Origin of the sequence: Azovibrio restrictus DSM 23866 (assembly GCF_000429665.1) — a bacterium.
Classification (GTDB): domain Bacteria; phylum Pseudomonadota; class Gammaproteobacteria; order Burkholderiales; family Rhodocyclaceae; genus Azovibrio; species Azovibrio restrictus.
In genome coordinates this window covers 55,365-164,835 of record NZ_AUCH01000008.1, presented here as the reverse complement: position 1 = coordinate 164,835, position 109,471 = coordinate 55,365, and the positions used below count along the sequence as shown (strand labels likewise).

The window sequence follows — 109,471 nt, the reverse complement described above, 5'->3', positions numbered from 1 at the left end:
GGAATCGGCCCCCAGGCGGAAATCACCGCCTTCAACCGCTGGGCCCTGGCCGCCGTGATCTCCGCCGAGTACCTGGGGGTCGGGCTGGGCACCGCCGCCTTCACCGCCTTCATTGCCCGATCCACCCACCCCGCCTACACGGCCACCCAGTTCGCCCTGTTCACCAGCCTGACTGCCGTACCCCGCACCGTCGTCAATGCCTCCGCCGGGGTACTGGTGGAATCCCTGGGCTGGTTTGACTTCTTCCTGTTCTGTACCCTGCTGGCGGTGCCAGGCATGCTGCTGCTGCCCAAGGTAGCCCCCTGGAACGAGCCCCTCAGGAAAGAAGGCTGAGCCCGGGTTTCAGCGCTTCAGGCGGCGCCGGTCCAGCCACCAGGCGTAGAGCGGCAGCAGCAGGGCCGATCCCGGCAGCAGCAACAGCATGAAATAGGGAGAAAGACGGGAAAGCCGGCGCAGGTGCGCCAAGAGGATTTCCTTTTCCTCTGGCGTCCAGTGGCCCCCGTTGCGCACCTTCATGAGCAGGGGCATGAAACCCCGCAAGGCGGCCAGCTCCGCCAGGGTGTGCCCCAGTTCCCGGCGCTGGATGAGCAGCAGCTGCCGCCACCAGGAGGGCAGACGCGAGGTCACGGCAGTGGCCGGATCTGCGGGAGGCTGCACGGGAATCAGAGGGAATGGATGCGTTGCCGCAGGGCGCGCCAGCCTTGCCAGGCCCACAGGGCGCGCCGCCCCCAGCGCCAGGCACGGGAAGGCTTCATCAACACGAGAGCCGTGGCGGCCACGCCCACCACGGCAGGATTCTGCCGCACCCAGTGCAGCCCGGCCCGCAGCCGGTCAGCCACCGAGCACACCCGCTCCAGGGCCTCTCCATGCACAGCCAGGGCATGCCGCTGGGCAGCACAGCGGGCCCGCAGGGCACCGCGCTGCTCCCGCAGCTCAAGCAGACGGGGATTCATCCCGGGCTCCGGCACGCAGGCTGACAGCATCCGCCTGCAACTCGGCCAGACTGGCCTTGAACAGGCCTGACCCCCGGGCCAGCCCCATCTGGCTGCGCCGGGCAAAGCCCAGGGCGGCGGCCAGGAACAGGAAACAGGAAACGCCCATCACCAGCAGGCGTTGTTCCCAGAACAGCAGCACCAGAAAAGCCACCAGCAGGACCGCCCCGATGATCAGGCAGGCCAGGGCCAGGATGCTGTGCACCAGCACCCCCACGAGGCGGATCTTCTCTTCTTCCACCTCGTTGGCGAGCAGGGCCAGACGGGTCCGGCCCACATCCACCAGATCCCCGAGCAGATTCCTCAGGGACCGGAACAATCCGGGAGCTGCCTTATCCGACATCGATCAGCGACGGCCGATCAGCACACCCAGGGCCAGGCCGACAACGGCGGCCACGCCCACAGCCTTCCAGGGCTGGTCATGGACGAAATCATCAGTGGCGCGGGCGCAGGCCTTGGTCTTGTCCACCAGGGCGGCTTCAGCGTCTTCCAGGCGCACTTTGGCGTCCTTGAGGCGGGCTTCGATCTTGCCGCGGATGCTGGCCATCTTCTCGCCGGCCACGTCGGCGGTGCTCTTCAGGATTTCTTCGGCATCGGCGATCACGACTTTCATGTCGGCAACGAGCTTTTCCTTGGATGCGGTGGAAGCGGTATTGATTTGGGACATGGAGAACCTCTTCTATTGAATGATGTGGGGAAACGGCTACAGGTTAGCTTTTTAGGCCCGCCAACGCAATTGCAGGCCCATGACAGGATAATTCAGCTGTAATCAATGATCAGGGGCGCGTGGTCGGAAAAGCGGCTGTCCTTGTAAACCTGGCCGGCCCGGGCCCGGACCGCCATGTCCGGGGTGGCAATCTGGTAGTCGATACGCCAGCCCACATTCTTGGCCCAGGCCTGTCCCCGGTTGGACCACCAAGTGTAGGCGCTCTCCCCCGCCTCAGGGTAAAGCCGGCGATACACATCGGCCCACCCCTGGACGTCGAGCATGTGGGAAAACCAGGCCCGCTCCTCGGGCAGGAAGCCGGAATTCTTCTGGTTGCCCTTCCAGTTCTTCAGGTCGATCTCCTGGTGGGCAATGTTCCAGTCGCCGCAGATCACCATGGGCCGCCCTTCATCACTCAGGGCCTGCAACTGCCGGCGAAACACCTCCAGGAAGCGGAACTTGGCCTCCTGGCGCTCGGGGGACGAGGAACCCGAGGGGACATACAGGGAAATCACCGAATAGTCGGCAAAATCAGCCCGCAGGTAACGGCCCTCCGCATCGAACTCGGGCACGGCTATCCCTTCCTGCACATTCAGGGGCTTTTCCCGGCACCACAGGCCCACGCCGCTATAACCCTTCTTTTCGGCGTAATGGTAATAAGCATGGTAGCCCTCAGGCCGGAGCATGGCTTCGGACAGGTCCCCGGCCTGGGCCTTCAGTTCCTGGAACGCGATGACGTCCGGAGCAACGCTGCGGATCCAGGATTCGGCCCCCTTGTTCCATGCAGAACGAATGCCGTTGAGATTCAGGGAGATGATGCGTAACATGTGGGCCTACTAGAAAAAAACGTGAAAGTTATCGGAGGACCATGGATTTTCGTCAGGAATTCATCGAATTCGCCGTCGCGCGCCAGGTTTTGCGTTTCGGGGAGTTCAAGACCAAGGCTGGACGCCTGTCCCCTTATTTCTTCAACGCCGGGCTGTTCAACGACGGCGCGTCCATGGTCAGGCTGAGCCAATTCTACGCGAAAGCCATTCAGGCCAGCGGGCTCGGCTTCGACATGCTGTTCGGCCCCGCCTACAAGGGCATTCCCCTGGTGACCGGCATTGCCATGGCCCTGGCTGCCGATGGCCGCAACCTTCCCTATGCCTACAACCGCAAGGAAGCCAAGGATCACGGCGAAGGGGGCACCCTGGTGGGCGCCCCCCTGAACGGCCGGGTCCTGATCGTCGATGACGTCATCTCCGCCGGCACTTCGGTACGCGAATCTGTACACATGATCCGTGCCGCCGGGGCCGAACCAGCCGGCGTCGCCATTGCCCTGGACCGCATGGAACGCGGCCAGGGCGACCTCTCTGCAGTCCAGGAGGTGGAACGGGATTACGGCCTGCCCGTCATCGCCGTGGCCAACCTGGAACATCTGATGGGCTTTCTCCAGGGGCATCCGGAACTCGCCGCCCACCGGGAGGCCGTCGCCGCCTACCGGAGTCAATATGGTGTCGCGCTCGCCTAAATCCCTGCCCGCCCTGCTGCTCCTGCTGCTGGCCGGCAGCGGCGCCCTGGCCCAGACGCCTGCCGTGCGGCCTGGGGGGGAGTTCATCTGCTGCACCGACAGCGCAGGCCGCCGGGCCTGCGGCGACGTGATCCCGCCCCAGTGCATCGGCCGCGCCCACAAGATATACAACCAGCAGGGCATCCTGGTCCGGGAGGTGGGCCCACCGCCCACTGCCGAGGAAAAGGCCCTGGCTGCGGAACAGGCCCGCCAGGAAAAACTGGCCGAAGCCGCCGCCCGGGAACAGCGGCGCAAGGACCAGGCCCTGCTGGAAACCTATTCCAGCCTGGAAGATATCGACCGCATGCAGGCCCGGGTCGAGGCCGATGTGAAGAACGCCATCGCCAACGCGGAAGCCAAGGTCGCCGAGTCAAAGAAACGGCGCCTCAAGTTCGAGCAGGAAGCGGAGTTCTATCCCAACCGCAGCCTGCCCATAGAGGTTTCCAAGGGCCTGCGGGACGAAGACACGGAAATCAGGACCCAGACCGAGCTGATCGAGGCCAAACAGAAGGAACTGGCCCAGATCCGGGTGAAATACGCCGAAGACCGGCGCCGCTACATCCAGCTGTCCCGCCGCCCCAGACACTGAAGCCAGGCGCCCCGGGAACCCGGGGCCCCTGGGCCCACCCCAAGACTCAACCCGCCAGTTTGGCGCGCAGCAGGTCGTTTACCTGCTGCGGGTTGGCCTTGCCCTTGGCAGCCTTCATCACCTGCCCCACCAGGGCGTTGAAAGCCTTTTCCTTGCCCGCCTTGAACTCGGCCACATTGGCGGCATTGGCGGCCAGCACCTCGTCCACCAGCTTCTCGATGGCCCCAGAGTCGGTGATCTGCTTCAGCCCCTGCTTCTCGATGATCTCGTCAGCAGTGCTTCCTTCTCCGGCCCACAGGGCCTCGAACACCTTCTTGGCGATGGCATTGGAGATGGTGTTGTCGGCGATCCGGGCCACCAGACCGCCCAGTTGGACGGCGCTGACCGGGGACTGCCCCAGTTCCAGCCCTTCCTTGTTGAGACGGGCGGCCAGATCCACCATCACCCAGTTGGCACAGGGCTTGGCGCTGGCCTGGCCGGCTGCCGCCACACAGGCCTCGTAATAGTCCGCCGTCTCCAGGGAGGCGGTGAGACCCGTGGCATCGTAAGCCGACAGGCCGTAGTCGGCCATGAAGCGCTGCTTCTTGGCTTCGGGCAACTCCGGCAAGGCAGCCCGGGTGCGCTCGACCCAGTCCTCCCCGATCACCAGGGGCAGCAGGTCGGGATCGGGGAAATAGCGGTAGTCGTGGGCGTCTTCCTTGCTGCGCATGGCCCGGGTTTCCCCGGTGGCCGGGTCGAACAGCACCGTGGCCTGCTGGATGCTGCCGCCGTCTTCGAGGGTCTCGATCTGCCAGCGAACCTCGTACTCGATGGCTTCCTTGAGGAAACGGAAGGAGTTCAGGTTCTTGATTTCCCGACGGGTGCCGAAGGGGGTGCCCGGCTTGTGCACGGACACATTGGCGTCGCAGCGGAAGGAGCCTTCCTGCATGTTGCCGTCGCAGATGCCGATCCAGCGCACCAGGGCGTGCAGGGCTTTGGCGTAGGCCACGGCTTCATCGGCCGAGCGCATGTCGGGCTCGGTGACAATCTCCAGGAGCGGCGTGCCAGCCCGGTTCAGGTCGATGCCGGTCTTGCCGTGGAAATCCTCGTGCAGGGACTTGCCCGCATCCTCTTCCAGGTGAGCCCGGGTCAGGTTGACCCGCTTCTCGTAGGACTTTTCACCCTGGCCCACGACGATGGTCACATGGCCGCCCTGGACTACCGGCAGCTCGAACTGGCTGATCTGGTAACCCTTGGGCAGGTCCGGATAGAAGTAATTCTTGCGGGCAAACACCGACTTCCGGGCCACCTGGGCATCCACGGCCAGGCCGAACCGGATCGCACATTCCACCGCACCTTTGTTCAGCACCGGCAGCACGCCGGGCAGGGCCAGATCCACCGGCGCCGCCTGGGTGTTGGGGGCCGCCCCGAAGGCCGTGGAAGCGCCCGAAAAAATCTTGGAGACCGTAGCCAACTGCGCGTGGGTCTCGATACCGATGACAACTTCCCACTGACTCATGTTCATTCCCGTCAGAAACAACGGCCGGTCTTGGCTTCCACCATGATCGGCCAGAGATAATCAAAGGCCTGCCCTTCGCAGGAGGCCGGACATTTGTTGAAGGCGATGGTGACCCGGGGGCCCTGTTCCCACATGCGCACGGTACAGCCGGAACCATCGGCCGCCTCAAGGAGCACGTTGGGCAGCTTCGCCACCTGCCTGAACTGCTTCAGGTTGAAGCGGCAGGCACCCCGCTTGGGGATATCCACCCGGGCGTCGAAGGTCTTCACGTCGGCCTCCTTGACCTGCAGGTTCAGGCTGGTGCGCGTGCCCACGGCGTCCCTGTGGGTGCACCTGGACTTCACGTTCAAGGGCCGGGTCGGCTGGGGCTTGATGTTGCGCCCCTTCAAATGTTTGAGGGGCTGGGATTCCATCCGCTCCTCCCTGGGAGCTGGCTGCTCCGGCGCCGCTTCCGAGCTGGCCGGCTCCGGCGGCACCTGGGCGCAAGCGCCCAGAAGCAGGAGCAGGACCACCGCCAATGGCTTGCGCATCGGGATTACTCCAGGCCTGCCGGGGTACGCCGGTGCCAGTCCGTGGCCTGCTGATAGCCGTGGGCCACATTGAGGAGCCGGGCTTCATCGAAATAGTTGCCGATCAGCTGCATGCCGATGGGCAGCCCCTGGCCGTCAAAGCCGCAGGGCAGGGACATGCCGGGCAGGCCGGCCAGATTCACGGCAATGGTGTAGATGTCGGAGAGGTACATCTGCACCGGATCCGCCGCCTTTTCCCCCCGCTTGAAGGCGGTGGAAGGACTGGTGGGCCCGAGGATCACGTCACACTCTTTGAAGGCCTCGACAAAATCGTTGGCGATCAGGCGGCGGATGCGCTGGGCCTGCAGGTAGTAGGCGTCGTAATAACCGTGGGAGAGCACGTAGGTGCCGATCAGGATGCGCCGCTTCACCTCGGCGCCGAAACCCTGAGCCCGGGTCTTGCTGTACATGTCGTTCAGGTCGCTGTACTCGGGGGCACGGTAGCCATAGCGCACCCCGTCGAAGCGGGACAGGTTGGAGCTGGCCTCGGCCGGGGCGATCACGTAGTAGGCGGGCACGGAGAGATGCGAATTGGGCAGGCTCACTTCCACCACCTCGGCCCCCAGGCGCTGGTATTCGCCGATGGCGGCCTGGACAGCGGCCATCACCTCGGCGCCGCAGCCCTCGCCAAAGAACTCCTTGGGCAGGCCGATCTTCAAACCCTTCAGAGGCTGGCCCAGGCAGCGGCTGTAATCCTCGGCGGGGCGCTCCAGGCTGGTGGAGTCCTTCTCGTCGAAGCCAGCCATGGCGCTCAGCATCAGGGCGCAATCCTCGGCAGAACGGGCCATGGGGCCCGCCTGGTCCAGGGAGGAGGCAAAGGCGATCATGCCGTAGCGGGACACCACCCCATAGGTCGGCTTGAGACCGGTGAGGTTGCACAGGGCGGCCGGCTGGCGGATGGAGCCGCCCGTATCGGTACCCGTGGCCACCGGCGCCAGGGCCGCTGCCACGGCAGCAGCAGAGCCGCCGGAGGAGCCGCCAGGAACCCGGGTCTGGTCCCAGGGGTTCCGCACCGGGCCAAACCAGGAGGTCTCGTTGGAGGAACCCATGGCGAATTCATCCATGTTCACCTTGCCCAGGGAGACCATGCCGGCTTCCTGCTCCAGCTTGACGATCACCGTGGCGTCGTAGGGGGAGATGAAGTTCTCCAGCATCTTCGAGCCGCAGGTGGTGCGCCAGCCCTGGGCACAGAAGATGTCCTTCTGGGCAATGGGAATACCGGTGAGGGGCCCGGCCTGGCCGGCGGCGATGCGTGCATCGGCGGCCCGGGCAGCCGCGAGGCTACGATCCTCGTCCAGGGTGACGAAGGCATTGAGGGAGGGATTGAGGCGGGCGATGCGGTCCAGGTAGAGCCGGGTCAGCTCGACGCTGGAAATGGACTTGGCGGCCAGGGCCGCAGCGAGTTCTTTGAGACTGGCGTGAATCATGGTCCTGGGGCAGCCCGGAGGCTGCCGCTCCTCTTCATTCAGTGATTATTCGATGACCTTGGGCACCAGATAGAGCCCGGCTTCGGTCTCGGGTGCCACGGCCTGGAATGCGGCCCGGCGGCTGCCATCCTCATCCAGGTGGGTGACCCGGTCCTCGCGCAGACGCTGGGACAGGTCCTGGGCATGGGCCATGGGCTCCACGCCCGAGGTGTCCACGGCCTGCATGGCTTCAATCAGGGAAAAAATCCCGTTCAGGTGGTTGCGGGAGGTCTCCGCCTCGGCCTCGCTGACCTCGATACGGGCCAGATGGGCGATGCGTTGCACCTCGGAAAGACTCAGCGACATGGCGCGCTCCCGGAATGGACTAGCTGGGTGAAAACAGGGCTGGCACAGGGACCTTCCACACCGCTGCTGCAATGCAAAAAGTGTTATGCGCTAAAACGTTATAAGGTATCATAAAAGCTTTATTTGCCGCATCCCCAGCAGGATTTACACAGAATGTTCGGCCTACTCCGCAGCTACTTTTCCAACGATCTCGCCATCGACTTGGGCACCGCCAATACCCTGATCTACGCCCGTGCCCGCGGCATCGTCCTGGACGAACCCTCCGTCGTCGCCATCCGGCTCGAAGGCGGCCCCAACGCCAAGAAAACCATCCAGGCCGTCGGCCGCGAAGCCAAGGAGATGCTGGGCAAGGCGCCCGGCTCCATCACGGTGATCCGGCCCATGAAGGATGGCGTGATCGCCGACTTCACGGTCACCGAACAGATGTTGAAGCAGTTCATCAAGAAGGCCCACGAGTCCAAGCTGTTTTCCCCCAGCCCCCGCATCATCATCTGCGTGCCCTCCGGCTCCACCCAGGTGGAACGCCGCGCCATCCGCGAATCCGCCATCGGCGCCGGGGCCAGCCAGGTGTATCTGATCGAGGAACCCATGGCGGCCGCCATCGGCGCCGGCCTGCCCGTGGCCGATGCCACCGGCTCCATGGTGGTGGACATCGGCGGCGGCACCACCGAGGTGGGCGTGATCTCCCTGGGCGGCATGGTCTATTCCGGTTCCGTGCGGGTCGGCGGCGACAAGCTGGACGAGGCCATCATCAACTACATCAGCCGCAACTACGGCATGCTGATCGGCGAGAACACCGCCGAGAACATCAAGAAGACCATCGGCTCCGCCTTCCCGGGCGCCGAGGTGAAGGAAATGGAAGTCTCCGGCATCAACAAGGCCGAGGGCATCCCGCGCAAGTTCACCATTTCCTCCAATGAAATCCTGGAAGCCCTGACCGACCCCCTGAATCAGGTGGTGTCCGCGGTCAAATCCGCCCTGGAAAAGACCCCGCCGGAACTGGGGGCCGACATCGCCGAGAAGGGCATGGTCCTGACCGGCGGCGGCGCCCTGCTGCGCGACCTGGACCGTCTGCTGATGGAAGAAACCGGCCTGCCGGTGATCGTGGCCGAGGATCCGCTTACCTGCGTGGCCCGGGGTTGCGGCCTGGCCCTGGAAAAGATGGACAAGATCGACTCCATCTTTGCCTCCGAGTAAGTTCATGAAGCGGCACCGGGCGACGGCAGCACTGTCCGCCCGGCAGCTTTCCGTTTACAGCCGACCGGATTGAGACATCGTGGCCGTCCTCGACCACGCTCCCCCCCCGTTTTTCAAGCGCGGACCAGCCCCCCTGGCGCTGCTGAGCTTCTACGTCGCCTTTTCCATCGCCCTGTTCGTCCTGGACCTGCGCTTCCACGCCCTGGATATCGTGCGCCAGGCCATTTCCCTGAGCACCGACCCCCTGCAGCGCCTGGCCCAGGCGCCGGTACGGATGCTCACCGAAGGGTCCGACTACTTCCTCACCCTGGAAAGCGTGCAGGAGGAGAACCGTTCCCTGCAGGCAGCCCAGCTGGCCGCCGCCCCAACCCTGCTGCGCCTGGAACAGCTGGAGGCCGAGAACGAGCGCCTGCGCCAGCTGCTGGCCCTGCAGAGCCGGGAAAAGGCCGCCGGCCAGGCCGCCCGTATCCTCTACACCGCCCGGGACCCCTTTGCCCGCCGGGTATATCTGGACAAGGGCCAGCAGCAAGGCCTGATCCCCGGACAGCCAGTCATCGACGAGGGCGGCATCATCGGCCAGATCACCCGGGTGTTCCCCTTCAGCGCCGAGGTCACCCTGGTAACCGACAAGAACCAGGCCGTACCCGTGCAGGTGCAGCGCACGGGACAACGCTCGGTGACCTTCGGCCTGGGCAATGGCCAGGTGGAACTCAAGTACATTCCCGCCAATGCGGACGTGCAGGTGGGCGACATGCTGGTGACCTCCGGCCTGGACGGGGTTTACCTGCCCGGCTTCCCCGTGGCCAAGGTGATCCACGTGGAGCGTGACAGCGCCTATGCCTTTGCGCGCATCATCGCTGCCCCCCTCGCCGCCGTGGAAAGTCATACCGTGGTGATGGTCCTGCACCCCCGTGAGCCCCTGCCCCCCCGGCCCCCGGCACCGGAAGCCGAAAGCGGCAAACCTGCCGCCAAACCCGCCCGCGCCGGAAACTGAGCATGCAAGCCAGCCACAAATCCTCCCGCATCCTGCAGCCAGTCCGCCCCTGGTTCATCGTCCTGAGCCTGTTCCTGGCCCTGCTCCTGAACATGCTGCCCACGCGCCAGTGGCCCGCCATGCCCGACTGGGTGATGCTGGTCCTCTGCTTCTGGAGCGTGCGGGAATGGCGCAAGGTCAGCATGGGCTGGGCCTTCGTCCTGGGGCTGGCCATGGACGTGGCCGACGGGGCCGCCCTGGGACAGCATGCCCTGGCCTACGTGCTGCTCAGCTATGGCGCCACCAGCCTCTCCCGGCGCATGCTCTGGTTCCCCCTCAGCCTCCAGGCCCTGCACGTGCTGCCCCTGTTCGTCCTGGCCCAGGGCATCCAGCTTCTGATCCGCATGATGGCGGGCGGCGATTTCCCGGGCTGGGAATTCCTGCTCTCCCCCCTGGTGACCACCCTGCTCTGGGCCCCCATCACCCTGTTGCTGCTGGCGCCCCAGTACCGGCCCGTGGAGCGGGACGAGAACCGCCCCATCTGAGCGGCTGACTGGCCATGGGCGACTTCCACCACAACGAACAGGATCTGGAGCGCTTTCGCAGCCGCGTCCTGATTGCCGGGGCCGGGGTGCTGCTACTGTTCGCCCTGCTGTTCGCCCGCTTCTTCTACCTGCAGGTGCTGCAGCACGAGTATTACACCACCCGCGCCGAGAGCAACCGCATCTCCCTGGTGCCCATCGTGCCCAACCGGGGCAATATCGTGGACCGCAACGGGGTGATCCTGGCGCGCAACTATTCCGCCTTCACCCTGGAAATCACCCCGGCCAAGACGCTGGGGCTGGAGGAAACCATAGACGGCCTGGCGGAAATCGTGGAAATCCAGGTCAAGGACCGGCGCCGCTTCAAGCGGCTTCTGGAAGAGTCGAAGAATTTCGAGTCCATTCCCATCCGGACCCGCCTCACGGACGAGGAGGTCGCCCGCTTTGCCGCCAACCGCTACCGCTTCCCCGGGGTCGAGGTGAAGGCCCGGCTGTTCCGCCAGTATCCGGAAGGCACCCTGGCGGCCCACGCCATCGGCTACATCAGCCGCATCAATGCCAAGGACGTGGAGTGGATCGAGGAAAACGGCCACACCGCCAATTACAAGGGTTCCGAGCATATCGGCAAGGTCGGGCTGGAGCAGCATTACGAGTTCGAACTGCACGGCACCACCGGCTACGAGCAGGTGGAAGTGGATGCCGGCGGCCGCGCCGTGCGGGTCCTGTCCCACACCCCTCCCATTCCCGGCAACAACCTGACCCTGACCCTGGATACCAAGCTGCAGCAGGTGGCCGAAGCGGCCTTCGGCACCCGCCGGGGCTCCCTGGTGGCCCTGGACCCCAGTAACGGCGCGGTGCTGGCCCTGGTTTCCGCCCCCGCCTTCGACCCCAACCTGTTCGTGGACGGGATCCGTTTCGATGACTGGGACGAGCTCAACAACAACCCCGACAAGCCCATGCTCAACCGGGCCATCTACAGCGCCCACCCCCCGGGTTCCACCTTCAAGCCCCTGATGGCCCTGGCTGCCCTGACCCAGGGCAAGCGCACCACCACCCAGGCCATTGCCGACCCGGGCTATTTCAACTTCGGCAATCACCGTTTCATGGATGACAAGGTGGGCGGCCACGGCATGGTGGACATGTGGAAATCCATCGTCGTCTCCTGCAACACCTACTACTACCAGCTGGCCAACGACATGGGCATCGACAACATCGCCCGCTTCATGGGCAGCCTGGGGCTGGGCAGCCGCACCGAGATCGACATCCCCGGAGAAGCCACCGGCGTGCTGCCCTCGCCGGAGTGGAAGCAGCGCCGCTTCAAGAAGCGGGAGCACCAGAAATGGTATGCCGGGGAAACCATCTCCGTGGGCATCGGCCAGGGCTACAACGCCTACACCACCCTGCAGATGGCCCACGCCCTGGCCAATGTGCTCAACTATGGCCGGGTGTTCCGCCCCCACATCGTGAACACCATCCAGGACCCTTCCAGCGGCGAGGAACGCAAGGTGGAGCCCCAGCCGGTGCGGCAGGTTGCCCTCAAGCCCGAACACGTGGATTTCATCAAGCGGGCCATGGCCGGGGTGAACAAGGAAGGTACCGGCGCCCGGGCCTTTGCCGGTGCCCCCTACGAGTCGGGCGGCAAGACCGGTACCGCCCAGGTCTTCAGCCTCAAGGGCCAGAAATACGTGGCCGGCCAGGTGAAGGAGCGCCTGCGCGATCACTCCTGGTTCGTGGCCTTCGCCCCGGTGGAACAGCCCAGGATCGTGGTGGCGGTGATGGTGGAAAACGGCGGCTTCGGCGCCGCCTCCGCCGCCCCCATCGCCCGCCAGGTGTTCGACTACTACTTGCTCGGCAAACTCCCCGGCGGCCCCGCCCCGGAGGTGGAGGCCCCCGAGGACGGCCCGCAACAAGCCCTGGAGAATGGCCATGGACAGGATTAAACGCTGGGCCCGGCAGATCCTTGCCCATCTGGACATTCCCCTGCTGCTGGTGATCCTGGTACTGATGGTGTTCGGCCTGCTCACCATCTACTCGGCCACGGCCTCCGGAGGCTTCGCCAAGCTGGACAACCAGCTGGTGAACATGGCCGTGGCCCTGGGCATCATGGTGGCCGTTTCCCAGACCCCGCCCCAGAAACTGATGCGCTTTGCCGTGCCCCTCTACCTGACCGGGCTGGTGCTGCTGGTGGGGGTGGCCCTGTTCGGCATCGTGGTCAATGGTTCCCGGCGCTGGCTGTCCCTGGGCTTCGTCCGCATCCAGCCCTCGGAGATCATGAAGATCGCCATGCCCCTGATGCTGGCCTGGTACTTCCACAAGTACGAGTCGGTCTTGAAGCTCAAGCACTTTGCCATCGCCACCGGCATCCTGCTCCTGCCCATCGTCTTCATCCTCAAGCAGCCGGACCTGGGCACCTCGCTCCTGGTGGGAGCGGCCGGCTTCTTCGTGATCTTCCTGGCCGGCCTGCCCTGGAAGATCATGTTCGGCCTGGGCGCCGCTGCTGGCGCCGCCCTGCCCTTTGCCTGGAACATGCTGCACGACTACCAGCGGCGCCGGGTCCTGACCCTGCTGGACCCCAGCTCAGACCCCCTGGGCGCCGGCTACCACATCATCCAGTCCACCATCGCCATCGGCTCCGGCGGCCCCTTCGGCAAGGGCTGGCTGGAAGGCACCCAGACCCACCTGGAATTCATTCCGGAAAAGCATACGGACTTCATCTTCGCCGTCTTTTCCGAGGAGTGGGGACTGCTGGGCAACGGCATCCTGCTGCTCCTGTTCATCCTCCTGATCGGCCGTGGCCTGATGATCGCGGCCGCCGCGCCCACCCTGTTCTCCCGGTTGCTGGCCGGCTCCATCACCCTGGTGCTGTTCATCTACGCCTTCGTGAACATGGGCATGGTTTCCGGTATCCTGCCGGTGGTGGGCGTGCCCCTGCCCTTCATCAGCTACGGCGGCACCGCCCTGGTCACCCTGATGCTGGGGGTGGGCATGCTGATGAGCATCCACACCCACCGGATGCTGGTAAAGAAATGAGCGCTTTCCCCTACCGTCTGGGGGTTCTCCCCCTCCTGCTCCTGCTGGCTGCCTGCGGCAGCACCCCCGAACAGCCCAGCTCGGGCAGCCGTTCCGAGGCCAAGGCCGGCGGCAGCGTCCGGATGGTGCCCGGCAAGCGGGGCGGCGGCTATTACAAGGATGACGGCCCCGCCGACTGGGTGCCCGAGAACCTGGATCAGATTCCCGACGCAGAGCCCCGCTGGGAACCCCTGCACAAGTGGGCCAACCGCCCCTACGTGGTGCTGGGCAAGGAATACGTGCCCCAGACCCAGGTCCGCCCCTTCCGCCAGGAAGGTATCGCCAGCTGGTATGGCAAGAAATTCCATGGGCAGAAGACGTCCACCGGCGAGTCCTACGACATGTTCGCCATGAGCGCCGCCCACCCCACCCTGCCCCTGCCATCCTACGTGCGGGTCACCAACCCCGCCAACGGCAAGGCGGTGGTGCTGCGGGTCAATGACCGGGGCCCCTTCCACGCCGAGCGCATCATCGACCTGTCCTACACCGCGGCCCACAAGCTGGGCTATATCGGCCAGGGCAGCAGCCGGGTGATCGTCGAGAGCATCGTCCCCGGGGAGATGGGTAACACCACCTACGCCGCCGTGACCCCGCCGCCCCGCAGCGCTGAAGCCCCGCGCAACAGCGAAGACATGGACACCATGTTCCGCCGCCTGCTGGAGGAGGAGCGGGAGAGCCCCCCCGCCGCACTGCCGGCCCGGGGCATCTTCCTGCAGCTGGGCGCCTTCGCCAGCGCCGAAAATGCCGAAAATCTCAAGAACCACCTGACCCGGGACCTGGACTGGCTCAGCGATCCCATCCAGATCCACCGGGCCGGCAACATCCACCGCCTGCACCTGGGCCCTTACCCCAGCCGGGCCGAGGCCGAACGCATGGCCCAGCGCATCCGCGTCGCCCTGGGGTACGCCCCCACCATCGTCACCCGCTGACCCCGTCCCGGGCCTTTGACCAAGGTCAAGGCATGGGCGGGGCGCCTGGCTATACTCGCCGCTTCCTCGCGAAGGCACAGCCATGACCCCGGACCTGATCTGTCCCGCCGGCAGCCTGCCGGCCCTGAAGACCGCCATCGACCACGGCGCCGACGCCGTCTACGCCGGCTTCAAGAACGCCACCAATGCCCGCAACTTCGCCGGCCTCAACTTCGACGACAAGGCCCTGGGCAGCGGCATCGAGTACGCCCACCAGCGCGGCCGCCAGGTGCTGATCGCCATCAACACCTTTCCCCAACCCGGACGCATCGCCGAGTGGCACCGGGCCGTGGACGCAGCGGCGGAAATGGGCGTGGACGCGGTGATCCTGGCCGACGTGGGCTTGCTCGCCTACGCCCGGCAGCGGCATCCGGAACTGCGCCTGCATCTCTCGGTGCAGGGCTCCGCCACCAACTACGAAGCCGTGAATTTCTGCCGTCGGGAGTTCGGCATCCGCCGGGTGGTGCTGCCCCGGGTGCTGACCCTGGCCCAGGTGGAGCACGTTATCAACAACACCGAGGTGGAAGTGGAGGTATTCGGTTTCGGCAGCCTCTGCGTCATGAACGAGGGGCGCTGCTGGCTTTCCTCCTACGCCACCGGCGAATCGCCCAACACCGTCGGCGCCTGCTCCCCGGCCAAATATGTGCGCTGGGAAAAGCGTGGCGCCCAGGCCGGTGAAATCGCCGGCGAGCACATGGACGCCCGCCTGAACGGCATCCTCATCGACACTTTCGCGCCCAAGGAATCCGCTGGCTACCCGACCCTGTGCAAGGGCCGCTTCGACGTGCGCGGCGACACCTATTACGCCCTGGAAGAACCCACCAGCCTCAACGTGCTCGAGGTGCTGCCTCAGATCCTCAAGATCGGCGTCGCCGCCATCAAGGTGGAAGGCCGCCAGCGCAGCCCCACCTATGTGGCCCAGGTGACCCGGGCCCTGCGCGCTGCCCTGGACCAGGCCGGCAGCAGCAGCTACCGGGTGAATCCTGCCTGGCAAGCCGATCTGGCCAAGGTTTCGGAAGGCCAGCAGGCCACCCTGGGCGCCTACAACCGACCCTGGCGCTAGAAGCTGCCGCACCATGCTCCCGGCCCCGTTCCGCCCCCGCCGCCCTCTCCGTGTCTGCAGCCACGGCCTGGGCCGCTACCCTGCATTTTTCCGCAAGCGCCTGATATGACCCCCAAACTTTCCCTCGGACCCCTGCTCTGGTTCTGGCCCAAGGCCGAAGTGCTGGAGTTCTACGCCGTCATGGCCGACACCCCGGCCCTGGAGCGGATTTACCTGGGAGAAGTGGTCTGCTCCCGCCGCCAGCAGCTGCGTACCGCCGACTGGCTGGGCCTGGCCAGGGACCTGAGCACTGCCGGCAAGGAAGTGGTGCTGGCCGCCCAGGCCCTGCTGGAATCGGAATCGGACCTGAAAGCCCTGCGCCGCCTGCTGGACGAGGGCCGCCTCACGGTGGAAGCCAACGACCTGGGGGCCGTCAGCCTGGCCCGGGAACGGCAGCTACCCTTCATCTGCGGCCCGCACCTGAACATCTACAACGAAGCCACCCTGGCCTGGTTCGCCAGCCAGGGTGCCGTGGGCTGGGTGCCGCCCCTGGAGGCTTCCCGGGAGATGATCGCCAGCCTGCACCAGAGCCGGCCCGCCGGCCTCGCCACCGAGGTGTTCGCCTTCGGCAAGCTGCCGCTGGCCTTCTCGGCCCGCTGCTTCACTGCCCGCCACTACGACCTGAACAAGGACGACTGCCAGTTCCGCTGCCTGGAACACCCGGAAGGCCTGCTGATGAAGACCCGGGAGGGCCAGCCCTTCCTCACCATCAACGGCATCCAGACCATGTCGGCCCAGACCTACAACCTGCTCGCCCAGGTGCCCGAGTTCGTGGAGCTGGGCATCGAGGCCATCCGCCTCTCGCCCCAGCCAGGGGACATGGGCGCCATCATCGCCGCCTTCGACGCCGCCCGCCGGGGCCAGCCGCCGGCCAGCCAGCCCGACTGGAACAGCCTCGCCGGTGCGGCCGGCTACTGCGACGGCTACTGGCACGGCAAGCCCGGCATCCAGCTTGAAAACCAAGGAATCCAGCCATGACCTTCACCCTGCCGGCCCGGCTTCCGGGCCTGAGACTGCCCGCCGTACCCGAGTTTCACCTGCCCGGCCTGCTCAAGGCCATGAACCAGCGCCTACCCCAATGGCCCCACGCAGTGTCCCTCTGCCTGGCCCTGAACACGGCGGCCAGGCTCGGCGTGCTGCCGGAGGAGGCCCGCAGCCTGTGCGAAGGCCGGACCCTGCTGGTGGCCGTGGAAGATGGCGGCACCGAGGCCCTGTTCACCTGCCGGAACGGCCTGTTCCAGCCCCTCTGGCAGAAGGTCCCGGCGGACGTCTGCTTCCGGGGCGAACTGCACGCCTACCTGAAGCTGCTCACCCGCCAGGAGGACCCGGACACCCTGTTCTTCAACCGCCAGCTCTCCATCGAGGGCGACACGGAACTGGGCCTGGCTATCAAGAACCTCCTGGATGCCATCGACTGGCCGCCCCCGGCCCTGGCCGGGTTCATCGAACGCCTGCGGGGCTTGCGCCCCTGAGGCCAGCCGGCGGCTTCAGGCCGCCGGAGTTTCCCCTTCCACCGGAAGCTCGTCTTCGGGTTCAGGCAGGCGGGCCGCCAGCACCTTATCGATGCGCTTGCCGTCCATGTCCACGATTTCCAGGGACCAGCCGGCCCATTCCACCTTGTCCGCCGTCTGGGGCACCTTGCCCAGGAGCAGCATCAGCATGCCGCTCAGGGTGTGGTAGCGCTGCTTTTCCTCTTCCGGCACATGTTTCAGATCGAGCCGGTCCTTCAGCTCCGGCACCGGGATCAGGCCATCCAGCAGCCAGGAGCCATCCTCCCGCTGCACCGCCCAGGCATCCTCGGCCCGGTTGGGCTTGAATTCGCCGGTGATGGCTTCCATCACGTCCTGCAGGGTGACGATGCCCTGGACCTCGCCGTACTCATCGATGATGAAGGTGAGCTGCACCCCGGAGGCGCGGATGTTCTCCAGCAGCTCCATGCCGGTCAGGCTCTCGGGCAGATAGACCGGGGACTGCAGGCCCTGGGTGAGATCCGGCACCTGACCCCGGAGACTGGCGGTGAGCAGCTGCCGGGCGTTGATCACCCCGAGAATGTTGTCCAGCCCGCCCCGCACCACGGGAAAGCGGGAGCGCTCGGAGGTTTCGATGATGCGCAGGTTCTCATCCCAGGGGGCGTTCACGTCCAGGTACACCAGCTCGCTGCGGGGCACCATCAGGGAGGTGATCTGCCGGTCGTCCAGGCGGAACACGTTGCGCACCATCTGGTGCTCCTGGCGTTCGATGACCCCTGCGTCGGACCCCTCGGCCAGCATGGCGTGGATTTCCTCCTCCGTGACCTTGGGCGCGCCGTTGTCACGCACCCCCATCAGCCGCAGCACCAGGTGGGTGGAACCGGAGAGCAGGCGCACGAAGGGCCGGGAGATGCTGGCCAGCCAAGTCATGGGCCGGGCCACCAGACGGGCAATGCCTTCCGGGCTCAACTGGCCCAGGCGCTTGGGCACCAGCTCCCCGAGCACGATGGAAAAATAGGTGATGGTCAGCACCACCAGGCCGGTGGCCAGGTAGCCGGAGGCATCGCTGTCTACGCCCAGGCCCTGTAGCCAGAGGGCAAAGGGCTGGGCCAGGGCGGCCTCACCGACGATACCGTTGAGGATGCCGATGGAGGTGATGCCGATCTGGATGGTGGAGAGGAAGGCGGTGGGGTCTTCCCCCAGCTTGACGGCAGCCTTGGCCGCCGTGTCGCCCTCATCGATGTATTTCTGCAACCTGGCCTTGCGGGCCGTGACCAGGGCGATTTCGGACATGGCAAACAGGCCATTGAGGATGACCAGGACCAGCAGTAGGGCAACTTCCATTTTTCTGCACGCCCTTGCGCGTGCGGGTGTGAATCAGCGCGTCATTATGGCCGCTGACCTCGCCCCGGGGCCAGATTATTGCTGACAAAAGCTAAATTTTTACCGGCCCCGCCCACAGATGAGGCCGATTAAACTCCGGCCCACTCAGGGGATTCCCTTTTTGCCGCCGCATCGTCAGCCCGGGTACCGCCCGGTCGCGCCGGGCAACTTCGGTTGCCGCTGCAAGGCAGGGCGCCCCGCCAAGAAAACGGCCTGGGCCTTCCGGCGCAGACCGTTTTTTCCTTTTCTGGAGTACTCATGGAATCCGTAGGAACCTGGTGGATGTGGGGGGTATTCGCCCTCATTGTCGTGGTCATGCTGGCCGCGGATCTGTTTCTCTTCAATGGCGGCAAGCAGCACAAGGTATCCCTCAAGGAGGCCGCCGGCTGGTCCGTGGCCTGGGTCAGCGCCGCCCTGCTCTTCAACGCCGGACTGTGGTGGTATCTCAAGGACACGGCCGGCATTGCCATCGCCAACGAAAAGGCCACCCAGTTCCTCACCGGCTACCTGGTGGAGAAATCCCTGGCGGTGGACAACGTCTTCGTCTGGATGATGGTGTTCTCCTTCTTCGCCGTGCCCCTGGAACTGCAGCGCCGGGTGCTGCTGTACGGCATCGTCGGGGCCATCGTCATGCGTACGGTGATGATCTTCACGGGCAGCTGGCTGATCCAGGAATTCCACTGGATCCTCTACCTGTTCGGCGCCTTCCTGATCGTCACCGGCATCAAGATGCTGTGGTTTGCCGAGCATGACCCGGACCTGGGCAAGAACCCCGTGATCCGCTGGGTGCGCAACCACTACCCGATCACGGAAAAGCTCGAAGGGGAGCGCTTCTTCGTGACGCGCGACGGTGTGCGCCATGCCACGCCCTTGCTGCTCGCCCTGGTGCTGGTGGAAATCTCCGACGTGATCTTCGCGGTGGACAGCATTCCCGCCATCTTCGCCATCACCACCGACCCCTTCATCGTGCTCACCTCCAACCTGTTCGCCATCCTCGGCCTGCGCGCCATGTACTTCCTGCTGGCCGACCTGGGCGACCGTTTCGCCCTGCTGAAATACGGCCTGGCCGCGATCCTGCTGTTCATCGGCACCAAGATGCTGATCGTGGAATGGATCAAGATTCCCATCGGCATCTCCCTGGGGGTGATCGCCGCCATCCTCACCCTGTCCGTAGCCCTCAGCCTGCGCCACACGGCGAAGCAGGAGTGAAAAAAAGGGGCGCCACGGCGCCCCTTCCTGATGACACGGATCCGTTACAGGATCAGTCGGCCTTCTTCATGGTATCCAGGCGCAGCTTCACGTAGGCCCCAGGCGCATCATCCAGGGGCTGCAGGGCGCGGGTGCCCGGCTGGCGGGCCGGAACCTGTTCGGCACCACCGGGCAGGGCCGTAACCCACTCATGCCAGTTGGTCCACCAGGAACCGCCATACTGGGTGGCGCCGGCCAGATAGTCTTCCGGACTTTCGGGCAGGGTCTTGGTGTCATTGATCCAGTAGCCATACTTGTTGGCGGCCGGGGGATTGACGATGCCGGCGATGTGGCCGGAGCCGCCCACCACGAAGCGCACCGGACCGGCGGGCAGACGGGCACCCATGTAGGTGCTCTTCCAGGGAGCGATGTGGTCTTCGATGGTGGAGATGAAGTAGCAGGGGGTCTTCACCTTGCGGATGTCGATGGGCACCCCGTCCAGGGTGATGCCGCCCGGCTCCTTCAGCTTGTTGTCCAGATACATGTTGCGCAGGTAGAAGCTGTGCATGGCCGCCGGCATGCGGGTGGAATCACTGTTCCAGTACAGCAGGTCGAAGGGGAAGGGCTGCTTGCCCATCAGGTAGTTGTTCACCACGAAGGACCAGATCAGGTCGTTGGCGCGCAGCAGGTTGAAGGTGGTGGCCATCTCGGAACCTTCCAGATAGCCCCGCTCGTTCATGCGCTCCTCCAGGCCGGCCACGGCACCGCGGTCCAGGAAAATGCCCAGCTCGCCGGGCTCGGAGAAGTCCAGCATGGTGGTGAAGAAGGTGGCGGAAGCAACCCGGTTGTCCTTCTTGGCGGCCATGTAGGCCAGGGTGCTCATGAGCAGGGTGCCGCCCAGGCAGTAGCCGGCCATGTTCAGCTGCTTCTCGCCCGTGTCTTCCAACACCTTGTCGATGGCGGTCAGGGAGCCTTCCAGCAGATAGTCCTCGAAGCTCTTGTGGGCCAGCTTCTCGTCCGGGTTCACCCAGGACATGATGTAGGTGGTGTGGCCCTGGTCGGTGGCCCACTTGACCATGGAGTTCTTCTCGCGCAGGTCCAGGATGTAGTACTTGTTGATCCAGGGCGGCACGATCAGGAAGGGTTTCTTGTACTGCTTTTCCGTGGTGGGGCTGTACTGGATCAGCTGGAACAGGTCATTCTGGAACACCACCTTGCCGGGCGTGGTAGCCACATTCTTGCCCAGTTCGAAGGCATTGGTGTCGGTCATGCGGATGCGCAGCTGACCTTCGCCGGCTTCCATGTCCTGGAGCAGGTTGTCCAGGCCCTTGATCAGGTTCTGGCCGTGGGACTTCACGGTTTCCCGGAACACTTCGGGATTGGTAAGGGCAAAGTTGGAGGGGGACAGGGCATCGATGTACTGGCGGGTGAAGAAATTCACCTTCTGCTGGGTGGCTTCATCCAGGCCATCCACACAGCAGACCGTGTCATGCAGGTGCCGGGCGGTGATCAGGTAGGACTGCTTCATGAAGTCGAACAGGAAGTGCTGTTCCCATTCCTCGTCCTTGAAGCGCTTGTCATCCTTACGGGGCGCCGCCACCGGCTGGATGGGCATGCCCAGCATCTTCAGCGTGGTGTGCTGCCACAGGGAGAAGTAGTCCCACATCATGTTCATCTGGGTCTGGGCCAGCTTGTAGGGGTTGGCCAGCAGGCGCGACGACATGTCCATGAAAGCCCGGGCCACGCCCAGCTCGTCGTTGGGAGCGGCAATGCCGTCCTTGGCCTTCTTCTCCATGAAATGGGTGAGGATGCGCGAAGCCCGCTGGGCCACTTCGGCGTAGGTCTTGGCCATTTCTGCGGGATTGGGCAGGGTTTGATCCTGTTCTGCGTTCTGTTGGGACATGGGTTGGAGCTCCTGGTTGGCGGGTCAGACCCGCAGGTAAAGGATTTTGCCGTCGGCACCGGTACTGCGCTGCAGCCGGCCGGCCTTTTCCAGATGATTGAGATGGGCGATGGCCTCGCCCATGGCAAACATGGTTTGATGGGTATCCAGGGGGCGGGGAAACAGGGTGCTCAGCAGATCCCCGGCGCTCCTGGGAACAGCGCAGTTCTCTTCCAGCAGACACAGCCGCGTCTCATGATGTTCCAGCAGCTCCGCCACCCGCTGCCCCAGGCCCCGGAAGGGCAGGCCATGGGAGGGCAGGATCAGCGCCGGCTCCGGCACCTGGGCCTGCAGGCGCTGCAGGGAAGCCAGATACAGCCCCAGCACATCGGCCGTCGGATTCACGGCAAAGACGCTGACATTGGTGCTTATCTTGGGCAGCAGCATGTCGCCGGAAATTAACACGCCCTGTTCCGCACAGTAAAGGGAAGCATGTTCGGGGGAATGGCCCTGGCCGCAGATGATGCGCCAGGAGCGTCCGCCCAGGGACAGGAGCTCCCCTTCCAGCAGCCGTTCATAGGTGACGGGCAGCCCCTCCACGCCCTTGCGGTAAGCATTGCCCCGTTCCGCCAGGGCCGCCAGCCCCGCCGCCCCCAGCCCGTGGCTGCGGAACTGTTCCAGCATGGGTTGCGGGCCGTGGCCCCCGACTTCATGCCACATGGCATGGGCCGTCAGGTATTCCCCGGCGGTCATGTAGAGCGGCACCCCGGTCCGCTCCTGCAGCCAGCGGGCCAGGCCCAGATGGTCGGGATGAAAATGGGTGGCGATGATGCGGGTCAGGGGTGCGTCCAGCGTCGCCAGTATCCCTTCCCAGGTCTGCTTCACCTCGGGCAGGGCATAGCCGGTATCCACCAGGGCCCAGCCGGGACCGTCCCGCAGCAGCCAGAGATTGATGTGATCCAGGGCAAAGGGCAGCGGCATGCGCAGCCAGCGGATATCCTCATCCAGCTCCAGCCAGGTGGCGGGCGGAGGTGGCGCGGCAAAAGGAAAGACCAGGGGCAAAGAAGGGTTCATGCAGCACAGTACGCGTAAAATCCCGGTCAACTTACCACAGGCCCGGGAAGGAATAATGACACCACCCTTACAAGCCCGTTTCCCGCATCTGCCCGCCCGGGTACAACTGGTGGAGGTTTCGCCCCGGGATGGCCTGCAGAACATCGCCCAGGCCATTCCCACCAGCACCAAGGTGGAACTCATAGAACGGCTGGCGGACGCGGGGCTCACCCGCATCGAGGCCGCCGCCTTCGTTTCTCCCCGCTGGGTGCCGCAGATGGCCGACGGAGCCGCCGTGCTGCAGGGTCTGCGGCCCCGGCCCGGGGTGCGTTACCCGGTGCTGGTCCCCAACCTGAAGGGCTTCGACACGGCCCTGGAAGCCGGCGCCACGGAGGTGGCCATCTTTACCGCAGCTTCGGAGGAATTCAGCCGCAGGAATACCAACGCCTCCATCCGCGAAAGCCTGAAACGCCTGGCGCCGGTGGCTGCGGCCGCCCAGGCCCTGGAAATTCCGGTACGGGGTTACGTCTCCTGCGTGGCCGGCTGCCCCTATCAGGGGGAAGTGACGCCCGAGACCGTGGCGGCGGTGGCGGGCGAGCTGCTGGAATTGGGCTGCTACGAGATATCCCTGGGCGACACCATAGGGGTGGGCACCCCGGGCAGCATCCTGCCCATGCTGGAAGCCTGCGCCCGGCGGGTGCCGCTCAGCCGCCTGGCCGGCCACTACCACGACACCCGGGGCATGGCCGTCACCAACATCTACGCTTCCCTGGAGTTCGGACTCAGCACCTTCGACACCGCCGTGGCCGGCCTGGGCGGCTGTCCCTACGCCCCCGGCGCGGCGGGCAACGTGGCCACCGAGGACGTGCTCTACCTGCTCCAGGGTCTGGGTGTGGACACCGGGGTGGATATGGCAAAACTGCTGGCCGCCGGCCAGTTCATCACGGCCCAGCTGGGCCGGGAAAGCGCTTCCCGGGTGGCGCGCAGCCAGGCATCAGGGGTGCCGGCATGCCAGTAGCCTCCCCCTGCACCGGCCTGTGCCGCCTGAACCCCGACAACGGCTACTGCCTGGGCTGCTGGCGCAGTCTTGAGGAAATCGCCGCCTGGTCACAAATGGACGACGGCCAGCGCCTTGCGGTGCTGGCCGTCGTGGCCCGGAGACGCGAGGAAGGGGATCCCCGGACCGGCGAGCCCGGCAGCGCTTAGGCCGCCGGACTCCTGGCGCCTATCCCCAAGGGAATCAGCGCTTGCCCTGCCCACCCCGGCGGGAGCCGGCGTGGTGCTCATCGAAAACCTTCTTCTGTTCCGGGGTCAGCACCGCGTAGAAGGTCTTCATGGCTTCCAGGCGCTCGGTCATCAGGGTTTGATGCTGCTTGGACATCTCCAGCATCTTTTCCATGCGCTCGGGAGCGGTGAGCTTGGCCATGGCCTCGGGGTCCGGACGCTTCCAGTCGGCCTTGGGGCCGGCCTTGTCGGTAAAGGCCTTCCAGGCAGGTTCCTGGGCCTCCGTCAGCTTCAGACTCTTGTGCAGCGCATCCTGGCGGGCCTGCATGCGTTCCTTCATGCGCTCGGCCTTGGGGCCGTCATCCCAGCCGTGACCCATGGGACCGCAGTCGCCCTTGTAGGCCAGGGCGGGACCGGCAGCCCCCAGGGTGATAGCGGCTGCGGCGAGGGTCGTTACAATGATCTTGCGGGTGGTGTTCATGGTTTTCTCCTGTTGAACTTTGGTCTTGTGACGGACTCCATTTAAGACGCCAGTTGTAAGGCACTTATTTCCACCACTCCACCCTTTGTTTCCGTTTGTAAGGAGGCCCCATGGACAGCGAAGAACTCTACCCCTGCGTCGGCATCTGCACGCCGGACCCGGATTCCGGCTATTGCCTGGGCTGCGGCCGCCCCCCGCTGGAGAGCCCGGGCATCGTCCATGAACCCGCCGGCATCCACGGGGGTGCGGAAAATGAAGAGGCCAGCCTCCGGGCGCCGGCCTCCTGATGCCCCAACAGGCCAATCACTGCTCGAAGAAGAACTGCTCCGCCCCGAAGGCCGGGCGTAGCTGGTCAAACCAGGTGGCCTCTGGATCGAAACGGGCAAAGAAGGGTTGCTGCACCCACTCGGGATTGCGGGCCTGGATGAAGCGCAGCACGAATACCTTTTCCCCAGCCACCTCGGTCACCCCCTGGATTTCCACCTTGCCGGGGCTGGCGCTCATGCTCGGTCCCCGGGCCGTGCGCCCCAGGCCGGAAACCCCCTGCACCGCCTGGCGATAGATTTCCCAGGCCCGCACCAGGGGCACCTCGAAGTAGTTCCTGGCCCCGGTATCCCGCTCCACGAACAGGTAGTAGGGCATCAGCCCCAGGCTGACCTGGGTATTCCACAGGCGGCGCCAGACCTGGGGATCGTCGTTGATGTGCGCCACCAGGGGACCCTGGCAACGGATCTGCACCCCCGTATCGCGCAGGCGGCGGATGGCTTCCCGCACGGCCGGGGTTTCCAGCTCCCGCCAGTGATTGAAGTGGGCCATCAAGGCCACGTGCTTGCCCCCTTGCTGCAGCCGCTCCAGAAGCCGGAGCAGATCATCGGCGTCTTCGGCCCCGAGGAAGCGGTGCGGCCAGAAGGACAGGGCCTTGGTGCCGATGCGCACGGTCTGGAGGTGGTCGAACTCCGGCGCCAGCAGGGGCTCCAGGTAGGTGGCCAGATGCTTGGTCTTCATCACCATGGGATCGCCGCCGGTGACGAGCAGGTCGGTGACTTCCGGATGGCTGCGCAGGTAACGCAGCAGGGCGGCGGACTCGCTGCTGGCAATACGCAGGGTCTTGTCCCCCACGAACTGGGCCCAGCGGAAGCAGAAGGTGCAGTAGGCATGACAGGTCTGCCCCTGGCAGGGGAAGAACAGCACGGTTTCCCGGTATTTGTGCTGGATGCCCTCCAGGCGGTTGCCCGCTTCGTCCGTAGGCATATTGAGCTCCATCTGCCCGGCCGGGTGGGGATTCAGCTCGGCCCGCACCTGGGCCACGGCCTCCTGCATCAGGGCCGGCTCGGCCCCGCCCCGGAGCAGATCGGCGATCAGGTCGAAATGGTGGGGTTCGAGCATGCCCCGCTGGGGAAAGGTGAGCTGGAAGATGGGATCGTCGGGCACCCGCTCCCAGTCGATCAATTCGTCGATCACGTACTGGTTCACCCGGAAAGGCAAGACGGTGGACACCACCTGCATGTCGAAGCGGAAGGCTGCGGGCAGCTGGCTCAGGGGAGCGATCCGCTCCAGATCCCGCTGGGTGTAGACCTGGAAAGGCTGGTGGGAAAACTGCCCGGCTGCGGGAGCCTGCAGGAGCCGGGGACGCACATGGGCATTCATGGCTTTCTCCTTCTCTTGGGGTCCGGCGGCGTGCAACTGGGGCGCCAATGGGCTGGCGCTGCCGGACACGGGTTCAATGGCTCCGAATTATAGTTACGACAATCTTTTTTATACAAATATATTTATGTAACAGTGATGAAACGTCGCCATGAACCGCGGAGGATCAGCGCCCCAGGAGCTGCTCTACCAGCCGCACCCAGTAGGTGATGCCCACCGGCAGAGCGTCGTCGTTGAAGTCGTAATGAGGATTGTGCAGGGTGCAGCCGCCGGTTCCCGGACCATTGCCCAGCCAGACATAGCAGCCCGGTTTTTCCCGCAGCATGTAGGCGAAGTCCTCGGCCCCCATGGAAGGCAGGGCATCGATCTGGACCTTGTCCTCGCCCAGGAAGCCGCGTGCCGCCCGGCGGCAGGCTTCGGTTTCGGGGGCCGTATTCACCGTGGGCGGGTAGCGGTGCTCGAAGCTCACCCCGATCTGGGCCCCGTAGGCGGAGGCCACGCCGCTGCAGAGGCGCTCGATAGAGCGCTCCACCAGCTCCTGGACCTCCGGCTTGAAGCTGCGGATGGTGCCACGCAGCACCGCCTCTTCGGGAATGATGTTCCAGGCGGAACCGGAGTGGAACTGGGTGACGCTGACCACTGCCGACTCGCAGGGATGCAGGTTGCGGGCCGTCACCGTCTGCAGGGCCTGGACCAGATGGCTGGCGGCGACGATGGTATCCACCCCCTGGTGCGGCATGGCCGCATGGCAGCCGTGGCCGCGCACCGTGACCTCGAAGCCGCAGGTGCCGGCCATCACCGGCCCTGGCATGATGGCCATCTCGCCCACGGGAATCCCGGGCCAGTTGTGCAGGCCATAGACGGATTCCACCGGGAATTTCTCGAACAGGCCGTCCTCGATCATCACCGCCGCGCCCCCCTCGGCTTCCTCGGCGGGCTGGAAGATGAAGGCCACCGTACCGTCGAAATCCGGGTGCTCGGCCAGATAGCGGGCCGCCCCCAGGAGCAGGGCGGTATGGCCGTCGTGGCCGCAGGCATGCATGCGGCCCGGGTGCTTGGAGTGATGGGGAAATTCGTTCAGTTCGTTGAGCGGCAGGGCGTCCATGTCGGCCCGCAGACCGATCATGCGCCGGCCGGAGCCGGCCCTGAGCAGGCCCACCACCCCGGTCCGGGCCAGGCCCCGATGCACTTCCAGGCCATAGCGCTCCAGTTCCCGGGCCACGATGTCGGCGGTCCGCTGCTCATGGAAAGCCAGTTCCGGATGGGCGTGGATGTCCCGACGCAGGGCGGCCAGTTCAGCGAGGAAGGGAATGTCGAGCAGTTTCATGGGTATCCGGCAGCAGCAAAACAGGCCCTTCATTATGCCTCGCCTTGCCCGGGAAGCGGTGCTTCGCTATGGTGCACCTTCCCGACTACGGCATTCACTCCCCATGGAACTCGTCCTCATCAGCGGCCTCTCCGGCTCCGGCAAATCCGTGGCCCTGCGCGTGCTGGAAGACCGGGGCTATTACTGCGTGGACAACATGCCGGTGGTGATGCTGGGGGTGCTGGTGAACCTGCTCGACGACGAAGGCGTCGCCCGGGCGGCCATCGCCATCGACGCCCGCTCCGGGGGCGGCATGGACAAACTGCCGGAACGGATCCAGCGGCTCCAGGAGCGGGAGCACAAGCTCACCTTCCTGTTCCTGGACGCCCAGGACGAGGTGTTGATCAAGCGTTTCTCCGAAACCCGCCGACGCCACCCCCTGGGCTCCGAGACCCGCACCCTGATGGAGGCCATAGGTGAGGAGCGGCGCCTGCTGCAGCCCATCACCGATCTGGGCCACCGCCTCGACACCTCCTACCTGAAACCCGCCGCCCTGCGGGAATGGGTGCTCCAGGCCACCGAGGCCCCCATCAACGAGGGACTCACCCTGCTGTTCCAGTCCTTCGGCTTCAAGCACGGTCTGCCCCAGGACGGGGACCTAGTGTTCGACGTGCGCTGTCTGCCCAACCCCTACTACGACCCGGAACTGCGCCCCCTGACCGGCAAGGACGAGCCGGTGGTGCAGTTCCTCGAAGCCGAGCCCCAGGTGCTGCAGATGCGCGAGGACATCCGCCGCTTCGTGGCCACCTGGCTGCCCGCCTACCAGAAGGACAACCGGGCCTACCTGACCGTGGCCATCGGCTGTACCGGCGGCCAGCACCGCTCGGTGTATCTGGCCGAATGGCTGGGCCGCCAGTTCAACGGCCAGGCCCCCCGGGTCCTGGTCCGGCACCGGACCCTGGCCGGCCAGGGTGGCTGAGCCCCGGCCCATGACCTGGCTGCGCCTGCTGCGCCCGGGGGACTGGCTGCTGGCCCTGGGCGCTGCCCTGGGAGTAGCCGCCAGCTTTCCCCTGCTCTGGCAGGGCGGCCAGGGGGACAAGGCGGTGGTGCGCCTGGAAGGCCAGGTCTTCATGGAAGTGGCCCTGGACAAACCCCGGGAGATCGTCGTCCCGGGCCCCCTGGGCCCGACCCGCATCCAGGTGGAAAAAGGGCGCGCCCGGGTGGCCGCCGACCCGGGCCTGCGTCAGTACTGCGTCCGCCAGGGCTGGCTCTCCCAGGCCGGGGAAATCGCCATCTGCGCCCCCAACCGGGTCAGCCTCGCCATTACCGGCAGCCAATCCCCCTATGACTCCCTCAGTTACTGAACTCAAGGTCGGCGCCGACGACGTGCGCATCGCCCGCCTGGCCGCCGCCGCGGTGGGCCTCTCCCTGGTAGACGCCGCCATTCCCATGCCCCTGCCCGGGGTCAAGCCCGGCCTGGCCAACATCGTCACCCTGATGGTGCTGGCCCGTTACGGCTGGAGCGCCGCCGCCTGGGTGAGCGGCCTCCGGGTCGTGGCCGGCAGCCTGCTCCTGGGCCAGTTCCTGGCCCCCGGCTTCTTTCTCAGCCTGACCGGCGCCATCACCAGCCTGGCCGTGCTGGCCCTGGCCCGCTGGCTACCCGGACGACTGTTCGGGCCGGTGAGCTGGAGCCTCCTGGCCAGCTTCGCCCACATCGCCGGACAACTGGCCCTGGCCCGGGTCTGGCTGATCCCCCACGACGGCCTGTTCCGCCTGGTCCCGGTCTTTGCCCTGGCCGCCCTGGTGTTCGGCATCATCAACGGCCTGGTGGTCTGCCGCCTGCTGCAGGAATTTCCCGAGGAAGCCCCCCATGAATCCCGTCCCTGAAACCGTCTGTCTCGCCTTTACCGGAGCCTCAGGCCTGCCCTACGGCCTGCGCCTGCTGGAATGCCTGCTGGGCGCCGGCCTGCGGGTGCAGTTGCTCTATTCCCAGGCCGCCCAGATCGTGGCCCGCCAGGAACTGGAACTGGAGCTGCCGGCCCGCCCCGCCGAGGCCCGGGCCATGCTGCTGGCCCGCTACCCGGACCTGCCCGGCTGCCTCGAAGTCTATGGCCGGGAGGAATGGTTCGCCCCGGTGGCCTCGGGCTCCAACCCCCCCGACGCCATGGTGATCTGCCCCTGCTCCATGGGCAGCCTGGCCGCCATCGCCCAGGGCCTGGCGGACAAGCTGATCGAGCGGGCCGCCGACGTGGTCCTCAAGGAAGGCCGGAAGCTGGTCCTGGTCCCCCGGGAAACCCCCTTCTCCGCCATCCACCTGGAAAACATGCTGCGCCTCAACCGGGCCGGCGCCGTGATCCTGCCGCCCAGCCCCGGCTTTTACCACCACCCCCGGCGGGTGGAGGACCTGGTGGATTTCGTCGTGGCCCGCATCCTCGACCAACTGCGGGTGCCCCACACCCTGATGGCCCGCTGGGGCGAAGCCGCGGCAACCGAGAACTGAACGGCCGGAGGCCTGCCGGCTTCAGGCCATTCAGGCCAGCTCGTCGAGCAAGCGCGCCACCGGCGCCGGCACCCCGGCCTGGCGGGCCTCCTCCAGGGGGAGGCGCACCAGCCCCGGCTCCCCGGCAAAGGCCGGCAGATGTTCCACCCGGCAAAGCAGGGGCTGGATTTCCAGGCGAAAGTGGGTGAACACATGCTCCCGGGGCGCCAGGGGCAGCAGCTCCCGGTCCGCCAGCCCCAGCCGGGGCAGCAGGTCCAGCCCCTCGGGCAGGGCCAGCAGACCGCCCCAGATGCCGGCGGAAGGCCGCCGCTGCAGCAGGATTTCCCGGCCATCGGTAAGCAGCAGGAACACCGCCTGGCGCCGGGGCTGGGCCCGGGCCGCCTTGGGGGTGGGCAGGCTGTCCTGCCGGCCCTGGGCCCGGGCCAGGCAGGTGGCCGCCAGGGGACAGGGCCCGCAGCGGGGATTGCGGCGCAAGCACAAGGTGGCGCCCAGATCCATCAGCCCCTGGGTATAGGCGCCCATCTCGGGAGAAGCCGGGAGCAGGGTCTCGGCCAGGCTCCAGAGACTTTTTTCCACCGCCCCCACAGGAACCCCCTCCACGGCAAAATGCCGGCACAGGACCCGCTTCACGTTCCCGTCCAGGATCGCTGCCCGCTCCCCGTAGGCAAAGGCGGCAATGGCCGCGGCCGTGGACCGGCCTATGCCCGGCAAGGCCGCCAGGCCCGCCGCCGTGTCCGGAAAGCGCCCCCCATGCTCCTGCACCACCCGGATGGCGCAGGCATGCAGGTTGCGGGCCCGGGCGTAGTAGCCCAGACCGGCCCAGAGGGCCAGAACCTCTTCCTGGGGCGCGGCGGCCAGGCTCGCCACATGGGGAAAACGCTCCAGGAAGCGCTGGAAGTAGCCCAGCACCGTGCTCACCTGGGTCTGCTGCAGCATGATCTCGGAAAGCCAGATGGGATAAGGGTCCCGCCCGCCCTGCCAGGGCAGGTCATGGCGCCCGGCCTGGCGCTGCCAGGCCACCACCCGGGCGGAAAAGGACGGGGCAGAGGCCCCGGTGATTGCATCCATAGGTCGACAACATTTCGCTAAGGGGCGGATAATACGCGCTTTTTTTCGCCCCCCCGCCATGACCGCCACCGTACTGCCTCCGGATCAGCCCGTCACCCCCGCCGGTTTCGACAGCCGCGCCTTCCGCAATGCCCTGGGCTGCTTTGCCACCGGAGTTGCGGTGGTCACCGCCCAGGGGCCCGACGGCGCCCTGATGGGGCTGACCATCAATTCCTTCAGCTCCGTCTCCCTGGAGCCGCCCCTGGTGCTGTGGAGCCTGGCCACCAGCTCTCCCAACCTGGAAGGCTTCCAGCGCGCCAGCCACTACGCGGTGAACATCCTTGCCCTGGAGCAGGAAGCCCTCTCCAACCACTTCGCCACCCGCCAGGAAGACAAGTTCTCCAGCATTCCCTGGACCCCCGGCCTGGGCGGCGCCCCCCTCCTGCCCGGCTGCCACGCCAGCTTTCAGATCCGCAACGAATTCCACTACCCCGGCGGCGACCACCTGATCTTCGTGGGCCACGTGGAACGCTTCGAAGCCAATCCCGGCATCCCTCCCCTGCTCTTCCACGGTGGCCGCTACCGGCAATTGCAGGCCTAAAAATTGCCTGCCTGACCATTGAACCCGGAGCCAAGGCAGCATACAATCCGCCTTCGCTTCACGCCGATGCCTCCGCCATTGGCCCAGAGCGGGCGTCGTATAATGGTAATACCCTAGCTTCCCAAGCTAGAGCCGTGGGTTCGATTCCCATCGCCCGCTCCACATCGAATTCTCTCAGGTCGTTGATCTGTAAAATAAAAAGCCAACCGAAGCCGGTTGGCTTTTTTGCTTTCTGCTCGAAAGAGCAGGTTACGATCCAGCCTTCTGCTGCCCGCCCAGCGCTCTCCTGGGCGGACCCTATTTCAGATCACGACTCCCTCCCCCACGGTTAAGCATGGAAATTCGGCTACCATCCCCAGTGCACCATCAATGTTGAATTCATAAACACACGTCCATCTCCACTTCATCATGTCCATTCCCGACTATCAGACCCTGATGCTGCCGCTCTTGCGCCTGGCTGCTGACGGCAGCGAGCATCGTTTCCGCGATGCGGTCGAGCAGCTGGCGGCCGAGTTCCAGTTGTCCGATCAAGAGCGCGCCACGATGCTTCCCAGCGGTACGGCACCCATGTTCGACAACCGGGTCGGGTGGGCCAAAACCTATCTCAAACAGGCAGGATTGATCGATACAACCCGACGCGGCTATTTCCGGATCACGCTGCGGGGAACGGAGCTTCTCGGAACCAATCCGGACCTGATCGACGCCTCCACGCTTGAAAATTATGAGGAATTTCGCGCATTCAGGTCGCGGCGGAGTGAGGAGAAAGGCGGGTTGCAGCCCGATCTCCCCACGACTTTGGCCCCTCTCTCTCCTGCATCGACAGTACCCGAGGCCACACCAGAGGAGCTGTTCTCGCAAGCCTATCAGCGGCTGCGCAGCAATCTGGAAGCAGAAGTACTGGAGCAGGTAAAGGCCGCCACGCCTGCCTTCTTCGAGCGCCTGGTCATCGATCTGCTGGTCGCCATGGGCTATGGAGGCTCGCGCCGGGACGCAGGAAAGGCGGTAGGCAGAAGCGGCGATGGCGGCATTGACGGGATCATCAAGGAAGACAAGCTCGGCCTCGACGTGATCTACGTACAGGCCAAACGTTGGGAGGGAACCGTCGGCCGCCCGGAAATCCAGAAATTCGCCGGAGCCCTTCAAGGCCAGCGTGCAAACAAGGGGGTCTTCATCACAACTTCCGGCTTCTCCCGAGAAGCACAGGAGTACGCGGGGATCATTCCTTCGAAGATCATCCTCATCGGGGGCGAACAGCTGGCAGCCCTGATGGTCGACCATAACGTCGGGGTATCTCCAGTCAGTCGCTTCGAAATCAAGCGGGTCGACTCGGATTACTTCGAGGGTGACTCAGTCTGAGCAGGTACTCTTTAGCCAGAGTCCGCTTCTTACCCACCAGCAGCCCCCAGGCCCCCGCCCCTCACGGCAGCATGAAGCGGCTTTTTTCCTCTGCCCGGGTGGCGGGGGCGTTCAGGGCGGCGACCTGGAACAGGATGGGTTGCGCTCCTGAAGGGTGCTGGCCGGCAGCAGTGGCGACGGTTACCGACACGGGCCGGATGCCTCCGGCGGCCACTTCGAAATCCCGTTCACCCACCAGTTCCAGGCCAGGGAGACCGGCCACGGAAATCCGGTAGGTGCGCGGCGTGTCGTCCAGGTTCATCAGCTTCAGGGTGTAGGCGTTCTCGATGCGGCCGTCGGCGGTTTCCCGCATCAGGACATGACGGTCCCGCAGCACGTCCACCAGGACCAGGGAGCGTTCGGCCAGGGTCCAGGCGCCGAGCAGGACGAATACCAGGAACAGGCTGCCATACACCGCCACCCGGGGCCGCAGGGGCGCCGGGCGGGGCGCGGCGGGAACGGCCAGTTCCTGCTCCGAGGCAAAGCGGATCAGACCCGGGGGCAGGCCCAGCTTGTCCATGACCTGGTTGCAGGCATCGATGCACAGACCGCAGTTGATGCACTGGTATTGCAGCCCGTCGCGGATGTCTATGCCCACCGGGCAGACCTGGACGCAGATGCCGCAATCGACACAGTCACCGCCAGCCTGACGGCCCGCCTGGCGGGGCTCGCCCCGTTGCCGGTCATAGGCCACGTTGCGGGTGGCCGGGTCGAACATCACCCCCTGGAAGCGGGAATAGGGGCACATGTGCTGGCAGACGGCCTCCCGGGCCAGTCCCGCCTGGACATAGGTGAAGGCGGCGTAGAACAGCAGCCAGAAGGCTTCCCAGGGGCCGACCTGGAACTGCGCCAGGGCCGGCAGCAGTTCCCGGATGGGGGTGAAGTAGCCCACGAAGGTAATCGCCGTGACCAGGGAAAAGCCCAGCCACAGGCCGTGCTTGAGGGATTTCAGCCGCCATTTCCGGGCACTGGCGGGGCTCTGGTCCAACTTGCGGCGGGCCAAGTGATCGCCTTCCACCCGGGCCTCCAGCCAGGTGAAGATGGCCGTATACACGGTCTGGGGGCAGGCAAAGCCGCAGAACAGCCGGCCGCCCAGGGCGGTGACCAGGAACAGGCCGGTGGCCGCCAGGATCAGCACCAGGGCCAGGAGCAGGGCGTCCTGGGGCCAGAGCACCAGGCCGAACAGGTAGAGCTTTTCGTGGGCGATGTCGAACAGGACCGCCTGACGCAGGCCTTCGGGCCCCTCCCACTGGAGCCAGCAGGCCCCGAAGAAGATGCCCTGGGTGATCCAGACCAGGGCCCAGCGCAGGCTGTTGAAAGGCCCCTGGACGGCCCTGGCGTGGATTTTCCCTTTCTGGCGGTAGAACTCCACCCGTGCTTCCCTGGCCTTGCTGCCGCTTGCTCCCATGTCCTGGCTCCTGTCTGATGATGGCCGCCAGTAAATCATCGGGGGCCAGACAGGAACAGATTCAGATCAGCGTATTTTTCATAGGCACAGATCCCCCCTGCAACTGCCGGGCCAGCAGCCGCCCCAGGGTTGCCAGGGCAGCCTCCTGACGCGCTTCCCGATCCGGATGGCCGAAGTTGAGGCGCAGGTAATTGGCAAACTCCCGCCGCGGGGAAAAGATCGGCCCCGGGGCGATGCTGATGCCGCAGGCCAGAGCATCCTGCAGGAGCTGCAGGGTATCCGCCGCCTCCGGCAGCTCCAGCCACAGGAAATAGCCGCCCCGGGGCCGGGCCAGGCGGGTGCCTTCCGGAAAATGGCGGGCCACTCCGGCGGCCAGCGCCGCTTCCTGGACCGCCAGGCGCTGGCGCAACTGGCGCAGATGGGCTTCGTAGGCGCCGTGCTTGAGATAGTCGGCCAGGGCAATCTGCACCGGGACCGTGGTGGCCAGGCTACTGGCCAGCTTCTGCCGCTGCAGCTGGCGGGCATAGCGTCCGGCGGCCACCCAGCCGAGCCGGTAGCCCGGGGCCAGGCACTTGGAAAAGGAGGACACGTGCAGCACCAGCCCGTCCGTGTCGCTGCTCTTGCTACAAGCCGGAGGCCGGGGATCGAAATAGAGCTCCCCATAGACGTCGTCCTCGATCAGGGGAACCTGGTGGCGCCGCAGCAATTCCACCAGGGCGGCCTTGGCCGCGTCCGTCACCTGGCTGCCGGTGGGATTGGCGAAGTTGAGCATGAACAGGCAGGCCTTGACCGGGTGCTCCTCCAGAACCCGGGCCAGGGCCGTCAGGCTCACTCCTTCCCGGGGATGGCTGGGAATTTCCACCACCTGCAGCCCCAGCCGTTCGGCCGCCTGGAGGCCGGCATAGAAGGTGGGGGATTCCACCGCGATCAGGTCCCCGGGCCGGGTCACCGCCTGCAGGCAGAGGTTGAGGCCCTCCATGGCCCCCGAGGTGATGACGATCTCCTGGGGCGACACCTGGGCCCCCCGGGCCAGATAGCGCAGGGCCAGCTGGCGGCGCAGTTCCTCGTTGCCGGGAGGCAGGTCGGAAAGGGTGGAGGCCGGGTCGAAGCGGCGGGCGGCACTGGCCAGATGCCGGCCCAGCTTGTCGAAGGGAAAGAGCGTCGGGGAAGGAAAGCTGGAACCCAGGGGCACGATGGCCGGGTCCCTGACGCTGTCGAGGATCTGGAAGATGAAGTCACTCACCTGCAGGGCCGTGGATACCGACTCAGGCCGGGTCATGTGGGGTTCCGGCAGGCCCAGGCGGGCGCGCACGAAGTAGCCAGACTTGGGCCTGGCCTCCACCAGCCCCTGACTTTCGAGCAGGTGATAGGCCTGGGTGACGGTGATCGGGCTTACCCCATGGCTGCGGCACACCTGGCGCACCGATGGCAGGCGCTCCCCGGCGCGGAGGATGCCCTGGGTGATCAGGCTGGCGGTCTGGGCGGCAAGGTCTTGGTAAAGGCTCACCCGCCCATGCTAGCAGGAGCCGGGAACGGGCTCCATTCAAGGCTGCTGGCCCTATCGATAATCGACTATTGCGAATATATTGACGAATCGTCCCGACGCCCCGCCGGCCGCTCCGCCCCAAACCGCTTGCCCGGCCAGGACGACTGCAGGATTCACAAGAAAAGACCTCACGGGAGAACTCGAGAATGAAAAATCTGCGCCTGAGCACCCTGCTCATCCTTGGCTTCGGCATCACGCTGGTGGTACTGCTGATCGTCGGCTCCTTCGCCGTCTTCAGCGAAAACCAGACCAAGCAGGACGTGGCCGAGCTGGCCGACCGGCGCCTGCCCGCCACCGCCACCTACGGCAACATCAACCTGGAACGGCTGCGCATCCGGGCCCAGACCCTCAACCTGCTGGCCCTCAAGGGACACTCCCAGGACGCCCAGGAACTGCTGACCCGGATCAGCAAGGAACGCCAGGCCTCCTGGAACACCATAGACCGTCTGCAGGGGGAACTGGCTGCCCTGCCCCGGGAGAGCCCTGAAGCCCAGGCCCAGTACACCGCCCTGCTGGGAGCTCTGGACAACTGGCGCAAGACCTACGTCGCTCTTGATGCCACGGTGGAGCAGCTCAAGAGCGCCGGCCCGGCGGAGTTCGCCGCCCTGATGGCGGATTACGAGCGCCATTACAAGACCATGCTGCCCGCCTCCAACGCCCTGGGCACCCTGCTTGATGAAATGGCCCAGCGTCAGCTCAAGGAGGCTCTGGAATTTTCCCGGGAAGCCTCGGCCACGGCCAACCAGGCCATCGTGCTGACCGTGATCCTGGTGATCATCGGCCTCCTGGTGGGTGCCGCCACCGGCCTGCTGATCTACCGTTCGGTCATGGGCCAGCTGGGAGGCGAACCGGCCTACGCCAGCGCCACCCTGGCCCGGGTGGCCCATGGGGACCTGTCGGTCCGCATCGAGCTGCGCCCCGGGGACGACAGCAGCCTGCTGCATTCCCTCCACTACATGGTGGAGCAACTCAGGAAGATGATCGACACCATCGGCACCAGCTCCCAGCACATCGCCACCGCCAGCGAACAGCTCTCGGGCAACGCCGGCAGCATCGCCGAAGCCAGCGAGGAACAATCCCGGGCCGCCTCCTCCATGGCCGCTTCGGTGGAAGAAATGACCGTGAGCATCGCCCACGTCTCCGACTCGGCCGGGGACGCCCGGCACATGGCCGAACTTTCCGGACAGGCTTCCCGGGAAGGCAAGGCCGTGATCGAACAGGTGGTCGGCAACATCCAGGACATGGCCAGCTCCGTCTCCGCCGCCGCCGAGGTGGTACGGGAACTGGGCCACCACACCCGGGAGATTTCCTCCGTCGTCGGCCTGATCAAGGAAGTTGCCGAACAGACCAACCTGCTGGCCCTCAATGCCGCCATTGAAGCAGCCCGGGCCGGGGAACAGGGCCGCGGCTTCGCGGTGGTGGCCGACGAGGTGCGCAAGCTCGCGGAACGCACCTCGGCCTCGACCCAGGACATCACCCGCATCGTCGACAAGATCACTTCCGGCACGGGTCAGGCGGTCGCCAGCATGGAGCACCAGGTGACGGCCGTGCACTCCAGCATCGAGCTGGCCGGCAAGGCGGGCGAAGCCATCGCCACCATCGACAGCTCCTCGGCCCAGGTGATCAACTCCGTCTCGGATATCTCCATCGCCCTGGGGGAACAGTCCTCGGCCAGCACCGAGATTGCCAAAAACGTGGAGCAGATCGCCAACATGAGCGAAACCAACAGCATCGCCGTGCGCCAGTCGGCCACGGCCGCCCAGAGCCTCTCCAGCCGCGCCGCCAGCCTGCAGGAAGTGGTGCGCCAGTTCAAGCTGTAAACCAGGACTGGGGGGCTGGTGAGCCAGCCCCGGCAGGGACCGGACGCCCACAGCAAAACGGCCTCCATTGCTGGAGGCCGTTTGAATTCTGGTGGGTTGTCACAGATTCGAACTGTGACCTACGGATTAAGAAACCCTGATTTATATTTTACAAATCAATTCGTTAGCCCGCCAATCCTCGCCAAGAACCGCCGAAAGGCGGTTTTTTCATCACGGTCAGCAATCGGCCAAGAGCGGACCAAGGGAAAGTGCTTTTAAGCCACCATTGTGAAGCGTCTTTGTGCACATTGGAGCCTTGATATTCCATTTGGTTCACGGCACGATCCGGGCATGAAGATACTTTTTCTACAGCTTCGTTATGCCTCAGAAGCCATGCGAGCCACGCTAGTCATCATCGTTTCGTTGTTCTTCACTTCATCCGCAGCACTTGCGCAGGAGGGATACGCGCACGGAGCTGATCACTGCTACTACTTCGAAGCGCCGCATGGATGGGTTATGGACAATCGAGCGCTTGCCTCCCAAGGGGTACCAATGGTCTTTTATCCCGCGGGCACGACATGGGCTTCGGCCGATGTTGCCATCTACACGCGCCCCTCGTCGCAAGCGCGGCAGGCTGCTGATCCAATTCGCGCCCAAGTTAAAGAAGTGTTGTCTATGTATAAGGCCGCGTCTCAGCGCATAAAGGCCAAGAAGGCCGAAACCATTGCCACAAAGGCTGGCGCCAAAGGCGAGTTGTGGGCCTTCACGGGTTATGCCAACGGAGGAGCCGAACTCGTTGTGTACTTTCTGGGTCGCCAGACCGTCAACTACTTCGTTGCGCAGGTGCCCGAAGGTGCTGATGTTCAGCAAAGTCGGCGGGTTTTGGTCGAGCTGGCAACAAGCTACCGAGAGTCTGCCGACTGCAAACCCTGCGCAGGTGGTGCGTCATGCATACCGATCAACTGAGGCATAACCCTGCGGACCACCGGACACTGCGCGATAAAACCGCGCAGCACCGGTGACCTCCACGTTATGCCCCATGAATCCTACTCACCTTGAACTCGTTCGCAATTTGATTCCGCTCTGGCATGCCAATATGGCCTGGGCAAAGGTGCTCTTAACTAGCGCGTTCGGGCTAACTGACCCGCAAGAAATCCTACGCCCCGAAAGGCGGGGAATTCACCAGGTCCCCGGAACGGTTTGGTTTATCCGTACGCATGGCATAGGCGTAGACCTCTTCAAAACACCGGATGTCGGTGGCATCGATTTTGACTTCGACAAGCCCAACCCCGACGAGTGGCGTTTGAAGATCTTTTTCGAGAAGCAACTAAACGACGGGCAGTTGCCATATCAGCAGTATCGTGAGCTTGCCGAAGATGAAGAACTCTTGGGCCAAGTCATTCGAGAGGTACTGCATGTGGCATAACACTACATATATGGCCCCCCGGAAATCAGGGAAACTAAACGATAGGGCAGCACCGCCTTGCCCGGCTGCAGGGTACTCGTCACCTGCTGGGAACAGCAGGAACATGGGTTTCCAGCATCGCCAGGCGGGAACGTCTTGTGATGAACTGAAAGATTTGGGCGGCTGGAAGTCGCGGCAGATGGTGGATCGTTACGCGAAATACGCCACGGAGCATTTGGCCTTGGCGGCAGCGCGGATTGAAACACCGCCGGAAACACCGAAGAGTCCTGAGTCTGGGCCCAAGGGAAGTACGGGAAAGGTCATTACTTTCCCCACGTTTTCCTCACGCTCCCAAATGAAAATGGCCTAGCCCGTAGGCTAAGCCATTGAATTTTGGTGGGTTGTCACAGATTCGAACTGTGGACCTACGGATTAAGAGTCCGCTGCTCTACCAACTGAGCTAACAACCCATCTCGAAGCAGATGCTTGCGAGAGAGCGCGCATGATACAGAACCTGCGCGTTTGCTGCAACACTTTTTCCGATTATTTGGTGGGTCGGGCGAGATTCGAACTCGCGACCAACGGATTAAAAGTCCGCTGCTCTACCGACTGAGCTACCGACCCGGAACCGGAAAAGTCCGCGATTATAGGAGCAGGGCGCCCCCCCGTCAATGCGGAAAACTGCAAAAGCCCTTAAAAATCAGGCTTCGGAATTCATCAGCCGCCAATACTGGTATTTCAGGGCCAGCCAGCCGCCCAGGACGATGGCGGCAAAGGTGAGCAGGGAGCCCAGGGCCAGGGTGGAAATTCCCGTGATCCCCTGCCCCACGGAACAGCCCATGGCGGTGACGCCGCCAAAACCCATGAGTACGGCGCCGATCAGGTGGTTGGCGGTATCTTCCGCATCCCGGAAGCCTTCCCAGCGGAAACTGCGGCTCCCCAGGGCGTAGGCGGCGGAACCGCAGATGACCCCGAGCACCGAAGCGATGGCGAAGGTGACCTTGCGGCTGGCATCGGACCAGAACATCAACAGTTCCATGGTGTAGGCCTGGGGCGCCACGAAGGTGAGGGACTCCATGCGTCCGGAGTTGGTGGCGATGAAGGCCTCCTCCAGGGTCTCCGGGTCCTCGGGCAGATACCCCAGGTGGCCGCTGACATACCAGCAGGCCACCACCAGCAGGCCGGTACCCAGGCCGGCCAGCAGGTTGTCCAGGGTCCAGAAATCGCGCCGGGCCAGGACGAAAGCCAGGAGCCCGCCCCCCAGCACCAAGGCAGAGAGGGCCAGGGCCGTGCTTGGCGCCAGCCCCAGGGCGGCTTCCAGCAGGCTGGGCAGGTCCTGCCCCCCATCCAGGGTGATGGCCGCCTGCTCCAGCACATTGACGCGGAACACGCCCAGGATGCCGCGCATGGTGACATAGGCGGAAATGGCGAGCACCAGCATCACCACCAGGGATTTCAGGTTGCCGCCCCCCACCCGGATCAGGGTTTTGGAGCCGCAGCCGGAGGCCAGCACCATGCCGATTCCGAAAGTGAGGCCGCCGACGATGTAGGCCAGCCAGGTGAAGTTGGCGCCCCGGTAAATGCTCTTGTCCAGGTCGATCAGGCCCAGGGCATGCAGGGCGGCGCTGCCCAGGACCGCCACGGCGATGGCCAGCAGCCACTGGCGCATGCGGCTCCAGTCCTGCATGTTCACGATGTCGGAGATGGCCCCCATGGTGCAGAAGTGGGTGCGTTGGCCGATCAGCCCGAACAGGAAGGCGGCGGCAAAGGCCAGCCAGAGGATGGCGTCGTGGGAAAGGGCGTTGCTTGCGGCGTCCATGAAGCGCTCCGGCAGGGGTCAGGTCCGATAGGGGGTGGGGTCCGGCAGCCCGGCGGCGGCGAAGCCTTCCTGGCGCAGCCGGCAGGAATCGCAGCAGCCGCAGGCCCGGCCGGCGTCGTCGGCCTGGTAGCAGGACACGGTGAGGCTGTAATCCACACCCAGGGCATGGCCCATCTGGATGATGCGGGACTTGGAGAGCTGCATCAGGGGGGCGTGGATGCTCAGCCTGTTGCCTTCGACACCGGCCTTGGTGGCCAGGTTCGCCATGGTTTCAAAAGCGGCGATGTACTCGGGACGGCAGTCCGGGTAGCCGGAATAGTCCACCGCATTGACGCCCACAAAGATGTCCCGGCTGCCCAGCACCTCGGCCCAGGCCAGGGCCAGGGAAAGCATGATGGTGTTGCGGGCCGGCACGTAGGTGATGGGAATGCCCGGCTGCACCCCATCCACGGGCACATCGAGGCGGGTGTCGGTGAGGGCGGAACCGCCGAACTGGGCCAGATCCAGCTTCAGCACCCGGTGCTCGGCAGCCCCCAGGGCGGCGGCCACCCGGGCGGCGGCGTGCAGTTCGGCCCGGTGCCGCTGGCCATAGTCGAAGGACAGGCAGTAGGCGGCGAAGCCCAGACGCCCGGCTTCGGCCAGGCAGGTGGCGGAATCGAGTCCGCCCGAGAGGAGAACGACAGCTTTGGCTTGCATGATGGGGGCGGAATATAACGTTTTTGGCAGGCCGGGAAAACCGCGGCTTGCCGGGATTGACTCAGCCCCGGCTCAGGTATTCCAGTTCCCGGTTGAGCAGGGATTCATCACCCAGGTTGAGCTCCACCAGGCGGCGCAGGTGGGTGATGCTGTCCAGGTCGATCTCGACGCAGCGCAGGCCGGTTTCCTGACCCTGGCGGTGGGCCACCTGGGCTTCCATGCGGATGCCCTCGCCGTTGGCCCCCAGGGCCACCCGGAGGGTGCAGCGCTGCCCCTCGCGCAGGTCCAGGGGAACTTCGGCCTGCACCAGGGCCCCCTTGAGGGACAGGTCCAGGACTTCGACGGAACATTCGCCGCCGGGAAAGAACAGCCGGCCCGGGGTGTTGAACTGGATGCGGGAAAAATGCCGACGATTGGTTTCCATGCTGCCTCCGGAGAGCCTATTTTCCCTGCATGTTACCCCAGAGCAGCTTGTGCAGCTGCATCTGGAAACGCACCGGAAGACCGTCGGCAATGATCCATTCGGCCAGCTCCCGGGGCTCCAGCTGCCCCTGGGCCGGCGACAGCAGGATGGGGCAGCGGCCAGGCAGGCCGTGGTCGGCGATGCGGGCCCGGGCCCAGTCGTAATCTTCCCGGGAAGCGATGATGATCTTCAGCTCGTCCCGGGGCCCCAGGCATTCCAGGTTTTCCCAGCGATTGCGCGCCACTTCGCCGGAACCCGGGGCCTTGAGGTCCACGATGCGGGAAACCCGGGCATCCACGGGGCTGATGTCCAGGGCGCCGGAGGTTTCCAGGGAAACGTCGTAGCCCCAGTCGCACAGGGCCGTGAGCAGGTCCAGGCAGGATTTCTGGGCCAGGGGTTCGCCCCCGGTGACGCAGACCTGGCGGGAGGGGAACGCCGCCACCCGTTCCAGGACCTCGTCCAGAGTCAGGCTCTGGCCGCCGGTGAAGGCGTAGGTGGTGTCGCACCAGGTGCAGCGCAGGGGGCAGCCGGTGAGGCGCACGAACACCGTGGGCAGCCCCACCCGGGTGGCTTCACCCTGGAGGGAGAAAAAGATCTCGCTGACCCGCAGCGAGATCCTGGTGATCACAGGCAGGTTCACGGCTTACTTGCCAAGCCGTTGCTTGGCCTGGGCGGCCGCCTGGGAATTGGGGTACTTCTCGACGATGTTGCCCAGGGTGCGCTTGGCCGCGGCCACGTTGCCCCAGTCCCGCTGGCAGTTGGCTATGGCGATCATGGCATCGGGGGCCCGGACCGAATCGGGCCAGCGGGTGGTCACCACCAGCTGGGCATCGATGGCCTGCTTGCACTGATGCTGGGCGTACCAGGAATTGCCGAGCCAGAACTGGGCGTTGGGCGCCATGTCGCTGTTGGGATGCTCGGCCACGAAATTCTCGAAGGCGCTGGCGGCCTCCTTGTACTTGCCGGCCTTGAACAGGTTCAGGGCGCTTTCATAGGCCTTGGATTCGGCTACCGGATCGGCAGACCGGGCAGCACCGCCGGGGGCGGCACCGGCACCTTCGCCACCAGGGGCCGCAGCTGCGCCAGGAGCGGCCGGTTCCAGCTTACGCAGGCGCCCGTCCAGGTCCAGGTAGAGATCCTGCTGGCGCTTCTTGGCCTGTTCGTTCTCGTAGGTGAGGGTTTCCAGCTGACCCCGCAGGCGCGCCAGTTCCTCGCGCAGGCCCATGATCTGGGTGGCGAGTTCGAGCTGGCCCTTGGCCTGGGTATCGAGCTTTTCTTCCGTATGCTTCTTCAGGTCGATGACCTGCTGACGGGCCTCCGCGTCATCGAAGAGGCCCGCCCGGGCCGCCGGTGCGGCCAGCAGGGTGCACAGCAGGACTGCGGGCAGTACCGGGCGGCGCAGCATGATCAGAACTCGCCGACGTAGAGGATGTCAGCCCGGCGGTTTTCAGCCCAGGCTTCTTCCCCATGGCCCTCGGCCTTGGGCTTTTCCTCGCCCAGGCTGACGGACTCGATCTGGTCCTCACGCACGCCCAGCAGCACCATCATCTGCTTCACGCCGTCGGCGCGCTTCTGGCCCAGGGAGAGGTTGTACTCGCGGCTGCCCCGTTCGTCGGTGTTGCCCTGGATCAGGATCTTGAACTGACGGTTTTCCACCAGGAACTTGGCGTGGGCATTGACCAGGGCGCGGTACTGCTCGGACACGTCGTAACGGTCCAGGGCGAAGTAGATGCTGCGCTTGGAGAGGATGCTCTTGGGATCGGTGAGCACGGCGGGCAGCTTGGTGCCCTTAGCGTCGGCAACATCGACACGGGCCACGCCGGCGTTGGGATCACGGTTTTCCACGGGGGCGCCGCCCTCACCGTCGCCGGTGGTGCCACAACCGGTCAGAGCCAGGGCTACGGCCACGGAGGCCAGGGAAATCTTGATGCTGTTTTTCATGGGTTTTGCTCCATCTGCAAGGTTTTAGTTATTTGGTGAAAGGACCCCAGGCGGGTTCCCGTACATCGCCCGCCGCTACCGACAGACGCTGTTTGATGCGGCCGTCGGCGGAAACCGCCGACAGCACTCCCCGGCCGCCGACTTCCGTCGCCAGGACGATCATGCGGCTGTTGGGGGCGAAACTGGGAGACTCATCCTTGTAGGAATCCGAGAGCACCTGCACCTGGCGGCTGGACAGGTCCATGATGGCCAGCTGGAAGCGCCCTTCGCGGCGGGCGATGAAGGCCAGGCTCTTGCCATCGGGAGAAGGACGGGGCGAAACGTTGTAACTACCCTCGAAGGTGACCCGCTCGGGGCTGCCGCCACTGGCGGAGACCCGGTAGATCTGGGGGCTGCCGCCCCGGTCGGAGGTGAAGTAGACGTAGGCCCCGTCGGGAGAGAACTGGGGTTCGGTATCGATACCGGCGGAAGAAGTGAGGCGCATCGGGGAGCCGCCGCCGGCACCGATGGTGTAGACCTGGGAACTGCCATCCTTGGTGAGCACGATGGCTAGCCGGCTGCCGTCCGGGGACCAGGCCGGGGCCGAGTTGGAGCCCTTGAAGTTGGCCACCACCTGGCGTTTGCCGGTGGCCAGGGAGTGCACGAAGATGATGGGCTTCTTGTTCTCGAAGGAGACGTAGGCGATGCGGCTGCCGTCGGGGGACCAGGCCGGGGAGATGATGGGCTCCCGGGAAACCAGAGCGGTCTGGGCGTTCTGGCCGTCGGAGTCAGCGATCTGCAGCTCGTAGCGGCCACCGGACTTGAGCACGTAGGCGATGCGGGTGGAGAACACGCCCCGCTCGCCGGTCAGCTTTTCGTAGATGTAGTCGGCGATGCGGTGGCCGGCAGCCCGCAGCTGGGGCGTGGCGGTCAGGTAGGCGGCACCGCCCAGGTTGCTCTGGCGATTCACGTCATAGAGCCGGAAGCGGGCTTCCATGCGGCCATCGGGGCTGCGTCCCAGGCTGCCGGCGGAGAGGGCGTCGGCGCCCCGGGCCTTCCAGGCACCGAAGTCTATGGGCGAGCTTTCGGTCAGGGCGGCGCCGCCGGTATCCACCAGCTTGAACAGGCCGCTGCGTTCCAGGTCGCCGCGCACCACGGTGGTGAGGGCGCGGCCGGAACCGGCATCACCGCCGAAATCGGCGATGGCCACGGGAATCTGGTTGGCACCGGCACCGGTGATTTCAATGGAAAGCTGGGCCTGGGCCAGGCTGCCCCAGCACAGCAGGGCGGTGGCGACGAGGCGGGTCGCCAGGCGACGGGTGTTGGGCAAGTTCATGTTCTTCAAGGGCATTTTCAAGTCCGGCGATTATACAGGGGCCGCCCCGGGGGAAAAGTCATTGTTCATGGGGGCGGTACTTGATTTCCAGGATGCGCTGGAACACGGCGGGATCATCGGGCTTGGGCAGGGGCGAGGACTTCAGCAGGGCCCGCTCGATGGCGGCATCCAGGGCCCCGTTGCCGCTGGAGCGCTTGAGCCGCACACCGATCACCTCGCAGGTGGGCAGCAGGGTGACTTCGAAGACCGCTTCGGGATTGCCCTGGATGCCCGGGGGCAGCACCACATTGCCGCGCACCTTGCCGACGATCTTGCCGACCCAGGTGCTCTCGGCGCTCTTGCGCCCCGCCGCCTTCTGGTCCGCATCGGCCATTGCCCGCAGCTGCTCTTCCCGGCTGGCCTTGGTCTGGGATTCGGTGCTGGTGCGGCTGGGCTTTTCCTGCTCCAGCAGGTCCTTCCAGGGGTCCTTGGGAGGCTCGGGCTTTTTCGGCTCGGGCTTCTTTTCCGGCTTGGGTTCCGGCTTTTTCGGTTCGGGCTTGGGCTCGGGTTTGGGTTCCGGCTTGGGCTTGGGTTCCGGTTTCTTGTCTTCCTTCTTCACCGCGATGTCGGGCTTGACCACGGGCTTGGGCTCCGGTTTCGGTTCCACCCTGGGCTCGGGCTTCGGTTCCGGTTTGGGCTCAGGCCTGGGCTGCTCCCTCGGCGGCGGCGGGGGCGGCGGCAGGGAGGTGGCCTGGCGCGGCACCGGGGACCAGAGCTCCACTTCCACGGCGGCCTGTTCGGTCTTCCACTGCACCCCCAGGAACAGGGCCACCGCCAGCAGCAGGTGCACGGCGATGGCAAGGGCCAGGGCCTTGCCCTTGCCGGGTTCCTGGTGTGCGGGCTGGATCATTTGCGCGTGGTTTCCAGGCCCACCCGCTTGAAGCCCAGGGCCTTGATCTCATCCAGGGCCGCCAGCACCGATTCGTAGCTGGCCTTCTTGTCGCCGGCCACCAGCACGGCGGCCTCGGGATTCTTCTCCTGCTCCTGGCGCAGCAGCTCGGCCAGCTCCCCCTTGTCCACAGTCCGGGGTTTGCCGCTGCTGCCCAGCAGGGTCAGGTCGCCATGGGCGCCGACACTGACCTTGAGCGGATTTTCCGGCGGCGTGTTGGCCTGCCCGACGCTGGGCAGATCCACGGAGCCGGTCTGCATCATCGGGGTGGCCACCATGAAGATGACCAGCAGCACCAGCATCACGTCGATGTAGGGCACCACGTTGATTTCGTTCTTGAGGCGGCGGGCGCGGCGCATGGCTTATCTCATCTGCCGCTGCAGGATGTTGGAGAACTCTTCCATGAAGGATTCGTAACGGGTGGCGAGCCGGTCGATGTCATGGGAGAAGCGGTTGTAGGCGAGCACGGCGGGAATCGCGGCAAAGAGGCCGATGGCCGTGGCCACCAGGGCTTCGGCGATGCCGGGGGCCACCGAGGAGAGGGTGGCCTGGCCCACGTTACCCAGGGCCCGGAAGGCATGCATGATGCCCCAGACGGTGCCGAACAGGCCGATGTAGGGGGAGACGGAGCCCACCGAGGCGAGGAAGGCCAAGTGGGCTTCCAGGGCGTCCAGCTCGCGCTGGTAGGTGGCGCGCATGGCCCGGCGGGAGCCGTCGATCACGTCGCTGGCCTCCAGGCCCTTCTGACCCTTCAGCTTGGTGAATTCCCGGAAGCCGGCTTCGAAAATGCGCTCCATGCTGCCGGCGTGGTGCCGGTCATTGACGGCGCTGTTGTAGAGGCTGTTCAGGTCGCCCCCGGACCAGAAATCCCGTTCGAAGGTCTCGGTCTTCTTGCGCGAATCCCGCACCGCGAACCACTTCATGAAGATGTAGTACCAGGACATGAAGGAGACCCCGGCCAGGAGGGCCATCACGGCCTGGACCACGGCGCTGGCTTGGAGAATCAGGTGCAGGATGGACATATCCTGGGTGACGTTCATTGCAGGGACTCCAGTTTTTGCCGCAGCCAGTCAGGAATGGCCGTGGATTTCATCTTGTGGGGATCGACGCAGACGATCTGCACGGTGGCGGTGGCCAGTTCCTCATCGCCCCGGCGCACGTGCTGGCGGAATACCACCTGGGCCCGGCCCAGTTTTTCCACCTCCAGCCCGACGCTGAGCAGATCGTCCAGGCGGGCCGGTTTCAGGTACTGGAGGCTGACGCTGCCGACCACGAACACGATGGCGTGGTCCCGGGCCAGTTCGGACTGGTCGTAGCCCAGGGTACGCACCCACTCGGTGCGGCAGCGCTCGAAGAATTTCAGGTAATTGGCGTAATACACGACGCCAGCCGCATCCGTATCCTCGTAATACACCCGCACGGGAATGCAGAAAGCGTTGGCTTTGGGCTCGTATTTCATGGCCGGGAATTTTACCCCAGGGGAAAAGGGCCTAATTGTAATGATTTGTTGCACTGCAGAAAGCGCCGATTTTTCCCGGCCCGCCACGGGCTTGCCCTCCGGCGCTCAGGCCCGCTCCCAGAACGGGGGCGAACCGATGCGTTCGGCCAGGTAATCCGCCAGCACCCGCACCCGGTGGGGCAGGTAGCGGTGCCCGGGAAACAGGGCGTGGATGTCCAGTTCGGGCAGGGGAAAATCGGGCAGCAGCTGCAGCAGCCGCCCGGCGCGCACCGCCTCGGCGGTGATGAAAGTGGGCTGGCAGGTGATGCCCAGGCCCCGTTCCGCCGCCTCCAGCAGGGCATCGCCGTTGTTGGCCTGGAAGCGGCCCCGCACCGGCACACTGCGCCAGACCCCATCGATCAGGAAGGTCCAGCTCGACTGGGGCGCCAGGGTGTAACCCAGACATTGATGCTCCAGCAGCGCTTCGGGCCGGGCCGGGTGACCGTGGCGCTCCAGGTAGGCAGGTGCGGCCACCACCGCCATGCGGCTGGTCCCCAGACGCCGGGCGACGCTGCCCGGGTCCAGCCGGGTGCTGACCCGCAGGGCCAGGTCGAAGCCCTCCTCCACCAGGTTCACCCGCCGGTCCGAAAACTCCAGCACCACCTCCACTTCCGGGTACAGGCCGGCAAAGTCGGCCAGCAGGGGCATCAGCCGGCGCAGGCCCAGGCTCATGGGCAGGGACATGCGGATCACGCCCCGGGGGGCCTGGCGCTCCCCGGCCAGATCCCCCTCCGCCGCCGCCACCAGGCCCAGGATGTCGCGGCATTTTTCCAGGTAGGCGGCCCCCTCGGGGGTCAGATGCAGGCTGCGGGTGCTGCGGGTCAGGAGCTTCACCCCCAGGTGCGCTTCCAGGGCGGCGATCTGCCGGGTCACCACCGAACGGGCCAGGTTGAGGCGCTCGGCCACGGCAGCAAAGCTGCCGGCTTCCGCCACCCGCACAAAGGTTTCCATCGCCAGCAAACGGTCCATCATTCCACTTTCAGCAACAATGAATTCTCCATTGGCAGCTATTTTAAGCCGGCAGAGCCCCTTACAGTGCAGCCATCTCCACTGCCCAGGCTGCCTCCATGCCCCGCCAACCTGTCCTGTTCGTCTCCCACGGCGCCCCCGACCTGCTGCTGCAGCCGGGTGCCACGGGCCGCCTCTGGCAGGCCCTGGGACTGGCCCTGCCGCGCCCCACGGCGATCCTGGCGGTATCAGCCCACTGGGGCAGCCGCCAGCCGCGCCTGGGAAGCACGACCCGGCCCGCCACCCTCCATGACTTCAACGGTTTTCCCGAGGCCCTCTACCGCTGCCAGTACCCGGCCCCCGGGGCTCCGGAACTGGCCGGACGGGCCGCGGCCCTGCTGACTGCGGCCGGCATCCCGGCGACCACAGACCCGGAGCGGGGCCTGGACCACGGGGCCTGGGTGCCCCTGAGCCTGCTCCACCCGGCAGCGGACATCCCGGTCTGCCAACTGGCCCTGCAGCCGGCCGCCGGCCCCGCCTGGCACCTGGAGCTGGGCCGGGCCCTGGCGCCGCTGCGGGAGGAAGGGGTGCTGATCCTGGCCTCCGGCGCCCTGACCCACAACTTCGGCTGGCTGTCCTGGTCGCCCACGGCCACCCCCTACGGGCCGGCGGAAGCCTTCGCCGACTGGGTCGGGGAACGCCTGGCCCGGAACGAAACCGCCGCCCTGCTCGATTACCGCCGCAGCGCCCCGCACGGGGCCGAAGCCCACCCCAGCGAGGAGCACCTGCATCCCCTGTTCGTGGCCCTGGGGGCCGGCGCTGACACGCCGCCCTGGCGCTTCAGCCCCGGGTTCAGCCACGGGGGCCTGGCCATGGACGCCTATCTCTGGGGCGCCGACGCCCTGGAATCCGACCATTTGAAGGAGTTTGCGCATGTCTGCTGAAACCCGCTACCGAGGCCCCGCCATCCTGGCTCACTGGCTCATGGCCGCCCTGATCCTGGCGCTGTTGCCCCTGGGCTTTTACATGCAGGGTCTGCCCTTGTCGCCGGCCAAGCTGCAGCTTTACGCCTGGCACAAGTGGGTGGGCATGACCGTGCTGCTGCTGGCCGTCCTGCGCCTGGCCTGGCGCCTGACCCACCGGCCGCCGCCGCCCCTGCCCGGCCCCGCCTGGCAGCTGCAGATCGCCGCCCTGACCCATGCCCTGCTTTACCTGCTCCTGTTCGCCGTGCCCCTGGCCGGCTGGCTGATGAGTTCGGCCAAGGGCTTTCCGGTGGTCTGGTTCGGCCTCTTGCCCCTGCCCGACCTGGTGGGCCGCGACGAGGCCCTGGGCCGGCTATTTCAGATCGCCCACCAGGGGCTGGCCTGGGGTATGGCCATCCTGGTGCTGCTGCACCTGGCCGCCGCCCTGAAACATCACTGGGTGGACCGGGACGGCACCCTGGCGCGCATGCTGCCCGGCCCCCGTCCCTGAGTTTGCCCCGCCCCTGCCCACCGTCCATCCTCTTTTCCGGAGAACATCATGATCCGTCCGCAACCTTACGCCCCGGCCCTGGTCTTTCTGGCAGGCCTGGCCCTGCTCGCCCCGACGGCCCAGGCCGTGGAATACAGCCAGGTCCAGCCGGCTGCCAGCAAGCTGGAATTCACCTTCAAGCAGATGGGGGTCCCCGTGCCCGGCCATTTCAAGCGTTTCGATGCCCGCCTGCGCTTTGACCCGGCCCGCCCCGAGCAGGCCAGCGCCAGCTTCAGCGTGGACCTGGCGAGCATAGACGCGGGCTCCCCGGAGGCCAATGCGGAAGTGGCCGGCAAGCAGTGGTTCGACCTGCCCCAGTTCGGCAGCGCCCGCTTCGTCTCTTCCCAGGTCCGCCCCCTGGGAGGGCAGCGCTACGAGGTACGCGGCACCCTGAACCTGAAGGGCCAGACCCGGGAGGTGGTCGCCACCTTCCAGGTCAAGGAAGAAGCCGGCCGGGCCGTGTTCACCGCCACCTTGCCCCTGAAGCGCCTGGAATTCGGCGTCGGCGCCGGCCCCTGGGGCGACACCAGCATCGTCGCCGACCAGGTGGATGTGCGCCTGCAACTGCTGGCCACTCCGGGCAAATGATCATCCCTCCCCAACCCCAACCCCAACCCCAATGGAGAAAACCATGAAAGCACCGCACCGCCAACTCGCCTTCCTCGCTCTGGGCGCCGCCCTGGCCGTTCCCGCCCTGGCCGCCCCGGAAACCTATGTGATCGACCCGACCCACAGCTACCCCCGCTTCTCCTACAGCCACTTCGGCTATTCAACCCAGCAGGGCACTTTCGGCAAGACCAGCGGCAAGATCGTCCTGGACCGGGCCGCCAAGAGCGGTAGCGTCGACGTGCAGATCGACATGAAGGCAGTAAACACCGGGCTGCCCCTGTTCGACGAGCACATCCAGGGCCCGGATTTCTTTGACACGGCCAACTTCCCCAGCGCCAGCTTCAAGTCGAGCAAACTGAACTGGAGCGGCGACAAGCTCGCCAGCGTGGACGGCCAGCTGACCCTGAAGGGGGTCACCCGGCCGGTCACCCTGGAAATCACCTCCTTCCAGTGCATGCCCCATCCGATGCTGAAGAAGGAAGCCTGCGGCGCCAACGCCACGGCCACCGTGAAACGCTCGGAGTTCAACGCCGGCAAGTACGCCCCCCACGTGAGCGACACGGTCACCCTCAACATCGCCGTGGAAGCCGTGCGGGAATAAATCCCGCCATCCCGGCCCCGCCCTGGCGGGGCCAGCCCTGCCAACCCACCGGAGCACCACCATGACCCCCTTGAACGACGCGGCCCTGGCTCAGCTGTTCACCGCCGCCCGCAGCCACAACGGCTTTCACCCCGATCCCATTCCCGGGGCCACCCTGGAGCAGCTCTACGACCTGCTGAAGTGGGGCCCCACCTCCATGAACTGCCAGCCGGCCCGGCTGGTGTTTGTCACCAGCCCCGAAGCCAAGGCCAGGCTGCAGCCGGCCCTGTCTCCGGGCAACGTGGCCAAGACCCTGGCGGCCCCGGTGACGGTGATCATCGCCCAGGACCGGCAGTTCTACGACCAACTGCCGGAGCAGTTCCCGGCCTACGACGCCCGCCCCCTGTTCGCCAGCAACCCGGAGCTGGCCGCCAGCACCGCCCTGCGCAACAGCAGCCTGCAGGGCGCCTACCTGATCCTCGCCGCCCGGGCCCTGGGGCTGGATTGCGGCCCCATGTCGGGCTTCGATGCGGCCGCCGTGGATGCGGCCTTTTTCCCCGACGGCCGGCATACGGTGAATTTCCTCTGCAATCTGGGCCGGGGGCAGCCGGAAAAACTCCACCCCCGGGGGCCCCGCCTGGATTTCGAGACCGCCTGCCGGATCTGCTGAACCTCCCGCCGGGCTTCCGGGGCCCTGCCGCAGGACCGCCCCGGAAGCCCCTCTTTCCCTATCCCGCCGGAGCGGGACATAAAACCGGGCAAGGCGGCCATCAGGAACACTTTTGTACAAATAACAGCTTCTTCGTTACCCTAGGGGCCGTCATCGACCTCCACCCCCCGGCCCATGAACCCCAGCACCCTCCAGATCGTTGGCGCGATCCTGTTCGCCGTCGCCATCATCCACACCTTCTCCACCAAGTTCTTCGAACACCTGGCCCATACCCGGCCTGCCCACGCGGGCCTCTGGCACCTGCTGGGCGAGGTGGAGGCCGTGTTCGGCTTCTGGGCCATCGTCCTGGTGGTCTTCATGGGTTTTGCCGTGGGCAAGGACGAGGCCGTGGGCTACCTGGACAGCCGCAACTACACGGAGCCCCTGTTCGTCTTCGCCATCATGGTGGTGGCAGCGAGCAAATCGATTCTCCAGTTCGCCTCCGGCCTGGTGCGCATGATCGCCAACTTCGTGCCCCTGCCCCGACCCGTGGCCATCTACTTCACCATCATGGCCGCGGTGCCCTTGCTGGGCTCCTTCATCACCGAGCCCGCCGCCATGACCCTGGCCGCCCTGATGCTGCGGGAGCTGTACTTCAGCAAGGGCATTTCCTCCAAGCTGATGTACGTCACCATCGGCACCCTGTTCGTGAACATCTCCATCGGCGGCACCCTGACCAGCTTCGCCGCGCCGCCGGTGCTGATGGTGGCCGCCACCTGGAACTGGGACAGCTGGTACATGCTCTCCCATTTCGGCTGGAAGAGCACCATCGCCGTGCTGATCAACGCCGCCACCGCCACCCTGATCTTCCAGAAGGAGCTGCGCCGCATCAGCATCAGCGCCCCCGCCAGCCAGGGCGACGTGCCCGCCCTGATGGTGGCCATCCACATCCTGCTGCTGTTCCTGATCGTGGTGTTCGCCCACCATCCCCCGGTCTTCCTCGGGGTATTCCTGCTGTTCATGGGCCTGGCCACCGCCTATCCGAAATTCCAGGAACGGCTGATCCTGCGCGAAGGTCTGATGGTGGCCTTCTTCCTGGCCGGCCTGGTGGTCCTGGGCGGGCAGCAGGCCTGGTGGCTGCAACCGATCCTGGTGCAGATGAACGCCACCACCGTCTATTTCGGCGCCACCGCCCTGACCGCCATCACCGACAACGCCGCCCTCACCTACCTGGGCTCCCTGGTGGAAGGCCTTTCCGAGGAATTCAAGTACGCCCTGGTGGCTGGGGCCGTCACCGGCGGCGGCCTGACCGTGATCGCCAACGCACCCAATCCGGCCGGCATGTCCATCCTGCGGGGGAATTTCGACGAGGGTTCAGTCAATCCCCTGGGCCTCTTGATCTCGGCCCTGCCACCTACCCTGGTGGCCATTCTGGCCTTCCAGTTGCTATGATCAGGGCCCTTTCCGGGCCATCCATGTAGACAACACGACAACACCCCGCCCGGCCCCTGGTCCGGCGGGGTCCTGTTTTGTATGAAAACCGACAAATTCCTCTTCCTTGCGGCTGCTTTGCCTGGGAATGCTCCTTGCTATCCAGGCTCGGTCCTTCTTCCCTTTTCCGTCCGAGAACAGCCATGAACCCCACGACAATACAAATGGTCGGCGCCGCGATCTTCGCCATCGCCATCCTGCATACCTTTTCCACCAAGTTCTTCGAGCACCTGGCCCATACCCGGCCCACCCATGCGGGCCTCTGGCACCTGCTGGCCGAGGTGGAAGCCGTGTTCGGCTTCTGGGCCATCGTCCTGATCCTGTTCATGGGCTTTGCCGCGGGCAAGGCAACAGCGGTGGAATACCTGGACACACGCAACTACACGGAGCCCCTGTTCGTCTTCGCCATCATGGTGGTGGCGGCCAGCAAGTCCGTCCTCCAGTTCGCCTCCGGCCTGGTGCGCATGATTGCCCGCTTCGTGCCCCTGCCCGCCAACGTGGCCTTCTACTTCACCGTGCTGGGGGTGGTGCCGCTGCTCGGCTCCTTCATCACCGAGCCGGCGGCCATGACCCTGGCCGCCCTGATCCTGCGCGACCGCTTCTACAGCAAGGGACTCTCCAGCAAGCTGATGTACGTCACCATCGGCACCCTGTTCGTCAATGTCTCCATCGGCGGCACCCTGACCAACTTCGCCGCCCCGCCGGTACTGATGGTGGCCAGCACCTGGGGCTGGGACAGCTGGCACATGCTCTCCCACTTCGGCTGGAAGTCGGCCCTGGCGGTGTTCGTCAACGCCGGCATCGCCACCCTGATCTTCCAGAAGGAACTGCGCCGCCTCCCGGCCGAAGCCCTGAGCGGCAAGGCCGAAGTACCCGCCCTGATGGTGGCCATCCACCTGTTCCTGCTCGGCCTGATCGTGACCTTCTCCCACCATCCCCCGGTGTTCCTGGGCATCTTCCTGCTGTTCATGGGCCTGGCCACCGCCTATCCCCAGTTCCAGGAACGCCTGATCCTACGTGAAGGCCTGATGGTGGCCTTCTTCCTGGCCGGCCTGGTGGTCCTGGGCGGCCAGCAATCCTGGTGGCTGCAGCCGATGCTGACCCAGATGAACGCCACCACCATCTATTTCGGCGCCACCGCCCTGACCGCCATCACCGACAACGCCGCCCTCACCTACCTGGGCTCCCTGGTGGAAGGCCTGTCCGAGGAATTCAAGTACGCCCTGGTCTCCGGCGCCGTCACCGGCGGCGGCCTGACCGTGATCGCCAATGCTCCCAACCCGGCCGGCATGTCCATCCTGCGCGGCCATTTCGACGAAGGCTCGGTCAATCCCCTGGGCCTGTTCGTGGCCGCCGTGCCCCCCACCCTGGTGGCGATCCTGGCCTTCCAGCTGCTCTGAGCCGACACAGGCCAACGCCCCGGCAGCACCCGTAAAAAAGCCCACTCCTTCCGGGGTGGGCTTTTTACTTGGCGCCGGGATTATCCAGGCTCAGATGCCGTCCAGGAGATCCGTGCTCAGGCCCACGCCCCCGGGCACCTGCAGGCCCATGTGCCGGTAGATGGCCGGGGTGGCCATGCGCCCGCGCAGGGTGCGCTGCAGGTAGCCCTGCTGAATCAGGTAGGGTTCCAGCACGTCCTCGATGGTGTCCCGGGATTCGCCGATGGCGGCCGCCAGGTTGTCCACCCCCACCGGACCGCCGCCGAACTTGTCGATGATGGCGGAGAGCAGCTTCCTGTCCATCAGGTCCAGGCCCACCGGGTCCACATCCAACATGGCCAGGGCCGCATCCGCCGTGCCCCGGGTGATGTGGCCGTTGGCTTTCACCTCGGCGTAGTCGCGCACCCGGCGCAGCAGCCGGTTGGCGATGCGGGGCGTGCCCCGGGAGCGGCGGGCGATTTCCAGGGCTCCTTCCGGGTCCATGGGGGCGTTCAGCAGGTGGGCCGAGCGGCTGACGATCTGCTGCAGCTCCGCCGGGGTGTAGAACTCCAGCCGGGCGACGATGCCGAAGCGGTCGCGCAGGGGATTGGTGAGCATCCCGGCCCGGGTGGTGGCGCCCACCAGGGTGAAGGGCGGCAGGTCCAGCTTCACCGAGCGGGCCGCCGGGCCCTCGCCGATCATGATGTCGATCTGGTAATCCTCCATGGCCGGGTAGAGGATTTCCTCCACCACCGGGCTCAAGCGGTGGATTTCGTCGATGAACAGGATGTCATGGGGTTCCAGGTTGGTGAGCAGGGCCGCCAGGTCCCCGGCCCGTTCCAGCACCGGGCCCGAAGTCTGGCGCAGGCTCACCCCCATTTCCTGGGCCAGGATGTGGGCGAGCGTCGTCTTGCCCAGGCCCGGGGGGCCGAAAAGCAGCACGTGGTCCAGGGACTCGCCCCGGTTCCGGGCTGCCTGGATGAAGATTTCCAGCTGCTCGCGGATCTTCTCCTGGCCCGTGTAATCGGCCAGGCGCTTCGGGCGCAGGGCCCGTTCCAGGGCTTCCTCCTGGGCCGACCTGGACTGGGGGGCGATGAGCCGCTCGGCCCCGGGGGCGGCGGCGAGATCGTCGGTTTCTATCATGGCTTCAGACCGCTTCTTCCGTTTCCGGCTGGCGCATCCAGCGCAGGAACAGCACGTGGGCCAGGGCCAGCAGGGTGGGGCCCAGGAAGATGCCGATGAAGCCGAAGGCCAGGATGCCCCCGAACACCCCCAGGGCAATCAGCAGGATGGGCAGGCTGGCGCTCCGGGAAATCAGGATGGGCTTGACGAAGTTGTCCACGCTGCTGATCACCAGCACCCCGTAGACGACCATGAAGATGGCCCAGCCGATCTCGCCCTGCTCGTACAGCCAGAAGGCGGCACCGCCCCAGAGCAGCGGCGGTCCCACGGGAATCATGGAGAGGAAGAAGGTGGCCATGGCCAGCAGGATGGCCCCGGGCACCCCGGCGATGAGAAAGCCCAGCAGGGCCACGATGGCCTGGGCCAGGGCAGTGCCGACGATGCCTATCATCACCCCGGTCACCGTGGCCCGGGACAGCTGCAGCATCTCCATGCCCAGCTCCCCCCCCAGGCGCCGGGCAGCACGGCCCAGCATTTCGGTGAGGGACTGGCCGTCCCGGTACAGGAAGAAGCCGATGAAGATCACCAGCACCAGCTGCAGGATGCCGTTACCCACCAGGCCGATGCTGGCCAGGGCCGCCTGGCGCGCCGGCTCGTAGGCCCGGCGTACCAGGTTCATGAGCTCGTCGCGGCTGTCCGCCAGCTGGTGCCAGTAATCGACGATCTGCTGCCCCACCAGGGGCAGGCGCACCAGCCATTCGGGAGGCTCGCCGATGCCGTCGTTGAGCCAGGGGCGGATCTTCTCCACCAGCATGTGCACCGCATCCCCCAGGCCGGCGGCCAGGAAGACGGTGGGCAGCACCATGCCCAGCATCAGGAGCAGGGTCATCAGGGAAGCCGCCAGGGTATCCCGCCCCCCGAGCCGGCGGTGCAGCCAGGCATAGGCGGGCCAGGTGGTGATGCAGACCACGGCGGCGAACAGCACCGCCGCCAGGAAGGGATAGACGACCAGCAGACAGCCCAGGATGAGCAGGGTGATCAGGCTGATCTGGGCCAGGCGTTTGGGATCGAAGATCATGGGCGGTCTCGCGGGGTGGGGTTCAGAACCGGGCCAGGGACTTGAGGGCCTGGCGAATGCCTTCGGAAGTGGACAGGCCCGGCGCCAGGGCCTTGATGGCGCCCTGGGCTTCCTTCTCGTTGTACCCCAGGGCCAGCAGGGCGTTGAGCACGTCGTCGTCGGGCGCCCCCGGGGCGCTGCCGGCCGCCAGGGGGGCGCCGCCCCCGACCTCGGGCAGCTTGCCCTTCAGTTCCAGCAGCAGCCGCTCGGCGGTTTTCTTGCCGATCCCGGGAACCTTGGTGAGCCGGCCCGCCTCCTGGCGCGCCACGGCGCTGGCCAGATCATCCACCGAGAGGCCGGACAGCACGGCCAGGGCGATGCGGGCCCCGACCCCGGAAATCTTCAGCAGCTGCCGGAAGGCGGCGCGCTCCCCGGCGCTGCCGAAACCGTAGAGGAAGTGCCCGTCCTCCCGCACCGCATGGTGGATCAACAGGGTCACCGGCTCGCCCAGGGGCGGCAGGTTGTAGAAGGTGCTCATGGGCACATCCACCTCGTAGCCGACGCCGCCCACGTCGATCAGCAGCTGGGGGGGATTTTTTTCGGCCAGGCGGCCACTAAGGCGTCCGATCATGGGGAGGGCGTCGCAAAAAAGAGGCCGGCGGCCAGGAGCAGGCCGCCCAGGTTGGCCGCCAGGATGGAGAGCTTGATGGCGGGCACCAGCAGGGCCGGATGACAGGCATGGGCCAGCAGTTGCCGGGCCGCATGGAAGGAAAACGGCAGGGCAAAGGCCCCCGCCGCCGCGTAGATGGGCAGCAGGCTGCGCCCCACCATGAACAGGATCAGCCCGTAGGCCAGGGTGGCCACGCCCAGGTAGCCCCAGCGGGCCTCCCCGGGCCCCAGGCGCACCACCAGGGTGCGCTTGCCGGCGCAGGCATCGGCCTTCAGGTCGGGGAATTGATTGATGTAAAGGATGTTGGCCACCAGCAGGGCGTAGGGCAGCCCGGCCAGCCAGGGCAGCAGGGCGACGCTGCCGCGCTGGACCAGGTCGGTGCCGACCACCACCAGCAGCCAGCCGGCCACGATGGCCAGTTCTCCCAACCCCCGGGACATGAGCTTGAAGGGCGGCGCCGAATAGGCCCAGCCCACCCCTAGGCCGGCCAGGCCGACCCAGAACAGCTCGGCGCTGGAAACCTGCATCAGCCAGAGGCCGGCGGGAATCACCGCCGCCAGCAGGGCATAACCGAACCAGGCGGCGCCGCGCAGGCTGAGGAGGCCGTTCTGGATGAAGCGGCTGCCGCCGGTGAAGGGAAAGACTCGCTCCTGGTTGGCGGCATCGGAGCCGTTCAAGGCATCGTAGTAGTCGTTGATCACATTCACCCCGGCGTGGGCCACCAGGGCGAAGAAGATGGTCACCAGGGCCTTGTCCAGCTGCAGCGGCAAGCCGCTGAAATGGGCCGTGGCCAGGCCGATCAGGCAGGCCACCAGGGTGACGCTGAGGAAGGCGGGCCGGGTCGCCGCCAGGTACTTGGCAACGGGATTGGAAAAGCTGTTCAGGGTAGGTTCGGCGCTCTGCATGGCATCATCCTATCAGGCGACCGTTACGGACGCGATAGGCGCCCTTGCCCAGCCCGGCCATGCCGCCCAGGCCCCCGTGGGCATGGCAGATGGCGCAGGCCAGGGCGTCGGCCGCATCGGCCGTCGGCGTGCCGCCCAGGTTGAGGAGCCGCACCACCATGTGCTGCACCTGTTCCTTGGCCGCCTTGCCGTGCCCCACCACCGCCTGCTTCACCTGCAGGGCCGTGTATTCCGCCACCGGCAGCCCGCCGTGCACCAGGGCCGACAGGGCGGCGCCCCGGGCCTGGCCCAGGAGCAGGGTGGATTGGGGATTGACGTTCACGAACACGATTTCCACCGCCGCCTCATCCGGCTGGTAGGTGGCGATCACCTCGCTGATGCCCTTGAACAGGGTGGCGATGCGCTGGGGCAGGCTGTCCTGCTCCTTGGACTTGATGCAGCCGCTGGCCACGTAGCTGAGCTGGTTGCCCGCCTTCTCGATCACCCCGAAGCCGGTCACCCGCAGCCCCGGATCTATGCCCAGGATCCGCGTCATGCCTGGCCCCGGGCCAGATACACCCCGGCCACCGCCAGCCCCATGCCCACCAGGGCCAGGACCCCCAGGGTCTCGCCGAACAGGGCCCAGGCAATCAAGGCCGTGGTGGGCGGCGTCAGGTAGAAGAGCCGGGCCACATGCACGGCGCTGCCCTGGCGGATCAGGATGTTGAGCAGGCTGATGGCGCCGATGGACAGCACCAGCACTAGCCAGAACAGGGCGAACAGGAATTCCCCGCTCCACTGGACCACCATGGTTTCCGTCGCCAGGGCCACCGGCAGGGTGAGCAGGGCCGCCGGGACGAACTGCAGCACCGCCCCGGTACGCAGGTCGAAACGGGCGCAGAAACGCTTCTGGTACAGGGTGCCGACGGTAATCCCGAGCAGGGCCACCAGGGCCGGCAGGAACTGGCTGGACAGGGCCCCCAGGCCATCCCCCAGCTTGTGGGATACCACCAGCCCCACCCCGACAAAGCCCAGGCCCAGGCCCAGCCACTGGCGCGGCACCACCTTTTCGCCGAGCAGACCGCCGGCAGCCAGGGCGGTAAGCAGGGGCTGCATGCCCACCACCAGGGCCGTCAGCCCGGCCGGCAGACCGTGCCGGATGGCCATGAACACCCCGGCCAGGTAAAAACCATGCACCAGCACCCCGGAGACACCGATATGCAGCCACTGGCGCGGCTCCCGGGGCCAGGGCGCCCGGGTCAGGCCGACGATCACCAGCATCAGGGTGACCACCAGGGCATAGCGGCAGAGCAGGAAGGTCAGAGGCTCCGCATAGGGCAGGCCGAACTTGGCCCCGACGAAGCCGGTGCTCCAGAGGAAGACGAACAGGAGGGGCAACAGGGCTTGCATTCAGCAGCTCCCGCCAGAAAAAACAAAGGCGGCGCCAAGCGCCGCCCTGCGGGGAGTCCTTGCGGACATCACTCGTCCATCACCGCAGTGGTGTAGATCTCCTGCACGTCGTCCAGGCCTTCCAGGGCGTCCAGGAGCTTCTGCATGCGCACCGCGTCGTCGCCGGCCAGTTCGCTTTCGCCTTCCGGCTTCATGGTCACCTCGGCAAACTCGGGCTTGAAGCCGGCGGCTTCCAGGGCGTCCTTGACGGCGATGAAGTCGGTGGGGGCGGTGATCACCTCGATGGAACCATCGTCATTGGTCGCCACATCCTCGGCGCCGGCTTCGATGGCCGCGTCCATCAGGGCGGCTTCGTCGGTGCCGGGGGCGAACAGCATCTGGCCGCAGTGCTTGAACTGGAAGGCCACGCAGCCGTCGGTGCCCATGTTGCCGCCGTACTTGTTGAAGGCGTGGCGCACTTCGGCCACGGTGCGGGTCTTGTTGTCGGTGAGGCAATCCACCATCACCGCAGCACCGCCGATACCGTAACCCTCGTAGCGGACCTCCACGTAATCGACACCTTCCAGTTCCCCGGTGCCCTTCTTGATGGCGGTGTCGATCTTGTCCTTGGGCATGTTCACGCCCTTGGCCTTGTCCACCGCGACGCGCAGGCGCGGGTTGAAGCTGATGTCGCCGCCGCCCATCTTGGCGGCCACGGTGATTTCCTTGGCAATCTTGGAGAAGGCGGCGCCGCGCTTCTCGTCCTGGCGACCTTTACGGTGCTGGATATTGGCCCATTTACTGTGTCCGGCCATGGTGGTTCCCTGGTTGAATTAAACAAAGAAAGCGGGATTTTACCCGCCGCCGGGCTTCTCGTCAGGCCATCGTGGGGCCGCCGGGGAGCGTCCCGGGTGCGCTTGTTGCTTGAGCCCCGCCTTTTTCCCCTGCGGAATTCCCTCCACCATGAGAAAACCCACCCTGTACCAAAGCCTGAAGGCCAAGAAGCGCAGCCAGCAACTGGTGATCGGCGTGACCTGGTACACCCCGGAAACCTGGGCCCAGGTCAAGGCCACGGCCACCGATCCGGAGTGCTTCGAAGACAGCTTCGAGAAGTGGAAAGCCATGGCCGTGGCGGCCCGGCGCAATTTCCAGCGCTCCGGCGTGATGGCCCTGGAGTGCCAGATCGACCCGGAACAGTTCGCCGCCTGGTGCGCAACCCACCAGCAGGAAAACAATTCCACCGCCCGGGGGGAGTACGTCTCGGAAGTCCTGAGCGCGGTGCACAACCCGCCGGCCTGAGGCCCCGGCCTGTCGCGAAACCGACAGAGGGAAACGCCACGACCCATCTTCCGTACAACCGGGGTTGGTAGAATCCCCGGCATTCCTTATTCCCGAAGAGACGCCCATGACCGCTCCCCTCGTCGTCGCCAGGCACCAGGACCTGGACATCGCCCTGCTGCCCGCCCTGGCCAACCGCCACGGCCTGATCACCGGCGCCACCGGCACCGGCAAGACCATCACCCTGCAGGTGCTGGCCGAGCGCTTCGCCAACATCGGCGTGCCCGTGTTCATGGCCGACGTGAAGGGGGACCTGTCGGGTCTGGGCGCCCCGGGCCGGCCCTCCCCCAAGCTGGAGGAACGGCTCAAATCCCTGGGGGTGGAAGACTGGCAGCCCAAAGCCTGCACCACGGTGTTCTGGGATGTGTTCGGCACGAGCGGCCATCCGGTGCGGGCCACCATCTCGGACATGGGCCCGATCCTGCTGGCCCGGCTCCTCAACCTGAACGACACCCAGGCCGGCGTCCTGCAACTGGTGTTCAAGATCGCCGACGACCAGGGCCTGCTGCTCCTGGACCTGAAGGACCTGCGCGCCATGGTCCAGCACGTGGGCGAGAACGCCAAGGATTTCACCACCGAATACGGTAACGTTTCGGCCGCCTCCATCGGCGCCATCCAGCGCAACCTGCTGACCCTGGAGGAACAGGGCGGCGACCTGTTTTTCGGCGAGCCCATGCTCGACATCAACGACCTGATGCAGACCGACGCGGACGGGCGCGGCGTCATCAACGTGCTGGCGGCGGAAAAGTTGATGCAGTCCTCCCGGCTTTACTCCACCTTCCTGCTCTGGATGCTCTCGGAGCTGTTCGAGCAGCTGCCGGAAGCCGGGGACCTGGAGAAGCCCAAGCTGGTGTTCTTCTTCGACGAGGCCCACCTGCTCTTCAACGAGGCGCCGGCGGCGCTCCTGGAGAAGATCGAGCAGGTGGTGCGGCTGATCCGCTCCAAGGGGGTAGGCGTCTACTTCGTCAGCCAGAACCCCCTGGACGTGCCCGACACGGTGCTGGGCCAGCTCGGCAACCGGGTCCAGCACGCCCTGCGTGCCTTCACCCCCCGGGATCAAAAGGCGGTCAAGACCGCCGCCGAAACCCTGCGCGCCAACCCGGCCTTCGACGCGGCCACGGCCATCACCGAGCTGGGGGTGGGCGAGGCCCTGGTTTCCTTCCTGGATGAAAAGGGCCGGCCCACCATGGTGGAACGGGCCTTCATCCTGCCGCCTGCCTCCCGCATCGGGCCCCTGGACGCGGCCGAACGCGCAGCCGCCATCAAGGGCTCCCTGCTCTACGGCCATTACGAACAGGCCCTGGACCGGGAATCCGCCTACGAAAAGCTCAAGGGCCAGGCCGCCGCCGCAGCCCCGACCTCGACCCAGAGCAAGCAGCAAACGCCCCAGGCCCCCGCCGACCCGGACAAGCCGGGCGGCATGCTCGATGGCCTGGGCGACCTGTTCGGCGGCGGCAGCCCCGCCTCCGGCTCCCGGCGCAGCAGCAGCCGGGAAGGCGTGGTGGAGGCCCTGGCCAAATCCGCCGCCCGGGCCATAGGCTCCCAGGTGGGCCGGGAAATCATCCGCGGGGTGCTGGGCTCCATCCTAGGCGGCAGCTCCCGGCGTCGCTGAGCGCGGCGGGCGGGCGCTGCCCCGCCGCCGCCAGGGCCGTCAGCAGCTCCCGGGCGAAGCCCGAGAGGGCGGCCTCGTCCCGGACGCAGAGCTGCAGGTCCCGGCGGGCCCAGGGCTCGTCCAGCTCCACCAGCCCCGGCGGTTCCCGCAGACTGAGGCCGGCCAGGGCCGAGCGGGGCACCAGGCCGATGCCCACCCCGGCCCCCACCATGCGGCACACGGCGTCGAAACTGCGCACCTGGATGCGCACGTCCAGGGGCCGCCCCAGGGTGGCTGCCGCCTGCAGGGTGAAGCGGTGGATGGCTGAGCCCGCGTGCAGCATCACGAAGGGATAGTCCAGGGTCTCGGCGAAGCGGACCCCGGCCCGCACCGCCAGGGCATGGGCGGCGGGCACCACCAGCACCAGCCGGTCCTGCCGGTAGGGCAGCAGCCGCACCCCGGCTTCCAGCACCGATTCCCCCGGGGACTCGGCCACCACCCCCAGTTCCACTTCCCCCTTGGCCACCGCCTGGACGATGTCCGGACTGGTGTGTTCTTCCAGGCTGACGCTGACCTGGGGATGGGCGCGCAGGAATTCCGCTAGGTCGTCGGGCAGGAAGGTGTGGGTGGCATGGGTGTTGGCCCATAGGCTGACTTGGCCCCGCACGCCCCGGGCGAAGGGGGCCAGTTCCGCGTGCATCTGTTCGAGCCGGGCGAACACCTGGCGGGCGTGCCGCAGCAGGGCCTGACCCGCCGGGGTGGGGCTGAGCCCCCGGGCCCGGCGCTCGAACAGGGATGTGCCCAGGCTTTCCTCCAGCAGCTTGAGCCGGTGGCTGGCCGAGGATGGTGCCAGATGCACCCGCTCTGCGGCACGGGTCAGGTTGCCCGCTTCGGCAATGGCGACAAACAGGCTCAGGTCGGTGAGGTCGTAACGCAGGGACATGGGAGGTTTCGTTTCTGACGAACGCAGGAGTGGCATCTTAGCAATTGTGGCGGGCTTGCGCCCCAGGCCTAATGGGCGCCTCTGCACAATGGAGCCGTCCATGGGCCAGCCCAACCCCGCCGCCGAACGTTTCGGCATCCTGCTCGCCCTCCTGGCCGCCCTGGGTTTTTCCCTCAAGGCCATCTTCGTCAAGCTGGCCTATGCCTGGCCCGTGAGCGCCGTCACCCTGCTCGCCATCCGCATGCTGCTCTCCCTGCCGGTGTTCGCCTGGGTGGGCTGGCATTCCAGCAAGGCGGCGCCGCCCCTCACCCGGCGCGATTGGCTGATCCTCACCGGCCTGGGTCTGGCCGGCTATTACGGGGCCAGCATCCTGGATTTCCTCGGGCTCCAGTACATCACCGCAGCCCTGGAGCGGCTGATCCTGTACACCTACCCGACCCTGACGGTGCTGATCGCCGTGCTGGTGTTCAAGCGCCCCCTGCAGCGGCGGGAGCTGGGGGCCATCCTGCTCTCCTACGCCGGCATCGGCTTGGCCTTCGCCCACGACCTGGATCTGGCCGCCGAAGGGCATGCGGTCTGGCTGGGCGCGGGACTGGTGTTCGCCTCCAGCCTCACCTACGCGGTGTATCTGAGCGGCAGCGGCCCCATGATCGCCCGCCTGGGCAGCGCCCGCTTCACCGCCCTGTGCATGCTGGTGTCCACCACCGGCACCCTGGCCCATTTCGCCCTGAGCCAGCCCCTGGAGGCCCTGATCCTGCCCTGGCAGGTCTATGGTCTGGGCGCGGCCATGGCGGTGTTTTCCACCATCCTGCCGGTGTTCATGCAGTCGGCGGCGATCCGCCGCATCGGCGCCTCCCGCTCGGTGCTGATCGGCACCATCGGCCCCATGGCCACCATCTTCTTCGGCTGGTGGTGGCTGGGGGAAACCCTGTCCCTGCACCAGATGCTGGGCGCCGGCCTGGTGCTGGCCGGGGTGCTGCTGGTGAGCCTGAAGCGATAGTTCACAAATTTCTGTCTTGACAGAAATTTGTGAACATCTATAGTCACGCCATGGAACTCACACCTGTCACCGAACGCTTCATCCTCCACTGGGGGGAAATGGGGGCCCGCTGGGGCGTCAATCGCACCGTGGCCCAGATTCACGCCCTGCTCTACCTGGCCGAGCAGCCCATGGCCGCGGACGAGATCGTGGACACCCTGTCGGTGGCCCGCTCCAACGTCAGCAACAGCCTCAAGGAGCTGCTCTCCTGGAAGCTGGTGCGGGTGGTGCATGTGCTGGGGGACCGGCGCGACCATTTCGAGACGTCCAAGGATGTCTGGGAACTGTTCAAGCTGATCGTCGAGGGCAGGAAGCAGCGGGAGGTGGAGCCCACCCTGGCGGTGCTGGGCGAATGCCTGGCCAGCCCGGAGCTGGACAAGGAGAGTCCCGGAGTCCGCAAGCGCATCGAGGAGACCCGGGAGTTCATCCGGGTGCTCACGGTGTGGGCCGACGAAATGCTGCGCCAGGACCCGGAGACCCTGATGAAGGTGCTCAAGATGGGCGCGAAGATTCGTAATCTGGTGCGGGGCGAATAGCCCGGCACTCCCGGCGGGGCGGCCTTGCCGCCCTTTTTTGGCAGCAGTTATTTCTGTTTTTACTGAAATTACAGATAGAAAGGACGGAACATGGACACCCAGGCCTATCCCATGGAATTCCTCTACGACGGGGAATGCGCCATCTGCCGCTTCGACGTGGCCCATCTGCGGCGCCACGACCGGCACGGCCGCCTGCGCTTCATCGACATCAGCGGCGCCGATTTCGACCCCACTCCCTACGGCCGCAGCAAGGCGGAACTGCTGGCCCGCATCACCGCCCGACGGGCTGACGGCCGCATCGTCGAGGGGCCGGAAGTGTTCCGCCTGGCCCTGGCCGCCAACGGCCTGGGCTGGCTGGTGGCCCCGACCCGCTGGCCCGGACTCGCCTGCATCACGGAAGCGTCCTATCGCTGCTTCGCCCGCCACCGGGTGCAGTTGTCGCGCCGCTTCGGGGGCATCTTCGCCCGCCTCACCCCGGTCTGCGACGGGGACGTCTGCCAACGCCCGGGGAGCGGATCATGAAAGCCTCCCTGCTGCTCCTGGCCCTGACCCTGCCGCCCCTGGCCGGCTTCCTGGTGGCCCGCTACCTGAACCCCACCCTGGAGCGCCTGCTCACGGAGCTGTGCGGCAGCGTCGAACGGGCCGGAATCTGGGTGCGCCTGGTGCAGCTGTTCCTGATGCTCGGGCCCACGGCCCTGGCCCTGATGCGGGCCGATGGCTGGCGCTCCCTGGCGGACGGGCTGGATACCCTGCACGCCATGGCCAGCATCACCGTCAATGGTCTGCTGATCGTGCTCACGGTGGTGGCCTGGGTGCTCTGGCGCCAAATTCCCAAGGACCGGGAGGAAAGATCATGAACATCCTGCTCTGCGGCGCCGACGGCATGCTCGGCCGCCACCTGGGCCGGCAACTGGAGGCGGCCGGTCACCGGGTGGTGCGCGGCGTGCATAGACCTCGCCTGCCCGGGGACCTGGCCCTGGATTACCGCTGCGACCTGAGTCCGGAAGCCTGGCTGCCCCGCCTGGCGAGCATCGACGCGGTGATCAACGCCGTGGGCATCCTGCGCGAGACCCGGGCCGGGGATTACCTGCGCATCCATCACCAGGCACCGGCGGCTCTGTTCGCCGCCTGCGCCCGGGCCGGCATCACCCGGGTGGTGCAGATTTCCGCCCTGGGCCAGGGAGATGCAGCCGGCCTGCCCCCCTACCTGGCCAGCAAGCGGGCCGCCGACGCCGCCTTGATCGCGGCCCTGCCCCAGGGCGCCACGGTGCTGCGCCCGGGCCTGGTGTTCGCCCCGGACGGGGCCTCCAGCCGCTTCTTCCTGGCCCTGGCCAGCCTGCCGCTGCTGGCCCTGCCCGGGGGCGCCGGCCCGGTGCAGCCGGTGCATGTGGATGATCTGGCCGCCGCGGTGCTCGCCTGCCTGGAACAGCCCCCCGGCCCCACCCGGGTGCTGGAACTGCCCGGCCCCCGGGCCCTGAGTTACCGGGACTGGCTGCAGACCTACCGGCGCCTGCAGGGACTCGCCAGCGCCCCCTGCCTGCCCCTGCCCGCATGGCTGATGCCCCTGGCGGCCCGGGTGGCGGGGTTCTTTCCCGGCTCCCTGCTCTCTGCCGACAGCTGGCGCATGCTCGCCGCCGGCAACCTGGGGGACCCGGCCCCGGCCACCGCCCTGCTGGGCCGGCCCCTGCGGGACCCGGAAGCCTTTGCCCCGGCCGCCGCCGCGCCCCAGCTGCTGCAGCAATCCCTGGCCTGCTGGCGGCCCCTGCTGCTGCGCGGCGTGCTGGCGGCCATCTGGCTCAGCACCGCCCTGTTGTCCGCCGGGCTCTACCCGCTCCAGGACAGCCTCGCCCTGCTCGCCCCCTTCGGCCTCCAGGGCAGCCTGGCCCTGGCCGTGCTGGGGAGCGCCACCCTGCTCGATGCCGGGCTGGGCCTCCTGACCCTGCTGCGCCCCGGACGGCGCCTGTGGTGGGCACAGCTGGCCCTGGTGGGCGCCTACACGATCCTCATTGCCTGGCAGCTGCCGGCATTCCTGCTGCACCCCTTCGGCCCCATCCTGAAGAACCTGGCGGTGGCGGCCCTGCTCGTTCAACTACTCGCCGAGGAGCAAAGACCATGAACACCTATCTGATCATCAAGTGGCTGCACATCCTGTCTTCCGTCGCCATGGTGGGCACCGGCTTCGGCACCGCCTTCTACCTGTTCTTCTGCAACCGCAGCCGCAACGTGGAGGCCATCGCCGAGGTCAGCCGCCTGGTGGTGCGGGCCGATACCTGGTTCACCACCCCGGCGGTGATCTTCCAGCCCCTCTCGGGCCTGTGGCTGATGCAGCAGGGGGGCTGGAACCTGGGCACCGGCTGGGTGCTGACTTCCATTGCCCTGTTCCTGCTGGCCGGCGCCTGCTGGCTGCCGGTGGTCTGGCTGCAACTGCGCCTGCGGGACATGGCCCTGGTGGCCCGCCAGGACGGCCAGCCCCTGCCCGAACGTTACTGGCGCTATGCGCGCTTCTGGGAGTGGCTGGGCTACCCGGCTTTCTTTGCCATGGCCGTGGTGTTCTACCTGATGGTGAACAAGCCCTTCTGAGCAACCGGCCTAGGGGAGCGGGGGGAGCTGTGGGAGCGCCGGCAGGGGCCAGCGCCCGGCACCGATGGCGCTTTCCAGCTCGGCCGCGGGGATGGGACGGCTGAACAGATAGCCCTGGCCCACGGTGCAGTGCAGCGCTTTCAGGATGGCCTCCTGGGCCTGGGTCTCCACCCCTTCGGCCACGGTGATCAGGCCCAGGCTGCGCCCCAGGGCCACCACGGCCTGGGTGATGGCGCCGGCGTTGGCGTCCCGCTCCATGTCGAGCACGAAGGAACGGTCGATCTTCAGGGTATCCAGGGGGAAGCGGCGCAGGTAGGCGAGGCTGGAATAGCCGGTGCCGAAATCATCCACCGCCAGCAGCACCCCCAGGCCCTTGAGTTCCCGCAGGGTGGCGGTGGCCTGGTCGGCATTGCCCATCAGGGTGGATTCGGTGAGTTCCAGCTCCAGCTGGGCCGGGGGCAGGCCCGACTGCTCCAGGGCCTGGCGCACCACGCCCACCAGGTCCTCGGCCACGAACTGGGTGGCGGAGAGGTTCACCGCCATGCGCAGGGGCGCCGCGAACAAGCGGCTCCAGGCCGCGGCCTGGCGGCAGGCTTCCTGCAGCACCCAGCGGCCGATGGGGACGATCAAGCCGGTTTCCTCGGCCAGGGGGATGAATCGATCCGGCGGCACCAGGCCCAGGTCCGGATGGCGCCAGCGCAACAGGGCTTCCATGCCGATCAGCTGCCCGCCTTCCAGCTCGAACTGGGGCTGGTAGAACAGCTCCAGCTCACCCCGCTCCAGGGCATGGCGCAGGCTTTGTTCGAACACCAGGCGCTCCAGGGAGGCGGCGTTCATCTCGTCCCGGTAGAACTGGAAGCTGCCCCGGCTGGCCAGCTTGGCATGGTGCAGGGCGGCATCCGCATTGCGCAGCAGGGCGGCGCCATCCTCCCCGTCGCCGGGGAACAGGCTGATGCCGATGCTGGCGGTCAGGGAGAACTGCTGCTCCCCCAGCTCCACCGGGGCCTGCACCGTCTGCAGCAGCTGCTCGGCCATGGCGGCGGCGGCCCGGCTGCCCGGCAGTTCGGTGAAGATCAGGGCGAACTGGTCCCCCACGTGGCGGGACACGGTGACCTGGGGCCCGAGCAGGCCCGTGAGCCGCTCCGCCATGATCTGGATCACCCGGTCGCCGCTGGCATGGCCCAGGGAATCATTGACGTGTTTCAAGCGGTCCAGGTTGAGGAACATCACCACCACGTGCCGCTCCCCCTGGCGGGAGGCCCGGGCCAGGGCGATGGCCTGATCCAGGCGGTCCTGGAGCAGGGCCCGGTTGGGCAGGCCGGTGAGGGTGTCGAAATAGGCCAGGCGGTTGATGTGGGCCTCGGCTTCCTTGTGCCGCGAGATGTCGGTGGAGATGCCGATGAAATTGGTGATCTGCCCCGTCTCGTTACGGGCGGCGGAGATGGACAGCCAGGCCGGATAGACTTCCCCGTCCTTGCGCCGGTTCCAGATTTCCCCCTGCCAGCGCCCCTCCAGGAACACCTGCTGCCACAGGGCGCTGTAGAAGGCCATGTCGTGGCGGCCGGACTTGATGAAGGCGGGCGTCTGGCCCAGGGCTTCCGCCTCGCTGTAACCGGTCATGTCGCAGAAAGCCCGGTTGGTGCGCAGGATGCGGCCGTCGGCATCGGTGATCAGGATGCCCTCGCTGCTCGCGTCGAACACCCGCTCGGCCAGCTCCAGGGCCGCTTCCTTGCGCTTCAGGCGGGTGATGTCGAGCATGGCCCCCACCAGGCCCCCGGGTTCCCCGTCCTGGTGGCGGAACACCGCCTTGTAGAAATGCATGTCCCGACGCCGGCCGTCAGCGTACTGGACCTGGGTTTCATAGCTCTGGGTGCCGCCCGCCTGCAGCAGCTCCCGGTCCGCCGCCGCGTAGCGGGCCGCCAGATCCGCCGGGGCCAGGTCGTACACGCTGCGGCCGACGATGCCGGCCTTGTCCTGCCCCAGGGTCTCGGCGAAAGCCTGGTTGCAGCCCAGGTAGCGGCCATCCATGCCCTTGTAGAAGATGGGGCTGGGAATGGCATCCAGGAGCTGCTCCATGAAATGGAGCTGTTCCGCCAGATGCGCTTCCATCTGCAGCAGATCGGTGAGATCCATGAGGGTAGCCAGCAGGGCGGGCCGGCCCCGGAAGCAGATGGAAGAGCTGAAGATCTGCACCGGCAGGAGCCGGCCATCCCGCCGCCGGACCCGGAAGCGGTAGCGGGCCTCCGGGGCGCCCCCCGCCAGCCGCTGGCGCATGCGGGTCTGGACCAGCTCCCAATCCTCCCCGGCCACCAGCTGCTCCAGGGGAATTTCCCCGGACAGCAGTTCCGCCCGGCTGTAGCCCAGCAAATCGGCCGTACGGGGATTCACATAGGCAAAACGCCAATCCTGGATGATGTAGATGGCCGTGAAGGCGTTGTCCACCAGGGTCCGGAAGATGTCTTCCAGTTCCTCGGGGGCCGCATCCGGGATGGGGTTGAAGCTCACGACATCAGCCTTGCAGACGCCGCCAGATTTCGGTGGTCAGCCCGGCCTGGTTCATGGAGTAGAAATGCAGGCCCGGGGCGCCGCCGGCCAGCAGGCGCTGGCACAACTCGGTCACCACGTCCAGGCCGAAGGCGCGGATGGAGTCCGCGTCATCCCCGTAGCTCTCGAACTTCTTGCGCATCCAGCGGGGGATGTCGGCGCCGCAGGCATCCGAGAAGCGGGCCAGCTTGGAAAAACTGCCGATGGGCATGATGCCGGGGACGATGGGAATCTCCACCCCCAGGGCCCGGGCCTCGTCCACGAAATGGAAATAGGCATCGGCGTTGTAGAAATACTGGGTGATGGCCGAATCGGCCCCGGCCTGCACCTTGCGGGCGAAGTTCTGCAGGTCGTCCCGGGGGCTCCGGGCCTGGGGGTGCCACTCGGGATAGGCGGCCACTTCCAGGTGGAACCAGTCGCCGGTTTCGGCGCGGATGAATTCCACCAGTTCGTTGGCGTAGCGCAGCTCGCCGGGATCGGCCATGCCCGAGGGCAGGTCGCCGCGCAGGGCGACGATGCGGCGGATGCCCTCGGCCTTGAAGTAGGCGAGGATGTCCCGCATGCCGGCCTTGGTGGAACCGATACAGGACAGATGCGGCGCGGCCTGATGGCCTTCCGCCGCGATTTCCTTGACGGTGGCGAAGGTACGGGCCTGGGTGGAACCGCCGGCGCCGTAGGTCACCGAAAAGAAGGTGGGCTTGAGTTCAGCCAGCCGGGCCCGTTCGGCCTGGAGCTTGGCGGCCCCCTCCGGAGTCTGGGGGGGAAAGAATTCGATGGACAGTTCAGTCTGCATGTCGGGTCCAGATGAAAAATTCGCGGTTGCCGTCACCGCCGGTGATGGGGCTGTTGAACCAGCCCGACACTTCCAGTTGCAGGCCTGCGCAGCATTGTCGCAGCTTCTGCTCCACCTGGGCGTACAGGGCTGGGTCGCGCACCAGGCCGCCCTTGCCAAGGCCGCCGGGCCCCACTTCGAACTGGGGCTTCACCAGCAGCAGCATCTGCCCGGCAGGGGCCAGCAGCGCCGGCAGCCGGGGCAGGATCAGGGTCAGGGAAATGAAGCTCACGTCCGCCACGATCAGGTCGAAACCGCCGGGGGGCATGGCCTCGCCCAGGTCGGCTGCGTCCAGGGCGCGGCAGTTGATGCCTTCCAGGGCCTGCACCCGGGGATCGGCCTGGAGGCGGGGATGCAGTTGCCCGTGGCCCACATCCACGCCCACCACCCGGGCGGCCCCGGCCTGCAGCAGGCAGTCGGTGAAGCCGCCGGTAGACTGGCCCACATCCAGACAGTTCAGTCCCTGGGGCTGGACGCCGCTGGAGCGCAGCGCCCCTTCGAGCTTCAGGGCGCCCCGGGAGACGTAGCGCTCCGCCTCGTCGGGCACCACCTCCAGGCGGGCGTCGGCGGGCACCTCCTGGGAAGGCTTGGAGAGCACCCGGCCCTCCCAGCTCACCCCGCCGCTGGCGATCAGCCGCTGGGCGACGCTGCGGGAAGGCGCCAGACCCTGGTCCACCAGGGCCTGATCCAGACGCAGGCCCAGCCGGGCCGGCCGCGCCTTGTCCCGAACCACCGGAGCGGGCCGGGACTTGCGGCTGTGGAAGGAGTTCATGGACATGGAAAGCACCGGGGAGCGTCGGGAAGACGCTCCCCGCCCGGCTTAGTAGCGGTAGTGGTTAGGCTTGTAGGGGCCTTCCACGGGCACGCCGATGTAGTCGGCCTGGGCCTGGCTGAGCACCGTCAGATGGGCGCCGATCTTCTTCAGGTGCAGGCGGGCCACCATTTCATCCAGGTGCTTGGGCAGCACATAGACGCCCACCGGGTATTCGCCGGTCTTGGTGTACAGCTCGATCTGGGCCAGGGTCTGGTTGGCAAAGGAGTTGCTCATGACGAAGCTGGGGTGGCCGGTGGCGCAGCCGAGGTTCACCAGGCGGCCTTCGGCGAGCAGGATGATGCGCTTGCCGTCCGGGAAGATGATGTGATCAACCTGCGGCTTGATGTTCTCCCAGGTGTACTGGCGCAGGCTGGCGACTTCGATTTCAGAGTCGAAGTGGCCGATGTTGCACACGATGGCGTTGTTCTTCATCGCCTTCATGTGGTCATGGGTGATGACGCCCACGTTGCCGGTGGTGGTGACGAAGATGTCGCCCATGGTGGCGGCGTCTTCCATGGTGACCACGCGATAGCCTTCCATCGCCGCTTGCAGGGCGCAGATCGGGTCGATTTCGGTGACCCAGACGGTGGCGCCGAGGCCGCGCAGGGACTGGGCGCAGCCTTTGCCCACGTCGCCGTAGCCCAGCACCACGCCGATCTTGCCGGCAATCATCACGTCGGTGGCGCGCTTGATGCCGTCCACCAGGGATTCACGGCAGCCGTAGAGGTTGTCGAACTTGGACTTGGTGACGGAATCGTTCACGTTGATGGCGGGGAACTTCAGCTCGCCCTTGGCATGCATCTGGTACAGGCGATGCACGCCGGTGGTGGTTTCCTCGGTGACACCCTTGATCTGGGCCAGGCGGGTGGAATACCAGGTGGGGTCGGTCTTCAGCTTGGCCTTGATGGAGGCGAACAGCACGGTGGCTTCTTCGCAATCCGGGTTGTCCAGCACGGACAGGTCCTTTTCGGCCCGGGCGCCCAGGTGCAGCAGCAGGGTGGCGTCGCCGCCGTCGTCCAGGATCATGTTGCTGTAGCCGCCATCCTTCCACTCGAAGATGCGGTGGGTGTAATCCCAGTAGTCGGTCAGGGATTCACCCTTGACGGCGAACACCGGCACGCCGGAGGCAGCGATGGCGGCGGCGGCATGGTCCTGGGTGGAGAAAATGTTGCAGGAAGCCCAGCGCACTTCGGCACCCAGGGCGGTCAGGGTCTCGATCAGCACCGCGGTCTGGATGGTCATGTGCAGGGAACCGGTGATGCGCGCGCCCTTCAGGGGCTGAGTCTTGGCGTATTCCTCGCGGATGGCCATCAGACCCGGCATTTCGGTTTCGGCGATGCGGATTTCTTTACGGCCCCAGTCGGCGAGACCCAGGTCGGCGATCACGTAATCTTGAGCGTTGCAAACAGCGTCAGCCACAGTAATTCTCCTTGATGGACTGTGGCCGGGGAGGGGTGGGATGCCTGGCAGGGCTCACCTGACCCCCTGCGCCCGGCAGGGTTGTAGAGGTGAGCGCCGTTGAATCTGGGCCACGGCCTGGCGGCCATGGTTTCCGAGCCTGGGATCGGGGCGACCTCGCAGCGCTCCTCGGAAGTGGCGGGATTATAAAGGATTTATCCTGAAAACCTCATGCGAACCACAGCGGCCCGGAGAACACGGAGGAAGCAAAAACAAGCCCTTGGGTGCAAAGCAGCCGCACCCTTCGGGTTATACGCGGCAAGGCGATCAGCGCCCCTGCCTTACTCCAGACGTCCTGGCCGGCGGGGAATTCGGTTTTATTGCACGGAGCCTTCGGCCAGCAGCAGCCGGATCACCCTGACGGTTTCCAGATCCGACTCCCGGTAGGCCGATTTCACGTATTCCGCGTAACGGCCATCCTCCCCGTCCAGGGCCATGGTGGTGCTGTAGTTGAAGCGCAGGAACAGGGTCTCGGGCTGGGGCTCTTCCAGTGTGATGGTGAGGACGCCCCCCGCATGGCCGGGCCCGGGCTCGATCTCGAAGCGCAGCCATTGCTGCTCGGCGAAGGTGACCCGGTCGCGGATGCAGGCATTGCCGAAATCCAGCTGCCGCACCAGGACCAGCTCGTCCCGCTCCAGGAAGTGGCAGGTTTCCAGCCCGGGCAGGAAGATCATCGGGTTTTCCACCCGCTGCCACAGGCCGCGCCAGAGTTGTTCCCGGCTCAGGGATTCCAGCATGGGATTGGCCGGGTCGTTGATCTGCACCAGATGTTCGAAGTTCATGGGCCGGATTTTGCCTGCCCTGCCGCCACCTGTCACCCGGTCGGCCCGGTGGTAACATCGCAGCATGCAGATCGAACGACTCCTCCAGCAGCAGGGGTTCGGTACCCGCAAGGGTTGCCGCAGCCTCGTCCGTCACGGCCGCTTCGCCATCCAGGGCCAGGTCATCGAAGACCCGTTCCTGGACATCGACCCCATCGGCCTCAAGTTCACCGTGGATGAGCAGGAATGGCCCTATTTCGAGAAGGCCGTGGTGCTGTTCCACAAGCCTGCGGGCTACGAATGCTCCCGCAAGCCCAAGCACCATCCCGGCATCTACACCCTGCTGCCGTCACAGTTCGTGGAGCGCGACATCCAGAGCGTCGGTCGCCTGGACGAGGACACCACCGGCCTCCTGATCATGACCGACGACGGCCAGCTGATCCACAGCCTTTCCTCTCCCAAGCGCAAGGTCCCCAAGGTGTACCGGGTCACCGTGCGCCACCCCCTGGATGAGCCCCAGCGTCAGGCCCTGCTGGCCGGCGTCATGCTCAACGACGACCCGGACCCGGCCCATGCCGTGGCCGCCGAAATCGTGGACAGCCACACCCTGCTGCTCACCATCACCGAGGGCCGTTATCACCAGGTCAAGCGCATGCTGGCGGCCGTCAGCAACCGGGTGGAAGCCCTGTGCCGGGTCGCCGTGGGCGGCCTGGAACTGCCCGCCGACCTGCCCCCCGGCCAGTGGCGCTGGCTGGAGGCCGCCGACCTGGAGCGCCTCTGGAGCAAAAGCCCATGACCCTGACGGAACTGCGCTACATCGTTGCCCTGGCCCGGGAAAAACACTTCGGCAAAGCCGCCGAGCGTTGCCACGTGAGCCAGCCCACCCTCTCCGTGGCGGTGAAGAAGCTGGAGGACCGGCTCGAAGTCCTGCTCTTCGAGCGCACCCCCGGCGACATCCGCCTGACCCCCGTGGGTGAACGCATCTGCACCCAGGCGGAGAAAGTCCTGGCCGAAGCCTCCCGGGTGGAGGAGCTGGCCCAGATCGGCAAGGACCCCCTGGTGGGCCCCCTGCGCCTGGGAGTGATCTACACCATCGCCCCCTACCTGCTGCCCCGGTTGATCCCGGCCCTGCACGGGCTGGCGCCGCTGATGCCCCTGTACCTGCAGGAAAACTTCACCCACCGGCTGGCGGAATCCCTGAAGAACGGGGAGCTGGACGCCGCCATCGTGGCCGCCCCCTTCGACGAACCCGGCATCGTCACCCGGGCCCTCTACGACGAGCCCTTCCAGGTGGCCCTGCCGGCCCAACATCCCCTGGCCGCCCGGAGCGAGCTGGACAAGGAAGAGATAGACCCCAGCCAGCTGCTGATCCTGGGCCAGGGCAACTGCTTCCGGGACCAGGTGGTCTCCGCCTGCCCCCAGCTCACCACCCCCGGCAAGATCGAGCAGGCCATGGAAGGCAGCTCCCTGGAAACCATGCGCCACATGGTCGCCAGCGGCGCCGGCATCGCCGTGGTGCCCGCCTCCGCCTGCGCCAGCTGGCCCGCCAACGATCCCCTGTTCGTCACCCGCCCCTTCAAGGCCCCGGCCCCCAGCCGGCGCGTGGTGCTGGCCTGGCGCGTCACCTTCCCCCGGCCCCAGGCCATGGACGTGCTGTACCAGGCCATCTGCCAGTCCCCACCGGTAGGCACCCTGGCCCTCGCCGGGTAAGCACAACACCCGGCCTGATCGGGCCGTCTATTCGCGTAGTTCGATGCTGCGGTTGATGCGGTCGAACTTGAAGGGAGGGTAGGCGTCGAGGGCGTGCAGCAGTTGCCGGGCGTGTTGCTCATTGAGGCTGATCTCGCAGCTGAGCTGGGCAATTTTCCCCCTCGCGTCATAGCCCTGGGCTGGCAACGCCCCTTCAAAAGCACACTGGCTCGCCCGGTAGCGCCAGAAATCCTCCTCCGCCCTGGATAGGGACTTCTTCAGCATGTTTTTGAACACGGCATCCTGCCCCCATAGCGCAAACGCCGCGGCCAGATCTTCCTGGGCCTGCCTGATTGCCCGGTAACTCTCTTCCAGCCGGGCCTTGAGACAGGCCTGCTCCCGGTCAGCAGGATCGGCGGTACAAGCTGTCTGGGCCCACAACGCACCTCCTGGCGACAAGGCTAGAACAACACAGAGAAGCAGGGTTTGGCTGGTCATTTGGGGATATCCGGCGTACCAATGAAGCGCCCGGCCTTTCCCATACCGCGCAAGAAAAAATGCGCAACCATCTCTTGGTTCGGAATCGGCATTAGCGGTCACCCAGGTGAATTGAGGGAATGGAACTACCCGGGCAATACCCGGCATGGCCTGACGCTACTGCCGGAAATTGGCAGCAGACCCGGATCGTGCCGAAAACCATATGGAATATCAAGATTCGCTCCCCGGCCACATCAATGGAAAACCGGCAGCCAAGGCTGCCGGTTCGGGTCCAGCTTCCGGATGAAAGCCGGCGGGCTCAGCTGGCTTCTTCGGTCGCGGCGGCCTTCTTCTTCGGTGCCGCCTTCTTGGCGCCGGCCTTGGGCGCCTTGGGCTCCCGCTTCTCGAACTCGAAGCCCACCTTGCCTTCGGGGCCTACCACCAGGAAGGCGGAGAACTTGCGCCGGGTGCGGGAGGAAACGAATTCCTTCAGCAGGTCGGTGCGGCCGTCCTGCAGCAGCTTCTGCATCTGGCCCCGCTCGATGGGCTGGAGCAGGATGATCTTGCCGGAGCGGAAGTCGCAGGACTTGCTGGGGCCCACGGATTTTTCGCAGACATAGGAGGCGCCGTGCTCGTACACCGGGCTGGCGCACTTGGGGCACTTGCCCAGGGATTCCTGGCCGGAGAAATCCACCGGCTCGGCATTGGCCTCGTCGGAGGCGGAGCCCTGGCCGAAGTCGAACTCGGTTTCGTGCTTGTCGTTCAGCTTCATGCTGGCGGCAAAGGGGCGCCCCATCTTGTTGCGGAAGCCGGTCAGGGGACCGATGGTCCGCTCGGTGAGCAGGGTCTCGATCTCCTCGGGTTCGAACTGGCGCCCGGCGACGATCTTCCACAGGGCGAAGTCGCAGTCGGAGCACTGGAATTTCTTGTAGGTCTCCCGCACCAGGCCGCCGCACTTGGGACAGGGGGCCTTGAGGATGCCGAAATCGCCGGGAATGGTGTCGGAATCGTAGGTCTTGGCCCGCTCGACGATGAGGCGGGTCATCTCGGCGATTTCCTGCATGAATTCCTGGCGGGACATCTCCCCCTTCTCGATGCGGCCCAGCTTCCACTCCCATTCGCCGGTCAGCTCCGGGGCGGTCAGTTCGTTGACCCCCAGACCATTCAACAGGGTGAGCAGGGAGAAGGCCTTGGCGGTGGGAATCAGCTCCCGGCCTTCGCGCAGCATGTATTGCTCGGCGATCAGGTTTTCGATGATCTGGGCCCGGGTGGCGGGTGTGCCCAGACCGCGCCCGGCCATGGCGGCCTTCAGTTCCTCGTCCTCCACCATCTTGCCCGCCCCTTCCATGGCGGAGAGCAGAGTGGCTTCCGAGTAGCGCGGCGGCGGCCGGGTTTCGGTGGCCTTGATGTTCACTTCTTCGGTGGCCGCCTTTTCCTTGGCTTCCACCTTGGGCAGGTTGCCCTCCTCCCCTTCCTGGCCTTCCTTGCCATACACAGCCAGCCAGCCCGGATGCACCAGCACCTTGCCCTCGGTTTTGAAAGGGTGGCTGGCCACCCGGGTGATGCGGGTGGTGACCTGGTATTCGGCGGCCGGGAAGAACACGGCCAGGAAGCGCTTGACCACGAAGTCGTAGAGCTTCTGTTCCGGCTCCGAGAGGTTCTTGGGCGCCTGGGTGGTGGGGATGATGGCGAAGTGGTCGCTCACCTTGGCGTTGTTGAAGATGCGCTTGTTGGGCACGACCCAGTTGCGCGCCAGGACCTGGTGGGCAAAGGGGGCGTAACGGGACAGCAGCACTTCGTCGTGGCCCTTGCCGGCGCCTTCGCCGGTGAGCATGGAGAGGGTGGCCTTGACCGTGCCCAGGTAGTCTTCCGGCAGATAGCGGGAGTCGGTCCGGGGATAGGTCAGCACCTTGTGCTTTTCGTACAGGGCCTGGGCCAGGCCCAGGGTGTTCTTGGCAGAGAAGCCGAAGCGGGCGTTGGCTTCCCGCTGCAGGCTGGTGAGGTCGAAGAGCAGCGGCGAGAGGCGGGTTTCCGGCTTGGATTCCTCGCTCACCTCGCCCACCTGGCCGACGCAGGCGGCGCGGATGGCTTCGGCCTTGGCCTGGTCCCAGATCCGGTCGGCCCGGGCGTGTTCGTCCCGGGCTTCCCCGTCTTCCTTACCCTTGAAATTCTCGTCTATCCACTTGCCGGCGTACTCGCCGGCCTGGACGGCAAAGCTGGCCTCCACTTCCCAGTAGGGACGGGGCTTGAATTCGCGGATCTTCTTTTCCCGCTCCACCACGATGGCCAGGGTCGGGGTCTGGACCCGACCCACGGTGGTCAGGTGGAAACCGCCGGTCTTGGAGTTGAAGGCCGTCATGGCCCGGGTGCCGTTGATGCCCACCAGCCAGTCGGATTCGGAGCGGCACACGGCCGCGTCGGCCAGGCCGCTCATGTCCGCGCCGCTGCGCAGGCGGGTGAAGCCGTCGCGGATGGCCTGCTGGGTCATGGACTGCAGCCACAGGCGCTGGATGGGCTTGGTGGTCTTGCTGTGCTGGGCGATGTAGTTGAAGATCAGCTCCCCTTCGCGGCCCGCGTCGCAGGCGTTGATCAGGGCATCCACATCCTTGCGCTTGATCAGCTTGGTGAGCAGCTTCAGACGGGATTCGGTCTTCTCGATGGGGCGCAGGGCGAAGTGGGGCGGAATCACCGGCAGATGGGTGAAGGACCATTTGCCCCGCTTGACCTCGTACTCTTCCGGACAGGCCAGCTCCAGCAGGTGGCCGATGGCCGAGGAGACGACGTATTCGTCATTCTCGAAGTAGTCGTCGTGCTTGGTCAGACCGCCCAGGGCCTTGGCGATGTCAGCGGCAACGGAAGGTTTTTCGGCAATGATCAGCTTTTTGCCCATGGACTTTTGCCTATTGATGGGCCCGGCGCAAGGCCGCCCCGTGAAAAAGTGCGTCGGATGATAAGGGGGGAAGGGCGAACGCCGCAAGGCGCCGCCCGGAACATGCTAATGGAAGCTGCAGGGTTCGGCCGCATCGGCCAGCAGCTCCTCGACAATCAGGGGGTCCAGTTCCTGGTCCCGGCTCCACAGCACCATCAGCACGATGACCTTGAAGCGCTCCAGGGAGACCGGGGCCTCGGGCAGATCCAGGCAGCGGTCCAGGACCAGCTCCCGCAGGGGAGGATCGATGACCCCGGCCCGTTCCAGGAAGATCAGGAAGTCCAGACAGCCTTCTCCCAGGCGCTCCCGCTCCGCCTCGGTGAAGATACGCAGGCCACGGCTGGCAAAAACCGGCACGGGACTCTGGCGCAGGGCAGCAAGCCAGTCCAGGGCGGCCCCGATCTCCAGCTCGTCGAAGCCCACGGCAGAAAGCTTGCGGGCCAGGGAATCCCCCTCCGGGTGGGAGGAAAAATCCGAATAGTTTTCAAAGAGGTAGACGAGGATGTCGATCATAGGGGAGCTCAGGCTTGCAGTCGCTGGTAGCGGTTGCCGGACAGGGCAGCCACCCGCCCCTCCAGTTCCAGCCCCATCAGGATGGCGAGAAGCGCATCCGCCGTCAAGCCGGTGCGCATGACCAGATCATCCAGGGTGCAGGGATCGTGCCCCAGGCCAGCCAGCACCCGGGCCCCGGCATCGGACCCGGCGGGGGGCTCCGCAGGCAGCGTCGGCAGAGCCTGGGGGACCGGGGGCAGGCCCAGTTCGTCAAAGATGTCCTGGGCCGACTCCACCAGCCTGGCGCCCTGCTTGATCAGCTGGTGGCAGCCCCGGGACAGGGGGGAATGGATGGACCCCGGCATGGCGAATACCTCCCGGCCCTGCTCGCCGGCCAGGCGGGCGGTGATCAGGGAACCGCTCTCCGGCGCCGCCTCCACCACCAGCACGCCCCGGGCCAAGCCGGAAATGATACGGTTGCGGCGGGGAAAATTGGCGGCCATGGCCGGCGTGCCCAGGGGAAACTCGGAGACCATGACTCCGGTTTCGATGATCTGCCGCCCCAGCGCCTGATTGCGGGCCGGGTACAGCCGGTCCGCCCCGGTGCCGACCACGGCGATGGTCACGCCTCCCGCCGCCAGGGCACCCCGGTGGGCTGCCGCATCGATGCCCAGGGCGAGGCCGCTGACGATGGCAAATCCCGCTCTGGCCAGGGCCTGGGCGAAGGATTCCGCCGATTTCAGCCCCTGGGGAGTGGCATTGCGGCTCCCGACCACCGCCAGGGCCGGCCGGGACAGCAGGGCCGGATCGCCACGCACATAGAGCAGGGTGGGCGGATCGGGAATCTGCAGCAGCAGGGGCGGATAATCCGGGTCCGCCAGGGTGAGGATGCGGTTCCCCGGCTGTTCCGCCCAAAACAAAGCCGCCTCGAGGGCGGCTTCCACATCGGCTTCCAGCAAGCGTTCAGCCCTGGGGCCTATCACCTGGGCCAGGGCGTCCCGGCCAGCGGCAAAGACCTGCCCGGGTAGGCCGAAAGCCCGCAGCAGCTTGCGCTGGGACTCCCCGCCTATGCCCGGGGCCAGGGTCAGCCGCAACCAGGCGGCCAGCTCCTGGCGCTCCCCCTCAGGGGTTGTGGACGGCATCTCCGGCAACCAGGGGCTGCTCGGCCTCCATCACCAGGCCGTAGGAAATCCGGTCGAAGGCGCGGAAGATGAAGACCACCCCATAGCGTTCCTCAGGCAGTTCCTTGGTCTGGTTACGGCCGTCCTTGTCCCGGTAGGTGGTGGTGCGCTTGGTGAACAGGCCCAGCACATGGCCCACTTCGATACCGTGCTGGATGCCCTGGTTGATGGCGATCACGGAATCCTTGCCGCCGGCCCCGACACCGCCATAGACGGAAACGATCTGGCCGGAAAGTTCAAACTCGGCCTTGCGCGGCACATAGGATTTCAGGTCGGGCAGTTCCGCCGGCACCAGCAGGTCGCCCTTGATGATTTCTTCCTTGGCGGTCTGGACTTCCATGATGGTCACTTCCCCGGGCCGCTTCACCACGGCCGTACCCAGATAGAAGGCCTCGTAGCCCAGGATTTCCCCGGTGCCCGGATCCTTCAGGGGCACGCCGGGACGATAGATGTACCACCGGGGATGCTCTTCCTGGACGCCCAGGACGTAGATGCTATCGCCGTTACCGACGATGACCCGGGATTCTTCGGTGCCGATGATGCGCGGCGCATTCTCCAGGTCCTTCTCGCCCACCACCAGGGGCCGGGAGATGAAGGGCTCTATGACATGAGCAGGAATCGACGGGATTTCCTTGTCAATGAGCTCGCTATGAACTTTGGGCGACAATTTCACGTTTCCGGAAGTCTTGACCCCCTTCCCCAGACGCAGTCGGGGAGTGCCATCGGACATGTCGAGCAGGACCACGTCACCGGGATAAATAAGGTGAGGATTCTTGATCTGGTCCTTGTTGAGGCGCCAGATTTCAGGCCAGCGCCAGGGCTCCTTGAGGAACTTGCCGGAAATACCCCAGAGGGTATCTCCCTTCACCACAATGTGGCTTTCCGGCGCATTGGCAGCCAGTTTCAGGGGTTCGGAAGCGGAGGCGGTGACGGCGGCCACAGCCAGGATGAGGGCAGATATAATACGGGACATGGATTTTTCCTCGTGTACCGGTGGAACATGCCGGGCCCGAGCCAGTCCAAATTCACGGACCCCACCCAGAAAGCTCATGCCGTTCCAATTCTCGGAAGTGCTTGAGATTCTGCACGTAATGATCTAACAGAGCAAGCTTTCCCATGGCCCTACTCCCCATTCTTCGCTTTCCCGATGCCCGTTTGAAGAAAATCGCCGCTCCGGTGGAAAAAATCGACGACGGCATTCGCGCCCTGGTAGCCGATATGGCCGAGACCATGTACGAAGCGCCGGGCATCGGCCTGGCCGCCACCCAGGTCAATATCCATAAGCAGGTGGTGGTGATCGACATTTCCGAGGAAAAGAACCAGCTGCTGGTGCTGATCAACGCCCGCATCACCCACAAGGACGGAGTCCAGGTCTATGAGGAGGGCTGCCTGTCGGTGCCCGGCATCTACGACAAGGTGGAGCGGGCCGCCCAGGTCACCGTGGAATACCTGGACCTGGAAGGGCAACCCCAGACCCTCAGCACCGACGGCCTGCTGGCCGTGTGCATCCAGCACGAGCTGGACCACCTGCAGGGCCGGGTATTCGTGGACCACCTGTCCCAACTGAAACAGATGCGCATCAAGAACAAGCTGGCCAAGCAGGCCCGGATCACCGCATGAAGCTGATCTTTGCGGGCACCCCCGAATTCGCGGCCACAGCCCTGGCCGCCCTGATCGATGCCGGGCACCAAATTCCCCTGGTCCTGACCCAGCCCGACCGGCCCGCCGGCCGGGGCATGCAGCTGCAGGCCTCGCCGGTAAAGCAGCTGGCCCTGGCGCACGGACTGGAAGTGTTCCAGCCCCTGTCCCTGAAAAAGGATGCCGAGGCCCGGGACAAAATCGCCGCCATCGGCGCCGACGCCATGATCGTGGCGGCCTACGGCCTCATCCTGCCCCAGGAAGTGCTGGACATGCCCGCCCTGGGCTGCCTCAACATCCATGCCTCGCTGCTGCCCCGCTGGCGCGGCGCCGCGCCCATCCAGCGGGCCATCGAAGCGGGCGACGCAGAAAGCGGCGTCTGCATCATGCAGATGGAAGCGGGCCTGGACACCGGCCCGGTGCTGGCCCGGGCCTGCACCCCCATCGCGCCCGACGACACGGCGGCCAGCCTGCACGACCGGCTGGCGCTCCTGGGCGCCCGGCTGATGGCAGAGACCCTGCCGCGCCTGCCCCTGGCGGGCCAGGTCCAGCCCGAGGCCGGCGTCACCTACGCCGCCAAGATCGACAAGGCGGAAGCCCGGATCGACTGGAGCCGCAGCGCCGCCGAGCTGGATCGCCACATCCGCGCCTTCAATCCCTTTCCCTGCGCCCAGACCACCCTCCAGGAACTGCCGGTCAAGATCTGGGGCGCCCATCCCGTGGCCGGGAGCGGTGAGCCGGGCACGGTGCTGGCCGTGGACAAGGAAGGCATCACGGTGGCTTGCGGCAGCGGCGCCCTGTGTCTGACGGAGCTGCAGAAGGCCGGGGGCAAGCGTCTCCAGGCGGCCCAGTTCCTGGCCGGGCATTCGATCAAACCGAACGATCGCTTCGGCACCTGCGCTTGAATTCGAAGGGTTGGCCCCTATCTAATCCTACGACGCAATCACAGCCTCAAGGAGGTGCACATGTTCAACTGGTTCAAGACCGCCATGCTCATGGCCGCCATCATGGCCCTGTTCGGCGCCGTGGGCGCCGCCCTGGGCGGCAAGCAGGGGATGCTGCTGGCCCTGGTCCTGGGGGGAGGCATGAATTTCTTCTCCTACTGGTTCTCCGACAAGATGGTGTTGAAGATGTACAACGCCCGGGAGGTGGACGAGTTCTCCGCGCCCCAGTTCTACAACATGGTGCGGGAGCTGGCCGCAAAGGCCCGGATGCCCATGCCCAAGGTCTACATCATCGACGAGGCCCAGCCCAACGCCTTCGCCACCGGGCGCAACCCGGAAAATGCCGCCGTGGCCGCCACCACCGGCATCCTGCGCCTGCTCTCGGCCCGGGAAATCCGCGGCGTGATGGCCCATGAACTGGCCCACGTGCAGCACCGGGACATCCTCATCTCCACCATCTCCGCCACCATGGCCGGTGCCATCTCCATGCTCGCCAACTTCGCCATGTTCTTCGGCGGCCGGGACTCGGAAGGCCGGCCGGCCAACCCCATCGTCAGCATCCTGGTGATGATCCTGGCGCCCCTGGCGGCCACGGTGATCCAGATGGCCATCTCCCGGGCCCGGGAGTACGAGGCCGACCGGGGCGGCGCCGAGATCAGCGGCGACCCCGACGCCCTGGCCGATGCCCTGGAAAAGATCAACGCCTACGCCCGGGGCATTCCCATGGCCACCGCCGAGGCCCATCCGGAAACCGCCCAGATGATGATCATGAATCCCCTCTCGGGGGGCGGCCTGCGGGGCCTGTTCTCCACCCACCCCCCGGCCGAGGAACGGGTGGCCCGCCTCAGGGCCATGGCCAGCGGTTACTGAACCGCAACCCTCGCACAAGGGGCCGGCACTGCCGGCCCCTGCTTTTGCGGCTTGCCCGCCAGGGGTGAATCCCCGTATGGTGAGGCTAAATCCCCAGGAGAATCCCATGCAGCTCGCCACCCTGCTCGCCATCTGCTTTGCCATCGCCGCCGGGGCCTTCGCCCTGCAGAACAACAGCCCGGTGGTGGTGCATGTGTTCTTCTGGACCCTGGAAAGCTCCCTGGCCCTGGTGCTCCTGGCCACCCTGGCTTTGGGCGCCCTGATCCTGGCCCTGGTCAGCACCCCGGCCGTGCTGCGGGACCGCTGGCAGCTGGGGCGGCAGAAAAAGCGGATAGGGGAGCTGGAGCGCCTGTGCGAACGCCAGGGTATGGAGATGGCAGGCCTGGCGGCCCGCCTGCCGGAAGCCCGGCCGGTGCAGGATGAGCTGCAGGAGGAGCCGGCACCCGAAACCCCGGCCCCCGCCTCGGAGGACTCAGCTCCCCGTGCCTGAACCGCTACGTCCGAGCCGGTACAGGGCCACCTCGCCGTTCAGGTTTGGCTCCCCGGCCACCGGGCGGCCATCGGCGAAGGCCTGCAGTTCCCGCACCTGGATGCCCTGCTCGGCGCACAGGGCGTCGAAGTCGGCAATGGTGAAGAAGCGCACGTTGGGGGAGTCGTACCACTGGTAGGGCAGATGCCGGGAAACCGGCATGCGCCCGGCGGCAATGGCTTCCCGGTGCGGCCGGTAGGCGAAGTTGGGAAAGGACACCACGGCCTCGTGCCCGACCCGCAGCATCTCCTTCAGGAGCGGCACCGTATGGCGCACGGTCTGCAGCGACAGGGACATGATCACGTGGTCGAAGGAATCATCCTCGAAGCCGGACAGGCCCCGCTCCAGGTCGAACTGCAGCACGTTCACCCCGTTCCGGATGCAGGCGGTGACGTTGTCCGGGTCCAGCTCCACGCCGTAGCCGCGCACGCCCTTCTCCCGCTGCAGGAATTTCAGCAGGGAGCCGTCGCCGCAGCCCAGGTCCAGGACCCGCTCGCCGGGGGTGATCCAGGCGGCGATCCGGTCAAAATCGAAACGTCCGTTCAGGGTCATGGGGCTATCCCTTCCAGGTAGGCAGCCAGGGCGGCGTGGTAATGGGGAGCATCGAGGAGGAAGGAGTCGTGGCCCGCATCGCATTCCACCTCCGCGTAGCTGACCCGGAGGCCGTTATGCAGCAGGGCATAGACGATCTCCCGGCTGCGCTCGGGGGCAAAGCGCCAGTCGGTGGTGAAGGAGGCCACGAAGAAGTCCGCCTGCGCCCGGGCCAGGGCGGCACGCAGGTCGCCGCCGAAGGCGAAGGCCGGATCGAAGTAGTCCAGGGCCTTGGTGGTGAGCAGATAGGTGTTGGCATCGAAGAAGCCGGCGAACTTGTCCCCCTGGTAGCGCAGGTAGGACTCGATCTCGAATTCCACGTCGTAGTTGAAGCGGTGCTCACCGTGGCGGAGCTGGCGCCCGAACTTCTCCGCCATCTGGTCGTCGGACAGATAGGTGATGTGACCCACCATGCGCGCCAGGCGCAGGCCGTTCCTGGGCACCACCCCGTGCTCGTAGTAGTGGCCCCCGTGGAAATCCGGGTCGGACAGGATGGCCTGGCGGGCCACCTCGTTGAAGGCGATGTTCTGGGCCGAAAGCTTGGGCGCCGAGGCGATCACGATGCCGTGCCGGACCCGCTCCGGGTACTCCAGGGTCCATTGCAGGGCCTGCATGCCGCCCAGGGAACCGCCGATCACCGCCGCCCAGGTGGCGATGCCGAGCTGGTCGGCCAGCCGGGCCTGGGCTTCGACCCAGTCTTCCACGGTCACCAGGGGAAAATCCGCCCCGTAGGGCTTGCCGGTTTCCGGGTTGATGGACATGGGCCCGGTGGAGCCGTAGCAGCCCCCCAGGTTGTTCACCCCGACCACGAAGAACTTGTTGGTATCCAGGGGCTTGCCCGGTCCCACCAGGTTGTCCCACCAGCCCAGGGTTTTCTCCGGCCGGGCGGCATCGTGGTAGCCGGCCACGTGGTGGCTGCCGGACAGGGCGTGGCAGACCAGCACCGCGTTGCTGCGGGCGGCATTCAGGGCGCCGTAGGTTTCATAGACGAGTTCGAAGCCCGGCAGCCGGGCCCCGCTCTTGAGCAGGATTTCCTGGTCGAACCGCGCCGTCTGGGGGACGACGAGGCCCACGGATCTGGGATCGTTCATGATGCTCCAAAGCAAAAAACCCAGTCGGCCAAGGCGGGACTGGGTTCTGGTCCTCGCTTTAGCTGTATTTGTATGGCGCCTCGCAAGCTGAGTTCAAAATGGCGCCCCCGGATCGAACCGAGGCTGGAAACAGTACCGGCCGGGCCGGTAATTGTCAATGAAACGGGGCTCAATTCATGGGAGCCGGACTGTTCAGCTTGTCCACCGCCTCGCGGATCCTGGCCGTTTCCTCCAGGCGCAGGATGCGGCGCACCAGGGGAGCCAGTTCGTTCACATCGGCCTGCATCACCCGGCTCTTCACCTCCAGGATCTGGGAGGGGTGCATGGAGAAGGTGCGCAGCCCCATGCCCAGCAGCAGCCGGGTGAACTTGGGAGCGCCGGCCATTTCGCCGCAGACGGAGACCGGGATGCCGGCCTTCTCGGCGCTGGTGATGGTGTGGGCCACCAGCATCAGCACCGCCGGGTGCAGGGGGTCGTAGAGGCTGGATACCTGTTCGTCGGTACGGTCGATGGCCAGGGTGTACTGGATCAGGTCGTTGGTGCCGATGGAGAGGAAGTCCAGGCGGCGCAGGAACATGCTCACGGCCAGCGCCGCGCCGGGAATCTCGATCATGCCGCCCACTTCGATGTTCTCGTCGAACAGGATCTTCTCGCCCCGGAGGCTGGACTTGGCCTGCTCCACGGCCGCCAGGGTGGCGTCGATCTGGTGGGCGTGGGAGAGCATGGGGATCAGCAGCTTCACCTTGCCGTAGCGGGAGGCCCGCAGGATGGCCCGCAGCTGCAGGTGGAACATCTTGGGCTCGGCCAGGGACAGGCGGATGGCGCGCCGCCCCAGGGCCGGATTGGTCTGGGTGCGCTGATGGTCGATGGCCTTGTCGCCCCCCAGGTCGAAGGTGCGGATGGTGACCGGCCGCCCCTCCATGGCCTTGATCACCTTGCGGTAGGCCTCGAACTGCTCTTCTTCCGAGGGCATGTCGCCCCGCCCCAGGAACAGGAACTCGGTCCGGAACAGGCCGATGCCGTCAGCCCCGGATTCCAGGGCATCCTTGGCGTCGGCGGGCAGTTCGATGTTGGCCTGCAGGCTCACCGCCACCCCGTCCAGGGTTTCCGACGGGGCGCTCTTCAGGCGCTTGAGCTTGGAACGCTCCAGCTCGATCTGTTCCTTGCGGAGCCGGTATTCCTCCAGCACCCGCTCGTCGGGATTGACGACCAGCACCCCCCGGGTGCCATCCACGATCAGCAGCTCGTTGTCGCGGATCATGGAGCGGGCGCTGTTCAGGCCGACGATGGCGGGAATCGCCATGCTGCGGGCCAGGATGGCCGTGTGGGAGGTGGCCCCCCCCACGTCGGTGACGAAGGAGGCGAACCGGTGTTCCTTGAAGGCGATCACGTCGGCGGGAGAAAGGTCGTGGGCGACGATGATCAGGTTTTCCTCGGTCACCCCCTTGGCCTTCTTGAGCACGGCACGGCCCGGATGCCCCAGGAGCTCCTTGACCACCCGCTCCACCACCTGCACCACATCGAACTTGCGTTCCTTCAGGTAGGGGTCTTCGAACTGCTCGAACTGGGCCACCAGATGCTCCATCTGCTGCACCAGGGCCCACTCGGCATTGCAGCGCCGCTCCCGGATGATCTGCTTAGGCACTTCCACCAGTTCCGGATCGGCCAGGAACATCACGTGCAGGTCGATGAAAGCGGCCAGCTCCGCCGGGGCGTGCTCGGTGTTCTCCTTCATCGCCGCCAGTTCTTCCCGCACCTTGTCCAGGGCGTGCTCGAAGCGGGCGACTTCCTTGTCCACCAGCCGCGGGGCGATGGTCAGGTGGGCCACCTCCAGGGTGGCGTGGGACATGAGCATGGCCCGACCGATGGCAATGCCACCGGAAACGCCCAGGCCATGCAGGGTAAAACTCACTCGCCTTCTCCAAAACGGTCAGCAATCAGGTCCACCAGGGCCGTCATGGCTTCCGCCTCGTCACTTCCCTCGGTTTCCAGGGTGACGGTGCTGCCTTTGCCGGCAGCCAGCATCATAACGCCCATGATGCTTTTCGCGTTGATGCGCCGGCCATTGCGTTCCATCCAGACCTCGCTGGAATAATGCCCGGCAGTCTGGGTCAGCTTGGCCGAGGCCCGGGCATGCAGGCCCAGCTTGTTGATGATTTCGACTTCCTTGCGCAGCATCAGATGTCCTTCAGCATGTTCAAAACCCCGTCCCGGGCACCACTGACGGCCTTCATCACCATGGTCTCCATACCCTTTTCCCGGTAGGTCAGGGCCCGCAGCAGCATCGGCAGGTTCACTCCCGACACCCCTTCCACCCGGCCCGGCTCCAGGAGCTTGATAGCCACGTTGGCCGGGGTGGCCCCGTAGATGTCGGTCATCACCAGCACGCCCTTGCCGCCGTCCACCTGCTCCAGCATGCGCCGGGCCAGGGGCAGGATGTCCAGGGGATCATCCTGGGCCGCCACGCCCAGCTGCGCCACCAGGGGGGGGCGCTTGTTGAGCACGTGGCAGACGTTTTGCAGCAGGGCTTCACCCAGGGTGCCATGGGTCACGAGCAGGATGCCGATCATGGAAGCGGGCCGATCAAAAAGGGGGGTCTATTCTAGCGAAACCACGACCAAAGGCAGGGGTTTTTACGCCGCCCCGGCTCAGGGCACCTCGGTCATGGGCGGCGGCTTGCCCAGGAAGCTCAGGCGCCCCTTGAGGGCCCGGGTCACCTGGATGTCCCCCGCCGGCCCCACTCGCAGCACCTGGGTGGCGCCCACCTGGCGCGCCGCCGCCTGCCAGTGTTCCGGCCCGGCAATGAAGATGGGCTTGGACAGGGCATCCGAAAGGGTGCCGGCCTTGGGCCCCGGAGGCATCAGCACGGTCACCGCCTGGGTATGGTCGGCCGGCTCGCCGCTGGCGGGGTCCAGCAGATGGCTGTAACGCCGCCCCTGGAGTTCGAAATAGCGCTGGTAATCCCCGGAGGTGCCGATGGCTTCCCCGTCCCGCAGCTCCAGGGTGGCCAGGGGCCCGGGCTGGCGCGGGTGCTGGATGCCCACCTTCCAGGGCTTGCCGTACTTGTCCCCCAGGGCCATGACGTTGCCGCCGATGTTGATCAGGGCATGCTGGATGCCCTGGGCCCGCAGCAGGGCGGCGGCCCGGTCCAGGGCCACGCCCTTCAGGTAGCCGCCGAAATCCAGGGCCAGGGCCGGGTTGCTGCTGCTCACCCGGGGCCCGTCCAGGCGCAGCTGGGCTACCGAGGCGGGCCGGGCCCGCCAGGCGGCCAGGGCTTCCGGGTCGGGCAGCTGGGGCTTGAACTCGTCGGAATGGAAGCCCCAGAGCCGGATCAGCCGGCCGATGCCGGGATCGAAGCGGTAGTCCCCCAGCCGGGCCAGGTCCCGGGCCTCGGTGATGAATTCCAGCATTTCCGGGCTGACCCGGATGGACTTGCCGGCGGCCAGGGCGTCATTCACCGCCGTGAGCTCCGAAGGCTGCCAGGCGTGGTAGGTCCGGTGCAGGCGGTCGAAATCCCGCAGCACGGCAGCGGCGGCTTCCCGGGCCTGTTTTTCCGGGGCACCGGCCACGAGAATCTCCACCCGGGTGCCGAACACATAGGATTCCTGCTGCACCAGGGGCGGCGGCCGGTCGCACCCGGCCAGGCCGATGAGGATCAGGAAGATCAGGCAGAGGCGCGCGAACACAGGTGCTCCAGGGCGGTGACGCAGGCGCCGGCCGCGTCAAAGCCGGTCTGTTGACGAATTTCCACCATGCAGGTGGGGCTGGTGACGTTGATTTCCGTGAGGTGTTCGCCGATCACGTCCAGGCCGACGATCAAGAGGCCCCGCTGCCACAGGATGGGCCCCAGGTGCTCGGCGATTTCCCGATCCCGGGGGGAGAGTTCCTGGGCCACTCCGGTACCGCCAGCGGCCAGGTTGCCCCGGGTCTCGCCGGCCTTGGGAATGCGCGCCAGGCACCAGGGCACGGCCTTGCCGCCGATCAGCAGGATGCGCTTGTCGCCCTGGGCGATCTGCTGCAGGTAGTGTTGCACCATGATGGTCCGGCTGCCCAGCTGGGTCAGGGTCTCCAGAATCGCGTTGCGGTTCGAGTCGTTGCGGTGGATGCGGAACACCTGGCTGCCGCCCATGCCGTCCAGGGGCTTCACCACCACGTCCCGCTGGGCCTCGATGAAATGCTGGATCTGGTTCAGGTCCCGGCTCACCAGGGTGGGCACCGTGTAGGCGTCGAACTCGGCGATGGCCAGCTTCTCGGAATGGTCGCGCAGGGCCCGGGGCTTGTTGTAGACCCGGGCGCCCTCGGCTTCGGCCCGCTCCAGGAGCCAGGTGGCGGTCACGTATTCGGTGTCGAACGGCGGGTCCTTGCGCATCAGCACCGCGTCGAAGGCCCGCAGGGGCATGGCCTCGAAGCCGGATTCCCGGTACCAGTCGTGGTCATCGGGCCGGGTGCGCAGGTGGTAGGCCAGGCCGAACACCCCGGGCTGGCCCGGTTCGGGCCGGTGCCAGCTGAGGCTGGCCGCCTCGATGGCATAGACCTCGTGACCATGCTTTTCCGCCGCCCGCATCATGGCCACGGTGGAATCCTTGTAGGCCTTCAGGGTCGGCAGGGGATCGACGATGAAAGCCAGGCGCAGGGGCCGGCCATTGACGCCGAAGGCCTCCGGGGCGAAATGCAGCTGCTGGGCCATTTCAGCGCCCCGCCGCCGTTCCCGGGACAGGCAGGCCGGGGAACCGGTTCATCTAGGCGGCCTCCAGCTGCAGCGCGGCGGGATCGGTCTGCTCCAGCTCCAGGGCCGCCGCCAGGCAGGCAAGCCGCCCCACCACCCCGTAGGCGTAGAAACGGTTGGGGGGCGCATCCGGGTTCTCACACCGGTCGGGCAGGTTGCAGCCGGTCTCGAAGGCCAGGGGCTGGAACTCCATGCCCGGCGCATTGAGGTTCTCGTCCTTGCCCCGGGCCGTGTGCACCCGGTAGAAGCCGCCCACCACGTAACGGTCGATCATGTAGATCACCGGCTCGGCCACCGCGTCGCGCACCGTCTCGAAGGTGTGCACCCCTTCCTGGATGATCACCTCGGAAACGCTCTGGCCTTCCTTGATGACGCTCATCTTGTTGCGCTGGCGCCGGTTCAGGCCGAGCACCTCGCTGGCGTCGCGCACGGTCATCACCCCCATGCCATAGGTGCCGGCATCGGCCTTGACCACCGCGTAGGGCGTTTCACGGATGTCGTACTCCCGATATTTCTCCCGCACCTGGGTCAGCAGGGCATCCACCTGGGCGGCCAGCTCCTCCTCGCCCTGGCGCTCATGGAAGTCCAGGTTGCGGCAGGCCTTGAAATAGGGATTGATGCGCCAGGGATCGATGTTGATCAGGGCGGCAAACTCCCGGGCCACCTGCTCATAGGCAGCGAAATGCTGGGTCTTGCGGCGGCTGGCCCAGCCCCCGTGCAGGGGCGGCAGCACCACCTGCTCCTCCAGCCCCTGGAGGATGGCCGGCACCCCGGCAGACAGGTCGTTGTTGAGCAGCACGGCGCAGGGGCTGAAGTCAGCCAGGGCCAGACGGTTGCCGCGCCGTACCAGGGGCTCCAGCAGCAGGGACTGCCCCAGGGGCAGCTCGATCCGGGTGGGCTCGCTGATCTCCGGCAGCAGGGTGCCGATGCGCACCTCCAGGCCGGTCTGGGCCAGGATGGTGGCCAGCTGGGCCAGGTTCTGCAGGTAGAAGGTGTTGCGGGTGTGGTTCTCGGGAATCAGCAGCAGCTTGCAGGCCGAGGGACAGAACTTCTCCACGGCGCTCATGGCGGCCTGGACGCACAGGGGCAGGAAGGCCGGATTGAGGTTGTTGAAACCGCCGGGAAACAGGTTGGTATCCACGGGGGCCAGCTTGAAGCCGGCGTTCCTCAGGTCGCAGGAGGAATAGAAGGGAGGCGTATGCTCCAGCCACTGACCCCGGAACCATTGCTCGATGGGGGCGCTCTGCTCCAGGAAGCGGCGCTCCAGTTCCAGCAGGGGACCGGTCAGGGCGGTGGTGAGATGGGGAACCATGTTGCTCCTAGAGGGTTATCGTTATTCTGGCGCTTATCTTACACCGGCCGTCGGCGCCGCCGGGCGGCCCGCCAGGTGTCCAGCCCGCCCACGACGGCGGCCCAGAGCAGCAGGGCTCCCAGCCCGGCGGCCCCCAGGGCCGGCAGGGCCAGGGCCACCACGGTCCAGTGCAGTTCCCGGCTGAGCAGCGCCTCCCCGGGGTCCCGGGGATTGACCCAGGCCTGGGCCCGGCGCCGGTAGAGCAGGTCGGCATAGGCCGCCCGCTGGGCGTCGCCATTGTCCATCCAGACGTGGGGGCCGTAGCGGCTGCCCTGGTAATCCCGCCCCGCCACCCGGTAGCGGTAAGAGACCGCCACCTGGGCGCCCCGGTTCCCGGCACCGGGGCTGGTCCCCAGCTCCACCTGCTCGAGAACCACCGTCACCGGCTGCCAGTCCCGGCTGCGCCAGGCGTCCCAGAGGGGCTGGAGCCCGAGCAGATACACCCCCAGCCCGCCCCCCGCCAGGAACAGCAGGGCCGAGAGCAGCAGGCCCGCCCGCGCCAGGACGCGGCCGGCAGCAGTGGACACATTGGGGATCAGGAAACGCATGGGGCCCGAGTTTAATTCATCGGCCCGGACCCCATGGCCGAAACGGCAACGAACAAGAACGGCCGGGAACTGCGATACTGGCTCCGGCATCAGCAGGGCCGACCCTACCCGCCCCTATCCCGCCCTTGCCGCACTTCTCTTTCCGCCTTCCTTGACATGGCCGGGTAAAATGCCCGGCTTAATCTTTTTTGAAGTTTCCTGGAGTCCGCCGTGCTAGTCGCCGCCAACATCACCATGCAGTTCGGGGCCAAGCCCCTGTTTGAGAACGTCAACGTCAAGTTCGGCGAGGGCTTCCGCTACGGCCTGATCGGCGCCAACGGGGCGGGCAAGTCCACCTTCATGAAGATCCTCTGCGGCGCCCTGGAGCCTTCCGGCGGCAACGTCTCCAAGGAAAAGCACGAGCGCATGGCCTACCTGAAACAGGACCAGTTCGCCTACGAGGAGATGCGGGTGCTGGATGTGGTGCTCATGGGCCACGAGGAGATGTGGGCCTGCATGAGCGAGCGGGACGCCATCTACGCCAACCCGGACGCCACCGAGGACGATTACATGAAGGCGGCCGAGCTGGAAGGCAAGTTTGCCGAATACGACGGCTACACCGCCGAATCCCGGGCCGGGGAGCTGCTGCTGGGGGTGGGCATCCCCACCGAGCTGCACAACGGCCCCATGAGCCAGGTGGCCCCGGGCTGGAAGCTGCGGGTGCTGCTCTGCCAGGCCCTGTTCGCCAACCCGGACATCCTGCTCCTGGACGAACCCACCAACAACCTGGACATCAACACCATCCGCTGGCTGGAGGACATCCTCAACGCCCGGGAGTCCACCATGATCATCATCTCCCATGACCGGCACTTCCTGAACCAGGTGTGCACCCACATGGCGGACCTGGACTACGGCAAGATCACCCTCTACCCGGGCACCTACGACGACTTCATGGAAGCCTCCACCCAGGCCCGGGAGCGCCAGCAGACCGCCAACAGCCGGGCCAAGGACAAGATCAGCGAGCTGCAGAACTTCGTGCGCCGCTTCTCCGCCAACAAGTCCAAGGCCAAGCAGGCCACCAGCCGCCTGAAGCTGATCGACAAACTGAAGCCCGAGGACGTGAAGCCCTCTTCCCGCCAGTACCCCTGGATCCGCTTCGAGTTCGATGAGAAGGAAAAGCTGCATCGCCAGGCCGTGGAGGTGGAAGACCTGGTGTTCCAGTACGAAGGCGGGGACAAGACCTTCTTCAACAAGGCCAGCTTCACCATCAATGCCGGCGACAAGATCGCCGTGATCGGCGAGAACGGGGTCGGCAAGACCACGCTGCTGAAGCTCCTGATGGGCGAATACCAGCCCAGCAAGGGCCACATCAAGTGGGCCGAGAAGGCCAAGCCCGGCTACTACGCCCAGGACCATTCGGCGGAATTCGCCAACCCGGTGTCCCTGACCGAATGGGTGGCCGGCTACGCCCGGGCCAGCATCGAGGATGGCGGCGACCTGGAAACCCTGATCCGCGGCACCCTGGGCCGCCTGCTGTTCTCCGGCGACGAGCAGAAGAAGCCGGTGAACGTGATCTCCGGGGGCGAACAGGGCCGCATGCTGTTCGGCAAGCTGATGCTGCAAAAGCCCAACGTGCTGGTGATGGACGAACCCACCAACCACCTGGACATGGAATCCATCGAATCCCTGAACACCGCCCTGGACCTGTTCAAGGGCACCCTGGTGTTCGTCTCCCACGACCGGGAGTTCGTCTCCTCCCTGGCCACCCGCATCTTCGAGGTGAAGATGGACGGCAGCCTGGTGGATTACCAGGGCACCTACGAGGAATACCTCTCCAGCCAGGGCATCGAATAAATCCGGGCTGCGCCATGCACAAGGGCCGGGATGGCAGCTGCCTCCCGGCCCTTGTCGCATTCAGCCTCCGCCGTTCAACCTAAAAACCTCACCACAGAGACACAAAGACACAGAGAAGTTCAAAAAAACAATGGCTTGCATTATCTTCTGCGCTCACCTAGAAAGTGACCTGGCCTTCCAGGACAAGTCTTTGTTTTTCCTCGGTGTCTCTGTGCCTCTGTGGTTTAACTGAGGTTTTAAGGTTCAAGCCGGTTTCCCCACCACACCGGCATCAGGCAGCCCAGGGGCAGGCTGCTCCTCTGTGCCTCTGTGGTTCAGACCAGGTTTTCAGGTTCAATTCCCGAAGCGCCGGTTGAAATCCTCCAGCAGCTGGTTGAGCACGAAGGGATCGCTGCAGCTGTGGTGCATGCGCACGGCCAGGGGCATCAGCAGCCGGCCGGCGACCTCGTAGCGCTGGCCGAAGTAGAAGCAGCTCTGACCTATCATCTGGTCCTGGCGCCAGTGCAGGGTCATGCCGGTGAAGCGCAGCTGGGGCAGGTGGCCCATGAAGTGGGCATAGCTGAACGCGTCATCCCCCTCCTGGTTTCCGCCGCCGGCATCGGGATGCCGCAGCCATGCCAGGCGCTCCCGGTACAGAGCCAGGAAATCCCCCAGTTCCAGTTGCTGCACATCTTCCAGCACCAGGCTGCGAAAGCGGGTCGGGCCGCCCACGGCCACGGGGATGAACAGGGGCGGGTTGCCCAGGCGGTACCACCTGCCCTCCACACAGCGCAGATTGAAGGAATCATGCTGCGCCAGGGTCTGGGTCAGATGCCAGACCAGGAAGGCGAAGAAGGAGGCACGCGCGCCCTCCGGCAGGGCCAGATAGGCGGCGTGGGCGCGGCTCACGTCCAGTTGCAGGGTCAGGTCCACGTGGGGATTCTGGGCCACGGGCTCGCTGAAGAAGGGCAGGGCCCAGGCCAGCCAGGAGCCCAGGCTGGCGGGGTCTACGGCTTCGGGCTGGTAACGGGAAGGAATGGGAGGGAGCATGATCCGGAGGCGGTGCAGGAGCCAGCCCGGATTCTATACCCCCGCCCGTCAGGAGCTTCAGGCCAGGGCCTGTTGCAGCAGCACGGCAATGTGCATGGGCCTGCGTCCGGTGCAGTCCTCGATCTGGTGCCGGCAGGAGAAGCCGTCCGCCAGGATGGGAGCTTCCGGGGCCTGGCGGATGGCGGGCATCAGGTTGAGTTCCGCCATCTTGCGCGACATCCCGTCGTGCTCCGCCTCGTAGCCGAAGCTGCCGCCCATGCCGCAGCAGCTGGCCTCCACCAGCTCGAATTCGAAGCCGGGAATCCAGCCCAGCACCTTGCGCAGGGATTTGGTGGCGCCGAAGGCTTTCTGGTGGCAGTGGCCATGCAGCAGGGCCTTGGGCAGGTCCAGGGGTTTCAGCGGCAGGTCGAAGCCCCGGCGTTCCTTTTCCCGCATCAGGAACTCCTCGAACATGTAGCACTGCTTGGCAAGGCGGGCCACGTCTTCCCCCAGGGCCAGGCTGTAGAAGTCATCCTTGAGGGCATACAGGCAGGCGGGCTCCAGGCCCACCACGGGAATGCCCGCCTCCAGGGCCGGGCGCACGGCGGCCAGCACCCGCCGCGCTTCGGCCCGGGCTTCCTCCACCAGGCCGTTGGATAGATAGGTGCGGCCGCAGCACAGGGCGCGGCGGGGTTCCGGGTCTCCGGGGGCCGGACCCAGCACCTGCACCTGGTAGCCGGCCGCCGTGAGCACGTCCACGGCCGCTGCGGGAATTTCCGGGGCGTAATGGCGGCTCATGGTGTCTACGAACAGGGCTACCCGGGGCCGGCTTTCCTCCGCTCCGGAATACCTGGCAGCAAAAGGAACAGGCGCCGGTTCCGGCAGAGGCCGGCGGGCCGTGATGCCGAGCAGCCGCTCCCCCAGCCAGGCCAGCCCGGGCTGGCCGTTGCGCAGCCGCACCAGGGCACGCAGCAGGCGGCGCCGGGTGAGCCAGCGGGGCAGATGGGCAAACAGCCGGGTGCGGGGCGAGGCCCCCGTCAGGGCGTGTTTCTGGGCCAGGAATTCGGTCTTGATCAGGGCCATGTCCACCCCGTTGGGGCACTCCTTCTTGCAGCCCTTGCAGGCGACGCAGAGGTCCATGGCCTCGGCCAGGTCCGGGTGGGTGAAGGGGGTGGGCCCCAGCTCTCCGTTCAGGGCGGCCTTGAAAGCCTGCACCCGGGCCTGGGTGGAATGGGCGAATTCCTCGGTGGCCCGGAAGCTGGGGCACATCAGGCCCTTGGCGGTGCGCTGGCACTGGCGGCTGCCGATGCAGACCGCCACGGCCTTGGCATAGGCGCCCCCGGTGGCGGGAATGCCGGAATAGGCGTCCCCCATGCCGTAGTTGTCGTAGGCGGACCAGTCTAGATAGGTTTTCATGGTGTTCTCCGGATATCCGGCTCCTAGCAAGTCGGGTGCCACGAAAAAACACCTCGATTCAGTCTCTTGAACCTTGAAACCGCATCTGCACCCCAGGGGCACAGAGAACTCAGAGGAAAAACAAGCCCTTGGGTTACCCCGCTGCCCCCTTCCGGGGCGTGCCGGGGAAAGGGGTCTGGTCTTGCAAGCCGGCCTTTCTCCGTGCCTCCGGGCCCCTGCGGTGAGGAATGCAGCTTGGGAACAAGGCTCCTGTCGCAATTGCGACAAGACCAGGTCTGTTGTTTTTCAACAACGCTTGTTGCATATTTGCAACACAAGCTTCCACCCGGGCGTCATGGCGCGTTCCGGCTTTTGACAGCCCCCGCCGCGGCCCCTTAAAGTCCTTTCAACCCGGCGCCCCTGGCGCCCCCGCAACCCGAATTCCATAGGAGAACCCCATGCCTGCTGCGAACCACAAGGAGTACATCACGCGCTGAAGCGCCAGCCCGGCATGTCCGGCTCGGCGGCTGCAGCTGCCCCGAGCCAGGATTCCTCCGCCAGCGACTGACCCCACGGTCATTCCCTTGCCATCAAGCCCTGGTCTCCCCGGCCGGGGCTTTTTGTTTTCTGCTTCCCGCCCCGGCCGTGCCGGGCCCGGGAGGCCCGCAAGAGAAAGACCATCATGGCCATACAAATGACCCTGAACAAGGGACGGGTTCCGGTACGGATCTGGACCCGCGAAGTCGAATACGCTGCCCTGCAGCAACTGGAAAACCTCTCCCGGCTGCCCATCCTGGAGGACCCCATCGCCGTCATGCCCGACGTGCACCTGGGCACCGGCGCCACGGTCGGCACCGTGATTCCCACCCGCAGCGCCATCATCCCGGCCGCCGTGGGGGTGGATATCGGCTGCGGCATGAACGCCCTGCGCCTGGACCTGGAGGCCCGACACCTGCCGGACAACCTGGCGGGCCTGCGCGCCGCCATCGAGGCGGCTGTGCCCGTGGGCTTCGGCCAGCACCGGCGCAGCCTGCTGCGGGAACGGGTGCACGGTCAGTCGCCCCTGAACCTGGCGACGCGGCTGGATGTGATCGTCGGCCGCCACCCGGAGCTCCTGAAGATGCAGCGCCGCTTCAACGAGACCTGGCGCTGCCAGCTGGGCACCCTGGGGAGCGGCAACCACTTCATCGAGCTCTGCCTGGATGAGGCGCAAGGGCTGTGGATCATGCTCCACTCGGGCAGCCGCGGCATCGGCAACATCATCGGCCGCCACTTCATCGCCGCCGCCCGCAAGGACATGGGCCGTCACCTGCACGCCCTGCCGGACAAGGACCTGGCCTACCTGAGCGAGGGCAGCAGCCTGTTCGACGACTACCTGGAGGCCGTTTCCTGGGCCCAGGACTACGCCCTGGAAAACCGGCGCCTGATGCTGGAACTGGTGCTCCAGGCCCTGGTGCCCTACCTGCCGCCCTTCCAGGTGCAGGGGGAAGCCATCAGCTGCCACCACAACTACGTGAGCCGGGAAGTCCATGCCGGCCAGTCCCTCTACATCACCCGCAAGGGCGCGATCCGGGCCGGGGCCGGAGAACTGGGCATCGTCCCCGGCAGCATGGGGGACCGGAGCTACATCGTCCGGGGCCTGGGCCATCCGGCCGCCTACTGTTCCTCTGCCCACGGGGCCGGGCGGCGCATGAGCCGCTCCGAGGCCAAGCGGCGCTACACCCGCCGGGACCTGGTGTCCCAGACCCGGGGCATCGAGTGCCGCAAGGACGGCGGCGTGCTGGACGAGATTCCCGGCGCTTACAAGGACATCGACCGGGTGATGGAAAACCAGGCCGACCTGGTGGAAGTGGTGCACACCCTGCGCCAGGTCCTCTGCGTCAAGGGCTGAAGGATTTCCCCCGGACAACCACCGGCCCCAGGCCGGTATTTCAGAAAAGGAGCCACACCATGATTGCCACTGACTGTTTTCCCCCACTGAGTAACGCCGCCGGCGCCTGGCGCCGGGCGGCTCCATTCCCTTACTCCAGGACAAGAAACCATCATGGAATTACAGGAAATCGACACCCTGCGGGCCCTGCTTCCGGCCGGGCGCACGGTGTACAGCTACTTCAAGGATAAGTACAGCCTGCAACTGCTGCGCTACGCGGTACGCCGGCCCACGCCGGTGGCCGAACTGCGCCGCCAGCCCGTGGCCCGGCTGCTGGAAAAGCCGGCAGTACGGGAGGTGCTGGCCCGCTGCGGCGGCCAGCTGGCGCCCGCCCAGCTGGAACTGGCCTGCGGCCATCCCAGCCCCCAGCACTACACCCTCAGCCTGGGGGTGTGGGGCGGTGAGCGGACCCACGCCCCCCAGACCAGCCGGCCCGGGGCCAACCTGGTGCTGCAGCTCAACTTCAGCCAGGAACACAACCAGGCCTTCCAGCGTCTGGTACGCCCCCGCCCCGGCGGGGACCCCTTCAACTACTACGGCCATCCGGCCCTCCGGGACGAACGGGAAAACCGGCGCTACACCCTGGCCTGGGCCCGCCTGGACCTGGATCTGGAGCACGGCGAAGCCCTGATCGAGGAACTCCAGAGCGACTGGCTGCGGGCCGCCGCCCGGGTCGGGGAAAGCGCCCGGCAGCTGGGCGAGGAACAGTTCCGGCGGCGGCACCAGTACCGCTTCCAGGGCGGCCGCCAGGCGGTGCTGCAGTACTGCGAACAGGTGCTGCCGGCGCACCAGGGCCTCTGGGACGAGGCCCTGCTGGCGGCGGTGCTGTTCTTCCTGCGGGAGGAGCTGGGCCTGGCGCGGATCTGGATGCATACCCCCCGTTCCGGGGTATTGCTGAAAAACATCCGCTACGGGGCCCCGCCCACCTCCCTCTACAGCAGCCTGCCCCAGCGCTTCTGCTTTATCCCCGGAGCCAGCGCCCCGGCCTTCCTGACCCGCAACCGCCGGGCGGCGCGCTACCTGCGCCGGGAGCCCGGCCTCTGCCTGCAGCAATTTTGCCTTTGAGGAATCACGACCATGACACGCAAACAACGCCATCAACGGGAAGAACGGCTGCTGCTGCCGCCCCCGCCGCCACCCCGCAACCCCTTTGCCACCACGGCCAAGATGCGCCGCGGCACCCAGGTTCATGAGAAGAGCCGGGGCGCCCGGCGCCGGGCCGACCACGTGGAACTGGGCCGCATCCTGCGCGGCGACCTGCCCGCCGAAGAGTAAGACCCGCCCCGGAACCCGGCTCAGCCCGGGTTCCGGGTTTCCGGGGGCTCGCGCTGCTGCCCGGATTTCCGGGCCCCCCCTCAGGCGCCGCCCTGCTCCTGCAGGCGCCGGTACAGCAGTTGATACTGCTCGTCCGCCTGTTTCAGACGTTCCGCCGCCAGGCGGAAGAAGATTTTCAACATCCCCGAACGCAGTTCCGGCGAGGCCCGGTTGAGCCGGCTGTAGGCCCATTTGCCATAGACCACCGGGGTCATGGCGGTGATGGTGGCCGCCCGGGCCCCGGGCGTGGCCTCGGCAAAGGCCAGCTCCCCGAACAGCGTGCCGCCGGTGAGCAGGTTGATGAGCCGGCCCCGCTGGGTGACCCGGGTTTCCCCCTGCAGCAGCAGGTAGCAGGAGCGGGCCGCCGCCCCTTCCGTGATCAGCACGGTGCCGGCCGGAGCCCGGCGCCAGCGGGCAAAACGCAGCAGTTCCCAGAGCTCCGGATCGCCCAGCTCCTGCAGCAGGGGCAGGCGGCGCAGCTGCTCGAAGAGTTCCCCCTGGGAGGGAATCTCCCCATCGGCCGCGACCGTCCCCGGCATCAGGGCGCTCAGGGCGGCCTGGACCAGGGGCCAGCTGGCAAAACGCTGTTCCAGGTCCCGGGCCAGCATTTCTTCCACCAGCTCGCCTACAGCCGCCGGCAGTTCCGGGCGCAGCTCCCCCAGACGGGGATGTTCCCCGTGGATGATCTGGTACATCAGGGCGGCCGGGGAATCAGCCTGATAGGGCAGGCGCCCGGTCAGGAGCTGGAACAGCACCACCCCCAGGGCGTAGATGTCGGCCTGGGGCGTGACCCAGTGGCGGAACAGCTCCGGCGCCATGTAGGCCAGGGAGCCGATGTCCATGACCTGGGTGGAATCGCCCTGGCCCCAGTAGGCGGCACCGAAATCCCCCACCTTCACCTCCCCGGGCCCCAGGTACTGGAGGTTGGCGGGCTTGATGTCCCGATGCACGATGCCGGCCCGGCAGGCATAGTCCAGGGCGCTGGCGCACTTGTAGGCCAGCTCCAGCACCTCGCCCACGGGCTTCAGCTGCCCGGGCCGGGTGTAAGGTTCCAGGGTGCCGCCGGGCAGGTATTCCATCACCAGGTAGGCGGAGCGCTCGCCAGCCCCGGCGTCATAGACCTGGACGATGTAGGGATGCTGCAGACTGCCCGCCTGACGCACCTCGTTCAGCCAGGCCTTGCGGACCTGATTCTGTTCCGGGTCGTCGCTGAAGATGTGGGCATGGGCGATCTTGAGGGCCACCTGCCGGTCGGCAAAGCTGTCCTGCGCCAGATACACGGTGCCGGTGGCGCCCCGGCCCAGTTCCCGGAGGATTTCATAGCGGTGCTGCAAGGTATCCATGGCGGCCCCCGGCTGATCAGTCGGCTGGCATCTTACCGGCTTGCCGCAGCCCGGGGAACCAGCAGCCGGTTCAGCCAGCGCCCCAGGCGCACCCCGGCGGCGGCCAGACGCTGGTCGCTGATCTGCCGGGCCCGGGCGTGGAATTCCGGCGTCACCAGGGGCAAGAGGCTGCCCGGGGTGGCGGGATAGACCCCGTCGCCGGCCACCAGGGCCCGGCCCTCCGCCAGCCAGCGGGCCGGATCGCCCTGCTCCGGCGCCGGCAGGGCCGCCAGCCGGGCCAGGGGCGCCTCCAGGTGGCGGCCCCGCAGCCAGGGCGGCCCGGGCAGCTCGTCCCAGTAGGCGTGCAGGGACATGAAGGGTTTGCGGGGGTTGTAGGGGTTCTCCACGGTGTAGCCGTTGCCGCCCCGGTCCCCCCGGCCGGCCGTGTGCAGGGGCTGGTGCAGGTCCGCCACCAGATGCAGCAGCCAGGGCAGGGCGTAGGCCCGGCTCTGCGCGTCCCCCTCGGCCAGCTCCCGGGCCAGGCGCTCCACCCGGGTGTCGATCTCGCCCCGCCCCCCGGCCCCGGGCTCGTCCTGGAAATGCCAGTGGGTCTGGCGCTGCATGTGGGGAAAACCGGGCAGGAGCGGGGTGGGCGGCTCGTCCGGGTCATGGAAACGGGCATCCCGGCGAATGTCGTCGGGCCAGGTGGAGGCTTCCAGGAACAGGCCGTAATCCGGGTCCTGCTCCTGCTGGCGGCGCAGCCAGCGGGCCTGGTCCGGATGCCGGCGCAGCAGGGCCACCGCCTGTTCCCGGGCCGGGGCCTCCAGCTGCGCCCAGGCCAGGGCCGCCACCAGCCGGTGCCCGGCGCCATTCCAGGCGTAGGTGGGCAGGGGCAGCAGCAGTAACAACAAGAGGGGCAGGAGCAAGGGCCGGGTCATGGCCGGATTATCCCTCCCTTTGCCGGCAGCCCGGGGGTCCGAAGCATTCCACCCCCCATGCTAGACTTGCGGCCCCGCATTCCCGGTCTGCCCCCATGTCCCCTGCCCTGCCCCCCGAGTCCCTCGCCACCACCCTCTGGTACGCGGCGCCCATCGTGGCCCGGGTGATGGAAGGACAGAGCCTGGCCGACGGGGCCCTGGAACGGGTGCCGGCCGCCCGGCGCCCGGCGGTCCAGGACATCGTCTATGGCACCCTGCGCCGCTACGGGGAAGGGGACGCCCTGCTCGCTCCGCTGCTGCGCAATCCCCCCTACCCGGTGATCCGCGCCCTGATGCTGTGCGCCCTGCACCGGCTCGCCACCTGGACCGACGCGCCCCACACGGTGGTGCACCAGGCGGTGGAAGCCGCCGGGCAGCTGGAGGAAGGACGCTACAAGGGTCTGGTGAATGGGGTGCTGCGCAACTACCTGCGCCAGCAGGAGGCCTTGCAGCAGGAACTGGCCGACCAACCCGCCGCCCGGCTCTGGCACCCGGACTGGTGGCTGGAGAAGCTGCAGGCCAGCCACCCGGAGCACTGGGAAGCCCTGGTGGCGGCCGACAACGGCCCGCCGCCCATGGGCCTGCGGGTGAACCTGCGCCAGGGCAGCGCCGCCGCCTATCTGGAACGGCTGGAAGCGGCCGGCATCAGCGGCCGGCTCCAGGGCGAGGCCGGCATCCTGCTGCACAAGCCGGTGCCGGTGAGCCAGCTGCCCGATTTCGCCAGCGGCGCGGTCTCGGTCCAGGACCTGGGGGCCCAGCGCGCCGCCGAACTGCTGGCCCCGGCCCCGGAGAGCCGGGTGCTGGATGCCTGCGCCGCCCCCGGGGGCAAGACCGCCCACCTGCTCGAACGGGCCGAGCTGGAATTGACGGCCCTGGACGTGGACCCGCTCCGCTGCCGCCAGATCGAGGCCAACCTGAGCCGCCTGGGCCTCGCCGCCCGAGTGCGCTGCGGCGACGCCAGCCGGCCCCAGGCCTGGGGCAAGCAGCCCCAGAGCTTCGACGCCATCCTGGCGGACGTGCCCTGTTCCGCCAGCGGCGTGGTGCGCCGCCATCCGGATGCCAAGTGGCTGCGCCAGCCCCAGGACATCCTCAAGTTCGCCTACACCCAGCGGCGCATCCTGGAGCGCCTCTGGCCGGCCCTGCAGCCTGGGGGCAAATTGCTTTATGCTACCTGCTCGGTATTTCCGGAAGAAAACGGGGAACAGGTGGCCAAATTCCTGAGCCGCACCCCGGATGCCCGCCTGCAGACCGAGGAACAATGGCTGCCCGGTGCGGAACACGACGGTTTCTACTATGCCCTCCTGCACAAACTGGCCTGAGTCCCGGCGCTGCCTGCGTACCGCCCTGTTCGCCCTCTGCCTGTCCCTGCTCGCCGGCCTGCTCAACCCGGCCCGGGCGGGCAGCATCGACATCCGCAATCCCCAGCTGCTGCCCGCCGATGAAGGGGGCTACGCCCTCTCCGCCGACTTCCGCATCGATTTCAGCCCCCGCCTGGAAGAGGCCGTGGCCAAGGGGGTGACCCTCTACTTCGTGCTCGAATTCGAGCTGGAACGGCCGCGCTGGTACTGGATGGACGAGAAGCTCGCCAACCGCAGCCAGACCTGGCGCCTCAGCTACCACGCCCTGACCCGCCAGTACCGGCTGTCCACGGGCACCCTGCACCAGTCCTTCGCCACCCTGGAAGAGGCTCTGCAGATGCTTTCCCGGGTGCGGCGCTGGCAGGTCATCGACCAGAGTCTGCGCCCGGGCGACAGCTACCAGGCGGCCCTGCGCCTGCGCCTGGACATCTCCCAGCTGCCCAAGCCCTTCCAGGTCTCGGCCCTGGCGAGCCGGGACTGGAACCTGAACTCGGACTGGCTGATGTGGAAGTTCACTGTGCCCCAGCCCATCCCCGAGGCTGATCCGGCGCCTGGCACCGCCGCGCCGGCCTCTCCGCTGCCGGCCCAGGAAGCCCGATGAAGCGCCTGCTGGCCATCGTCGGCGCCCTGGGGGCGGCCCTGGGCGCGATCCTCTGGTTCCTGCTGCTGGCATCCACCTCGGCGGACACCATGATCTTCGCCAACCGCTACCCCCTCATCCTGGGCCTTAACGTGCTGGTGGCCCTGATCCTGCTCGGCCTGGTGGGCTGGCAGGTGCATGCCCTGTGGCGGGAACACCGGGCCCAGGTGTTCGGCTCCCGGCTCAAGCTCCGGCTGATGCTGATGTTCGGCCTGGTGGCGGTGGTCCCCGGCACCCTGGTGTACGGGGTCTCGGTGCAGTTCATCACCCGCTCCATCGAGAGCTGGTTCGACGTACGGGTGGAAAAGGCCCTGGAATCCGGCCTCAGCCTGGGCCGCTCGGCCCTGGATTCCTTGCTCGGGGAACTGGCCCAGAAGGCCCGGGGCATGGCCCTGGAGCTGGCCGACCGGCCCGATGGGGCGATACGGGTGCAGCTGGTGCGCCTGCGCGAGCAGGCCGGGGTGGATTCCGCCGCCCTGTTCGGCCCCAACGGCCAGCTGATCGCCAGCGCCCAGGGGGAGCTGTCCACGCCCCTGCCGCCCCTGCCCTCCCCGTCGGAGCTGAAGCAGGCCCGCTCCAGCCGCACCGTGACCACCATCGAAGGCGAAGGTGAGAACGGCATGACCCTGCGGGTGCTGGTGCCGGTCACCCCCCTGACCTTTTTCGAGCAGCCCCGGGTGCTGCAACTGGTGCAGCCGGTGCCCAGCGGCCTGGCCCAGAACGCCGAAGCGGTCCAGGACGTGTACCGGGATTACCAGGAGCTGCAGCTGGCGCGCCAGGGCCTGACCCAGATCTACGCCCTGACCCTGACCCTGACGGTGCTGGTGGCCCTGTTCGCCGCCTTTGCCCTGGCCTTTTTCATGGCCCGGCGCCTGTCCGCCCCCCTTTCCATCCTGGCCGAAGGCACCCAGGCCGTGGCCCAGGGCGACTACTCGCCGCGCCAGGCCATCTACAGCCGCGACGAGCTGGGGGTGCTGACCCAGTCCTTCAACCGCATGACCCGGCAGCTGGACGACGCCCGCCGGGAAGCGGACCGGCACCGCAGCGAAGTGGAATCGGCCCGGGCCTACCTGGAATCCATCCTCGCCAACCTGTCCGCCGGGGTGCTGGTGTTCGACCGGCATTTCGCCCTGCGCACGGTGAACGAGGGGGCCATCACCGTGCTCGGGGAGGACCTGGCCGACCTGGTGGGCAGCCCCGCCGAGGAATGGCCCCGGCACCCGGAGCTGGGCCAGTTCATCCGCCAGCATTTCGGCCGGGAGGACCTGGAGGAATGGCAGGGCCAGCTGGAGCTGGAACGGGAGGGCGGCCAGGCCCAGGTGCTGCTGCTGCGCGGCACCCGCCTGCCGGAGGCCGGCAACGGCGGCCACGTGGTGGTGTTCGACGACGTCACCCAGCTCATCGCCGCCCAGCGTAGCGCTGCCTGGGGCGAAGTGGCCCGGCGCCTGGCCCACGAGATCAAGAATCCCCTCACCCCCATCCAGCTTTCGGCGGAGCGCCTGCAGCTCAAGCTGGGGGACCACCTGGGCGGCAAGGAACGGGAGATGCTGGAACGCTCCACCCAGACCATCATCAACCAGGTCCAGGCCATGAAGCGCATGGTGGATGATTTCCGCGACTATTCCCGGCATCCGGCCCCGGAACTGGCGCCCCTGGACCTGAATGCCCTGATCCGCGAGGTGCTGGGCCTGTACGAGAACTCCAGCGTCCGCATCAGCAGCGAGCTGGACCCGGAGCTGCCGCCGGTCCTGGGGGACGTCAACCAGCTGCGCCAGGTGATCCACAATCTGCTCCGGAACGGCGAGGACGCCCTGGAGGCCGTGCCCTCCCCGCGCCTGCAGATTCGCACCGAACCGGGCGGCAGCTGGGCGAAACTGCAGATCAGCGACAATGGCTGCGGCTTCCCGGCAGAAATCCTGCCCCGGGTGTTCGAACCCTACATCACCACCAAGCCCCGGGGCACGGGGCTGGGCCTGCCCATCGTCAAGAAGATCATCGACGAACACCAGGGCACCATAGACATCAGCAACCAGCCGGAGGGCGGCGCCCGCATCAGCATACGACTGCCCCTGGTCAAGGAAGGAAAAAATGGCAGAGATACTGGTCGTTGACGACGAAATCGGCATCCGCGAACTGCTCTCGGAGATCCTTGCCGACGAAGGCCACTCGGTGCGCCTGGCGGAAAACGCCGCCGCGGCCCGCAAGCTGCGGGGCGAGCACAACCCGGAGCTGGTGCTGCTCGACATCTGGATGCCGGACACGGACGGCATCTCGCTGCTCAAGGAATGGGCTTCGGGCGGCCAGCTCACCATGCCGGTGGTGATGATGTCCGGGCACGGCACCATAGACACGGCAGTGGAGGCCACCCGCATCGGCGCCGTGGATTTCCTGGAAAAACCCATCGCCCTGCAAAAGCTGCTTGCCACGGTGAAGAAGGCCCTGAAGCATGATCACATCGGTCAGCGCCCGCCGGCCACCCTGGAGGCCCTGGGCCACGCCCCCCTGTTCCGGGACCTGAAGAAGCGCCTGGAACAGGCGGCCGCCAAGACCAGCACCCTGCTGCTCAAGGGCGGCACCGGCAGCATCGCCGAACTCTGCGCCCGCACCCTGCAACGGCCCCAGTCGCCCTGGCTGGACCTGCTCGAATGCACCACCCCCATGACCCAGGAACTGCTGCAGAAGACGGCCGGCGGCCTGATCTACGTGAGCGACCTGGCCGCCCTGGGCAAGCTGCAGCAGATGAACCTGGCCTTTGCCCTGGAACGGGTGGCGCGCCACAACATCCTGCTGGTGGCTGCCAGTTCCCAGCCCCTGTCCGGCCTCGGCGCCCGGGGCTGGGATGCCCAGATGCTGGCCCGCCTGGGCGAGGTCTGGCTGGCCCTGCCCAATCTGGCCCAGCACGGGGACGATCTGCCCGAGGTGCTGAGCCTGTTCCTGCGCCTGATGGTGGAGCGTCAGGAAGTGCCCCTGCGCCGCTTCTCCTGTGCTGCCCTCAACCTGCTGCGGGTGCGCTGGGCCAGCTGTGGCGAGGCGGGCTGGAACGAGCTCCAGGCCCTGATCCGCAACCTGGCCCTGACCGCCCTGGAAGAGGAGATCGGCGAGGCCGACATCCTGCGCCTGCTGCCCGAGGTGGAGGGGCCGGATGCGGTTCCCCTGGCCCCGGAAGGGCTGCGGGAGCTGTTCGAGCAACCCCTGCGGGAGGCCCGGGACGCCTTCGAACGGCACTACTTCGAGCACCTGCTCCGGGCCGAGGGGGGCAACATGACCCGGGTGGCGGAACGCTCCGGCCTGGAGCGCACCCACCTGTACCGCAAGCTGAAGCAACTGGGGGTGGCCGTGGGCCGCCGCAGCGAGGAAGTCCAGCCATGAAGATCATCATCCTGGGGGCCGGCCAGGTGGGCGCCTCGGTGGCGGAGAGCCTGGTGTCGGAAGAGAACGACATCACCATGGTGGATAGCGACGCCGAGCGCCTGGCCGCCCTGCAGGACCGCCTCGACCTGCGCGTGGTCACCGGCAATGCCGCCTATCCCTCGGTGCTGAAAAGCGCCGGGGCCGAGGATGCGGACCTGGTGATCGCCGTGACCCAGAGCGACCAGACCAATCTGGTGGCCTGCAAGATCGCCCAGAGCATGTTCAACGTGCCCACCCGGGTGGCAAGGCTGCGCTCCCGGGACTTCCTCGAAGATGAACGGCTGCTGTCGCCGGACAACTTCGCCGTGGACTTCGCCATCTGCCCCGAGCAGATCATCACCGATTACGTGGTGCGCCTGATCCAGTTCCCGGAGGCCCTGCAGGTGCTGGACTTCGCCGGCGGCCGGGTGTCCCTGGTGGCGGTACGGGCCTACGAGGGCGGGCTCCTGGTGAGCAAGCCCATCAAGGAGATGAAGGAGCACCTGCCCCTGGGCATGGAGGCCCGGGTGGCCGCCATCTACCGCCGCGACCAGCCCATCATTCCCACCGGAGATACCCATATCCAGCCCGGCGACGAGGTGTTCGTGCTGGCCGCCGCCGAGCACATCCGCCCGGTGCTCAGGGAGCTGCGGCGCATGATGAACCCGGTGCAGCGGATCATGATCGCCGGGGGCGGCAACATCGGCCTGCGGGTGGCCGCCACCCTGGAAGCGCGCTACGAGGTGAAGATCATCGAGCACACCCGGACCCGGGCCGACTACATCGCCAGCAAGCTCAAGGACGCCCTGGTGCTGTCCGGCGACGCCACCGACGAGGAATTGCTGGAACAGGAGAACATCGCCGAGATGGACCTGTTCCTGGCCCTGACCAACGACGACGAAGACAACATCATGGCCGCCTCCCTGGCCAAGCGCATGGGCTGCAAGCGGGTGGTGGCCCTGA

The 109,471-nt window shown here is 66.5% G+C and carries 116 protein-coding genes, 3 tRNA genes and 1 riboswitch (2 of these 120 only partly in view); of the genes, 56 read left to right on the top strand and 63 right to left on the bottom strand.

Annotated elements, in window-relative coordinates:
* Nucleotides 1-333, top strand: the 3' portion of a protein-coding gene (locus tag G474_RS0110145) for an AmpG family muropeptide MFS transporter (protein ID WP_043463965.1). It extends 930 nt beyond the left edge of the window; only the last 333 of its 1,263 coding nucleotides appear in the window; its start codon lies beyond the left edge, outside the window; the stop codon is at nt 331-333.
* Nucleotides 334-342: 9 nt separating this feature from the next.
* Here G474_RS0110145 and G474_RS0110140 read toward each other — a convergent pair whose 3' ends face one another.
* The 5 genes from G474_RS0110140 to G474_RS0110120 form a co-directional block, all read right to left on the bottom strand.
* Nucleotides 343-627, bottom strand: coding sequence for a hypothetical protein (locus G474_RS0110140; protein WP_156919223.1), 285 nt, complete (start codon nt 625-627; stop codon nt 343-345).
* 35 nt (nt 628-662) lie between these two features.
* Nucleotides 663-953: a YqjK-like family protein gene (locus G474_RS0110135; protein WP_026686877.1), complete on the bottom strand. Its 291-nt coding sequence runs from the start codon at nt 951-953 to the stop codon at nt 663-665.
* Entirely contained in the window at nt 934-1,311 is a 378-nt protein-coding gene (locus tag G474_RS0110130) for a phage holin family protein (protein WP_051282204.1), read from the bottom strand. Before G474_RS0110130 ends, G474_RS0110135 begins: the two co-directional genes overlap by 20 nt.
* Nucleotides 1,312-1,338: 27 nt before the next feature.
* On the bottom strand, nt 1,339-1,659 hold the full coding sequence (locus G474_RS0110125; RefSeq protein ID WP_026686875.1) for an ElaB/YgaM/YqjD family protein: 321 nt from the start codon (nt 1,657-1,659) through the stop codon (nt 1,339-1,341).
* 92 nt (nt 1,660-1,751) lie between these two features.
* Entirely contained in the window at nt 1,752-2,525 is a 774-nt protein-coding gene (locus G474_RS0110120; protein ID WP_026686874.1) for an exodeoxyribonuclease III, read from the bottom strand.
* A gap of 41 nt (nt 2,526-2,566) precedes the next feature.
* Between G474_RS0110120 and pyrE the strand changes: the two genes are divergently transcribed.
* Together pyrE and G474_RS0110110 are read left to right on the top strand one after the other, a co-directional pair.
* Nucleotides 2,567-3,211: an orotate phosphoribosyltransferase gene (gene pyrE, locus G474_RS0110115; protein ID WP_026686873.1), complete on the top strand. Its 645-nt coding sequence runs from the start codon at nt 2,567-2,569 to the stop codon at nt 3,209-3,211.
* The gene (locus G474_RS0110110) at nt 3,192-3,839 is read left to right on the top strand and encodes a hypothetical protein (protein ID WP_026686872.1); all 648 of its coding nucleotides are present in this window, start codon (nt 3,192-3,194) and stop codon (nt 3,837-3,839) included. Before pyrE ends, G474_RS0110110 begins: the two co-directional genes overlap by 20 nt.
* A 46-nt stretch (nt 3,840-3,885) precedes the next feature.
* Here G474_RS0110110 and gatB read toward each other — a convergent pair whose 3' ends face one another.
* From gatB to gatC, 4 genes are read right to left on the bottom strand one after another with little or no spacing between them, the layout of a single operon-like run.
* Nucleotides 3,886-5,343, bottom strand: coding sequence for an Asp-tRNA(Asn)/Glu-tRNA(Gln) amidotransferase subunit GatB (gene gatB / locus G474_RS0110105; RefSeq protein WP_026686871.1), 1,458 nt, complete (start codon nt 5,341-5,343; stop codon nt 3,886-3,888).
* 5 nt (nt 5,344-5,348) lie between these two features.
* Nucleotides 5,349-5,867 (bottom strand): hypothetical protein, encoded by a 519-nt coding sequence (locus tag G474_RS0110100; RefSeq protein ID WP_026686870.1) that lies wholly within the window; start codon nt 5,865-5,867, stop codon nt 5,349-5,351.
* 5 nt (nt 5,868-5,872) lie between these two features.
* Nucleotides 5,873-7,333 carry an Asp-tRNA(Asn)/Glu-tRNA(Gln) amidotransferase subunit GatA gene (gene gatA, locus G474_RS0110095; protein ID WP_026686869.1) on the bottom strand — a complete coding sequence of 487 codons (1,461 nt, stop codon included), beginning with the start codon at nt 7,331-7,333 and terminating at the stop codon, nt 5,873-5,875.
* 45 nt (nt 7,334-7,378) lie between these two features.
* Nucleotides 7,379-7,678, bottom strand: coding sequence for an Asp-tRNA(Asn)/Glu-tRNA(Gln) amidotransferase subunit GatC (gene gatC, locus G474_RS0110090; RefSeq protein ID WP_026686868.1), 300 nt, complete (start codon nt 7,676-7,678; stop codon nt 7,379-7,381).
* A 153-nt stretch (nt 7,679-7,831) separates the two neighbouring features.
* On the opposite strand from gatC, the gene G474_RS0110085 reads away from it, so the two are divergent.
* The 9 genes from G474_RS0110085 (at nt 7,832) to ubiT (ending at nt 17,001) form a co-directional block, all read left to right on the top strand.
* Nucleotides 7,832-8,875: a rod shape-determining protein gene (locus tag G474_RS0110085; RefSeq protein ID WP_026686867.1), complete on the top strand. Its 1,044-nt coding sequence runs from the start codon at nt 7,832-7,834 to the stop codon at nt 8,873-8,875.
* A gap of 79 nt (nt 8,876-8,954) precedes the next feature.
* Nucleotides 8,955-9,869: a rod shape-determining protein MreC gene (gene mreC / locus G474_RS0110080; RefSeq protein WP_026686866.1), complete on the top strand. Its 915-nt coding sequence runs from the start codon at nt 8,955-8,957 to the stop codon at nt 9,867-9,869.
* A gap of 2 nt (nt 9,870-9,871) precedes the next feature.
* Nucleotides 9,872-10,393: a rod shape-determining protein MreD gene (gene mreD / locus G474_RS0110075; protein WP_026686865.1), complete on the top strand. Its 522-nt coding sequence runs from the start codon at nt 9,872-9,874 to the stop codon at nt 10,391-10,393.
* Between the two features lie 14 nt (nt 10,394-10,407).
* Nucleotides 10,408-12,330 (top strand): penicillin-binding protein 2, encoded by a 1,923-nt coding sequence (mrdA, locus tag G474_RS20370; protein ID WP_043463962.1) that lies wholly within the window; start codon nt 10,408-10,410, stop codon nt 12,328-12,330.
* The gene (gene rodA / locus G474_RS0110065; protein ID WP_026686864.1) at nt 12,317-13,420 is read left to right on the top strand and encodes a rod shape-determining protein RodA; all 1,104 of its coding nucleotides are present in this window, start codon (nt 12,317-12,319) and stop codon (nt 13,418-13,420) included. The genes mrdA and rodA overlap by 14 nt, the downstream gene beginning before the upstream one ends.
* A complete protein-coding gene (locus G474_RS0110060) occupies nt 13,417-14,388 on the top strand; it encodes a septal ring lytic transglycosylase RlpA family protein (protein ID WP_026686863.1) in 972 nt (323 codons plus the stop codon). The genes rodA and G474_RS0110060 overlap by 4 nt, the downstream gene beginning before the upstream one ends.
* Before the next feature lie 82 nt (nt 14,389-14,470).
* Entirely contained in the window at nt 14,471-15,490 is a 1,020-nt protein-coding gene (gene ubiU / locus G474_RS0110055; protein ID WP_026686862.1) for a ubiquinone anaerobic biosynthesis protein UbiU, read from the top strand.
* Nucleotides 15,491-15,595: 105 nt separating this feature from the next.
* Nucleotides 15,596-16,507 carry a U32 family peptidase gene (locus tag G474_RS0110050; RefSeq protein WP_026686861.1) on the top strand — a complete coding sequence of 304 codons (912 nt, stop codon included), beginning with the start codon at nt 15,596-15,598 and terminating at the stop codon, nt 16,505-16,507.
* A complete protein-coding gene (ubiT, locus tag G474_RS0110045) occupies nt 16,504-17,001 on the top strand; it encodes a ubiquinone anaerobic biosynthesis accessory factor UbiT (RefSeq protein WP_051282203.1) in 498 nt (165 codons plus the stop codon). The genes G474_RS0110050 and ubiT overlap by 4 nt, the downstream gene beginning before the upstream one ends.
* Nucleotides 17,002-17,016: 15 nt before the next feature.
* Here ubiT and G474_RS0110040 read toward each other — a convergent pair whose 3' ends face one another.
* Complete coding sequence (locus tag G474_RS0110040; protein ID WP_026686859.1) at nt 17,017-18,342, bottom strand: hemolysin family protein; 1,326 nt, start codon at nt 18,340-18,342, stop codon at nt 17,017-17,019.
* A gap of 297 nt (nt 18,343-18,639) precedes the next feature.
* On the opposite strand from G474_RS0110040, the gene G474_RS0110035 reads away from it, so the two are divergent.
* Entirely contained in the window at nt 18,640-19,590 is a 951-nt protein-coding gene (locus G474_RS0110035; RefSeq protein WP_026686858.1) for a TerC family protein, read from the top strand.
* Nucleotides 19,591-19,642: 52 nt separating this feature from the next.
* Here G474_RS0110035 and phaC read toward each other — a convergent pair whose 3' ends face one another.
* Nucleotides 19,643-21,472, bottom strand: coding sequence for a class I poly(R)-hydroxyalkanoic acid synthase (phaC, locus tag G474_RS0110030; protein ID WP_026686857.1), 1,830 nt, complete (start codon nt 21,470-21,472; stop codon nt 19,643-19,645).
* A gap of 24 nt (nt 21,473-21,496) precedes the next feature.
* Complete coding sequence (locus G474_RS0110025) at nt 21,497-22,525, bottom strand: MBL fold metallo-hydrolase (RefSeq protein ID WP_026686856.1); 1,029 nt, start codon at nt 22,523-22,525, stop codon at nt 21,497-21,499.
* A 55-nt stretch (nt 22,526-22,580) separates the two neighbouring features.
* Between G474_RS0110025 and G474_RS0110020 the strand changes: the two genes are divergently transcribed.
* Both G474_RS0110020 and G474_RS0110015 read left to right on the top strand, forming a co-directional pair.
* Complete coding sequence (locus G474_RS0110020) at nt 22,581-23,522, top strand: hydroxymethylglutaryl-CoA lyase (RefSeq protein WP_043463959.1); 942 nt, start codon at nt 22,581-22,583, stop codon at nt 23,520-23,522.
* Nucleotides 23,513-23,710 (top strand): DUF1289 domain-containing protein, encoded by a 198-nt coding sequence (locus G474_RS0110015; RefSeq protein WP_026686854.1) that lies wholly within the window; start codon nt 23,513-23,515, stop codon nt 23,708-23,710. The genes G474_RS0110020 and G474_RS0110015 overlap by 10 nt, the downstream gene beginning before the upstream one ends.
* Nucleotides 23,711-23,744: 34 nt before the next feature.
* Here G474_RS0110015 and G474_RS0110010 read toward each other — a convergent pair whose 3' ends face one another.
* Nucleotides 23,745-24,209, bottom strand: coding sequence for a Spy/CpxP family protein refolding chaperone (locus G474_RS0110010; RefSeq protein ID WP_026686853.1), 465 nt, complete (start codon nt 24,207-24,209; stop codon nt 23,745-23,747).
* 110 nt (nt 24,210-24,319) lie between these two features.
* Here G474_RS0110010 and G474_RS22760 point away from each other — a divergent pair, with 110 nt between their 5' ends.
* Nucleotides 24,320-24,496, top strand: a complete 177-nt coding sequence (locus G474_RS22760) for a DUF1289 domain-containing protein (RefSeq protein ID WP_084513699.1) — start codon at nt 24,320-24,322, stop codon at nt 24,494-24,496.
* A gap of 16 nt (nt 24,497-24,512) precedes the next feature.
* Here the strand turns inward: G474_RS22760 and G474_RS0110000 are convergent, their stop codons facing one another.
* Both G474_RS0110000 and G474_RS0109995 read right to left on the bottom strand, forming a co-directional pair.
* Nucleotides 24,513-25,856 carry a KamA family radical SAM protein gene (locus G474_RS0110000; RefSeq protein WP_026686852.1) on the bottom strand — a complete coding sequence of 448 codons (1,344 nt, stop codon included), beginning with the start codon at nt 25,854-25,856 and terminating at the stop codon, nt 24,513-24,515.
* 163 nt (nt 25,857-26,019) lie between these two features.
* Nucleotides 26,020-27,180: a M20 aminoacylase family protein gene (locus G474_RS0109995; protein ID WP_026686851.1), complete on the bottom strand. Its 1,161-nt coding sequence runs from the start codon at nt 27,178-27,180 to the stop codon at nt 26,020-26,022.
* Between the two features lie 103 nt (nt 27,181-27,283).
* Between G474_RS0109995 and rapZ the strand changes: the two genes are divergently transcribed.
* The 4 genes from rapZ to G474_RS0109975 are packed head-to-tail and all read left to right on the top strand — an operon-like array spanning nt 27,284 to nt 29,659.
* On the top strand, nt 27,284-28,138 hold the full coding sequence (gene rapZ / locus G474_RS0109990) for an RNase adapter RapZ (RefSeq protein ID WP_026686850.1): 855 nt from the start codon (nt 27,284-27,286) through the stop codon (nt 28,136-28,138).
* Between the two features lie 10 nt (nt 28,139-28,148).
* Nucleotides 28,149-28,523 carry a NusG domain II-containing protein gene (locus G474_RS0109985; protein WP_026686849.1) on the top strand — a complete coding sequence of 125 codons (375 nt, stop codon included), beginning with the start codon at nt 28,149-28,151 and terminating at the stop codon, nt 28,521-28,523.
* Nucleotides 28,504-29,046: a Gx transporter family protein gene (locus G474_RS20365; RefSeq protein WP_026686848.1), complete on the top strand. Its 543-nt coding sequence runs from the start codon at nt 28,504-28,506 to the stop codon at nt 29,044-29,046. The genes G474_RS0109985 and G474_RS20365 overlap by 20 nt, the downstream gene beginning before the upstream one ends.
* Nucleotides 29,030-29,659 (top strand): flavin prenyltransferase UbiX, encoded by a 630-nt coding sequence (locus G474_RS0109975; RefSeq protein WP_026686847.1) that lies wholly within the window; start codon nt 29,030-29,032, stop codon nt 29,657-29,659. Before G474_RS20365 ends, G474_RS0109975 begins: the two co-directional genes overlap by 17 nt.
* Nucleotides 29,660-29,689: 30 nt before the next feature.
* Here the strand turns inward: G474_RS0109975 and mutY are convergent, their stop codons facing one another.
* Complete coding sequence (gene mutY / locus G474_RS0109970) at nt 29,690-30,727, bottom strand: A/G-specific adenine glycosylase (RefSeq protein WP_026686846.1); 1,038 nt, start codon at nt 30,725-30,727, stop codon at nt 29,690-29,692.
* Between the two features lie 58 nt (nt 30,728-30,785).
* Between mutY and G474_RS20360 the strand changes: the two genes are divergently transcribed.
* The 3 genes from G474_RS20360 (at nt 30,786) to G474_RS0109955 (ending at nt 32,663) form a co-directional block, all read left to right on the top strand.
* A complete protein-coding gene (locus tag G474_RS20360; protein WP_051282202.1) occupies nt 30,786-31,307 on the top strand; it encodes a flavin reductase family protein in 522 nt (173 codons plus the stop codon).
* A gap of 88 nt (nt 31,308-31,395) precedes the next feature.
* Nucleotides 31,396-31,469: transfer RNA gene (locus G474_RS0109960), tRNA-Gly, on the top strand.
* A gap of 246 nt (nt 31,470-31,715) precedes the next feature.
* On the top strand, nt 31,716-32,663 hold the full coding sequence (locus tag G474_RS0109955; protein ID WP_026686845.1) for a restriction endonuclease: 948 nt from the start codon (nt 31,716-31,718) through the stop codon (nt 32,661-32,663).
* 61 nt (nt 32,664-32,724) lie between these two features.
* On the opposite strand, the gene ccoG is transcribed toward G474_RS0109955, so the two are convergent.
* On the bottom strand, nt 32,725-34,110 hold the full coding sequence (gene ccoG, locus G474_RS0109950; RefSeq protein ID WP_026686844.1) for a cytochrome c oxidase accessory protein CcoG: 1,386 nt from the start codon (nt 34,108-34,110) through the stop codon (nt 32,725-32,727).
* Nucleotides 34,111-34,171: 61 nt separating this feature from the next.
* Entirely contained in the window at nt 34,172-35,617 is a 1,446-nt protein-coding gene (locus G474_RS0109945) for an aminotransferase-like domain-containing protein (RefSeq protein WP_026686843.1), read from the bottom strand.
* A gap of 185 nt (nt 35,618-35,802) precedes the next feature.
* Here G474_RS0109945 and G474_RS0109940 point away from each other — a divergent pair, with 185 nt between their 5' ends.
* The 3 genes from G474_RS0109940 (at nt 35,803) to G474_RS0109930 (ending at nt 38,881) form a co-directional block, all read left to right on the top strand.
* The gene (locus tag G474_RS0109940) at nt 35,803-37,476 is read left to right on the top strand and encodes a methyl-accepting chemotaxis protein (RefSeq protein ID WP_026686842.1); all 1,674 of its coding nucleotides are present in this window, start codon (nt 35,803-35,805) and stop codon (nt 37,474-37,476) included.
* 330 nt (nt 37,477-37,806) lie between these two features.
* Nucleotides 37,807-38,421, top strand: a complete 615-nt coding sequence (locus G474_RS0109935) for a hypothetical protein (RefSeq protein WP_026686841.1) — start codon at nt 37,807-37,809, stop codon at nt 38,419-38,421.
* 73 nt (nt 38,422-38,494) lie between these two features.
* On the top strand, nt 38,495-38,881 hold the full coding sequence (locus G474_RS0109930) for a DUF6896 domain-containing protein (RefSeq protein ID WP_026686840.1): 387 nt from the start codon (nt 38,495-38,497) through the stop codon (nt 38,879-38,881).
* Nucleotides 38,882-39,254: 373 nt separating this feature from the next.
* Here the strand turns inward: G474_RS0109930 and G474_RS0109925 are convergent.
* From G474_RS0109925 to G474_RS0109860, 14 genes are all read right to left on the bottom strand, one after another.
* Nucleotides 39,255-39,330: transfer RNA gene (locus G474_RS0109925), tRNA-Lys, on the bottom strand.
* Nucleotides 39,331-39,408: 78 nt separating this feature from the next.
* Nucleotides 39,409-39,484: transfer RNA gene (locus G474_RS0109920), tRNA-Lys, on the bottom strand.
* Nucleotides 39,485-39,560: 76 nt separating this feature from the next.
* Nucleotides 39,561-40,679, bottom strand: coding sequence for a YeeE/YedE family protein (locus G474_RS0109915; protein WP_026686839.1), 1,119 nt, complete (start codon nt 40,677-40,679; stop codon nt 39,561-39,563).
* Nucleotides 40,680-40,697: 18 nt separating this feature from the next.
* Nucleotides 40,698-41,375 carry a 7-cyano-7-deazaguanine synthase QueC gene (gene queC, locus G474_RS0109910; protein WP_026686838.1) on the bottom strand — a complete coding sequence of 226 codons (678 nt, stop codon included), beginning with the start codon at nt 41,373-41,375 and terminating at the stop codon, nt 40,698-40,700.
* 61 nt (nt 41,376-41,436) lie between these two features.
* Nucleotides 41,437-41,799, bottom strand: coding sequence for a PilZ domain-containing protein (locus G474_RS0109905; RefSeq protein WP_026686837.1), 363 nt, complete (start codon nt 41,797-41,799; stop codon nt 41,437-41,439).
* A 16-nt stretch (nt 41,800-41,815) separates the two neighbouring features.
* Nucleotides 41,816-42,478: a 7-carboxy-7-deazaguanine synthase QueE gene (gene queE, locus G474_RS0109900; RefSeq protein WP_043463956.1), complete on the bottom strand. Its 663-nt coding sequence runs from the start codon at nt 42,476-42,478 to the stop codon at nt 41,816-41,818.
* Nucleotides 42,479-42,481: 3 nt separating this feature from the next.
* Nucleotides 42,482-43,243 carry a tol-pal system protein YbgF gene (ybgF, locus tag G474_RS0109895; protein ID WP_026686835.1) on the bottom strand — a complete coding sequence of 254 codons (762 nt, stop codon included), beginning with the start codon at nt 43,241-43,243 and terminating at the stop codon, nt 42,482-42,484.
* Nucleotides 43,244-43,245: 2 nt separating this feature from the next.
* Nucleotides 43,246-43,779: a peptidoglycan-associated lipoprotein Pal gene (gene pal / locus G474_RS0109890; RefSeq protein WP_051282201.1), complete on the bottom strand. Its 534-nt coding sequence runs from the start codon at nt 43,777-43,779 to the stop codon at nt 43,246-43,248.
* Between the two features lie 28 nt (nt 43,780-43,807).
* On the bottom strand, nt 43,808-45,109 hold the full coding sequence (gene tolB, locus G474_RS0109885) for a Tol-Pal system beta propeller repeat protein TolB (protein ID WP_245589340.1): 1,302 nt from the start codon (nt 45,107-45,109) through the stop codon (nt 43,808-43,810).
* 43 nt (nt 45,110-45,152) lie between these two features.
* Nucleotides 45,153-45,983, bottom strand: coding sequence for an energy transducer TonB (locus G474_RS0109880; RefSeq protein ID WP_026686832.1), 831 nt, complete (start codon nt 45,981-45,983; stop codon nt 45,153-45,155).
* On the bottom strand, nt 45,980-46,381 hold the full coding sequence (gene tolR, locus G474_RS0109875; RefSeq protein ID WP_026686831.1) for a protein TolR: 402 nt from the start codon (nt 46,379-46,381) through the stop codon (nt 45,980-45,982). The genes G474_RS0109880 and tolR overlap by 4 nt, the downstream gene beginning before the upstream one ends.
* A gap of 3 nt (nt 46,382-46,384) precedes the next feature.
* Nucleotides 46,385-47,062: a protein TolQ gene (tolQ, locus tag G474_RS0109870; RefSeq protein ID WP_026686830.1), complete on the bottom strand. Its 678-nt coding sequence runs from the start codon at nt 47,060-47,062 to the stop codon at nt 46,385-46,387.
* The gene (ybgC, locus tag G474_RS0109865) at nt 47,059-47,481 is read right to left on the bottom strand and encodes a tol-pal system-associated acyl-CoA thioesterase (protein ID WP_026686829.1); all 423 of its coding nucleotides are present in this window, start codon (nt 47,479-47,481) and stop codon (nt 47,059-47,061) included. The genes tolQ and ybgC overlap by 4 nt, the downstream gene beginning before the upstream one ends.
* A 105-nt stretch (nt 47,482-47,586) precedes the next feature.
* Nucleotides 47,587-48,492, bottom strand: coding sequence for a LysR family transcriptional regulator (locus tag G474_RS0109860; RefSeq protein WP_245589339.1), 906 nt, complete (start codon nt 48,490-48,492; stop codon nt 47,587-47,589).
* 95 nt (nt 48,493-48,587) lie between these two features.
* On the opposite strand from G474_RS0109860, the gene G474_RS0109855 reads away from it, so the two are divergent.
* The 7 genes from G474_RS0109855 to G474_RS0109825 all read left to right on the top strand — a co-directional run bounded on the left by G474_RS0109855 (nt 48,588) and on the right by G474_RS0109825 (nt 54,709).
* Nucleotides 48,588-49,412: a DODA-type extradiol aromatic ring-opening family dioxygenase gene (locus tag G474_RS0109855; RefSeq protein ID WP_026686827.1), complete on the top strand. Its 825-nt coding sequence runs from the start codon at nt 48,588-48,590 to the stop codon at nt 49,410-49,412.
* Complete coding sequence (locus G474_RS0109850) at nt 49,402-49,941, top strand: cytochrome b (protein ID WP_026686826.1); 540 nt, start codon at nt 49,402-49,404, stop codon at nt 49,939-49,941. The genes G474_RS0109855 and G474_RS0109850 overlap by 11 nt, the downstream gene beginning before the upstream one ends.
* A 48-nt stretch (nt 49,942-49,989) precedes the next feature.
* Nucleotides 49,990-50,568, top strand: a complete 579-nt coding sequence (locus G474_RS0109845) for a YceI family protein (protein WP_026686825.1) — start codon at nt 49,990-49,992, stop codon at nt 50,566-50,568.
* A gap of 43 nt (nt 50,569-50,611) precedes the next feature.
* Complete coding sequence (locus G474_RS0109840) at nt 50,612-51,190, top strand: YceI family protein (protein ID WP_026686824.1); 579 nt, start codon at nt 50,612-50,614, stop codon at nt 51,188-51,190.
* Between the two features lie 61 nt (nt 51,191-51,251).
* Nucleotides 51,252-51,839 (top strand): malonic semialdehyde reductase, encoded by a 588-nt coding sequence (locus G474_RS0109835; protein ID WP_026686823.1) that lies wholly within the window; start codon nt 51,252-51,254, stop codon nt 51,837-51,839.
* Nucleotides 51,840-52,013: 174 nt separating this feature from the next.
* Nucleotides 52,014-53,270 (top strand): putative Na+/H+ antiporter, encoded by a 1,257-nt coding sequence (locus G474_RS0109830; protein WP_026686822.1) that lies wholly within the window; start codon nt 52,014-52,016, stop codon nt 53,268-53,270.
* 182 nt (nt 53,271-53,452) lie between these two features.
* Nucleotides 53,453-54,709, top strand: a complete 1,257-nt coding sequence (locus G474_RS0109825; protein WP_026686821.1) for a putative Na+/H+ antiporter — start codon at nt 53,453-53,455, stop codon at nt 54,707-54,709.
* 90 nt (nt 54,710-54,799) lie between these two features.
* Here the strand turns inward: G474_RS0109825 and ruvB are convergent, their stop codons facing one another.
* The 7 genes from ruvB to G474_RS0109790 all read right to left on the bottom strand — a co-directional run bounded on the left by ruvB (nt 54,800) and on the right by G474_RS0109790 (nt 60,664).
* On the bottom strand, nt 54,800-55,870 hold the full coding sequence (gene ruvB, locus G474_RS0109820) for a Holliday junction branch migration DNA helicase RuvB (RefSeq protein WP_026686820.1): 1,071 nt from the start codon (nt 55,868-55,870) through the stop codon (nt 54,800-54,802).
* Between the two features lie 4 nt (nt 55,871-55,874).
* On the bottom strand, nt 55,875-56,927 hold the full coding sequence (locus tag G474_RS0109815) for an AI-2E family transporter (protein WP_156919221.1): 1,053 nt from the start codon (nt 56,925-56,927) through the stop codon (nt 55,875-55,877).
* Between the two features lie 22 nt (nt 56,928-56,949).
* Nucleotides 56,950-57,537, bottom strand: a complete 588-nt coding sequence (ruvA, locus tag G474_RS0109810; RefSeq protein WP_026686818.1) for a Holliday junction branch migration protein RuvA — start codon at nt 57,535-57,537, stop codon at nt 56,950-56,952.
* Nucleotides 57,534-58,481 (bottom strand): prenyltransferase, encoded by a 948-nt coding sequence (locus tag G474_RS0109805; RefSeq protein WP_026686817.1) that lies wholly within the window; start codon nt 58,479-58,481, stop codon nt 57,534-57,536. Before G474_RS0109805 ends, ruvA begins: the two co-directional genes overlap by 4 nt.
* 4 nt (nt 58,482-58,485) lie before the next feature.
* Complete coding sequence (ruvC, locus tag G474_RS0109800; protein ID WP_026686816.1) at nt 58,486-59,016, bottom strand: crossover junction endodeoxyribonuclease RuvC; 531 nt, start codon at nt 59,014-59,016, stop codon at nt 58,486-58,488.
* A complete protein-coding gene (locus G474_RS0109795; RefSeq protein ID WP_026686815.1) occupies nt 59,013-59,870 on the bottom strand; it encodes a DMT family transporter in 858 nt (285 codons plus the stop codon). The genes ruvC and G474_RS0109795 overlap by 4 nt, the downstream gene beginning before the upstream one ends.
* Nucleotides 59,871-59,938: 68 nt before the next feature.
* On the bottom strand, nt 59,939-60,664 hold the full coding sequence (locus tag G474_RS0109790) for a YebC/PmpR family DNA-binding transcriptional regulator (protein WP_026686814.1): 726 nt from the start codon (nt 60,662-60,664) through the stop codon (nt 59,939-59,941).
* Between the two features lie 148 nt (nt 60,665-60,812).
* On the opposite strand from G474_RS0109790, the gene G474_RS0109785 reads away from it, so the two are divergent.
* Together G474_RS0109785 and G474_RS0109780 are read left to right on the top strand one after the other, a co-directional pair.
* Complete coding sequence (locus G474_RS0109785; RefSeq protein WP_051282200.1) at nt 60,813-61,148, top strand: hypothetical protein; 336 nt, start codon at nt 60,813-60,815, stop codon at nt 61,146-61,148.
* Nucleotides 61,149-61,254: 106 nt separating this feature from the next.
* Nucleotides 61,255-62,799 (top strand): helicase HerA-like C-terminal domain-containing protein, encoded by a 1,545-nt coding sequence (locus tag G474_RS0109780; RefSeq protein ID WP_026686812.1) that lies wholly within the window; start codon nt 61,255-61,257, stop codon nt 62,797-62,799.
* Here the strand turns inward: G474_RS0109780 and G474_RS20355 are convergent.
* Nucleotides 62,747-63,721: a LysR family transcriptional regulator gene (locus tag G474_RS20355; RefSeq protein WP_051282199.1), complete on the bottom strand. Its 975-nt coding sequence runs from the start codon at nt 63,719-63,721 to the stop codon at nt 62,747-62,749. The two genes, G474_RS0109780 and G474_RS20355, sit on opposite strands and share 53 nt — an antisense overlap.
* Nucleotides 63,722-63,821: 100 nt before the next feature.
* Between G474_RS20355 and G474_RS0109770 the strand changes: the two genes are divergently transcribed.
* The 6 genes from G474_RS0109770 (at nt 63,822) to G474_RS0109745 (ending at nt 67,876) form a co-directional block, all read left to right on the top strand.
* Entirely contained in the window at nt 63,822-64,721 is a 900-nt protein-coding gene (locus tag G474_RS0109770; RefSeq protein ID WP_026686811.1) for a DMT family transporter, read from the top strand.
* Nucleotides 64,722-64,771: 50 nt separating this feature from the next.
* On the top strand, nt 64,772-65,296 hold the full coding sequence (locus tag G474_RS0109765) for a GbsR/MarR family transcriptional regulator (protein ID WP_026686810.1): 525 nt from the start codon (nt 64,772-64,774) through the stop codon (nt 65,294-65,296).
* A gap of 90 nt (nt 65,297-65,386) precedes the next feature.
* A complete protein-coding gene (locus G474_RS0109760; RefSeq protein ID WP_026686809.1) occupies nt 65,387-65,818 on the top strand; it encodes a thiol-disulfide oxidoreductase DCC family protein in 432 nt (143 codons plus the stop codon).
* Entirely contained in the window at nt 65,815-66,153 is a 339-nt protein-coding gene (locus G474_RS0109755; RefSeq protein ID WP_026686808.1) for a hypothetical protein, read from the top strand. Before G474_RS0109760 ends, G474_RS0109755 begins: the two co-directional genes overlap by 4 nt.
* Nucleotides 66,150-67,412, top strand: coding sequence for an SDR family oxidoreductase (locus G474_RS0109750; RefSeq protein ID WP_026686807.1), 1,263 nt, complete (start codon nt 66,150-66,152; stop codon nt 67,410-67,412). The genes G474_RS0109755 and G474_RS0109750 overlap by 4 nt, the downstream gene beginning before the upstream one ends.
* A complete protein-coding gene (locus tag G474_RS0109745; RefSeq protein ID WP_026686806.1) occupies nt 67,409-67,876 on the top strand; it encodes a DUF2269 family protein in 468 nt (155 codons plus the stop codon). Before G474_RS0109750 ends, G474_RS0109745 begins: the two co-directional genes overlap by 4 nt.
* A 9-nt stretch (nt 67,877-67,885) precedes the next feature.
* On the opposite strand, the gene G474_RS20350 is transcribed toward G474_RS0109745, so the two are convergent.
* The 5 genes from G474_RS20350 to G474_RS0109720 all read right to left on the bottom strand — a co-directional run bounded on the left by G474_RS20350 (nt 67,886) and on the right by G474_RS0109720 (nt 74,306).
* Nucleotides 67,886-70,381, bottom strand: a complete 2,496-nt coding sequence (locus tag G474_RS20350; RefSeq protein ID WP_051282198.1) for a sensor domain-containing protein — start codon at nt 70,379-70,381, stop codon at nt 67,886-67,888.
* A 4-nt stretch (nt 70,382-70,385) separates the two neighbouring features.
* Nucleotides 70,386-71,213, bottom strand: a complete 828-nt coding sequence (metF, locus tag G474_RS0109735) for a methylenetetrahydrofolate reductase [NAD(P)H] (protein ID WP_026686805.1) — start codon at nt 71,211-71,213, stop codon at nt 70,386-70,388.
* Nucleotides 71,203-72,030, bottom strand: coding sequence for a TlyA family RNA methyltransferase (locus tag G474_RS0109730; protein ID WP_026686804.1), 828 nt, complete (start codon nt 72,028-72,030; stop codon nt 71,203-71,205). Before G474_RS0109730 ends, metF begins: the two co-directional genes overlap by 11 nt.
* Before the next feature lie 42 nt (nt 72,031-72,072).
* A complete protein-coding gene (gene ahcY / locus G474_RS0109725; protein WP_043463947.1) occupies nt 72,073-73,485 on the bottom strand; it encodes an adenosylhomocysteinase in 1,413 nt (470 codons plus the stop codon).
* A gap of 84 nt (nt 73,486-73,569) precedes the next feature.
* Nucleotides 73,570-73,661, bottom strand: a riboswitch (S-adenosyl-L-homocysteine riboswitch).
* Between the two features lie 180 nt (nt 73,662-73,841).
* A complete protein-coding gene (locus tag G474_RS0109720; protein WP_026686802.1) occupies nt 73,842-74,306 on the bottom strand; it encodes an SRPBCC family protein in 465 nt (154 codons plus the stop codon).
* A 64-nt stretch (nt 74,307-74,370) separates the two neighbouring features.
* Between G474_RS0109720 and G474_RS0109715 the strand changes: the two genes are divergently transcribed.
* Nucleotides 74,371-75,081, top strand: a complete 711-nt coding sequence (locus G474_RS0109715) for a pseudouridine synthase (RefSeq protein ID WP_026686801.1) — start codon at nt 74,371-74,373, stop codon at nt 75,079-75,081.
* The gene (locus G474_RS0109710) at nt 75,078-75,995 is read left to right on the top strand and encodes a hydrogen peroxide-inducible genes activator (RefSeq protein ID WP_026686800.1); all 918 of its coding nucleotides are present in this window, start codon (nt 75,078-75,080) and stop codon (nt 75,993-75,995) included. Before G474_RS0109715 ends, G474_RS0109710 begins: the two co-directional genes overlap by 4 nt.
* Before the next feature lie 27 nt (nt 75,996-76,022).
* On the opposite strand, the gene G474_RS0109705 is transcribed toward G474_RS0109710, so the two are convergent.
* The 5 genes from G474_RS0109705 to G474_RS0109685 form a co-directional block, all read right to left on the bottom strand.
* On the bottom strand, nt 76,023-76,472 hold the full coding sequence (locus G474_RS0109705; RefSeq protein WP_026686799.1) for a lysozyme inhibitor LprI family protein: 450 nt from the start codon (nt 76,470-76,472) through the stop codon (nt 76,023-76,025).
* A gap of 298 nt (nt 76,473-76,770) precedes the next feature.
* On the bottom strand, nt 76,771-79,341 hold the full coding sequence (locus G474_RS0109700) for a DNA topoisomerase III (protein ID WP_026686798.1): 2,571 nt from the start codon (nt 79,339-79,341) through the stop codon (nt 76,771-76,773).
* A gap of 105 nt (nt 79,342-79,446) precedes the next feature.
* Nucleotides 79,447-79,893 carry a Smg family protein gene (locus G474_RS0109695; RefSeq protein ID WP_026686797.1) on the bottom strand — a complete coding sequence of 149 codons (447 nt, stop codon included), beginning with the start codon at nt 79,891-79,893 and terminating at the stop codon, nt 79,447-79,449.
* Between the two features lie 8 nt (nt 79,894-79,901).
* Nucleotides 79,902-81,014: a DNA-processing protein DprA gene (dprA, locus tag G474_RS0109690; protein ID WP_043463941.1), complete on the bottom strand. Its 1,113-nt coding sequence runs from the start codon at nt 81,012-81,014 to the stop codon at nt 79,902-79,904.
* A complete protein-coding gene (locus G474_RS0109685) occupies nt 80,995-82,026 on the bottom strand; it encodes a LysM peptidoglycan-binding domain-containing protein (protein ID WP_026686795.1) in 1,032 nt (343 codons plus the stop codon). The genes dprA and G474_RS0109685 overlap by 20 nt, the downstream gene beginning before the upstream one ends.
* Nucleotides 82,027-82,169: 143 nt before the next feature.
* Between G474_RS0109685 and def the strand changes: the two genes are divergently transcribed.
* From def to G474_RS20345, 4 genes are all read left to right on the top strand, one after another.
* Nucleotides 82,170-82,673 (top strand): peptide deformylase, encoded by a 504-nt coding sequence (gene def / locus G474_RS0109680; protein ID WP_026686794.1) that lies wholly within the window; start codon nt 82,170-82,172, stop codon nt 82,671-82,673.
* Nucleotides 82,670-83,596, top strand: coding sequence for a methionyl-tRNA formyltransferase (gene fmt / locus G474_RS0109675; protein WP_026686793.1), 927 nt, complete (start codon nt 82,670-82,672; stop codon nt 83,594-83,596). The genes def and fmt overlap by 4 nt, the downstream gene beginning before the upstream one ends.
* A 60-nt stretch (nt 83,597-83,656) precedes the next feature.
* Nucleotides 83,657-84,505 carry a zinc metalloprotease HtpX gene (gene htpX, locus G474_RS0109670; protein WP_026686792.1) on the top strand — a complete coding sequence of 283 codons (849 nt, stop codon included), beginning with the start codon at nt 83,657-83,659 and terminating at the stop codon, nt 84,503-84,505.
* A 106-nt stretch (nt 84,506-84,611) separates the two neighbouring features.
* Nucleotides 84,612-84,995, top strand: a complete 384-nt coding sequence (locus G474_RS20345; RefSeq protein WP_051282197.1) for a lipopolysaccharide assembly protein LapA domain-containing protein — start codon at nt 84,612-84,614, stop codon at nt 84,993-84,995.
* Here the strand turns inward: G474_RS20345 and metW are convergent.
* The 9 genes from metW to G474_RS0109620 all read right to left on the bottom strand — a co-directional run bounded on the left by metW (nt 84,978) and on the right by G474_RS0109620 (nt 93,341).
* Complete coding sequence (gene metW, locus G474_RS0109660) at nt 84,978-85,586, bottom strand: methionine biosynthesis protein MetW (RefSeq protein WP_026686791.1); 609 nt, start codon at nt 85,584-85,586, stop codon at nt 84,978-84,980. The genes G474_RS20345 and metW overlap by 18 nt on opposite strands.
* Nucleotides 85,583-86,716, bottom strand: coding sequence for a homoserine O-succinyltransferase MetX (gene metX / locus G474_RS0109655; RefSeq protein WP_026686790.1), 1,134 nt, complete (start codon nt 86,714-86,716; stop codon nt 85,583-85,585). Before metX ends, metW begins: the two co-directional genes overlap by 4 nt.
* Nucleotides 86,717-86,885: 169 nt before the next feature.
* Nucleotides 86,886-88,628, bottom strand: a complete 1,743-nt coding sequence (gene ptsP / locus G474_RS0109650; protein ID WP_026686789.1) for a phosphoenolpyruvate--protein phosphotransferase — start codon at nt 88,626-88,628, stop codon at nt 86,886-86,888.
* Nucleotides 88,625-88,894 (bottom strand): HPr family phosphocarrier protein, encoded by a 270-nt coding sequence (locus G474_RS0109645; protein ID WP_026686788.1) that lies wholly within the window; start codon nt 88,892-88,894, stop codon nt 88,625-88,627. The genes ptsP and G474_RS0109645 overlap by 4 nt, the downstream gene beginning before the upstream one ends.
* Entirely contained in the window at nt 88,894-89,286 is a 393-nt protein-coding gene (locus G474_RS0109640) for a PTS sugar transporter subunit IIA (protein WP_026686787.1), read from the bottom strand. Before G474_RS0109640 ends, G474_RS0109645 begins: the two co-directional genes overlap by 1 nt.
* Before the next feature lie 78 nt (nt 89,287-89,364).
* Complete coding sequence (locus tag G474_RS0109635) at nt 89,365-90,402, bottom strand: FAD:protein FMN transferase (protein WP_245589338.1); 1,038 nt, start codon at nt 90,400-90,402, stop codon at nt 89,365-89,367.
* Nucleotides 90,381-91,403: a glutathione synthase gene (gene gshB, locus G474_RS0109630; RefSeq protein ID WP_051282196.1), complete on the bottom strand. Its 1,023-nt coding sequence runs from the start codon at nt 91,401-91,403 to the stop codon at nt 90,381-90,383. Before gshB ends, G474_RS0109635 begins: the two co-directional genes overlap by 22 nt.
* Nucleotides 91,404-91,455: 52 nt before the next feature.
* A complete protein-coding gene (gshA, locus tag G474_RS0109625; protein ID WP_026686784.1) occupies nt 91,456-92,754 on the bottom strand; it encodes a glutamate--cysteine ligase in 1,299 nt (432 codons plus the stop codon).
* A 38-nt stretch (nt 92,755-92,792) separates the two neighbouring features.
* On the bottom strand, nt 92,793-93,341 hold the full coding sequence (locus G474_RS0109620; protein ID WP_026686783.1) for a DUF3592 domain-containing protein: 549 nt from the start codon (nt 93,339-93,341) through the stop codon (nt 92,793-92,795).
* A gap of 210 nt (nt 93,342-93,551) precedes the next feature.
* Here G474_RS0109620 and G474_RS0109615 point away from each other — a divergent pair, with 210 nt between their 5' ends.
* Nucleotides 93,552-95,174, top strand: coding sequence for an ABC-F family ATPase (locus G474_RS0109615; RefSeq protein ID WP_026686782.1), 1,623 nt, complete (start codon nt 93,552-93,554; stop codon nt 95,172-95,174).
* Nucleotides 95,175-95,507: 333 nt separating this feature from the next.
* Here G474_RS0109615 and G474_RS23355 read toward each other — a convergent pair whose 3' ends face one another.
* Nucleotides 95,508-96,203, bottom strand: coding sequence for a CatA-like O-acetyltransferase (locus tag G474_RS23355; RefSeq protein ID WP_043463934.1), 696 nt, complete (start codon nt 96,201-96,203; stop codon nt 95,508-95,510).
* Nucleotides 96,204-96,260: 57 nt separating this feature from the next.
* Nucleotides 96,261-97,598, bottom strand: coding sequence for a (Fe-S)-binding protein (locus G474_RS0109605; protein ID WP_026686780.1), 1,338 nt, complete (start codon nt 97,596-97,598; stop codon nt 96,261-96,263).
* Nucleotides 97,599-98,259: 661 nt separating this feature from the next.
* Between G474_RS0109605 and G474_RS0109600 the strand changes: the two genes are divergently transcribed.
* The 3 genes from G474_RS0109600 to G474_RS0109590 all read left to right on the top strand — a co-directional run bounded on the left by G474_RS0109600 (nt 98,260) and on the right by G474_RS0109590 (nt 100,782).
* Nucleotides 98,260-99,468, top strand: a complete 1,209-nt coding sequence (locus G474_RS0109600; RefSeq protein ID WP_026686779.1) for an RtcB family protein — start codon at nt 98,260-98,262, stop codon at nt 99,466-99,468.
* A gap of 153 nt (nt 99,469-99,621) precedes the next feature.
* The gene (locus G474_RS0109595) at nt 99,622-100,572 is read left to right on the top strand and encodes a hypothetical protein (RefSeq protein WP_026686778.1); all 951 of its coding nucleotides are present in this window, start codon (nt 99,622-99,624) and stop codon (nt 100,570-100,572) included.
* Nucleotides 100,573-100,584: 12 nt separating this feature from the next.
* The gene (locus G474_RS0109590) at nt 100,585-100,782 is read left to right on the top strand and encodes a hypothetical protein (RefSeq protein WP_026686777.1); all 198 of its coding nucleotides are present in this window, start codon (nt 100,585-100,587) and stop codon (nt 100,780-100,782) included.
* A gap of 80 nt (nt 100,783-100,862) precedes the next feature.
* Here G474_RS0109590 and G474_RS20340 read toward each other — a convergent pair whose 3' ends face one another.
* Both G474_RS20340 and G474_RS0109580 read right to left on the bottom strand, forming a co-directional pair.
* Nucleotides 100,863-102,164 carry a serine/threonine-protein kinase gene (locus G474_RS20340; protein WP_051282195.1) on the bottom strand — a complete coding sequence of 434 codons (1,302 nt, stop codon included), beginning with the start codon at nt 102,162-102,164 and terminating at the stop codon, nt 100,863-100,865.
* A 32-nt stretch (nt 102,165-102,196) separates the two neighbouring features.
* Complete coding sequence (locus G474_RS0109580) at nt 102,197-103,081, bottom strand: S1/P1 nuclease (RefSeq protein WP_026686776.1); 885 nt, start codon at nt 103,079-103,081, stop codon at nt 102,197-102,199.
* A 95-nt stretch (nt 103,082-103,176) separates the two neighbouring features.
* Between G474_RS0109580 and rsmB the strand changes: the two genes are divergently transcribed.
* The 5 genes in view from rsmB to trkA are tightly spaced (each overlapping or abutting the next) and all read left to right on the top strand, a layout consistent with a single transcriptional unit that may run on beyond the window.
* The gene (gene rsmB / locus G474_RS0109575) at nt 103,177-104,439 is read left to right on the top strand and encodes a 16S rRNA (cytosine(967)-C(5))-methyltransferase RsmB (protein ID WP_051282194.1); all 1,263 of its coding nucleotides are present in this window, start codon (nt 103,177-103,179) and stop codon (nt 104,437-104,439) included.
* Complete coding sequence (locus tag G474_RS20335) at nt 104,414-105,079, top strand: DUF4390 domain-containing protein (RefSeq protein WP_084513694.1); 666 nt, start codon at nt 104,414-104,416, stop codon at nt 105,077-105,079. Before rsmB ends, G474_RS20335 begins: the two co-directional genes overlap by 26 nt.
* On the top strand, nt 105,076-107,229 hold the full coding sequence (locus G474_RS0109565; RefSeq protein WP_026686774.1) for an ATP-binding protein: 2,154 nt from the start codon (nt 105,076-105,078) through the stop codon (nt 107,227-107,229). The genes G474_RS20335 and G474_RS0109565 overlap by 4 nt, the downstream gene beginning before the upstream one ends.
* Entirely contained in the window at nt 107,207-108,487 is a 1,281-nt protein-coding gene (locus G474_RS0109560; protein ID WP_026686773.1) for a sigma-54-dependent transcriptional regulator, read from the top strand. Before G474_RS0109565 ends, G474_RS0109560 begins: the two co-directional genes overlap by 23 nt.
* On the top strand, nt 108,484-109,471 hold the 5' portion of the coding sequence (gene trkA / locus G474_RS0109555) for a Trk system potassium transporter TrkA (RefSeq protein ID WP_026686772.1). It continues 446 nt past the right edge of the window; the window shows 988 of its 1,434 coding nt (coding positions 1-988); it begins with the start codon at nt 108,484-108,486; its stop codon lies off the right edge, out of view. Before G474_RS0109560 ends, trkA begins: the two co-directional genes overlap by 4 nt.

Bases quoted from the DNA above. Each gene is read 5' to 3' on its own strand.
- G474_RS0110135 (WP_026686877.1), bottom strand. From the start codon at position 953: ATGAATCCCCGTCTGCTTGAGCTGCGGGAGCAGCGCGGTGCCCTGCGG.
- G474_RS0110125 (WP_026686875.1), bottom strand. From the start codon at position 1,659: ATGTCCCAAATCAATACCGCTTCCACCGCATCCAAGGAAAAGCTCGTT.
- G474_RS0110120 (WP_026686874.1), bottom strand. From the start codon at position 2,525: ATGTTACGCATCATCTCCCTGAATCTCAACGGCATTCGTTCTGCATGG.
- pyrE (WP_026686873.1), top strand. From the start codon at position 2,567: ATGGATTTTCGTCAGGAATTCATCGAATTCGCCGTCGCGCGCCAGGTT.
- G474_RS0110110 (WP_026686872.1), top strand. From the start codon at position 3,192: ATGGTGTCGCGCTCGCCTAAATCCCTGCCCGCCCTGCTGCTCCTGCTG.
- gatB (WP_026686871.1), bottom strand. From the start codon at position 5,343: ATGAACATGAGTCAGTGGGAAGTTGTCATCGGTATCGAGACCCACGCG.
- G474_RS0110100 (WP_026686870.1), bottom strand. From the start codon at position 5,867: ATGCGCAAGCCATTGGCGGTGGTCCTGCTCCTGCTTCTGGGCGCTTGC.
- gatA (WP_026686869.1), bottom strand. From the start codon at position 7,333: ATGATTCACGCCAGTCTCAAAGAACTCGCTGCGGCCCTGGCCGCCAAG.
- gatC (WP_026686868.1), bottom strand. From the start codon at position 7,678: ATGTCGCTGAGTCTTTCCGAGGTGCAACGCATCGCCCATCTGGCCCGT.
- G474_RS0110085 (WP_026686867.1), top strand. From the start codon at position 7,832: ATGTTCGGCCTACTCCGCAGCTACTTTTCCAACGATCTCGCCATCGAC.
- mreD (WP_026686865.1), top strand. From the start codon at position 9,872: ATGCAAGCCAGCCACAAATCCTCCCGCATCCTGCAGCCAGTCCGCCCC.
- mrdA (WP_043463962.1), top strand. From the start codon at position 10,408: ATGGGCGACTTCCACCACAACGAACAGGATCTGGAGCGCTTTCGCAGC.
- rodA (WP_026686864.1), top strand. From the start codon at position 12,317: ATGGACAGGATTAAACGCTGGGCCCGGCAGATCCTTGCCCATCTGGAC.
- G474_RS0110060 (WP_026686863.1), top strand. From the start codon at position 13,417: ATGAGCGCTTTCCCCTACCGTCTGGGGGTTCTCCCCCTCCTGCTCCTG.
- ubiU (WP_026686862.1), top strand. From the start codon at position 14,471: ATGACCCCGGACCTGATCTGTCCCGCCGGCAGCCTGCCGGCCCTGAAG.
- G474_RS0110050 (WP_026686861.1), top strand. From the start codon at position 15,596: ATGACCCCCAAACTTTCCCTCGGACCCCTGCTCTGGTTCTGGCCCAAG.
- ubiT (WP_051282203.1), top strand. From the start codon at position 16,504: ATGACCTTCACCCTGCCGGCCCGGCTTCCGGGCCTGAGACTGCCCGCC.
- G474_RS0110040 (WP_026686859.1), bottom strand. From the start codon at position 18,342: ATGGAAGTTGCCCTACTGCTGGTCCTGGTCATCCTCAATGGCCTGTTT.
- G474_RS0110035 (WP_026686858.1), top strand. From the start codon at position 18,640: ATGGAATCCGTAGGAACCTGGTGGATGTGGGGGGTATTCGCCCTCATT.
- phaC (WP_026686857.1), bottom strand. From the start codon at position 21,472: ATGTCCCAACAGAACGCAGAACAGGATCAAACCCTGCCCAATCCCGCA.
- G474_RS0110025 (WP_026686856.1), bottom strand. From the start codon at position 22,525: ATGAACCCTTCTTTGCCCCTGGTCTTTCCTTTTGCCGCGCCACCTCCG.
- G474_RS0110020 (WP_043463959.1), top strand. From the start codon at position 22,581: ATGACACCACCCTTACAAGCCCGTTTCCCGCATCTGCCCGCCCGGGTA.
- G474_RS0110015 (WP_026686854.1), top strand. From the start codon at position 23,513: ATGCCAGTAGCCTCCCCCTGCACCGGCCTGTGCCGCCTGAACCCCGAC.
- G474_RS0110010 (WP_026686853.1), bottom strand. From the start codon at position 24,209: ATGAACACCACCCGCAAGATCATTGTAACGACCCTCGCCGCAGCCGCT.
- G474_RS22760 (WP_084513699.1), top strand. From the start codon at position 24,320: ATGGACAGCGAAGAACTCTACCCCTGCGTCGGCATCTGCACGCCGGAC.
- G474_RS0110000 (WP_026686852.1), bottom strand. From the start codon at position 25,856: ATGAATGCCCATGTGCGTCCCCGGCTCCTGCAGGCTCCCGCAGCCGGG.
- G474_RS0109995 (WP_026686851.1), bottom strand. From the start codon at position 27,180: ATGAAACTGCTCGACATTCCCTTCCTCGCTGAACTGGCCGCCCTGCGT.
- rapZ (WP_026686850.1), top strand. From the start codon at position 27,284: ATGGAACTCGTCCTCATCAGCGGCCTCTCCGGCTCCGGCAAATCCGTG.
- G474_RS0109985 (WP_026686849.1), top strand. From the start codon at position 28,149: ATGACCTGGCTGCGCCTGCTGCGCCCGGGGGACTGGCTGCTGGCCCTG.
- G474_RS20365 (WP_026686848.1), top strand. From the start codon at position 28,504: ATGACTCCCTCAGTTACTGAACTCAAGGTCGGCGCCGACGACGTGCGC.
- G474_RS0109975 (WP_026686847.1), top strand. From the start codon at position 29,030: ATGAATCCCGTCCCTGAAACCGTCTGTCTCGCCTTTACCGGAGCCTCA.
- mutY (WP_026686846.1), bottom strand. From the start codon at position 30,727: ATGGATGCAATCACCGGGGCCTCTGCCCCGTCCTTTTCCGCCCGGGTG.
- G474_RS20360 (WP_051282202.1), top strand. From the start codon at position 30,786: ATGACCGCCACCGTACTGCCTCCGGATCAGCCCGTCACCCCCGCCGGT.
- G474_RS0109955 (WP_026686845.1), top strand. From the start codon at position 31,716: ATGTCCATTCCCGACTATCAGACCCTGATGCTGCCGCTCTTGCGCCTG.
- ccoG (WP_026686844.1), bottom strand. From the start codon at position 34,110: ATGGGAGCAAGCGGCAGCAAGGCCAGGGAAGCACGGGTGGAGTTCTAC.
- G474_RS0109940 (WP_026686842.1), top strand. From the start codon at position 35,803: ATGAAAAATCTGCGCCTGAGCACCCTGCTCATCCTTGGCTTCGGCATC.
- G474_RS0109935 (WP_026686841.1), top strand. From the start codon at position 37,807: ATGAAGATACTTTTTCTACAGCTTCGTTATGCCTCAGAAGCCATGCGA.
- G474_RS0109930 (WP_026686840.1), top strand. From the start codon at position 38,495: ATGAATCCTACTCACCTTGAACTCGTTCGCAATTTGATTCCGCTCTGG.
- G474_RS0109915 (WP_026686839.1), bottom strand. From the start codon at position 40,679: ATGGACGCCGCAAGCAACGCCCTTTCCCACGACGCCATCCTCTGGCTG.
- queC (WP_026686838.1), bottom strand. From the start codon at position 41,375: ATGCAAGCCAAAGCTGTCGTTCTCCTCTCGGGCGGACTCGATTCCGCC.
- G474_RS0109905 (WP_026686837.1), bottom strand. From the start codon at position 41,799: ATGGAAACCAATCGTCGGCATTTTTCCCGCATCCAGTTCAACACCCCG.
- ybgF (WP_026686835.1), bottom strand. From the start codon at position 43,243: ATGCTGCGCCGCCCGGTACTGCCCGCAGTCCTGCTGTGCACCCTGCTG.
- pal (WP_051282201.1), bottom strand. From the start codon at position 43,779: ATGAAAAACAGCATCAAGATTTCCCTGGCCTCCGTGGCCGTAGCCCTG.
- tolB (WP_245589340.1), bottom strand. From the start codon at position 45,109: ATGCCCTTGAAGAACATGAACTTGCCCAACACCCGTCGCCTGGCGACC.
- G474_RS0109880 (WP_026686832.1), bottom strand. From the start codon at position 45,983: ATGATCCAGCCCGCACACCAGGAACCCGGCAAGGGCAAGGCCCTGGCC.
- tolR (WP_026686831.1), bottom strand. From the start codon at position 46,381: ATGCGCCGCGCCCGCCGCCTCAAGAACGAAATCAACGTGGTGCCCTAC.
- tolQ (WP_026686830.1), bottom strand. From the start codon at position 47,062: ATGAACGTCACCCAGGATATGTCCATCCTGCACCTGATTCTCCAAGCC.
- ybgC (WP_026686829.1), bottom strand. From the start codon at position 47,481: ATGAAATACGAGCCCAAAGCCAACGCTTTCTGCATTCCCGTGCGGGTG.
- G474_RS0109860 (WP_245589339.1), bottom strand. From the start codon at position 48,492: ATGATGGACCGTTTGCTGGCGATGGAAACCTTTGTGCGGGTGGCGGAA.
- G474_RS0109855 (WP_026686827.1), top strand. From the start codon at position 48,588: ATGCCCCGCCAACCTGTCCTGTTCGTCTCCCACGGCGCCCCCGACCTG.
- G474_RS0109850 (WP_026686826.1), top strand. From the start codon at position 49,402: ATGTCTGCTGAAACCCGCTACCGAGGCCCCGCCATCCTGGCTCACTGG.
- G474_RS0109845 (WP_026686825.1), top strand. From the start codon at position 49,990: ATGATCCGTCCGCAACCTTACGCCCCGGCCCTGGTCTTTCTGGCAGGC.
- G474_RS0109840 (WP_026686824.1), top strand. From the start codon at position 50,612: ATGAAAGCACCGCACCGCCAACTCGCCTTCCTCGCTCTGGGCGCCGCC.
- G474_RS0109835 (WP_026686823.1), top strand. From the start codon at position 51,252: ATGACCCCCTTGAACGACGCGGCCCTGGCTCAGCTGTTCACCGCCGCC.
- G474_RS0109830 (WP_026686822.1), top strand. From the start codon at position 52,014: ATGAACCCCAGCACCCTCCAGATCGTTGGCGCGATCCTGTTCGCCGTC.
- G474_RS0109825 (WP_026686821.1), top strand. From the start codon at position 53,453: ATGAACCCCACGACAATACAAATGGTCGGCGCCGCGATCTTCGCCATC.
- ruvB (WP_026686820.1), bottom strand. From the start codon at position 55,870: ATGATAGAAACCGACGATCTCGCCGCCGCCCCCGGGGCCGAGCGGCTC.
- G474_RS0109815 (WP_156919221.1), bottom strand. From the start codon at position 56,927: ATGATCTTCGATCCCAAACGCCTGGCCCAGATCAGCCTGATCACCCTG.
- ruvA (WP_026686818.1), bottom strand. From the start codon at position 57,537: ATGATCGGACGCCTTAGTGGCCGCCTGGCCGAAAAAAATCCCCCCCAG.
- G474_RS0109805 (WP_026686817.1), bottom strand. From the start codon at position 58,481: ATGCAGAGCGCCGAACCTACCCTGAACAGCTTTTCCAATCCCGTTGCC.
- ruvC (WP_026686816.1), bottom strand. From the start codon at position 59,016: ATGACGCGGATCCTGGGCATAGATCCGGGGCTGCGGGTGACCGGCTTC.
- G474_RS0109795 (WP_026686815.1), bottom strand. From the start codon at position 59,870: ATGCAAGCCCTGTTGCCCCTCCTGTTCGTCTTCCTCTGGAGCACCGGC.
- G474_RS0109790 (WP_026686814.1), bottom strand. From the start codon at position 60,664: ATGGCCGGACACAGTAAATGGGCCAATATCCAGCACCGTAAAGGTCGC.
- G474_RS0109785 (WP_051282200.1), top strand. From the start codon at position 60,813: ATGAGAAAACCCACCCTGTACCAAAGCCTGAAGGCCAAGAAGCGCAGC.
- G474_RS0109780 (WP_026686812.1), top strand. From the start codon at position 61,255: ATGACCGCTCCCCTCGTCGTCGCCAGGCACCAGGACCTGGACATCGCC.
- G474_RS20355 (WP_051282199.1), bottom strand. From the start codon at position 63,721: ATGTCCCTGCGTTACGACCTCACCGACCTGAGCCTGTTTGTCGCCATT.
- G474_RS0109770 (WP_026686811.1), top strand. From the start codon at position 63,822: ATGGGCCAGCCCAACCCCGCCGCCGAACGTTTCGGCATCCTGCTCGCC.
- G474_RS0109765 (WP_026686810.1), top strand. From the start codon at position 64,772: ATGGAACTCACACCTGTCACCGAACGCTTCATCCTCCACTGGGGGGAA.
- G474_RS0109760 (WP_026686809.1), top strand. From the start codon at position 65,387: ATGGACACCCAGGCCTATCCCATGGAATTCCTCTACGACGGGGAATGC.
- G474_RS0109755 (WP_026686808.1), top strand. From the start codon at position 65,815: ATGAAAGCCTCCCTGCTGCTCCTGGCCCTGACCCTGCCGCCCCTGGCC.
- G474_RS0109750 (WP_026686807.1), top strand. From the start codon at position 66,150: ATGAACATCCTGCTCTGCGGCGCCGACGGCATGCTCGGCCGCCACCTG.
- G474_RS0109745 (WP_026686806.1), top strand. From the start codon at position 67,409: ATGAACACCTATCTGATCATCAAGTGGCTGCACATCCTGTCTTCCGTC.
- metF (WP_026686805.1), bottom strand. From the start codon at position 71,213: ATGCAGACTGAACTGTCCATCGAATTCTTTCCCCCCCAGACTCCGGAG.
- G474_RS0109730 (WP_026686804.1), bottom strand. From the start codon at position 72,030: ATGTCCATGAACTCCTTCCACAGCCGCAAGTCCCGGCCCGCTCCGGTG.
- G474_RS0109720 (WP_026686802.1), bottom strand. From the start codon at position 74,306: ATGAACTTCGAACATCTGGTGCAGATCAACGACCCGGCCAATCCCATG.
- G474_RS0109715 (WP_026686801.1), top strand. From the start codon at position 74,371: ATGCAGATCGAACGACTCCTCCAGCAGCAGGGGTTCGGTACCCGCAAG.
- G474_RS0109710 (WP_026686800.1), top strand. From the start codon at position 75,078: ATGACCCTGACGGAACTGCGCTACATCGTTGCCCTGGCCCGGGAAAAA.
- G474_RS0109705 (WP_026686799.1), bottom strand. From the start codon at position 76,472: ATGACCAGCCAAACCCTGCTTCTCTGTGTTGTTCTAGCCTTGTCGCCA.
- G474_RS0109700 (WP_026686798.1), bottom strand. From the start codon at position 79,341: ATGGGCAAAAAGCTGATCATTGCCGAAAAACCTTCCGTTGCCGCTGAC.
- G474_RS0109695 (WP_026686797.1), bottom strand. From the start codon at position 79,893: ATGATCGACATCCTCGTCTACCTCTTTGAAAACTATTCGGATTTTTCC.
- dprA (WP_043463941.1), bottom strand. From the start codon at position 81,014: ATGCCGTCCACAACCCCTGAGGGGGAGCGCCAGGAGCTGGCCGCCTGG.
- G474_RS0109685 (WP_026686795.1), bottom strand. From the start codon at position 82,026: ATGTCCCGTATTATATCTGCCCTCATCCTGGCTGTGGCCGCCGTCACC.
- def (WP_026686794.1), top strand. From the start codon at position 82,170: ATGGCCCTACTCCCCATTCTTCGCTTTCCCGATGCCCGTTTGAAGAAA.
- fmt (WP_026686793.1), top strand. From the start codon at position 82,670: ATGAAGCTGATCTTTGCGGGCACCCCCGAATTCGCGGCCACAGCCCTG.
- htpX (WP_026686792.1), top strand. From the start codon at position 83,657: ATGTTCAACTGGTTCAAGACCGCCATGCTCATGGCCGCCATCATGGCC.
- G474_RS20345 (WP_051282197.1), top strand. From the start codon at position 84,612: ATGCAGCTCGCCACCCTGCTCGCCATCTGCTTTGCCATCGCCGCCGGG.
- metW (WP_026686791.1), bottom strand. From the start codon at position 85,586: ATGACCCTGAACGGACGTTTCGATTTTGACCGGATCGCCGCCTGGATC.
- metX (WP_026686790.1), bottom strand. From the start codon at position 86,716: ATGAACGATCCCAGATCCGTGGGCCTCGTCGTCCCCCAGACGGCGCGG.
- G474_RS0109645 (WP_026686788.1), bottom strand. From the start codon at position 88,894: ATGCTGCGCAAGGAAGTCGAAATCATCAACAAGCTGGGCCTGCATGCC.
- G474_RS0109640 (WP_026686787.1), bottom strand. From the start codon at position 89,286: ATGATCGGCATCCTGCTCGTGACCCATGGCACCCTGGGTGAAGCCCTG.
- gshB (WP_051282196.1), bottom strand. From the start codon at position 91,403: ATGGCCCAGCAGCTGCATTTCGCCCCGGAGGCCTTCGGCGTCAATGGC.
- gshA (WP_026686784.1), bottom strand. From the start codon at position 92,754: ATGGTTCCCCATCTCACCACCGCCCTGACCGGTCCCCTGCTGGAACTG.
- G474_RS0109620 (WP_026686783.1), bottom strand. From the start codon at position 93,341: ATGCGTTTCCTGATCCCCAATGTGTCCACTGCTGCCGGCCGCGTCCTG.
- G474_RS23355 (WP_043463934.1), bottom strand. From the start codon at position 96,203: ATGCTCCCTCCCATTCCTTCCCGTTACCAGCCCGAAGCCGTAGACCCC.
- G474_RS0109605 (WP_026686780.1), bottom strand. From the start codon at position 97,598: ATGAAAACCTATCTAGACTGGTCCGCCTACGACAACTACGGCATGGGG.
- G474_RS0109600 (WP_026686779.1), top strand. From the start codon at position 98,260: ATGGCCATACAAATGACCCTGAACAAGGGACGGGTTCCGGTACGGATC.
- G474_RS0109595 (WP_026686778.1), top strand. From the start codon at position 99,622: ATGGAATTACAGGAAATCGACACCCTGCGGGCCCTGCTTCCGGCCGGG.
- G474_RS0109590 (WP_026686777.1), top strand. From the start codon at position 100,585: ATGACACGCAAACAACGCCATCAACGGGAAGAACGGCTGCTGCTGCCG.
- G474_RS20340 (WP_051282195.1), bottom strand. From the start codon at position 102,164: ATGGATACCTTGCAGCACCGCTATGAAATCCTCCGGGAACTGGGCCGG.
- G474_RS0109580 (WP_026686776.1), bottom strand. From the start codon at position 103,081: ATGACCCGGCCCTTGCTCCTGCCCCTCTTGTTGTTACTGCTGCTGCCC.
- rsmB (WP_051282194.1), top strand. From the start codon at position 103,177: ATGTCCCCTGCCCTGCCCCCCGAGTCCCTCGCCACCACCCTCTGGTAC.
- G474_RS20335 (WP_084513694.1), top strand. From the start codon at position 104,414: ATGCCCTCCTGCACAAACTGGCCTGAGTCCCGGCGCTGCCTGCGTACC.
- G474_RS0109565 (WP_026686774.1), top strand. From the start codon at position 105,076: ATGAAGCGCCTGCTGGCCATCGTCGGCGCCCTGGGGGCGGCCCTGGGC.
- G474_RS0109560 (WP_026686773.1), top strand. From the start codon at position 107,207: ATGGCAGAGATACTGGTCGTTGACGACGAAATCGGCATCCGCGAACTG.